We start from the raw sequence: 87266 nt of genomic DNA on the forward strand, positions 1-87266 counted from the left end.
GGTTTGCGTGACTTCTTTATTGTCCGTATCGACCGCTTTGATGGTCAGTTCGTCAGAAGTTTCAAAGCGTGTGCTATCGCCACTGACGGCAACGCTTGCAGCACCCGTTTCGTTAACATCACCGATATTTTCAACGGTTAAGGTTGGCGTGATTGGCAATTCATACGACGTATTGTCCTCACCCACATTACCTACTAGGTCTTTATATTGACTCACCACTAGGCCAACACCGAGTTCTGGTACGTCTGGGACATTAACGGTACCGGTCCAAACTTTCTTATCAGCAGGATCAGACGTTAGCGAAGTAACATTGTTCGTTCCCAATGTTGCCGTGGCCTCTTGCAACTCTTTGTCAAACTCTAGCTTAACGTCTACTGCCTTTCCGATTTCTTGATGCAGAGGATCAAACGTTACTTTAGTCAGTGTTGGCAATACACCTTCTACCCCCAGAATCAAACTATCCCCTTTTCCGGGGATATTGTTGATGCTCTTATAGCTTCCATCATCGACCCGTATGGTTATGTCTTTATTTTCTCTTTCTGGTGTTATGTATGTGACTGTCCAAGTTATGTTGTCAGTGGTACTCCAAGATAAAGGTTTCAACTCACCGCCATTATTCTCATCTAACTTTACGTCTGAAATATCGAAATCTGTGACTTCTTCAGTAAAAGTAAATGTAAGCGGGACTTCGGCGCCACCAGCCAAAGGTGTGCTTGCATTCGTCGATATTGTTAACTCAGGGACTGTCGCTGCTTCCACTTTGTATGTTGTCGTTTTTTCCGTTTGATTGCTGACTGCATCAGTCGCGATTACTTTTATCGTGTAATCTCCTGGCGATAACAAGTAGTGGAACACATAAGGGTCGCCATCGTTAGTAGGTTCCGTGATTGACTGTGGCCCTACTGCTAGACCTGAACCGTTGTCAGCTGTTGATGTTACTGAACTTAAGTTTTTATCTGTTACCTGAGCAGTTACATCCGACTGATATTTGCCGTCATCTGTTGCTTTGTCATCCTGCGTGATATTGCTGATCGACACTTCAGGAACTTCAAAATCAACAACTGATTCGATACCTTTGGCATCATAGATCTTATTAAAAAGCTTAAAGTCTGTAACAGCACGTCCCATTGAGTCAGTGACTGTCACTTTGTATATGTATTCAGCTTGGTCATCAATTGCAAAATCCATGGTACCAGTCGCGCTTGACGACACAATATTGCCGTTGAAGTTAAGCGGGTCTCCGGTAGTTGGAACCATATCAATGGAATAATGAGTTGCCTTGACATGCTCCCCCTCTGTAGACGTAATCGTGAACGATTGACTTTCTTTAGTGAATGCTAGCTTGCCTCCCAGCAAGCTAGTCATGTCATTAAATGAGAGAGTAATAGTCGGCACAGTCAGATCGATAGTCTTGTCTTCACTACTCTGGTTATCCACCGCATCTTTCGCGATTACCTCAACCGTAATTTTATCAAGACCTGAAAGCTCACCTTTGGATAGCTCGAAATAAGTTATGTATTCCTTATCGTTTTCCTTGTTCGTTTTTTCTTCTTCAAAGTCAAGCGCTCGCACCGTGTACTTAACCTTAGCTAAACCACTGACGTCATCTTTCATCTCGACAAAAGTGAACCTAACTTTGTCACCTGGTTGCTCAGTAACCGTGATCAAATCTCCAATGACAGGAGCAGTATTATCAAATCGAATATCTTCAACTAAATCTAACCCACGGTTTTCCCAAACGTCAGTGACCAGAACCTCGATTGTTAACGCTTTATTTTCTAATCCCGCATCCAACTCATCACTATGAAAGCTTGAACAGCGATACGTGTCATCATCACTACAAGTGGTGAAGTTTCTGAAGTTATCAGCGTTATTTTTTAAGTCGTAAGACTCACCACCAAAGGTAACACTGACATTTTCTATGTCCGAGTATTCGGCAAGCTTAACTCTAAAGTCTACATTGAGGATTTTACCATTTAATACATCACTACCTTCAGGGCTTGTAATTTCAACTACCGGCTTTTCAGTTGGTAATATGAATTCAAACTCATGCTCTGCTGCTAAGTTGCCTGCATTATCAGTAATGTTGGAAATTTTGTAGGCATGCGTAACCGCCGTCTTTTGAATAATATCGGCATACTTTTCTTTGTAACGGCAAACAGCTTCACCATTGGCATTCAAAACACAACTCTCAGCACTAAACGGAATACCTCCAGCCATTCTAATTAACTTAGGGAAATCCGCGTTGTCGGTAATATTTACTCCTGACAACTCATCTTTAAATATAAGGTCAAATGCAAGGTACTTAGTTGGATCATCTAAGTCATAGGTCACCTCATAGCCCTGAAATACGTATTGATCCGTTTCAGGTGAAACTGTCTTTGGAGCCTCTGCATCCATCATTTTAAAGTCAAACTTCCGCACTGCTACGGCCCCATTCGTGCCCGTAGTTTGGACGATCAAAACAGCAGGTGAATACGAAACATTTTCCGAGTCAACGCTACAACTAGGCTCTTGCCCCAAAGAAATATTCTTCACGCCAGAAGTAGGCTTTTCTCCACTAGGGGGGGCATCGTCACCATTGTGTTCCCGACGAACCCAACACTCTATGCTTTTTGCTTTTACTTCACTTTTAGTTACGAATTTGACGTCTAACACCCCGTCAGACACATAGTTCTGAAAATCTATAGGCTCATCAATATCAATAGCTACACCATTACGCTGGACGCTTAACGTACGGTTAATGTTGCTAACTAGTGGAGTACCGTTATGTTGGACATTATTTTCAACACTAATACTCAGCTCATAGTTCCCATCAGTTCCTAGTTGCAGCTGGGTTAACGTCGCTTCCCAAGTGTCCTCTGAACCGTCGACTTTATAAAACTGAAAGTCTGTCGCTTTACTTTCACCCGAGTATTTATAAGTAGATTTAATTTCTTTAACACCACTCACATCGGTTACTTTTAAAGTTAGCTTAATGTCACCTTCGTTATATACAACTCGGTCAATTGATTCACCACTATCTGCGTAAGCAATCGTAAGGTCCAATTGGGGAAGCTTACTGCTCACGTTAACCAAAAAGTCACTTGTCGATGAGTTGCCACGAGTATCTGAACCTTTAACTCTAATTGTATGCTCACCATCACTTTGCCCACCTAAAGGGATTTTAAGAGCGTCAGCATTAACTATTTTGGTTCCCGGAGTACCCGGAGTTGGTTCAACATCTTCAAATATCCAGTACTCTAAGTTTTCTCGATCTACCCCCTCAGTAGAAACGTTGCCATTCGGGCCTAAATCTGTAGCTCTCAGCTCAAAGACATAATCACTATTGTAATAACTATTAACATCGTGCCCCATCAAGCTAAATTCTGGGCCTTGATTATCAAAAACTACGCTATTTGTATTCGATTGACTTTCAAAACCATGAACATCTTTTGCTTTAACATAGAGACGGATGCGATTTCCTTCATTCAGGTCAATATTCTTAGTCTCATCTTCCAAAAGTGGCATTTCGAACTTTTGACTTGGGTTCTCAGGCTTAAACGTTTTTAACACTGTAGGGTTATCTACCTGGAACAAGGATACTTCTTCAATACCAGAATCATCTGTCACTGATTCAAAAAGCACATTGAACTTACGTCCTACTACGGTGTTTTCTTTATTCAAAGCGTCTTCAATCCAAGGGGTAGAAAGTAGAATTACTGGTCCCTTATTATCAACTTGAAAGCTGAACGTCCCCTTCCTACTCTCGTTTGCTGGATAGGCTTTATCCGTTGCCGTTACATAAAATTCATTTTTGGAATCGTAATTAAAGGCTTCAGCAACCAATTGAACTTTAACATCCGGCTGCTCGCCAATGAGGTATGGTTGATCACAAACGCTTGTTTCAGGATCGCAAGCTTCTAACGTTTGGGATTGACCTGAGCCTCTCCTTAGTTCGACTTTTACATTGCTACCTTGACTAAGATCACCCCAATCGATCACCGGAGTCCAAACATCGTTGCCACCCAATCGCTCTGTAATTTCCGCATCATTAACAACCGGTGACTCAGAGTCGATATAAATACGAAACCTTGGGGCCCCATTGTCGGCATCTGATACCGCGTTCCCCAAGTTATCTTCGGCACTAACTACCGCTAACCAGTCACCATCTCCTGGGTTAATTGTTGTTCCTTGAGTCGAGCAATCTTCCTGACCGCATAGGCGTACGACAAACCGATCGCTTTGGTTAGTATAAAACTGCTCATATGAAACTGGGTATCTTTCGCCAGATGTCTTATAGAAAAGTAAGCTACGTTTCTCGAGTTTGTCATCAACCACATCTTTCAACTCAAAAGTTAGATCGTGGATGTTATTTTTAATACTCAGATAAACATCTTCCCCTATAGGGTTTTTATCTGGACCTATAGGAGGGATGTAACTCGCCTCCGGATAGTCATTATCTACATACAAACGCTCTACAAGAGGGTCGGCCTCAGTAAATCCATTACCTTTGGTATCGAATGCCGTTGTCTCCAACGCAAACTCGATGATATCGGTGAGATCTGCTGACTCTGTATTTAAGGTAAAGAAGTACTCTTTTCTAAATTTATCGCTATCGCCAGATTCTTGTGGTTGAAGTTCCAATGGAATAGCAGTATTAGGGTCACCCATGGCATACCACATACTTTGGAATTTCGGGGCTTGGTCACCTTCCTCTACAACCCCAGATGGATCTTCTAACACTACTCTAGATACCACTTCACCCGCGACATAAAGCTTGTCGCCAACCATTGTTTCGCGGCCAGTCTCTATTGTTAGTGTTTGTTTCGGAGGATAAATATCAATACTACCGCCACCACTATCAAAGATATTGTCTTCGCCAAGTTTAGGATTAGCCGTAGAAATATCATCGGCATAAAGCTGAGCAATATTATCTGGGATGCCGTATTTTTCAGTCATGATATCGTAGTAAGACTGAGCAAGGTCTTTGCGGTAGGTATCAGAGTCGAATTCGTAATCATCCAATTTGATTTGATTCCCACCAGCACCAATTCCGTTTGCTTTACCATCGTAGCTAAGATCGTCATAAATAGCGGAAGCGAAATCAGAAGAATTGTTGCGTGGCGTCTTTTCCGCTAATTTATCAATTGCTTCAACAAGGAAACGATGCAGGTAGTCGTTAGAGAGATCGCTAGGAATTGTCTCTTCAAGCATCTCATTTGTAGCGTACGCCGTAATGGTTGGATCGAATCCAAAGAACGATTCGTTACCGCCAGCTAGCGCGTATTTCACATCCGTGAGAATTTGCGAGGCGCGTTCTGATGTTTTGTCACCGGCTTCTACCTGATTCCAACGATAATCGAACAAACCTGTCTGGTAAGTGGCAAGCTCGGTCACGTAATACGTATTCGAACCATCAAGTTCAAAATATGCGCCGATATTGGCATTGTTTAGATTAACGCTCGCTTTGGCACCTGCATCATCTTTCCATTGGTAGTAGTGAGGGTCCGTCCCTTCTACACCAATTAAACGTACTCGCATGAATTCATAATTGACAACGTCCGTCGTGGCTTCACACGAAGCAACATCAAGCGCGGTAGTTTGATCACTTTCTGGCTGCTGAATAGTGGTACAACTTGCTAGAGAAGTGAATTCACCATTTGGGTTCAAACCTTCTAATTGCACACGTGCCCCAATGAAAGGGGTCACAACCGTCATCGTAGGTAGGTCAAAACTGCTCCGGAAGTAAACTTCTTGCGTCGCACTTTCATTGTCGGACTCGTCGATGGTTTGAATTACCAGTTTTTGGCTAGCGTTTTCTGAAACGTTTTTAAAACCATCACCAAGTACCTCTTTTACGAAAGGAACGTAGTAAATAACCTCATCGACTCTGCCTTCGCTATCTAAAATAGTTTCGTGAGGGATACTCGCGGTGATAGTGTCCGTCGAGGCCACGGTTTGTGTTGTGTTTTGAAATGCGTAGTTGTTGTCATTGTTTTGGCTTAGGTAGTACTTCACGACTAGTTTAAGTTTGTCAGCACTTGAGCCTAAAACCGTATCGGAGTTCACATCAGAAACTCGAACTCGTACGTAAGGGATCTTATTCTCTTTCAATACGTTGACGTCAAAATCGGCGAAATCAACGCCATCAATTGATTTCAAGCCAGAAGCAGCATAGACATAATCGATCTTCAAGTAGTCTCTACTCGACTGAACATTGTCTGATGTATAAGTATCTTGCGTGTAAACCCCTTCGTACGTAGACCTTTCTCCATCGACGGTCACATTGACGTAGTTCATCGATGCCCCTTCAGGGTATGTAATGATCTGAGCAGGCGCTTGATCGTCACGGCTTACTGCATGCTGGTACTCACCGACGTTTTCTTTGGTATCGGTCGCCTTGATATCGAACGTAGTCGTAGATAAGAAATCGTCTGTCGAATACGGTTCGTTAAACTCACAAGCGCTGCCCGACTCTGCGGTCACAGGAGAACAAGACACATCTTTCGGTAGCCCACTCTTAAAAGATACGCTGACAGATTTAATGTCTTGAGACGCTTCTTTTACTATACCTTTTAATACGTACTCTTTAACTACGTTGTTAATAGCGCTTGCCGAAGTAACAGAAATGACAGGTGCATCATTATCCCACTCAAAATTAACGTAATGACCTGAATTGCTACCAGAAACAAGTTCATTGCCTAAAACGTCCGCCGTGTAAAACACCAAACGCGCTGCAGTTACATTAGAAAGGCCGGTATCTGGGTTGACATCAACTGCATCAATGGCTTTTGTATCGACACTTACTTTGATGTTTGTTTCTCGAACCCCGACTTCAAATCCGCTTGCATCAACCGAACAAAACTCACTGCCAGAAGTCTGTTGATCGTTACATTTGAATTCGCCTGACCAAGCACCATGTAATTGATATTCCACATAAGCAGAAACAGATTGAACACCGATATCGTCATTAAGTCTGATATCTACGCTATCTGTTCTTGCTAATACATCACTATCGGTGCGAGTTACGGTTGGTGGTGTTGTATCGATTTCGGTTTCATCGCGTGGTGGAATAACACCATCGGTCGTACCATGACTTCCCAAGTCATTAATTTTTTGACTAAAAGCAACGTAATCATCAGCATCCGTCCCTGAGATATTAAGCTCTGGGTCGTTCACTACAATCAAAACGTGTTGAGAAAGGTCTTGAGTGTAAACGTCGCTAGTAATTCTCTGCTGACCAAACGTAAGCGGCGTCACTGCACCTGTCGAGTCACTGATTTCTAAGCCGTCTAGAAGACCATCAGCGATGACATCACGAAATTGAATATCAGCAAAATGCATTGAAGTATAGACGTTGTCCTCAGACTGGCCGTATCTTTGAATCAGGTCATAAGAATATGAAGAGTATGCTGTTAACAAAGCTCCGTACTGGTGACCAGGTGTAGCAAAGCTACTTTGGCCTCCTTTCGTTATATCAATCGGAGTGGTTTCATTGACATTGAACCCGTACATCCCATTGATACTATCTAAGGCTTCAGAGACTGCATCCGAGCCAGATTCCCCACCAGAAATCTTATACTTAGCTAAACCAGAAACGATATTAGTCAGTGGTGTGAGCATTAATTTCTGATCACTACCTTCACTAAAATTCACTACCCCTTCTAAGCGCAAAGTCTTACCCGCGCTCGATGACACAATTTCTTTTGTGAGAGGATCGGTGTAGCTACCTTGCTGCGCGACGACATACAAAGGCATCGAAGAGGATTCGAATTCAAGCTTGTAATCACCAAAGGCATCAGAAGTCGTACCCGCAAGCAATCTGCCGACTTTTCCATCCTTGTATTCAAACACCTCGATCTTGGCACCGTTGACTGGAGCGTCAAAAACGTTACCTGAGATGCTTCCTGTATTCCTAGCTGGCGGGGTGTTATCACCACCATCCCCACCACCACATGCACTCAATAAAAGTGAAGCAGCCATGAGACCTAACGTTGGTTTTAGTGTATTTTTAGTGAACATAGTAATTTGGCAGAGTCTATTTTGCCGAGATTATATTATTGTCTGGAATTTTCTCAACGTGACAAAATAACCATAAAATCAAACATAAACGCTAAGAAAATAGGTAGTTTTAAGCCTCTTTAGCGGCGCTACTTCACATCTATCGTTATTTAATTAGTAAAAACACAGGAATTAGCTATAACGGCGTGTAAGATTTTATTTTAAATATTATACTCCCCTCAATTTTTCGGCTCTAAGCACAGTTTTATTTCAATGACAAGTTTAATATTAAGACAACATGCGCAAAACTTTGCTCTACCCCTTATTATCATTGCGCTCGCGATCGTTACGGGTGTGTCAGTTACCCATCAATTACTCTCCCCCAGGAATGAGATTCAAGCTATTGTTCCTAAAGTAGTAAATCACAGCAACATTCGCCAAATATACAAAACTAACTTTCGTCGCACGACCATTAAAACGGGCCGCATTGATTACTCGTTTGTAACATCTCTGATAAACGCTGGATTATCTAAAAAAGAAATAAAATCACTACTGAAATTAATTGAAAACGAATTTGACATTATTGGCTCCGTTCGAAAAGGCGATAAATTCTCAATAAAAACCCGAACTAATAGGTATAACGAAAAATACATTAGTTCTTTTTACTATTCCGGTAGTAAAAGAAACTTTTTCGTTATTAGTGATGGCAACAACAACGCATACGATGAATATGGCAATAAGCTAATTCGCAAGCCATATTACTCATTTCCACTAGCAAAAAAGCACAAAGTTAGCTCTGGTTTCAATTTAAAACGAAAACACCCAGTCACTGGATTGATTGCCCCACACTTGGGCACCGATTACGCAGTCCCAATTGGTACACCGATACAGAGTATTGCGGACGGTGTTGTTGTTAAATCACGGTATAACCGCTTTGCGGGCAACTACATTAATATTCGTCACACCAACGGCTCAATGTCTCGTTATCTACATCTATCTAGAAGCGACGTTCGTGTGGGTGACAATGTCACTAAAGGACAAACCATTGGCCGAACAGGTAATACGGGAAGAACAACCGGTCCACACCTGCATTTAGAGCTGATCGTTGATGGTGTTCCTGTTGATTATGCACGTCGAATCAGAACCAACCCTGCTCCCCCCGTAAACATGCAAATGATGTTGGCGGCAAGAAAAGAGCGTGTAGAGCTCATTAAAGAGTTACATAAATACGCCTCTTAATATCGTTTTGGTTTCTTTTTTTCAGTTCATCGGAACACAGAACTTGGCTAGTGAATACCTAAAATCTCGTCACTGTCTGTGAGCTTCGATTCGAAAGTGACCAAATCGGAGCGCCAGCAGTGCTTAAGTCGTTAAATATCTTCCTGTCACTCTTGCTCTAACATTTCCGCTCCACCAATAAAGTGTTAAGATCATCACATGCTCGCTGTAGTGGTAACGAGTGGTGATCATTAGCCCCACTCCCTTAACATCCTCATAAGTGATGTAAATAAGACGAATAACCCACCAGCATAACCATGAAACAATAAGGCGATTTTTCAGATGGTTAACAACTCTATCCAGTGGTTTCCGGGCCACATGCATAAAGCCCAAAAAGAGATTGCAGAAGCAATCCCTCAAATAGATGTCATTATTGAAGTGCTTGATGCTCGTATCCCTTTTAGTAGTGAAAACCCTATGATCGCGGAGCTCAAGGGAGATAAGCCAGTAGTAAAAGTACTGAACAAACGTGATCTCGCGGATCCAGAGTTAACCCAAGTTTGGATTGACCATTTCGAGAAAGAACACAACGTAAAAGCGATTGCCATTACTACCTCTCAACAGCCCGAAGTCCAAAAAATTATGGAGTTAGTACGTAAGCTTGCTCCACATCGCGAAGAAATCGGCAAAAACATCCGCACCATGATCATGGGTATCCCCAACGTTGGGAAGTCGACCATTATCAATGCTTTGGCGGGTCGAACTATCGCAGTAACAGGCAACCAACCGGCGGTTACACGTCGTCAGCAACGTATTAACCTTCAAAATGGTATCGTTCTTTCTGACACTCCGGGGATCCTGTGGCCAAAAGTAGAAAACCCACACAGTGGTTTCCGTTTGGCAGCAACTGGCGCAGTAAAAGACACGGCAATGGAATATGATGAAGTCGCCTTCTATACCGTTGAATACTTAGCCGCTCATTACCCTGAACGACTAAAAGAGCGCTACCAAATTGAAGAGCTTCCTGAATCTGATATCGAAATAATGGAAGAGATCGGGCGTCGTCGCGGTGCTTTACGTGCGGGTGGACGTGTAGACCTTCACAAAGTATCTGAAATCCTTCTTCACGAGCTGCGTCAAGGCACTCTAGGTCAAATCACTCTAGAGCTTCCAGAAATGATCACTCAAGAGCTAATCGAAGTAGAAATCGAAACCGCGCGTAAAGAAGAAGAAAAAGCCAAGCGTAAAGAAGAGCGTCGCAAGCGTTACCTTCGTAACAAACGCTAACCAACACTTGTTCAATACTCATCGTTTTGAAGGCGCGTATTTATCGCGCCTTTTTTGCATCAAAAATATATTCTTCTTTTCGTAAAAGTCAGACATTCGTTCTCACATTTTGTGGAACTAAGACCTCTAAAAGCCCCCCCTTTCTCTCTTTGTAATTTGCTTTCGTCGTTAAGTTTTGTAGGAAATATCAAACAAAATCATTAATTTTTATTACGTAAATTAACGGTTATTTTTCAAGCACGATCTTAGTTAGACCCCCGAATGGTAAGGAGTTACAAACCTCACCCAACCCTTAAATGCCGAGTTTGCAAGGACACGCAAAGTTATGCAACTTGACTAATGACAGTTCATTCATATTCGTCAAACTATATAGCTGTCAGCGCTGGCGTTTTTCTGTATTACGAAGAGAACTTATTATGAGTGATAAATCGAAAACGAAACCACTTCCTTCTTTTGTTGAGGAACGCCTGGATTTTTACCTTCAAGATTTGATTGAACAAAACGAGAACCAAAAGCACTTGGTTCTTGGTAAACGTCCAAAAAGCAACGCGGTAATCATGCAAAGTAATGACTACCTAGCGTTGTCTCATAACGAACAAATCCAGAAAGCACATCGGGATGCGATCGTTGAACACGACGATAACGTGGTGATGTCAGCAATCTTCTTACAAGACGATTCCTCCAAGCCTGCTTTCGAAGCATTGTTAGCCGACTATGTTGGTATGGGCAGTTGTTTACTTTCCCAATCGGGATGGGCTGCTAACATTGGTTTGCTGCAGACCATTTGTCCGCCTGAAACACCGGTCTATATCGACTTCTTTGCGCATATGTCATTGTGGGAAGGTATTCGGGCAGCAGGAGCGCAAGCGCATCCATTCATGCACAACAACATGAGCCACTTGCGTAAGCAGATCCAGCGTCATGGCTCAGGCGTCATCGTGGTAGATTCGGTCTATAGCACGATTGGTACGATCGCCCCACTCCACGACATCTACGAAATGGCGAGTGAGTTTGATTGTGCTTTAGTGGTGGATGAATCCCACTCATTAGGAACACACGGGCCTAACGGCTCTGGCTTGGTAAAAGCGCTGGAACTCACTGATAAAGTCGATTTCATTACTGTCAGTCTGGCAAAAACCTTTGCTTATCGAGCAGGAGCGATTCTCGGCCCAGAAAAACTCGCGAAAACACTTCCTTTTGTTGCTTATCCAGCGATTTTTAGCTCGACGGTATTGCCTCAAGAAGTGATTCGCTTGGAGAAAACGTTGGACGTCATTAAAGGGTCCGATCATAAACGTAAAGACCTTTTTCAGCGCGCCAAAGAGCTCAGAACTGGATTAAAACAGATTGGGTTTAATATTCGGAGCGAATCTCAAATTGTTGCCTTAGAGTGCGGTAGCGAACGAAATACTGAACGTGTGCGTGACTTTCTCGAAGACCGTGATGTTTTTGGCGCAGTATTCTGTCGCCCTGCAACAGGAAAGAACAAAAACATCATACGTTTCTCGATCAACGCCGATATGACACCACGAGACATCGACCACGTGCTTACGGTATGCCAGGAGGCGTTTAACCATCCAGAATTAGAGTTCGTATAATAAGAAAAGACAACGGCCCTTTTGAATGGAAGCTTGTGTATTGCCGCTAAAATAAAAGAGCTCAGCATGTTGCTGAGCTCTACTCGTTATTGATTTCAGTTAGATCCAGTTTGCAATCTTATCGAAGAGTCGGTTCTTATCTGCGGGCTTAACAATAAAATCAGACATCCCGGAAGAACCAATCTTATCTAATGTTACCGGAGAACTATCACCAGTATGTGCAATAATAGGTACAGCCGAATACGCTTTATTTGCCCCACGAATACGTCGTGACGCCTCTACGCCATCCATTACTGGCATCTCAATGTCCATCAAGATAAGGTCGATACTATCGGTATCCAACGCATCTAAAGCCTGTTGTCCATCTTCTTTTTGAATAACATCAAAACCTTGCTTTTCTAACAACATTGCGGTGAATTTTCGTAAAGATTCATTGTCATCAACTACCATTATCGTGCGCTTATTTGTCGCGTCTAAAGGGCGCACTGGCAGTGCTGTGACAACATAGCTCGCATCATAGAGCAAACGGTCAATAGTGGCTTTGGTGTTCAAGAGCCACGCTTGGGTTTCGACCCAAATCGCGTCAAAACTCACATTACGAACTCGTTCTATTGGATGGTGCTCAAACAAATAGACGATACGAGCTTCTGTGAACGATAGCAAAGACTCAATTTTATCCAGATGACTTCCTCTAGAATCCAAGCTTTCCATATCAACAAAAATAAGGTCAAACTCGAACTCATATTCTTTCTTCTTGAGGGCTGATGCAATATCCAAAACGGTCAATTCAAACCCCATAAAGCGCGCAATATCAGTAACTTTTGCAACCAATATGTTTTGCTCCGTAACCATTAAAATGGTCTTCAGTTTGGTCAGCTCATTTTTAATTTCTTTAACCGAGCTTGAGGTAATCAGTGGAAACGTCATGGTGAACTGAGACCATTCACCAACTTCTGATTGGCACTTGATGTCGCCGCCGAATGAACGCATCACTTTCTTACAAAATGGCAATCCTAATCCATAATTACCTGATTTACCGGTCGTGTAAAAATCTCTGAAGATGCTGCGAATCACCTCGCTCGGAATACCTGAACCGTTATCCGTGACAACAATTTGGTTCACGACTTCATCACTGTACATGGTGACGTGAATATGAAAATCTTCGGAACTGCGATGATGAAAGGCATTCTTGAATAGGTTGTACATCACATACTTCAACAACGTATCACTACCTAAGAAATCAAATTCACTTCTTACATCCAAAGAGATAGCAAAACGGTCTGTCGAACGTTTATAGCTGAAGCTCTCGATAGCACTCTCCACGACAGTTTGTGCCGAGTGTTTCTTGAATGTTGAGCGAGAGACACGATTTTCATCAATGGAGGTAAGCAACAAATCAATCGTCTCGTTTCCAGAGTGAATGATGTTCATTGCGTCATCGCTCACTTCCCGTAACAGTGTCACATCTTCATCACTTAAAACATATTGCTCTTTCCTCCCCTGTTTAGGGTTGGGCAGCACGGATTGAATAACATCAATCGACGTTAGTAAGCCGCTAAGAGGATTGCGCATTTCATGGGCGATACCAGCCCCAAAAGACTTAGCCAAAGAAACCTTTGCTTCGTGCTCGACCTGATTACGGAAGTAAAACAAGTTGCCAAACAGGTAAATAAACAAAAAGATTGGCACGTGAGTCCAATCCATCGTGAGTTCTAAATGGAAACCTTGAGCAACCCAAGCAAAAAACGTCGCTAGTCCAATCCCGGCAAATGTTTGAGCAAACATTACTCGCGTAATATGTACCAACAAAATATGCAGAAATATCGCCGACATAAAGGACATGACCCACACGTTGGACCAATTATTCATCAACAACATGTAGAAAAAGAAGCAAGGTAAACAAAGTGTGACCGCAACTTGGTAGTAAGCAGGTAAATATCGGCGCCATTGAAAAGGCATACGATTACGAGCAATGATGCCGAAGAACAAAACGGAACACAGTAAACGTAGCGGTAGATTTTCATAGGGTTGCGGGAACATAAACTCCCACACCACGTAATAGATTGGGAATCCAACAAAGCCCATCCATCCTACTAGCGTTAGGTTTGGTTCTGCGTACTGATAAACTTTGCGAATCGCGTCCATATTGAATACTTTATTAACTAAGCCTTAACGTTGTTGACTAATTTTATGGTTTGCTTTGTTTTCATTCTATTTGCCCTTCAATTATATATTACTTAAGGAGCATAAGCAGTGAGACTTCAATCAAATATTTCGCGACGCTCTACTTTAAATTCAGCTCGTTATATTCACAAAATTAATAATTAAGCAAATTCGAATATTAAATAAACAAAAACGCGAACTCGCGCAATATCTCATGCAGGAAAGCCGTGCAACATCAATTTCTAGAAAGAACACGCTCTCACCGGCTCAACTTATCAAACAAGGAAGCCTATGCAACCAATAGCAATCAAAAATGTCGTATTCGATGTTGGAAATGTACTCGTTAGATGGTCGCCAATCGAAATTGTTAGACTCACTTTTGGCAATGATGCCGATGTGGAATGGTTCGTCAAAGATCTGTTCACAAGCTCAATTTGGATGGACTTAAATAAAGGCCTGATTAGCGAGTCGCAAGCCAAACAGCGTTATCAACAAGAGAAGCAACTTTCAGCAGCAGATTGTGAACGACTCTTTTATTATGTAAAACAGACACAATTGCTGATTTACGGCAGTGTCGATTTACTGAAACGTTTAAAAGCTGCGGGTTATGGCGTCTATGCGTTAACCGACAACGTGGTTGAAATTGTTGAGTATCTCAAATCAACGTATCAATTCTGGCCGCTGTTCGATGGCACGACGGTTTCTGCCGAATTGGGGTTATTGAAACCTCAACCAGAAATCTATCAGAACCTTCTTGAGGCTCACCAACTTGTTGCTTCAGAAACGGTGTTTCTTGATGATATGCCTTATAACGTAGAGGGGGCAAAAGCGGTTGGTATGGCTGCAATTCAATTTGAAAATGCTCAACAATGCGAAACTGCCTTGAAACAGCTTGGATTAATATTCTAATCTTCTGCTTTCCTGTGAGCCATAAAAAAGAGCAGCGAATTCGCTGCTCGTTCATGTTTGATACGTGAGTAATGTCTAAGAATAAATTACGTTTTCTTCAATCCCGCTCACTAAGGATTGAGCACTGGACCAACGGAATACTTTTTCCATGACCTCATTTCCACTAGGCGCTTTCCAACTGCGCTCTTGACACTCTTGCCCACCGATATGCTGATAAAATTCTACCGCGGGTTCATTTTGTGAAACTACCTCAAGATATAAACCACTGTCTTTGAAATATTGTTGGTGCCACTCCGCAACCGCAAGTAAAAGCTGTTTGCCGATCCCACGCCCTTGATAACCACCATCAACATGTAGCGCTTCAATGAAGCTGCCACGTTCAAAGTCATGATTACCGAACACACAAACAAAACCAAGAAGAAGACCACCCTCTTCTGCTAATACGATGTGTTGGTTAAATGGAGGGTTTGTCAGACGCGTTTGCCAAATCAGTAATTTGTCGTCACTCGCTTCGCTATCCAAATAGCCGTCACTCAGAATGCCACGGTAATGTCGCTTCCAACTGTCCACGTGTAACTGCGCGATGCGTTCATAATCCTTATATTCCGCTAATCGTAATTCCATTACGTATTCCTATTTTCTTACATTTCTTTGCTTCTCTATCGAGCTTTGGCATTTTCCACCTCATTCCGGTCTTATTATTGGCAGATTTTACAAATCTAACGCCATAGCTCATTGATTAATACTACTCATTATTCGTTTAAAAGCAAAATATCCCACCAATAAGCGCGATAAATCATAAACATTGTGCAGCGATAGAGCAGTCACAACTCGATACAAAGTCGTCAAACTTTAGTTTGACTTACACGTGTACGCTGATATTCTAGCGAACAGTTGTTAGCTCAAAGTTAGGGACACATCGTGACGCATAATAAACCGCCCATTATCTGGTTGAATCTATTGATATTTTCTGCCAGTTTTATTCTGACTTTTGTTGTATTGCCTTGGTATGCATACCACTACGGATTAGGTTGGGAACATCTGATCTGGGGTATCATCGCTTTTAGTTTTACCAATCTCTCCATTACCGCGGGTTATCACCGTCTCTGGAGCCACAAAACCTATGAAGCTCACCCAGTTTTACGATTCATCTTTGCCATCGGTGGTGCTTTCTCTCTTCAAAACAGTGCAATGCATTGGTCTTCTGATCATCGTGTTCACCACAAACATGTAGATGACAATGACAAAGACCCGTATTCAGCGAAACGCGGATTTTGGTATTCGCATATTGGTTGGATGTTACGCGACTATAATAAATCGAAAGAAAACGAGTACACCAACTGTCGTGATTTGAAACGCGATAAGGTCGTCGTGTGGCAGCATAAATATTATGTTCCACTCGCAATTCTGACCAATATTGGCTTTCCTCTCGCATTGGGTTTGATATACGGCGATGTATTGGGAATGTTTTTAATCGTTGGAGCAGCTCGCCTCTTCCTAAGCCATCACACTACCTTCTTTATTAACTCATTGGCGCACGTTTGGGGTAAGCAAACCTTCACAGACAAAAACACGGCTCGTGATAACGGTATTTTGGCTTTCTTTACCTTTGGTGAGGGATACCATAATTTCCACCATATCTTTGAGAACGATTACCGAAATGGTGTGTACTGGTGGCATTACGACCCAACGAAATGGTTGATAAAATCATGCTCTTGGCTGGGGTTAACAACCAAACTTCGTACGACATCGACTTTCCGAATCGAAAAAGCGCGCGCAACTCAGTTGCTGAAAAAGGCAAAAGAAAAGTTAGAAACGAAACCGAATAGCCAATCGATTCGAGACCAACTTCAGCAGGAATTCGATGCACTTGTACACCACATGCAAGAATATTATGAAGCGCGAAAAGAAGTGCTTGGTGAGAAAACAGCAACGGTAGTGAAAAAGTACGAACGTTCCGTATCAAAGCTGAAATACGAACAAATTAAGGAAGAATTTGAACGTCAACAACGCAGTTGGAACCTCTTAGTGCGACGCTACGCATAACGTGTAACTCGCGCTTCAATATAAAGACGTCAAAACAAAAGCTCCGTTCATTCGGAGCTTTTTTGTTCAATCAAGCCCCTTTAACGTGATCTAGCTCGAACTATCGCTTTTCCTACTTTTTAATCATTTCGTACGATTTTTATTCGACAAATCGTTCATATTTTCCGTTCTTTAAAATCAATAAAACCAGTGCATAACACCTACAAAACGTAATTTAAACAATATAATCCAGCGCAATTATTTATTAATCTATTATTTGTTTTAGATCATGCTAGCTCTAATTTAGTCTCGTGCCACAAGAAAGAATTCTGTAAATTCCTTGTCATAAACTGAAACAGTTTCTTTCTTTTTTTCATAATATCTGGAGACAACCCTATGTTAGAGCTCTTAATTGGCTTAGCAGTGACCATTGCTGTGGGTTATTTCATTGTCAAAGGCTACAAAGCCGCTGGCGTGTTATTAACCGCAGGTATCAGTTTGCTTCTTATGACAGGTCTGCTTGGCCATGACGTTCTGCCATCAAAAATAACCTCAACGGGTAATATGGTGACGGACTCACTAGAGTACGTAAAATACATGCTTCAATACCGTGGCGGCGGCCTTGGTATGCAAATCATGCTACTTTGTGGTTTTGCGTCTTACATGACACACATCGGCGCAAACAATGTTGTAGTAAAACAGTTCTCTAAACCGCTTTCTGTTATCAAGTCTCCTTACGTCCTTTTGGTAGCGGCTTACATCGTGGCATGTTTGATGTCTCTTGCAGTGAGTTCAGCAACTGGCCTAGGCGTTTTGTTGATGGCAACTCTGTTCCCGATGATGACGGCTATGGGTATCTCTCGCCCAGCAGCGGTTGCAGTATGTGCTTCACCTGCGGCAATCATTCTTTCACCAACATCTGGGGACGTGGTCATCGCTGCGGAAAAATCAGGCCTAGCGCTTGACGTGTTCGCGGTTCAAACCGTACTGCCTGTGTCTATTTGTGCAATCATCGTAATGGCTGCAGCAGCTTTCTTCTGGAATAAATACCTAGATAAGAAAGACAACACACCAATGGAAAAGATTGACGTATCAGAAATCAAAGCTGATGCGCCAGCGTTCTACGCAGTTCTTCCTTTCCTTCCAATCATCGGTGTATTCCTATTCAACGGTCGTACGATTCCTGGACTGACTCTAGACATCTACACTATCGTGGTAGGTTCTATCTTCTTAGGTGCAGTGATTCACTATGTGGTGAACAAGTTCGACGGTGAGAAGTCACTTGAAGATCTCGATTCATGCTATGCCGGTATGGCAGACGCGTTCAAAGGTGTAGTCATGCTGTTGGTTGCGGCGGGCGTATTCGCACAAGGTCTAATGTCTATTGGCGCTATCGATAACCTACTACACCTTGCAGACAACGCGGGTGCGGGCGGCATTGCGCTCATGCTTATCCTAACGGGTTTAACTGTTGCCGCTGCGATTGCGACGGGTTCTGGTAACGCTCCATTCTACGCGTTCGTAGAGCTTGCTCCTTCACTGGCTGCGAAGATGGGTCTTAACCCTGCGTTCCTAATCATTCCAATGCTACAAGCATCTAACTTAGGTCGTACTATCTCGCCAGTATCTGGTGTAATCGTTGCGACTTCTGGTATGGCAAACATCAGCCCATTCGAAGTTGTGAAACGTACATCAGTACCAGTTCTAGCTGGTCTGCTTACGGTTATCATCGGTACGATGGTTCTTGTACCAATGACGGCATAAGCACCGACTGTATAACAGCGATTAACAAAGGCTCGGCTTCTATGTCGAGCCTTTTTGCATCGATTCAACACACCTCGTCAACACTTTTCCTCCCTCTGATACTCCGTATTGAATACGCAATGTGTCTCTTATTTACAAAACACAGCACATTATAAGCCAGACTAATTTGCTTAATATCTCAGCTACTTATATAACGTTCCAATACATTCAAAAAATGGAACTTACTATGACTTCACTTATTGTTTTTATCGTCATCATTTTGCTTATCGCGGTGTTTGCGGTCAGCATTTACAACAAGCTAGTGACGCTACGTAACCGCTTTAAAAACAGCTTTGCTCAAATTGAGGTTCAGTTAAAACGTCGCTACGACCTGATCCCAAACCTTGTTAGTACAGCAAAGGGCTACATGGAGCATGAGAAAGAAACGTTTGAGCGAGTGATTCAAGCTCGAAACCAAGCCATATCCGGTTTGAAAGCAGCCAGTAACGCACCAGACAGCGACGCAGCCATTAGCCAATTAGCACAAGCAGAAGGCATGTTACAAAATGCACTAGGCAAGTTAAATGTGGTTGTAGAAGCGTACCCAGAACTGAAAGCCAACGAAACCATGAGCCAACTGCAAGAAGAGCTGACCAGCACAGAGAATAAAGTCGCTTTTGCTCGCCAAGCTTTTAACGATGCAGTGACCAGCTACAACACCTACAAGCAAACTTTTCCACCCGTTCTGTTTGCCAATATGTTTGGCTTCCAAGACGGTAAGCTGCTGGAGTTTGCAGACAGCGAAGCAATCCAAGAAGCGCCAAAGGTTGAGTTCTAATGGATTTCTTTGACCATCAAGATACCGCACGTCAACGTACCGGGCTTTTGGTGTTTCTGTTTTCCTTAGCAGTATTAATCATCACTGGTTTGGTCAGCGTACTGTCGATTGCCATTTATTACGGGGTCACTGGTGAGCCGTTTGATCAACGAACCGCTATCACCTACACCTTGCTGTGCTTTGGGGGCGTAGCCTTAATTGTCGCAATCAGTTCGATGTTCCGCTTATCTGAGCTTTCTTCTAATGGCGGACGCGGCGTTGCCGAAAGTATTGGGGGGAAGCTCATTTCCTCGAATACAACTGACACAAAACACCGTCAATTACTTAATGTGGTTGAGGAGATGGCAATTGCATCTGGTATTCCCGTCCCTCCTGTTTATGTAATGCAGGAAGAGCGAGGTATCAACGCATTTGCCGCAGGCATGAGTATTGATGATGCCGTCATTGGTGTTACACAAGGCGCGCTTGACATCTTTTCCCGAGATGAGCTGCAAGGCGTTATTGCTCACGAATTCAGCCATGTGTTAAATGGCGATATGCGATTGAATACACGCTTGATAGGCGTCTTGTTCGGCATTACTTGTATTGCGCATTTGGGTCACTTGGTTCTCGACAATACACACTACACTAGCCGCTCATCAAGAAGCTCCTCCGATTCTGATAAAGGCTTTGCTGTCATCATGTTGGTCGCGATTGTATGTTTAGTGCTTGGTTGGGTTGGTACTTTATTTGGATCAATGATCAAAGCAGCTATCTCACGACAACGTGAGTTCTTAGCGGACGCGAGTGCGGTTCAGTTTACTCGTAATGACCAAGGCATTTCAGGTGCTCTAAAGAAGATTGGCGGTCACGCATCTGGATCTAGCTTAAATGCACAAGCGAGCAGCCAAATGAGCCACATGATGTTTGGGCAAAGCAGTTTGTCTGGCTTCACCGGCTTCTTCGCTACTCACCCACCTCTGGAAGAGCGAATCCGTCGCATCGAACCTAACTGGGACGGCAGCTTTTTACACAGAAGTCAGAACCACGCTTCAGCGTTTGGAAATGAACAAGTCAGTGGGTTTTCGTCCGATGCCGACTTTGGTTCTACGCACCTTGAAACTCCAGTTGAAACAAAAACTTCTTCAGAGCTAAGTGAAACGGGTAAACTGCTTATCAGCCAATTGCCCCAAGGCTTGGTAGACATTGCGCGTGAACCCTACAGTTCGCGCTTTATTGCATTGCTTCTGATCTTTGATGGTAGTGATGTGCAACGTGAGATGATTAAAGGTCATATTCCAATGGTCTCGCACGCAAAGCTGTTACCGTGGCTGGATTACGATTTGCCCCTACATTTGAGGCTTCCTCTACTAGAGCTCGCTCTCCCTGCGCTTAAATCGATAAGTGAAGGTCAGAAAAGTAGACTTTGCCAAGTGTTGCGTGAATTGTCTCAAACCGATAATCATTACTCACTAGGTGAATGGTGCGTCATTAACTTGTTAGAAAAGCAGCTTATTGCGCCATTTGGTTCTACTCGCCAGAACAAAACCTTTAAGCAGCTCAAAGAAAGCGTTCACTGGTTACTACGTGAATTGGCATGGGTCACCCATTCAGAGCACGAAGGCGCGCAGCGAGCATTCAACGCTTCGCTCAAATCGCTAGGGTTTGCAGAAACCACGCTAGTAGAACCAAATAACGACTGGCGCTTAAGTCGCGCAGCACTGGAGTTGTTGCTGCAACTTAAGCCACTTCAACGACGCCAGTTTGTTAAGGCGTGTCGTTTGGCTATTGAGTCTGACGGCAAGATTACCGTCGCAGAAGGCGAATTGTATCGAGTGATAGCATGCTTCTTAGAAGTGCCAGAACCGCCACTGACTGTGACGCTTTAACTGCACAAAGTAAAACGCCAGCAATGAATGCTGGCGTTTTATATTCGTAAACGGTTTTACGCTGTCGCGACTCTAAAGCGCTCTGGAATCTTAGTAATGCTTTGACGGTAGCTGAACCACAAGTAGGTTACCGCTAACGAGAAGAACAAGTAAGACAAAGCAAACACGATTGGAGAAGTAATCAACTCAGCTGACATCCCCCACATTACACCAACTACGGTAATCGTCAGCTTAGACAACATGCCACAGATCAATAAGAACAAAGCAAGCTGTGGGAAGCGGGAGCTACGGAATGCGAAGAAGTAGCAACTGCCAACGGCAAGTGTTGCAATAGACAAACCTAGCATGAATGAATGGATGTGATCTGCTGATGCAACACCTGCAGAAACAGAAGCCATAAGTAATAGGAACAATTTCATAAGTCACCTCACTACAAGTAGAGAAAAGCATCCTTTCATTAATGAAAACTCATTTTGCGCCCTATTTTGCTTATCTATTTAGCAATTACAAGCACAATTTTTGTTCAATTTATGTTCACTCCATCCTTCCGAATTAAGTTATTACAAGCAGTTAACATTCTCTAATTTATAAACCCTTTAGTTCCTGCACTTACAGAAAACAGTCTCTATTTTGCCCACTTTTGTTACAGAACATTAACACTAAAATATTTTGAAACTTTTTGCTTAAACTGTGAACCAAACACTCAGCTTCACGCTATCCACCTTGTTTCACTTAGGATCTCACTACCAAACCAGCGATTCTTTACGTTAGATCAACATTTTCTTCATATATAAAACCATCCCATTACAAACATTTTTAATGCTTCAAATTATTTTTAGTGACAGGGGTAAAAAGAGATTCCAATCACACATTTATTGGTTATAATCCGCGCTCATTACGTTATGTGTTGAAAAACGCAAACTTATTTTGAGCAAACCTTATCTTTAAACCGACCCCTCTTTGCTATTTGCCTAGGGGTATTACTGAGAACAAAAATGAGCAAGATTGATAAAGCTATGCGCATCCTGTTAGCAGGATTCTGTATCAACCTTTGTCTTGGCATCCTGTATGCTTGGAGTGTATTCAACAAAGCACTAGTGACAGAGTCAGGCTGGAGCGCAGCAGAAGCATCTGCACCTTACGCGACTGCAACTATTACTTTCTCTATCTGTCTTCTTGTTGCAGGTATTCTTCAAGACCGTATGGGGCCACGTTTGATCCTTATCCTAGGTACTGTTCTTACAGGTCTAGGCATGATTGCGTCTGGTTTTGTTAACTCGCCTCTAATGCTGAACATCACTTTCGGTGTGATCACTGGTGCAGGTATCGGTTTTGGTTACGCGTGTCTTTCTCCTTCAGCAATGAAGTGGTTCCACGCATCTAAGAAAGGTATGGTTAACGGCATCATCGCAGCAGGTTTCGGTCTAGCAGCTATCTACCTAGCTCCTGTGACTTCTGCGCTGATCGACAGCATGGGCATTCAAACAAGCTTCCTAGTTCTTGGTGTTGGTATCCTTGCTATCGCTGTTCCTCTAGCAGCAACAATCAACAACCCACCAGCGGATTACACGCCAGCAGAGCCTAAAGTAAAAGAAGGTCAAGCACCGAAGGTTGTTAAGAAGTCTGACGACCTAACGTGGAAAGCAATGCTTAAAACGCCACAGTTCTACTCTCTATGGATCATGTACGCGTTCGCAGCTTCTGTTGGTCTAATGATCATCGGTAACATCACGACTATCGCAAGTGTTCAAGCGAACCTACCAAACGCAGTTTACCTAGCGTCTATCCTTGCGGTATTTAACTCAAGCGGTCGTGTAGCAGCAGGTATGCTTGCAGACAAGATCGGCGGCGTACGCACTCTTCTTCTAGCGTTCGTTCTACAGGGCATCAACATGGTTCTGTTCGCAACGTTCAAGACTGAGTTCACGCTGATCATCGGTACAGCAATCGCGGCAGTAGGTTACGGTACGCTTCTAGCAGTATTCCCTACTCTAACGGCTGAATTCTATGGTCTGAAGAACTACGGCACTAACTACGGCGTGCTATACACAGCATGGGGTATCGGTGGTGCAATCGGTGCTGCTGTTGTTGGCTTCTCGATGACAAATGGCGAAGGCTACACACTGGCTTACACAGTATCAGCAGCAATGATGGCGGTATGTATCGTACTAGCGTTCATCACTAAGCCACTGACTGAAGCAAAAGTAGCGCAGCTGAAAAACGCATAATCATTAGGTCTACAGGCCCTGAGATCTATTTATACAATAGATTTGCAGAAATTGATTCGAAAAAGGCTTAACCTATGGGTTAAGCCTTTTTTATTGCTAGTTGGTTATGGAAAACACGGTCGAACTCGCCCCAGATTACTATCTCAATAACTTCTTTAAACTCACGCAGCACGCCACCGAGTGGTACTGTGATTTGCTCACTTCAGAAGAGCATCTGTGGTTATCAGTTTTTGAAAGCTTATCCAAACCCGCTCAATGTCTTCTCGTACGCTTGTACAGTCGCAAAGGCTGTTGGTTTCGTAGCGACAAACTCAACTATCAAGAAATCGAGAATATCGAGTCGGCTTTGGGTGAATTGGCTGGTCATGATTTTGTCTCGCTCTCACCTGACCTAACGATACAGGAATTAGCAGCGAATCTACTGACCAAACCGGAAGTCTTATCGCTCTACCCTCAATACCCTAAGTCCCTTAAAAAAGAGGACTTGGTGGCATGTTTAAGTAAGAGCAAGTTTGAACAATTCGAAGATCTAGATTTCACGGTGATTAAGCTGAACTCCGCGCATATGATTGATGTACTGCTAGCCCTATTCTTCGCGAATACTCATCAGGACTTAAGTCAGTTTGTCCTTGATGATTTAGGTTTGAATCAATTTGAAACGTACCAACTTAGTGAAGCTCGACGATTCTTTGAAAATAGAGAACAAATAGATCGCCTGATCGAACTCAGTCAAATCTCCAACCTTTATTGGCAAAGCGATAGAAAACAAAAAGCAAACCTCGATGTTCTTATCGAAGCAATGCCAGAACGAGTTGAACATCGCTACGTCGAGCGTAAACGCGAACACATGATTAACGACATTGCCCGCGATTACGAGCGCATAAACGAACTTGAAATTGCAATCGCACTGTTTGAGACGACCACACTCGCGCCAAGCCGAGAACGTCGTGCTCGCATCTACGACAAGCTAGAACAAAACGATTTATTTGGTGACATTGTCACGGAAATGCTCACTCAGCCTATTGATGTCTCTGAGTTTGAGGTAGCACAGAAGCTCGAACAACGCGTTAAACGTAAACAAGGCTTGAAAGTCCCGAGAGCCACTAAGCCAAAATGCAGCGAATACCACATCGAATTGGATCTATCTCAGCAACGGGTGGAGCTGGCAACCAAAGCGCATTTCGAAAGTTTAGGTTGGGCCGTCTTCTATTCCGAGAATTCCCTACTCAACAGCTTGTTAGGATTAACCCTGTGGGATGCGATTTTTGCACCGATAGAAGGCGCATTCATTAACGCTTATCAACATCGACCATTGGATTTGTATCACGCCGATTTTGCCGATAAAAGAAAGCAGCTTATCGACAATGCGTTTGAGCAAGTTCAACAAGGGAATACACAGGCTTTGTTTGATACATACCGAGATAAAATTGGTATCAGTAATCCCTTCGTCAGTTGGGCATATGTGAACGAAGAGTTGTTATCCCTTGCTCTTGAACACATCCCTAATGCCCTGTTGGTCGAACTGTTTAACGTGCAGTTAAGCGACCTAAAACTCTATCGAAACGGTATGCCGGATTTGATTGCATTTAAAGATGGGAAGTTTGAATGGATAGAAGTGAAAGGTCCGGGCGATAAACTCCAAGATAACCAATGGCGTTGGATCAAGGAGTTCAATCGCCTCAATGTTCCGTTCTCAGTCTGTTATGTATACCCAAGTGACTTCAAGATGCAGGATTCAGAGCGTTGTCATTGATTCGAGGTCAAGGAAAACGACGCCGCGTAATAGCCAGCTCTTTCCAAGTTGTTTGACGCAGAGATCGGGACAATGACACGCTCCCGAAGGGCGAGCTGTCTTGGCTTGTATACTTTGTTGTCGATTCTTGATTTAGAGTGACTAGATCTTTAAATCGCCGCCGCGTCTACAAACCAAGTCATTCTCGCTGAACCTAGCATCTCGAGGTTACTTGGGTATAACAGCACAAGCTTAGAAAAGAGCCAGAATGGTCTTAGCTACTTACTTTGGCGTTCTTCTGCCCTTTCTTCTCTTTCAATTGATCAATCACGTAGCTTGGTGCGACTTTCTCTAGTTCGCCCAAGCACTCATCTGTTTTCGGGTTGTCGTAACGAACATAAATGTCGCAAACCGCATAAAGCTGTTCCGGCGCACCAGAGATCAAATACGCTTGCTCAAAAGACTTCACCGATTTGTCTAGGTTGTAGTCTTCTTGCAGTACGCCATTGAGATACCAGTAGTAGCTGTTATCTTTCGCCATGTTGGCCGCTTTTTCGATTTCTGTCGCTGCATTCTTCTTCTCATCCAAACGCACCAGCGTCAGCGCTTTCGAGTAATGCAAAGACGCATTATCAGGATGAAGTTTGATCGCAGAATCCAACGTCTTGACCGCATCGGCATCGCGTTGCTGCGCTCGGTAGTTGTCGGCCAAGCTTAACCAAATTTGTGGATTTTCAGGCTGATTGGTTACCAAAGCTTGATAGATTTTATCTGCTTTATCCCATTCATGATGCCAACGATACACATCCGCTAATAACAGTTTGGAGCCGTCGTCTTTCTTGTGCTCTAAGTAGCTGATCAGTTCAGCAACCGGCGCTTCAAGCGTTTGCTGCTGCTCGCTGCTCACGTTAGAAAAATCACGCACTAAATTGGTCGCAGCAGTAATACGAACCATCGCCTCTGGATCACTCAACAGTGGCTCAATCATACGCCAACGATGCTCAATCGTGTAAGGTTCAGCGCCAACGATAGCCGCTTCACGAATCGCAGCGTCTTGGTCTTGTAAGCTGCGTGCAACTGCCACCAGCGCGTTTTGACTTGGGTATTTCGCCAGCTCATGCAACGCTTCAATGCGCTTTTCTACTGGTTGTTTCACGTCTTGAGCTTGATAAGACCACTTCGCAACCACTTGCTGTGGCGACATCTGTGCTGAATGGGTTTCCTCAGCACTTGTTACGCTCGCAGAAGAAACTTGGTCCGGTGCTAGCAAGGTTTCATCCTGCGCTGCAACAGATTGGCTTACGGTGACGCCTAGAGCGATGGCTAATAACGTTTTTGAGAATGTCATATCAATCCCTTAAAATTTGGTTTCGAATACAGGACGCTTCGCCGCTTGTTGGCGTAACACTGCATCACTGTATTTGCCATGTACCACAGGGTTACCCGTTGCACGAAGAATGTATGCCATTGCCTTATCAGCATGAGAGAAGAACTTTTTCCAACCTGCACACAGGTAGTTCAACCCAGGTTCACCGTCTTTGGTGCGAATGAAACGGTTTTTCGGACACTCGCCGTAGCAAGCGAATTGGTAATCACACTGTTGGCACTGCTTGGTTAACGAGCGAGTCTTGGCAAAGCCAAACTTTTGCTGCTCAGGACCATACGCCAACGTGTCTAATTTTTCGTGGTGGATGTTGCCAATCTTGTATTCTGGGTAAACGTAATGGTCACAAGCAAAAACATCGCCGTTTGGTTCCATTGCCAAGCCTTTACCGCAGATTTCACCGAGTGTACAAAGCGGGTTTCTGCGACCCATCCACGCCTCGACACTCGCTTCAAAGTATTGAACGAAGACTTTACCAATGTCGTTTTGTACCCACTCATCGAAAATAGCGATAAGGAAGTTACCCCAAGCCTCGTCCGCGACACACCAAGATTCAACGACCGAGTCTTTGTGACCAGGAATAAGACGCTTGTCGCCTTGTTTCAACTGCTCTTGCGGTTCCCATGTTTGAGGTGCGGTAGTACGGAACGTTTTTTGTTCCACGATGGGAATAAACTGCATTTGAGGAGAGCGAACTTCATCACGTAGGAATCGGTACACTTCAATTGGGTTACGGCTCGTTAGGTTATTCACACAAGTCAGTGTCGCGAACTTTACTTCATGAGCGTGCAAAAGCTCCACAGCGTTCATCACTTGCTTGAACGTGCCTCGCCCTGCTCGGTTGGTACGGTAAGCATTGTGTAACATCTCTGGTCCATCGATACTCAAGCCGACCAAAAAATTATTCGCTTTTAGAAATGCACACCAGTCATCGTTCAGCAACGTACCGTTGGTTTGCAAATCGTTGGAAATTATCACACCTTCAGGCTTGTACTTCGCTTGAAACTCAACAATTTTCTTGAAGTAATCCAAACCCAACATCGTTGGTTCACCACCCTGCCAAGAGAAGATGATTTCTGGTGTGTTTTGCCCTTCAATGTATTGGCGAATGTAAGTTTCAAGTGTTGCTTCATCCATTACTGGCGTGCAGCCTTTTTTATACTCAAGTAAGTCCTGCTTGCTGAGATAGTAACAGTACGTACAGTCTATGTTACATACCGCACCAATTGGCTTTGCCATCACATGTAAACGCTTAGACGCTTTACCATTGAACTGAGGACCTTGAGTAATATGCATGAGTCACCTTTAGCGTAATGAAAGTTAAGATGATACGACCATAACAACGCCATTTTCACCTTGATGACCTAATCATAAATCTCATTAATACAAGAGGCTTGTTATACCGTTTATAACCTTTTTTCATAGCGTTTATTGCTAATCTTCATCATGACTTTTTTGGCGAGAAACTATTGATGAAATCATTTAAAAGCAAATCGTTAACCGCACTTTCCATTCTATCATTCAGCGTATTAATGAGTGGTTGTGCGACTCAATCACCGCACCCTATCGCGCTCAACATTGATCAAGACATGGTGTTGGTTGAAGGCGGTTCATTTGTCATGGGATCGGACAGTGACTCCGCCAAGAAGGCAGAAACCCCAGTACGCGAAGTAAAGGTAGACGGCTTCTACATTTCCAAATTCGAGGTCACTCAAGAATTGTTTGAATCTGTCATGGGTTCTTCAATGAGTTACTTCCAAGGTGCAGACATCCCGGTTAACAACTTGAGCTGGCAACAGGCGAATTACTTCATCGAGAAGTTGAACGAGCTGACTGGCGAAAGCTACCGCTTACCGACAGAAGCGGAATGGGAGTTTGCTGCAAAAGGCGGTAACAAGAGCCAAGGTTTCACTTACGCAGGCTCAAACAACATTGCTGATGTGGCGTGGTATGCCGACAACTCCAAAAACCAAGCTCATCCCGTTGGTCAAAAACAACCTAATGAACTTGGTCTGTATGACATGACAGGTAACGTTGGTGAGTTCGTGATCGACGCGTATGACGATACTTTCTACCGCTATGGCCCAACCGAGAATCCAAACAACGCTAAAGATGAAAAAGCCGGCCTAGCACACAAGTCCGTGCGAGGCGGCAGCTTTGCCTATGATTCTGATGAATCAGAGAATTTCCGTCGAGATTTCGCAAGCCAGTCTATAATTATGTCGGACATGGGACTTCGCCTTGCTAAAGATGCTGATTAAGCACGATTACGCATGAGAAGCGACGTTACTGCCCCTTTGCGAGTTCTTAACAAGTAATTACGTCTATGGTTAGGGAAAGAGGCTAAACCCGCGTTGTTCTTCTCTATACCCAAGTAACCTCGAGATGCGAAGTTCAGCGAAAGTGACTTGGGTAGATATTTCACCTCGAATGTACTCGAACAATACATACAAACTTAGGTAAATAATAATATGAACAAGAAACACATCTGCGCCCTAGCTGTCTTATCTGGCTTATCTTTTTCTGCGATGGCACTAGACTGCGATCCAAACTTATTACCATCATGGAAAGATGGCGACAGCAAAACGGCTATTGTGAACTATGTTGACCAATCGATGGATACAACCAAGTCGACGTTCATTCCTGAACAAGACCGTATCGCGGTATTCGACAATGACGGTACCTTATGGTCGGAAAAACCATTCTACTTCCAACTGGCTTATGCGCTAGACGAAGTGAAACTCATGGCAAAAGACCACCCAGAATGGAAGACAAAAGAGCCGTTCAAATCCGTATTGAATGATGACATCGAAAGCGTCTTTAAAGGTGGTGAAAAAGCGCTACTTGAGATCGTAAAAGTCACCCATAGTGGCATGACAGTAGAAGAATACCAACAGAAAGTTTCTGAGTGGTTGAAAGCCGCAAAAGATCCGCGTTTTGGCAAAGCTTACACAGAGCTGACTTATAAGCCGATGCGTGAAATGGTGACCTACCTGCAAGAACACGGCTTTAAAACTTACATTGTCTCCGGCGGTGGCGTGGACTTTATGCGTGTTTGGGCACCAGAGGTTTACGGCATTCCAGAACAACAAATCATTGGTAGTGCACTGAAATACAAGTACGACTACAACGACGGTAAGCCAACCGTCACTAAGCTAGATGAGATCCTGACCATTGATGACAAAGCGGGCAAAGTTGAAAATATTCAACAAATCATTGGTAAGAAACCAGTACTCGCTATTGGTAACTCAGATGGTGACCACGCAATGATGCAATGGGCAACAAGCCAACCAAACTCTATGGCAATGATCGTTCATCACACTGATGAAGATCGCGAGTGGAAGTACGACCGTAAATCGAGTGTGGGGCACTTAGACAAAGCGATGGATGAGGCCAACCAACGTGATAACTGGCACCTGATCGACATGAAAAATGAGTGGTGCACGGTTTACTAAATAGGCCTTTTTAGATGAGAGACTCCCCTTCATGGGGAGTTTTTTATTTTCAAACGTTAGGCTTTTCTTCACGATCACTTCACGACTCTTCACACACAATGCCTCTCATCAAAACGAAGAGGTAAAACAAAAATGACAAGAACACTCCTGACAATCCTAGCGGCAAGCTCTTTCTCTGTTGCAGCAGCGCCTTATGTAGGTTTGGAATATGGATTCGGCACGACTGACCACGATTTTGAGACATCTTTTGACGCTGACGGTGTGAATCTAAACCCTGAATTGGAAGACGGTATTTTTGGTGGCTTTGTTGGCTACTCTATCAACGACTCTTGGGCAGTAGAACTGGGTTACAACCAATTTGAACTAGAAGATAGCCGCTCAAAGAACCTAGGCATCCAGAATATTGATGGAAAAGACTACCACCGCGAAATGGAATGGGATTCATCCATCAAGGCAAAACAAATCACGCTTGCACCTGTGTTTAGTTATGCATTAAACGATAAATGGACCACCAAAGTAAAAGCGGGTCTGAGCTACACACAATACGAATCGAAAGCCGGTAAGTACGAAGAGCACGAACTGGTTTCAAATGACGATGTGGAAATGAGCAAAACCCTTTTCCACAGCACAGAAAAGAATAACGAGTTGGGTGCCGTCTTCTCTATTGGTGCGGAATACAAAATCTTCCCTCAATTGACCATCGGCGCAAACGCGAAGTACCAACTTGATAGCTACGCAAACACAGCATCGATTAACGTAGGTTCAACCTACTACTTTTAATATAGGAAGCCTCTAGCATGAAGAAACTGATCTTAGCTACCACACTCGCTCTTTTATCAGGCTCTGCGTTGGCCGCTTTTACTGGCCCAACGACATCTGCCATTAATACCGTCAAAGAAGCGCAGAATGCCGCTGACGATAGTTTTGTTCTGTTAACGGGGAACATTGTCCAAGCCTTAGGTGACGAGACTTACTTGTTTAAGGATGAGACGGGCGAAATCCAAGTTGAAATCGACAACGAAGATTGGATGGGCCAAGACGTATCACCACAAGATAAGGTCGCGATTCGTGGTGAAGTTGATTCAGAGTCGACAACAATGCAAATCGACGTTGATACTATCCAAAAAATCTAAGCTCTCCGCGCTAAAAACGACAAAGCCACCTCACTTAGGTGGCTTTTGTGTATAAGTGTAAATTTATTATGAATCGACACATAAGCAAGGGCAATTCGGTGGAAGTACCAAGTTGATGCTTCTAGCTTGAACATCAAAACGAATTTTACTCGAGCGGTAAGGCTCACCATCTAAGTTGAGCGGCAACAACTTAGGAAAATCGATTTCCAACCAACTTGCCTGAGTGTGTTTAACGAATTGCCCTAGTTCGGTTGGATTTTGAATTTCCTGAATGACTTGCGGCAATTCATGAGGCAGAAATGGGTGAACGAGAGTGATGTCCATAACACCGTCGTCAATGAATGCATTTGGGGCGAGCTCTTGCCCTCCGCCAGCCAAACGACTGTTACAGAATGCACCAACTAGGATTTCCCCATTATAGCTGCCTTGTTTTATCGTGACCGTCCCATCGTAGGGTTTAAAACCGAGCGCTTTTACCAATCCCGTCAATGTGTATGCACCGCCCCCAAGAAAGTTCTTCAGCTCTACGGGCGTCTCTGCGGTAATTTCTGCACCAAACCCTGCAGCCGCAACATTCATAAAATAACGATCATTGGCTTTTACGCTATCGACTGCCACAGCATCACCGTTTATCGCCAGCGCTAATGATTCGCGAATCGTCGTGGGAATTTGCGTCGCCGTCGCAAAGTCATTCGCGGTTCCCATCGGAATAATCGCCAGCTCAGGTCGGCGATCTACTTCGATTTGGTTTAATGCCGTTACCGCTTCATTAACAGTGCCATCGCCACCCGCCACAACAATACGCTTAACGCCTTCATTGACCGCTTCTCGGACCAAACGCGCCATATCTTGAGATTCCCATGTCACGCGAACTTGAACATCTACACCCTGCTCCCGCATGCGGAAGATCTCGTTACGCAACTCTGAAGTACCCGCTTTTTTACCATTTAAAATGGCACGTATTGCCTTCATACTTACTCCTCGTTATCGAATCGCTTTACCCGCTTGTTTGATTTGCGTTCTTAACCATTGGTGGGCGCTTTCATTGCTACGACTCGAATGCCAAATTGCACAAAGATCATGCTCACTGTCACTAAATGGCAGCGGGACCGCTTTGATATTATAGGTTTTAGAAAAATGGTTGATGGTCGAAAACGGTAACATTCCGATGTATTCACTCCCATCGATCACTGGCAACATTTCCATTGCCCCTGCGGCGCGATAAACAATATTGCGACTCGCCAAGTCTTCAATATCTTCTCCCGTCAACAAACTGTTTCTAGCATGCCAACGAGACACCACAACGTGCTCTTCTGCCAAAAATTGCTTCACCGTACATGTATCTTGAATTCTGGGGTGCTCAGCATTGCATACCACCATCAAACGCTCGGAAAAAATCGGTTCCATTTTCAGTACGGTGCGCCCGCGAGGCGGAAGATCAATGATCAAGTCATAGCGCTGTAGGCGCAGGTCACTCTCATAATCTTCAGTAAAAAGTGGGTGAACTTCGAGCGTAATTTTTGGGGCATGCTCTCGAATCTGGCGCATTAATTGTGGCATCAACTCATAACTGGCTACCGAAACACAAGCGATCGAGAAAATACGATTAGAAACTTTAGGATCGAAACTACTTGAGGCGGAGAGTGTAGAAGTGAAGTTTTTTAGCGCCGCTACCATGGCTGGATAAATATCCATCGCGAAACTGGTCGGCTCAACGCCAGAATTACTGCGGTGGAACAACGGCTCATCATAGATATCACGCAAGCGTGCAAGGGCCTTGCTCACAGCGGGTTGGCTTATATCTAATCGAGCAGCAGCCTTAGATAGGTTCTGCTCTTCATAGATTGCCACAAAAATGGGGATGAGATTTAAATCAGTACTTTTCATTTCGCCAACATAAAACGGGGAGTTAGTTTTATTTTAGCTAACAGTCTGATCTGAAACGAGTCAAAGCACTGGATTTGAGCACCTATGCATGTTTTAAGTAGTTTTAACCGTGTATTGACGAAGAAAGTCATAATGGATCCCCAAAAAATCGCATTATTTCATATTGGTCACACTTGGAACGGGAACAATAATGCGATCTTTAGTTGATAACTTTGCCTATATAGTTATCCACTCAATCCCCTTTATTAATGATCCTTTTAATCCTTATTTTCAATCTTTTTGTTGACTTTTTCGCCTCAAATTATAACATGTATATAAAATACATGTTAAGGGGTTTGATTATGGAATTTAAGACTGTATCAGCGCTTGGTGGAATCGTAATGGTTATTTCGTTGGCAATAATGAGCACAACAATATTGATCAGCTTTCCTTACGCAAATCACTTCTCAATCATCCAACAAGCCATCGCGCATATCGGCACGATCGTCTTTGCAGGTATATTCAAGGTTGGTTACGTTGCTTATATCGTTGGCCGCTACGAAAGAAGCCTAGCTATCTAAGGAATTCAGAATGAAGAAGGCGTTTTTAATCTATTTCACCATTGCAGCAACACTTGGCTTGATTGCACCTTTCACGGTGCTGTATCTCGCAACACACAGTTGAGACGCACTGGCTAGCAGTAAACGGGCAGAGCGGCAATGTGAAATGCCGCTCACAAAAACGCTAGGGGCTTTTATAGAAACGTAATCACAGTAAGGTTATGACTTTCCTAAATAAGGCGATAAAAACGCATTCACTTCTTCGCCGCACAAACCGACCTCGACGTCGACACCACCAGCCTTGAGCATATCGATACCACGACCTGCATTGCGAGGGTCAGGGTCTAACATGGCAACCACAACTTTCTGGATACCACAATTAACGAGTGTCGCAGCACAAGCTGGCGTTCGCCCAACAAAAGAACAAGGCTCTAATGTCACATATGCCGTTACTTCGCTCAAGTCACCTTGATAAGCCTTTAACGCTTCAACTTCAGCATGGTTACCACCAATCGCTTGAGTGTACCCCTCTGACACAATCTGACCATCTTTCACGAGTACACAGCCGACAGGTGGGTTTGGTTGACAAGCAGGCAACGCGTTGCGAGACACTTCCAACGCGCGAAGCATAAATTGTTGGCTCATTTGATGTTGATTCTCAATATTCAAAATTTGGGTGATGGATTCTAACGCCAGCATGCTTTCCTCGCTATATAAAAGTGTTTGCAATACTGATACGTTTTGTCTCATCAAACAATTCACTCTCCTCCCTTTTTCCATAAAAAACGGGGCGAACCGAAGTTGCCCCGCTTTAATTAGACCCAATGAAGTCAACCTCCTGAACGACGAGTTGACTTGGGTACTCACTCTTCAGACCGCATTCCGAAGTGTTGGCTAACGAATTCTCATCGTCAGTTCAACTGCACGAAGTTGTGCCAATGCCTTGTTCAACTCCATGTGTGCCTGTGCAAAGCTAATGTCGTCCATGTGCGCACGAATATTTTCTTCCGCCGCTCTGCGGGCTTCTTCCGCCCTAGCTTTATCAATATCCTTACCGTGTAACGCGGTGTCAGCAAGCAGCGTAACGACATCCGGTTGAACTTCAACTAGCCCACCAGAAACGTATAAGATCTCTTCTGGTTTCGATAAATCCCCCACAATGCGAGCAACGCCTGGCTTGATTTTACTGATCAATGGAGAATGGCCCGGACGAATACCGAGTTCACCATCCGCACCAGCGACAGCAAGTGCATGGGCCGGACCAGAGTAGAGAGTACCTTCTGCACTCACCACATTCAGTTGAAACGTACTTTGGGTAACCGCAATGGCCATAGTGCCTCCCGCGCTTTACAGTTTGTTCGCTTTTTCAAGCACTTCATCAATGCTGCCGCAATACATAAACGCTTGCTCAGGTATATCGTCGTATTCACCCGCTAACAACCCCTTAAAGCCGCGAATTGTATCGGCAAGAGAAACGTAAACACCTGGGTCGCCAGTAAATACCTCTGCTACGTGGTATGGCTGAGTAAGGAAACGTTCAATCTTACGAGCACGTGATACCACTTGTTTGTCGTCTTCAGACAGTTCATCCATGCCTAAAATGGCGATGATGTCTTTCAATTCTTTGTAGCGTTGTAATGTCTGCTGCACACCACGAGCGATGTCGTAATGCTCTTGACCTACTACTAATGGGTCCAATTGACGAGACGTCGAATCTAACGGGTCAATCGCTGGGTATAAGCCCATTGCCGCGATGTTTCGGTTAAGTACCACTGTCGCATCCAAGTGCGCAAATGTGGTTGCAGGAGACGGGTCAGTCAAGTCATCCGCAGGCACATAAACCGCTTGGATAGAGGTGATAGAACCATTTTTAGTCGACGTGATACGCTCTTGAAGCACACCCATCTCTTCTGCCAGTGTTGGTTGGTAACCTACCGCAGATGGCATACGACCAAGCAATGCAGAAACTTCTGTACCAGCCAACGTATAACGGTAAATATTATCCACGAACAACAGTACGTCACGGCCTTCATCACGAAAACGCTCTGCGATGGTCAAGCCTGTTAGCGCAACACGTAGACGGTTACCCGGTGGCTCGTTCATCTGACCGTAAACCATGGCTACTTTGTCCAGAACACCCGCTTCCTTCATTTCGTAGTAGAAGTCGTTACCCTCACGAGTACGTTCACCTACACCGGTAAATACCGACAAACCTGAGTGAGCTTTAGCAATGTTATTGATAAGCTCCATCATGTTTACCGTCTTACCTACACCCGCACCACCGAACAGGCCGATCTTACCGCCCTTCGCGAACGGGCAAATCAAATCGATAACTTTAACACCCGTTTCGAGCAACTCAGTGCTACTTGATTGTTCTTCATAGCTCGGTGCTTCACGGTGAATCTCGTAAGACACTTGCTCGCCAATAGGACCACACTCATCGATTGGATGACCCAACACGTTCATGATACGACCTAGGGTTTCTTCACCAACAGGAACCGTGATCGGATGGCCTGTTGATTCGACTTCCAGCCCACGTTTAAGGCCGTCAGAAGACCCCATTGCGATACAGCGAACCACACCGCCGCCCAACTGTTGCTGCACTTCCAGCATCAGTGAGCCGTTGCTGCCATCGTTTACTTTCAGTGCATCGTAGACTTTCGGGCCTTCACCTTGTTCGAACTCGACATCTACCACCGCACCGATGACTTTGACGATTTTGCCAATACTCATAATCTAAACCTCAAATTCTCTCTCTAAACCGCTTGCGCGCCGGATACAATTTCACTCAACTCTTGAGTAATCGCCGCTTGGCGCGCTTTGTTGTAAACCAGTTGTAGGTCTTCAATAAGTTGCGCTGCGTTATCAGTCGCGGCTGACATTGCCATCATCCGCGCGGCTTGCTCACAAGCGATGCTCTCAACCACACCCTGATAAACCAGCGATTCGACATAACGTTGAATCAAGTGGTCGAGAATGTCTTGAGGAGACTGCTCGTAGAGGTAATCCCAACGAGCTTCTTTATCACGTGAAATGTCTTCTTTCGGGAACGGCAGCATTTGCAGTACCGTTGGCTTTTGCACCATGGTGTTTACAAACTGGTTGTAAACGAGGAACAAGCGGTAGATTTTGCCTTCGGAGTAGTGCTCCATCATGGCGTTAACCGCGCCCAACATGTCTTCTAGTTTTGGTGCATCACCAAGGCCAGAAGTTTGCGCCATTACTTTCCCGAGGGACTGGAAAAAGCTGATTGCTTTCGAACCAATGAGCGTCGTATCTACTTCAACGCCCTTCTCTTGCCAGTCCTGCATTTCTGCCAATACTTTTTTGAACAAATTACTGTTCAGGCCACCACACAAACCCCGATCGGATGAGATGATGATGTAAGCCACTCGCTTCACTTCGCGTTCTTGAAGGAAAGGATGGCTGTACTCCAGCGTACCGGACGAGACGTGACCGATAACCTTACGCATGTTCTCCGCGTAAGGACGGGACGCCTGCATGTTCTCCTGCACTTTGCGCATCTTGCTGGCGGCGACCATTTGCATTGCACTCGTAATTTTTTGCGTGCTACTCACGCTAGCAATTTTGGTGCGAATCTCTTTGGTATTTGCCATAACGGACTCCTGTTAGTGGTCCTACGATTGCAGCGCAGTGAACTCTGTCAGCAAGCTGTTCAATTCACTCTCAATCTCATCGTTGTAATCACCAGTTTGGTTGATTTTATCGAGTAGTGGTTGTGCGTTAGTTCGACCAAATGCCATCAGCTCTTCTTCATAACGAGACACTTGATTTAGTGCCACATCATTGAGGAAACCTTTCTCTGCAGCAAAAATCGCCAACGCTTGCTCTGCGACCGTCATTGGTGCGTATTGTTTTTGCTTCATGAGTTCAGTGACTTTCTCACCGTGGTCAAGCTGACGACGTGTCGCTTCATCTAGGTCAGAAGAGAACTGAGCAAATGCGGCCAATTCACGGTATTGCGCCAACGCGGTACGAATACCACCCGACAGCTTCTTGATCACTTTGGTTTGCGCTGCACCACCTACACGAGATACCGAAATACCTGGATCAACCGCTGGACGTAAGCCTGAGTTGAATAGCTGAGTCTGTAGGAAGATTTGACCATCAGTAATCGAGATTACGTTGGTTGGTACGAACGCCGATACGTCACCCGCTTGGGTTTCGATGATTGGCAGTGCGGTTAGAGAACCTGTTTTGCCTTTTACTTCACCGTTAGTGAATCGCTCAACGTATTCTTCGTTAACACGTGCTGCACGTTCTAATAGACGTGAGTGGAGGTAGAAAACATCACCTGGGAAGGCTTCACGACCTGGTGGACGTTTTAGGAGTAGTGAGATTTGACGGTAAGCCACCGCTTGTTTTGATAGATCATCATAGACAATCAGCGCATCTTCACCACGGTCACGGAAGTATTCGCCCATGGTACAACCTGCGTATGGCGCTAGGTATTGCAGCGCTGCGGCTTCTGATGCTGACGCAACCACAACAATGGTGTTCTCTAGTGCTCCGTGTTCTTCTAGCTTGCGAACCACGTTGGCAATGGTCGATGCTTTTTGACCAATTGCGACGTAAATACATTTAACGCCCAGTTCTTTTTGGTTGATGATGGCATCAATCGCCATTGCGGTTTTACCTGTCTGACGGTCACCGATGATCAACTCACGTTGACCACGACCGATTGGCACCATGGAGTCTACCGCTTTGTAACCAGTTTGGATTGGCTGGTCGACAGACTTACGGTCGATTACGCCTGGGGCAATGACTTCCACAGGGTCCATACGTTCAAACGATACAGTACCTTTGCCATCAATGGGCTGACCTAGCGTGTTCACTACACGACCTAGCAGACCGTTACCGACTGGCACCTCAAGAATACGACCCGTGCCTTTTACCTTCATCCCTTCTGACAAGTCCGCATATGGGCCCATCACAACGGCACCAACGGAATGACGCTCTAAGTTCAGTGCCAACGCAAAGCGGTTATCTGGCAGTTCTAGCATCTCACCTTGCATAACATCCGCAAGGCCGTGAATTGTGATGATACCGTCACTGACAGAGACGATAGTACCTTCATTTCTCGCTTCACTTTCGAGGTTGAAGTTATCAATTCGCTCTCTGATTAATTCACTAATTTCATTTGAATTTAATTGCATTTCTATACCCCGTTACACATGTAGGTTGGTCGCCAATCGGCTGAGATTGGTAAGAACACTGCCGTCATACACGGTCTGTCCTGCTGTGATTACCACACCACCTACAAGGGATGGATCCAGTTGTGTTTCTAACGTAATGGCTTTACCGTATTTTTCGGTTAATGCTTGTTTAAGCCTTGCCATTTGTTCCTCATCCAGAGGTTCTGAAGCACGCACTGTTACTGTCATGGTTCGCTCGTATTCGGCTTTCATTTCAAAGAACTGAACCGCCACTTCTCCCAGCGCTTTTAAACGCTTGCTCTCTTCCATAATGCGAAGAAAGTTCTCGAAACTTTGATTTAGCCATTCGCCACCAGCGTGAAGAATCAAATCCAGTAATGGCTGTTCCGAGCCTTCTTCACTGAGATCATCCAGAATCAGAAGTGTGTTTGGTTGTTCCATGATGACTTGAGTAATGGCAAACATCTGTTGCCAGTCATCCAAGCACTCTGCGTCACGAGCGTAATCAAACGCCGCTTTCGCGTAGGGTTGAGCCACTATTGTCAAATCGGACATGTGCCCTCCTACATTTCGTTGATGAAGCGGTTCACCAAGTCGCGGTTAGCCGAGCTATCCAGATTGCGATTTATCAGCTTACTGGCACTCTCAATCACCAGATCCGCCATTTCATCTTTCAGCTCTTGGCGAACTTTGCTGCGCTCGCTTTCCACTTCTGCTTTGCCTTCTGCGACAATGCGCGCTTTCTCTTGCTTTGCCAGTTCAACGGCGTCTGCAACCATTTGATCTTGACGTTGCTTACCTTGGTTGATGATGGCCTGAGCTTTAGAGCGAGCTTCTGTCAGTAGCGCTTCACCATTCGCTTTTGCCAGTTCCAACTCTTTTGCTGCTTTTTCAGTTTGTTCAAGACCTTGAGCAATTTCAGCACGACGCTCATCAATCAGTTTTACAAGTGGTGGCCAGACATATTTCATGCAAAGCCAAACGAAAATCACGAAGGAGATCGCCTGACCAAACATTGAGGCATTTAAGTTCATAGCACCCTCTCTTCTATAACGTTATGAAATTGATTAATTCGAATTACGCTACAGCGAAGATGATGTACAAACCGATACCCACACCAATCATTGGCACCGCGTCCACAAGACCCATCATGATGAAGAACTGAGTACGAAGCATTGGGGTTAAATCAGGTTGACGAGCGACCCCTTCAAGGTATTTACCTGCAAGGTTACCGATACCCGATGCGGCACCCGCTGCACCAAGACCAATCAGCAATGCACCCGCCACGTAAAGAACTGCGCTAACGATATCCATAACAACTCCTAGAATTGAATTTTTTAATTAAGAAATAAATTTTTTGATTTAGTGCTCTTCAACAGCCATTCCGAGGTAAACCACGGTCAGAACCATAAAAATAAATGCTTGAAGCACAACAATTAGTATGTGGAATAGTGCCCAAGGAACACTAAGTGCCCATTGCATCCACCATGGCATTAACGCAATTAGTATGAATATCATTTCACCTGCGTACATATTGCCAAATAATCGAAGACCTAAAGATATTGGTTTAGAAATTAATGTTACCAATTCAAGAACTAAGTTCACTGGGTATAACAGAGGATGAGAAAATGGTTGAGTAGTTAACTCTTTAATAAACCCTTTCACACCTTTGTTTTTAAACGTATAACCTAAAACCAAAATAAATACGCCTAATGCCATCGACATCGTAATATTGACGTCGGCTGAAGGTAAGTCACGGAAGTGCTCGACACCTACTGAACGAGTCAGCGCTGGAATCAAATCAACCGGCAACAAATCAACGGCATTCATTAATAATACCCAAACAAATATTGTCAGAGCTAAAGGGCCTATAATCTTGTCTTTAGCTAGAAATATTTCTTTTACGATATTATCGACGAACTCAAATACCATCTCGATCAAACACTGGAATCGTCCCGGAACTCCTTTCGTTCCTTTCGTCACCGCAAAGCGGAATGAAAGGATGAAAACAAGTCCCGTCAACCAAACCATGATCATGGAATCAAGGTTAATTCCAAACCATCCGTTTCCGGTGGTGAGAAAGGTCAGGTGGTGCTCAATATACTCATGAGCGGACTGGACAGTATCCATTTATGCCTTCCTTTCGAAGCGGTCTCTGAACAGCGGCGTTAAGAAGTGACCAAACATCGTCACACAAAAGCCTATCAGGACCACGATGTTGCGAAGAGCCATAAATCGAAACGTCAAAACAAACATTACAATGGTGTAGATGACTTTGATATTTCGACTCAGATGCATGAGGTCACGCAAACTCTCTTCTGGTTTCACCCTAGATTTAATGGACGCGAATACCATGCCGAACAGAGATGGTAGAATCGCGATGAGCACCCCAGTAATCGCTGACTCAGCACTTAGAGATCCACTTCGCATGTATTCATACGCGATGAATACCAGACCCAAAGTTGCTTGAGCAATAAGAATCCTTTTACCAGCTACCAATATTGGATCGTCGTGAATATTAGCTTCCATAAATCACCCTTTAAAATAATTTCGAATTAAACTTCTGATAATTAAACTTCACAAAATACATCAGCCAAGTGACTACAAATTATATTCTGATAAAACCTACTCACAGAATTAATTTAACCTGATAATTATTGTTCACATATTAATAAATCAAAACGGAACCACTCCGTATTTCCGTTTCCCAAGAAATATACACCGATAATTTTAATAATCTGAATCGAAAAACTTGCAAATTATCATTCCATTTTTGAAGTGTTATTTTATTTGAACATTCCAAAAATGAAATATACATTGATTAAGCCGTCTTTATCAGGGTTAAGACGAAAAGCTTGTCACATGGAAGTGACACTCCATCACGAAAGGAGTTAAAGTGATTTATAGGTTATATAATTTTAAAATATACCGACATTAATATATAGCCTACTAATAAACCTGTTTAATATTGCAATGAAATAGCTTTTAAATAGAAACTTAAAAGATAAGAATTAAATATATGTGAAATATATTATTTCTTTGCGTCATTTGTAGCACGTTAAAATAGACATTTCATGTACTTATTGCGATTAAAAAGAACAAAAAAAGGACGCTGAATCAGCGTCCTTTTTCGTTTTTATTTCTTATTACTTGTCTGCTTATCGAGTTGCGGCAAAGCCTTTGGTATCGCCCACTTGAGGCGTTTTGGCTTCAGCGCTTGTATCCCTTTCCAAAGCGCATTCATCAAGCTTGCATCCTCCTGCCCCTCTTGTAGGCGCTGTGAACGCTTCTGCCAAACGTCAGTGTCACTGGCTTTACTCATTTCAAGACCACCTGTGTTGCTTCTCAGCTGCTTATACAAGCTTGCTCGAGCAGCGCCCCATCGATTCGCTTTCACCATTCGTCTGAACACCAACCATGGCGGCGTAGGACGAGAACGATAATAACGGTGAATGCTCAAGGCGGCGATAACGAGAACAAATAGCGTCACTGCGCTGCCAATCAACCACCCAGAATAAGCTCTAACAAAGGATTTGAATGTATGCTTGGCTTTGAAGGTCTTACCCTCAATCACCACCGTTTCCAGCGCTTTACTCTTGCTATTCCACCATTGGAACTTGTGTTCAGGCAAGGTGAACTCACCGCCCTGTTGGATCACATATACGCTTTCTTCGATACGACTCGATTGGTAATCGCCACGCGTTTGCTTATCGTCTAAGCGGTTTGGTTGAGGGTATGCTTGATAGCTGGCAGTAGAATCATTGGATAACAAGTCTGGAAGCAATACTGACAAACTGTCTTGTGCATTGATCGTTATGGTGCGAGTGATTGCATCACCGACTTTCAGCTCATCGTTAGACGTTGTCCATTTCTGATCCACACTCACCTTAGTCGCGGTAAACCATGCAGAGTCATCACTGAGCAATCCAGAAGGCATAGACGCTTCAAACTTAATTGGCTGCGTATAAAGCGTACCAGCGACCTTCGAACCATCAGGCGCAGAGACTTGCACACCAACGGCGACCGGTGGAGTTACAAATTGTCCCGAGGCTTGCGGATACAAGGTTATTTCCCAACGCTGACGAGACCACGTTTGCCCCCCTTTGCGCTCGGTATAGTTGGTTGCTAATTGGTTACGCTGCTTTGCAATCACGTTAGGGATTTCTACGCTACCAATGCGTGTACCACCTGTGAACCAACGAGGCGTTGCGACTTCGATGTACAAAATCACCTGCTCATTCACACTGAACTTAGGTGCTTCCTTCGTATCGGCCCCTGCTCCCTGCTTACCAACCCATGCTAACAATTCAACATTATCACTGCGCTGCAAGTCTTGAATGTCTTGTGCGTTCGCCAAACCAGTAAAAAACAAAGTAAACACCATCAAGATAGTGCTTAAACGCCCAACCACGGAGTCAGCACCAAGTTTGAATGCATTCATCATTGTGCTTGCTCCTCTTCTTGTTGTCGTTGCGGTTGTGGCTGCGTTTTCACGGGCTCACGCAGTTGAATTTGGAATTTAGCGCGCAAGAAGTACTTAGGATCGGCCTCTACACGTTTTAACCACTTATCCGCCAGTTCTTGGCTACCAAGGATTTCGTTCGCATTGAGTTTCTCTTTCAGCATTAATTCAGCCGCGGTTTTTTCGTCTGCCCCATCTGCCGTTTGTGGGTTGTCACCCAGTTCAAACGACTCTTCGGGTCCGTCTGTTGTCCCCGCTTGGCTTTCACTGGTGCGATTAATCTCTTCGACAATGCCACCAATGACTTTTAGGTTGTGCTCGACGTCTGGTCGCAATTGCTCACTCAAGGTGTCTTTGTCTGCCAGTGTTTGCAACAAATTACGCGCGGCCAAGTACTCACGTTGACGTGCCAACGCACTCGCAGCATTGTACAAGCCATAGTCTTTTACCGCATCTGATGGATCGTTTTGCATCTCCAAGAAAGCGGTATGAGCCAGTTTGTATTCGCCTGCGTAATAATAAGCTGTTCCTTTACGCAACGGATCCGTAAAGTGCTTTGCTGCCTCAAGGTATTCGTTTTTGTTGAACAAACGCTGTCCTTGCTGATTTGGGGTGAGCCATAAATCCCACCACCATTGAGACGCTTTATCCCAGACGGTTACCTCTTGCACCACTTCAGGCTTATCCGCTTTGAGCGAGACCGTTTCCGCCATAGCTTTTGGCGTCATAAACAAAGACGTTGACACCATCGCCACCACACACCATTGCACTAGCCAGCCTTTGCGGAACCAAAGCATCATAATGAGCGCAATTGGGAACAACAGTTGATAGCCCATGTCTTTCCAAGGCATGGATGATTCGCCATTGAGTTGCATGTTTCGCTCAACAAAACGATTCAGCTTCTCAATGTCGCTGTTGTCGACCGTCACTTCCACAAGGCGCCCACCAGTCGCGCTGGCAAGATTATTCAACGAGTCCAAATCGACCGGGTTGTTAGAAACAATGTCCGAGTTACCCGCAGCCAAGATAAGCAATTGATAAGGCTTGTCGGCAAAGTAGTTTTTGTAAGCGGTAATGGTTGCAGGGTTCACGCCATCCGTAACCAACAGAACCGTAGAACCCGGTTGGCCTTGTAATTGTTGGTCAATCAAAGGTAACGCCGTTTCAGCAAGTTTACCTTCAACCGGCATGATTTCTGGCGTTATCGCCGCTAGAAACGGTTCGAATACTTTGCTGTCCTGCGTCACAGGCATTGCGACATGAGCAGAACCCGCATACACAACCAACCCAGTGCTGCCACCTTTTCGTGCGGCCAAGAGGTCACGGATCTTTTGCTTAGAACGTTCCAAACGGCTTGGCGGAAGGTCTTTTTGCAACATTGAATCGTTGTTGTCCAACACCACCAGCATGGAAGCTTTATCTTCACCAAAAGGAGAAGCTTGGCGCTCCCAAGAAGGTCCGGCACAGATGATGATGGCAATCGCTACTATCACCATAAGCAGCTTAAGTGGCAGTTGTTTTCGCCAACCATAGTCGCCAATCGTTAGTGCTTTACGTAAATGCTCAGGAAGAATGTCTTTCCAACTTGGTTTGGCTTCTTCTCGCCACCTTAACCAAAGCAAAAGAAACATCGGGATGAACGCCAATAGCCACATTGGACGAATGAAATGGAACTGTGTGACAAACTGTTCTAACCCCATGCTAGAGAAAGGAGAATCAAACATGGCGATCTCCTTCTACGTTGTCTGCTTGTGCAGAAGCTTCACTGGTCACTGATAGTCGACGACGCTTAAATGTTGCCAACGAGAACGCAGTTAAATACATCGCAACCACCAAAGCCATTAAGTAATGATGCAAGCTTTGCTTGGGCCGGTAAGTGGTACTTTCATAAAGCTGTGGCTCTAACTTACCAATCTCATCATAGGCTTTAGCAAGTTCGTCACGGTTGAGCGCTTCAAACGCCTTACCACCGGATTCTTTGGCAATACGTTTGATCGTATTCATAGCTAGTGCAGTTTCACCCACGGTTTGTGGATCACCCATGGCAATCACGTGGATACGTACATCTTTGGCTTTCGCGACTTTCGCCGCATCAATCGGCTCAACGAAGCTTCCTGTATCATTACCATCTGTCAGAACAATGGCGACTTTCTCTTTGTTCTCTTCTACGTCGGTACGCGACTTTTCACTTTGCTCAAACACCTTAATCGCCAAGCCAATTGCATCACCTAAGTGAGTACTTTGCCCAGCCATCGCCACATCCGTTTGGTTAAGCAATTCTAACCACACTTTTTGATCGGGCGTGAAAGGGGTTTGAACAAATGCCGCATCGCCAAACAAGATTAACCCTAAGCGGTCGCCTTTGCGCGTTTTGGCAAAGTCACTCAATACTTCTTTGGCTGCATCGAGACGAGAGATCTTTTCACCGGTTTTGGATGTGAAGTCCCGCTCTGCCATTGAGCCAGACAAATCGACGACGACCATAACATCGCGGCCTAAGCTTTCACGCACCTGTGGCTCGCCAAGTACTGTCGGCTTTGCCATTGCGGTCACGACCAAAAGCCAAGAGATGATGAGCGTTGCGCGCTGCCACCAGTTCGGAGTGAGTTGGCTTGCGCCTTCTGACGGCGTTTCACCAATCGCATCCACAAGCTGACTAAAGAACGGCACTTTGATGGCCATTTGTTTGGTGCGGTAAGCTGGGACGAGGAAATACACTACCAAAGGCAGCGGCAAGATGATGAACCAAAGCGGATGCTCAAACTCAAAACTGCTCATGCCAAGCCATGAAGCAAGAAGATCACCCATGGCGACCTCCTTTTAATGCACGCGCTTTGTAGGCAAGCGTGCGCTTTTCAATGTTGTGAGCGTTCTCATCGTGCTCTTTCACCCACTCAGTTGCACGTTCAAAAAGTTGTAAACGCTCTGTGTTTTCCAGTTCAACACTTGGGTCAACGATACTTTGCAGCCATCGCTTAGATACTTCATCATCAAACAATTTGTGCTTGGGGTTAAGCTCATCTAACTTGCGCAGGAACGCGGTATCAAACAAGCGAGCATGAGAGCTATCAAGATGGATTAAGACGATTTTCAGAATCGAGAACAGCGCTTTCGGCATGCTGGCGTCATCTGGTGTTAAACGAGAAATCGCTTCAATAGCTTCTTTACGGTAACGGTTATCCCACCAGTGGTGTGCCAGTCGGTAGCCGACATACATGAGTACAATCGCACCCACAATTGCAAGGATCTTCCAACCAATGGTTTGTGGCACCCAGCTTACGCTTTCTGGCACCGCGACGTCATGCAGCTCACGCAGAATATACGTGCTTGGAGGCGTGTGTAAGTCTGTCATTTATCGGCCTCCAACGAGTTTTTGGAATTGAGTAATGTGGTCACCTGTTGTGTCGACTTCGATATGAGGCAGCTTTTTGATTGCCATGAGTTGCGCCAGTGATTGACGTTTTAACTGCGCTTTCTCAACCAAACTGGCACTGGCGGCATCGACTTTGGCTTTGCTGTCTAAGTTGAGCTGGTAACGACCATCACCAATCACCCATTTCACTTTCGCCAAATTTTGCGGAAGCGACTGCTCTAGAGGATCGCTTACCATCACCGCTAACACGTCATTATGCTGTTGAAGCTGCTTAAGGTGATCAAGGTGGTGCTCTTCGCAATCGCGCCAATCACTGATGAAAATCAGCGTGGATTGTTTTAGCTTCATCCGTTTAATGAGCTCAATCCATTTACTGAACGTCACTTTGTCTGAATCTAACGAGTCCACATTTAAGCGCTGGTTGGCCTGAGAGAGTCGCTTCAGTTGAGCGAGCAAATCGTTTTGCGAACGCTGGGCTTTGCTGTGGTATAGAGCAGAGTCAGAGGCGATAACAAATCCGACTCGGTCACCGTCTTTCAATACTCGCCAACCACACATAGCCGCGACCTCAGCAGCGACTACAGATTTCATGACCTCGGTAGAGGCAAAAAACATCGCACTGCGCTGATCAACACAAACAATCACATTGCGGTCTTTTTCTTCGGTGTAACTGCGCACATGAGGCTTGCCCGTGCGCATAGTGACTTTCCAATCTAGGTTTCGGATGTCGTCCCCTAGCTGGTAGTGACGCAGTTCTTCAAAGTTCAAACCACGTCCGCGGAATAATGAGTTATGACGACCAGAAAGCACACTGCCCGCTTTCAAGTGAGGCAGCAGGCTGAAGGATTCGGCTTGCGCTTGTAAACGTACTAAGCGTGAGTAATCGCAATACAAGCGAGGATCGAGCCCTTGGGATTGAGGAGCAAGCGTTGGCTTTGCCATAGTCCCTCCTGCTTATCCGATTTCTACACAATCAAGCAACTCTTGCACCACTCGCTGGTGATCGACACCATCGGCAAGTGCATCGTAAGAAAGTGAGAAGCGATGTCCCAGCACCGATGGCACCATTGCACGCACGTCATCAGGCGTTACATGGTCACGCCCTTGTAGCCACGCATAAGCGCGCGCACATTTGTCTAACGAGATAGATGCACGAGGACTCGCACCGATTTCGATCCATTTTTGTAGCTGGGAATCGGCGTAACGCTCTGGTTTACGTGTCGCCATTACCAACGCTACGATGTAGCTTTCGACTAATTCAGACACGGCTATAGAAGGAAGTTGGCGACGCGCTTCAATCACTAATTCAGGCTCGATGTGTTTTGGCGTCACTAGCTCATTACTGGTTTCTGAACCCAACTCTTCACTGCGTACCAGACGAATGATATCGCGCTCGGCTTCATCTTCTGGGTAATCAACAGTCACTTTCATGATAAAACGGTCCATCTGCGCTTCTGGCAATGGATACGTCCCCTCTTGCTCCACAGGGTTTTGCGTTGCAAGCACCATGAACAACTCAGGCAAGACGTGTGTCTTATCACCCACTGTGATCGTACCTTCTGCCATTGCTTCTAGCAGTGCGGCTTGTACTTTTGCTGGCGCACGGTTCACCTCATCCGCCAACACAATGCTGTTGAAAATTGGTCCCGGTTGGAAGTGGAGTTGAGGCTTACCATCCAACTCTTGGTACACTTCGGTACCTGTTACGTCAGAAGGTAATAAGTCGGGTGTAAACTGAATACGACCAAAGCTGGTGTTAAGTAGGTTCGCAAGCGACTTCACCGAGCGGGTTTTTGCCGTTCCCGGTAAGCCCTCTAAAAGTACGTGACCATTGGTCAATAACCCTATCACCAAAGCCTGAACCACATGGCTTTGTCCAATGACGCTTTTTTCAGTTTGTTCGATTAATTCATTAATGGCTTGTTGTGCGTGGTTCATAGTCTACCTATTGAGTTTACGGGAGCCTGAGCGTTAAAAGTTGAGTATAAGACTGAAAGTAATAACTAAAGGTTATATTCGCTATATTCACCTGAGTTGTAAGACTTTATTAACCTTGATATGCCAACCAGGATTGGCAGCGAATGGTCAAAGAACATTTTTATTCCCGGACACAAGTAGTTTAGACCAGCCTCACCATTCGGCGCGGTAAGTAACCGATTTTTTGGGCATTCTCCCCAGCAATACTTCAAATACGGGCAATCAAGGCAGTATTGCGGCAAAGAAGACTTTTTCGCCATGCCAAAGCTGTATTGACGAGTTGAGATTGCAATTTCATTCAGAGATCGGTCATGAATGTTAGCCAGTTGGTATTCCGGATAAACGTAGTGATCACAGCTAAACACATCCCCATTGTGTTCAATCGCTAGGCCTTTGCCGCAGAACTCTGCGCTAACACACAACTGCGAAGGCATCCCCATCACTTGCACGACAGCGGTTTCGAAAAGGTTGACCAAGACTCTGCCAAGATCGTTGTTCACCCATTCTTCAAATACAGCAATCAGAAACTCGCCCCACTCTTCTGCATCGACCGACCAGTCCGCAACCACTGACATCAAATGTCCCGGCTTTGCTAATTCGCTGCCAAGTTTTGGAGACATGTTTTCTTTCCAGAAATGGGGAGCGGTTTGAGTGAAAGACCGAGGTTCAACACAAGGTGTGAATTGGATATAAGTGACGCCGAGTTCTTGAGTGAGGAAGCGATACACTTCGAGCGGATATTTGGCGTTAAAGCGGTTTACTGTCACCAAAGCATTGAATGACACATTATAACGCTTCATCAGCTCAACGGCTTGCATGACGCGTTGAAAGGTCGGTTTTCCACTTCGGGTTTTGCGGTATTTATCGTGGATAAATTCAGGACCATCTATCGATAAACCAACCAGAAACCCGTGGTCATGCAGAAACTGACACCAAGCCTCGTTTAATAACAAGCCATTGGTTTGAAGGTCGTTTTCGATGCGAACGCCTTGTTTAGCGTATTTGTTTTGCAGTTCGACAACCTTCTTGAAGTAATCCAACCCCAACAGTGTTGGTTCACCACCCTGCCAAGAAAACACAACCTCCTCACCATCTTGGCTTTCGATATAGCTCTTTATGAATGCCTCAAGTGTTGCATCGTCCATTTTTGGTTGAGTGCCTTGATTGAGTAATTCATCTTTGTGCAGATAAAAACAGTACTGACAATCGATATTGCATTTTGCCCCGCCCGGTTTCGCCATCACGTGAAAACGTCGTTCGACTTTATCACTATTAGATACAAACGCCGTTTTGAGGGGAGTTAATGACATTTGAGTAGTATGAATGTGAGTTTGTTTTTTCATAAAGAACGATCTCGAAAGCAGAAGAAAGTCAGCGCCCAAGTTGGGCGCTGTATTTAAGGACAATAACTAGGGTCTATGGATCTATGGACAAAACGTTATTTCGGAACAAACGAGCCCGGAGCCATACGCGGCGGGTATTCGTTGAAGGTTTCCATGACCTCTTTTACTTTTTCAACTGCAGGCATCATCAAGAATGAACGTTCGTACATCCAACGGTCGTAACCCATACCAGTATCGCCACGCTCAAATGGGTCGATACTCAAATCATAGATTTGTGGTACACGGAGTTTAGTAAATGGTTTCTTCCAGATATCCAAACCGGTTTCGTTTTCTTGAATCAAGAAGTGATATTTGTATTTGCCGTAACGTAAAGCCAGTAAATCGCCGTCATCACTCCAGTAAACAAATTCGTTACGAGCAGACTTGTCCGTTTTACCCGTTAGGTAAGGCAGTTGGTTGTAACCGTCTAAGTGAACGTTGTAGTTCATATCGCCCACTTTCTTGCCTTTCAACAGTTCTTGTTTGACGTTGCTGTTGCCCGCCGCAGCGACCAATGTTGGTAAGAAGTCTTCCAGAGACACAATGCCGTTAAACGTCGTGCCCGCTTGGATATGGCCCGGCCACTTAATCACTGCAGGAACACGGAAGCCACCTTCCCAACCGGTGTTTTTCTCACTACGGAATGGCGTCATACCCGCGTCTGGCCACAAGTTGATCATTGGGCCATTATCTGTCGTGTAAACAATGATGGTGTTGTCATCAACGCCAAGCTCTTTAATCTTATTGAGCAAGTGACCAATTTGATCATCGTGTTGCTTCACACCATCGGCGTAAAAACCTGCGCCTGTTTTACCTTTGTAGTCGTCTGGAACGTGCGTGAAGTTGTGCATGCGCGTGGTGTTAAACCACGTAAAGAATGGCTTGTCGGCTTTGACTTGTTTCTCGATAAACTTCTCAGCTTCATCTAGGAACTCGTCATCAACCGTTTCCATACGTTTGCGCGTCAATGGGCCGGTATCTTCAATCTTGCCATCCGCATAAGAGTGGATCACACCACGAGGACCGAACTTCTTCTTAAATTCAGGATCTTGTGGGTAGTCAACGTTCTCCGGCTCTTCTTCCGCATTTAAGTGGTAAAGGTTGCCAAAGAACTCGTCGAAACCGTGGTTGGTCGGCAAGTGTTCATCGCGGTCACCAAGGTGGTTTTTACCAAATTGACCCGTTGCGTAACCAAGGTCACGTAGCAGTGTCGCAATAGTTGGATCTTTCTCAGAAATCCCTTCTTTCGCTCCTGGCAAACCAACCTTAGACAAGCCGGTACGTTTTGGCATTTGTCCCGTGATGAACGCAGAGCGACCTGCCGTTGAGCTTTGCTGAGCGTAGAAGTTGGTAAACTTAGCACCGTCTCTTGCAATGCTATCAATATTTGGTGTGCTGTAAGCCAGCATGTCACCGTTGTAAGCACTCAAGTTCCAGTAACCGACATCGTCACCAAAGATAACGAGAATGTTAGGCTGTTCTGCCGAGTAAGCGGTCGCTGATGCCGCTCCGATCGCAAGCGTACAAGCGTTTAATACCAGCTTCTTGACGCGTTTTTTATCGTGGTTTGCCATAAAAGGGCTCCATAAATCCGTTGCTGCGAATCTTGGTAGAAATCAGATACCAAGATTTGATTAAGATAAAACTTGTTATTTGACGGATAAATAGAGTTCAGATACGTTGATATATAAATTTAGTTTATGGGTAACAAGATGGACTTAAACTTGATTCAAACTTTTTTGGTGGTCGCTGAATATCAGTCCTACACCAAAGCGGCCGACCATTTAGGCCTTACGCAACCTGCGGTGAGCGCTTCGATTAAGCGGCTTGAACAAGTGGTAGGAAAACAGCTTTTCGTCAAACAAGGACGAGGGATCGCACCCACTTCAACTGCGTATCAACTCATGCCGCAGTTTCGTCAGGCAGTGAGCATCGTAGACAACGCCATTTCAGAAAGAACCACTTTTCAAGTCTGCTGCTCAGAAACCTTACTCCACAGTTTAAATCCGATTGAAAACGTTGTTTTCCACGAGTCTCCACCGGAAAAGTACTTGTTGTTTGAACAAATTCGACAGCAAAAAATGGATTTAGTGATTGATACCATTATCACCAAAGACTCCTCTTTCGTGATAGAAAACGCCTACGATGAACCCGCAATGATCATCTGTCGTCAAAGTCATCCAAGAATCCAAGGGACACTGAGCCGAGAAGATTTTTATCGTGAAACTCACTGTATATTTTCAGGCAAGTGGAACAACACTTCTGGCTTCGAGCAACTGGCAAAAGAGCCGATTCAGGAGCGAAATGTAGAGATCGTAACGTCATCTTTGGCGGGGATGGCAATGTATGTTGCACAACGAGATTGTCTAGGCGTTGTTTCTCGATCGTTTGCGATGAAATGGAGTAAGGCACTCAAGTTACAGATCCTTGAATGCCCGATTGAAATCGACCGTATCCCCTATAAATTCGTCTATCATAAGCGTGATGAGCACAATCCCGCTCATCAGCGCTTAAGGGAACAGGTCAAGCAACAACTTGAGTTTGCCCATGCCGCTCCTATTGATTTATAGAGGCTCTTAAACGCTGAATCACATCAGCTGTCGCAAACTCTCCTAGTTGCTTCAAACACTGCTCAAAAGCAAATGCAACAGAGCCATCTTTGTAGTTTCTAGCCAGCACCTCACATTCCGCAAACAAGTGCTGTGGGTTGCCTCCCACTTTGTAAGCGGTGTTCAACGCTTTACTGGCCGCAAGCACGTCTGAGTTCTCCAGAGCGAGCCCATAAACATACCAATACTGCGGGTTGTGTTCTGCCGTTTCAGCCGCTTGTTTCAAATATTGGTTTGCCTTAGCGCTATCTCCAACACGAAGCCATGCCAAACCCGCGCTGTAAGGCAAAGCACTCGATTTCGGCTGAGCTTCAATCCCGGCCATCAAGGTTTCTAATGCTTTTTTGTCATTGCCCTGTGCACGATACAAATCGGCTAAGTTTGCATAGCTGTTCTCGAAGTAAGGTTCTATTTCAATCGCCTTTTGGTAAGACGCAATGGCTTTGTCTGTTTCGCCAAGGTCTCGATAGACGTTCGCCAGATTAGTTCGTCCAAAGCCTCGATCCGCATTGAAACGCTGGATTTCCATGTAATCTTCCAACGGCTGACGAATCTTATCGCGTTGCAGCGGGTTCATCTCTGGATAATGACGGACCAACGCACCCGCAGTTTCAGCACGCACCGATAAGACAGGATCACTCAGTAATGATTCGAGGATTTGCCACCGGTCACTGAACTCATAACCAGAAGACCCAGCAACAGCCCCAAGACGAATCATGTCGCTTTCATGCTTCACCGCTCTTGCCAATGACACTAAGGTGTTTTGCCCAGTATTGCCGCCCATTCTCTCCAAAGTTGATGCACGAATAATATCACTCAACGATGAGTCTTGAGCAGAATACGCTAACGCATCAGGCGCACCACGATGACCAATAGAATCGGCGTAGAATGCCACGGCAAAGTGTTTTTGATTGCGGTATTTCGAATTCGGGAACCACTCACCTATTTTCTGATCCGCCCACTGATTGGTTTCGTCTTCATGACATGATGTACAGACGTTTGGCGTATTGATGTGCTGGCTCAGATCTGGACGTGGCACATGCCAACTGTGGTCACGACGCGGGTCAACTTGCATGTAGGTCGTTTCCGGCATGTGGCAAGTGGTGCATTGGGATGCCTCGGTATTTGCCTCATGGAAGGTGTGATTCTCCGGCATGTAGTCAGACGCAATATGGCACTGAGCACAAACCGCTTCTTCAGGGATTTTTAACTCTGCGGTATGAGGATCGTGGCAGTTGGTACAAGTTACCCCTTTCTCTGCCATGGCAGACTGCAAAAATGAGCCATAAACGTAATCTTCATCGTAAATCTGACCATCGTGATAATAGAGCTCCGGTGTAATTAGGCTTAGACGATATTTATCCAAGAAGGAGCCTTTAACATGGTCCGCACTTTCATTTAACTGTGTACGACGGCTATGACACTGCGCACAGGTTTGAACTTGATGAGTCATCGCGATTTCTTTTGGTTGGAGCGTGCTGTGCCCTTCTTCGTAGACCCACTCTTTTACTGCCATACCTAAATCTCGATCAAAGCCATAATGGTTCGCTGAGGTGATGGTATTCCCAGATTTTTCCGCTTGTTTGGCAAGTTCTACGTGTTCACTGGCTGGGCCATGACATGCTTCGCAACCGACATTGATTTCTGACCATGTTGTTGAATACGTATTGGCAGTTGCATCGTAGTTTTTTTCTAGATTGGTTGAATGGCAATCAGCACACATGAAGTTCCAATTCTGACCCGTGTTCGTCCAGTAAAACTCATCTTTGGGAGTGGTGTCGGGATAAAGATGGAACCAGCGCTGTCCGCCTTCTTGCTTGGCTCTCGAATCCCAAGCGAAAGGAATTAACTGCACACGCCCGTCTTCAAATTCCACCATGTATTGTTGGAGCGGCTCCCACGCAAAGGTGTAGCTGATTTTGTAATCATGCCACTCACCATCAGGCCCTTGGATATTGACCCAATATTCACTCCCTTTTCGATAGAAGCGATTTGGCTTACCTTCAAAAGTGAATGTGTGGTCATCAAAATCACCGAGAACGGATTCCGCATCGGCATGACGCATCGCCATATCGTGATGAGAACCTTGCCACGCTTCGGTTTCTTTCTTGTGGCAATCAATACACGCTTCGCTGCCTACGTAAGTTTGCGTTGAAGAATTGATTGATTGTGGTGCGACCGACACGGTTTCTTGTGCAGAAGCTGACCGTTTAGATACTGTTTCCTGTGCAAACAGAGAAAAACTGACGAGCGCTGCTAGGCCGATCAAAGCCTGCTTCCAACTTGCCCACTGAGTCATAACTGTCCTTGTGTGTGATTCTTTTTATTCTCCAATCAAAGATAGAAGTGTTTTTCCTTTTTAGACAAGCAATTACATGCGTTTTAAGAAAAAATTAAACACAGTGCAAAAAAAAGAGGCTCCGAAGAGCCCCACATTTGGTTGCAATCAATTTATTTGTTGTGACTTTCCTGCAACTTCTCCATCACTTGATCAAGTGAGAAGCTTGCTGCTTTTTGTCGCGGTGGAAATTCTTCGAACGTTGCCAAGAATTTACCTACATAAGCCTGTGCTGGAACCAGCATGTATGCGTGGTCAATCAGCCAGTCGTAATAAGTGTTAGACGTAATGTCCGCCACTTCGTATGGGTCCATGCGTAGGTTGAAGATCTTAGGCACACGTAATGACGTAAACGGTTCAGCCCAGATACGTAGTGTGCCTTTTGCGCGCTGCTCTAGGAATACGATCTTCCAGTTGCGGAAGCGAAGTGAACTCAAATCACCATCATCAGTGAAGTAGAAGATCTCTTCACGTGGGCCTTTCTCTTCTTTACCAGTTAGGTAAGGCAAGAAGTTGTAACCATCGAGATGATTCTTAAATGTCTTATCACCCGCCGTGTAGCCTTTCAGCAGCTTCTCTTTGATTTGGTCATCACCAGCCGCCGCCACCAAGGTTGGCATCCAGTCCATGTGGTGCATAATTTCGTTAGAAACGCTGCCCGCTTCAATCTTACCCGGCCAACGTACCATTGCAGGAACACGGAACGCACCTTCCCAGTTGGTGTTCTTCTCACCACGGAATGGGGTTGTACCCGCATCTGGCCAAGAGTTCATGTGCGGGCCGTTATCGGTTGAGTAAAATACGATGGTGTTGTCTTTGATGCCCAAGTCATCCACTTTTTTCAGCAGCTCGCCTACTTGGTTATCGTGTTCTACCATACCGTCGGCATAAAAACTGATGCCAGTTTTGCCCAAGTTTTCTTCTTTCACGTGTGTGCGGAAGTGCATGCGTGTTGCGTTCCACCAGACAAAGAAAGGCTTGTCAGCCTTCACTGCTCGATCCATAAAATCAAGCGCCGCATCTAACGTTTCTCCATCCACCGTTTCCATACGCTTACGCGTTAGAGGGCCGGTATCTTCGATTTTGCCGTCAGCAAAGGACTTAATAACCCCACGAGGACCGAATTTCTTACGGAATTCTGGATCTTTCGGGTAGTCCACATTCTCAGGCTCTTCCTCGGCGTTCAAATGGTAAAGGTTGCCAAAAAATTCGTCGAAGCCGTGATTGGTTGGAAGGTGTTCGTCTTTATCGCCAAGGTGGTTTTTACCAAACTGACCTGTCATATAGCCCAGTGGTTTAAGCATTTCTGCAATCGTTGCATCTTCTGCCTGAAGACCCAAATCTGCCCCCGGAAGGCCAACCTTACTCAAGCCCGTTCTCAATACCGTTTGTCCGGTAATGAAGGTAGAACGGCCTGCAGTACAAGATTGTTCACCATAGTAGTCGGTGAACATCATGCCTTCTTTTGCAATGCTATCGATGTTCGGTGTTTTGTATCCCATTAAGCCAAATGTGTAAGCACTGATATTAGATTGACCGATATCATCGCCCCAAATGACCAGAATATTCGGTTTCTCTGCTGCGATACTGCTACTTGTCGCGCCGATAAAAGCAGCGGCAAGAATCGCTAATCGGCGTTTCACGCCATAATTCGCTGTCATATAAACCTCTGTATGTAATAGAAAAGTGCATCCTGCACACAAACGTATAGCTCACAAAACAGACGAATGCGAATCAAATAGCATAATTATACTTTGGTTAAAACTAAGGTCTTATATCCTTATTTAGAAAGCGGATTAACGTGACCTGAGTCTCGCTTCAGTTTTCCCCACAAATCCTAAGGTCGAAACAATCAACTGATAAAACAACAAGTTATTTCTCTACATAACTTATGGTTATAAACACTATAAAGCGACATTCTTCAATTGCATCATTAACTTAATAGCCAACGAAGCATGGGCGGTACCTAAGCTTCTTTTCCAACTTACAACCAATTTGGAGTTTTTATGGCTAACCAAATGAGCAAGCTGGCTGTCGGTCTCGGCGTACTGGCAACCTCAAGCGCAGCAGTGGCAGCAGACAAACCAAACATCCTAGCGATCTTTGGTGATGATGTTGGTTACTGGAACATCAGTGCATACAACCAAGGTATGATGGGTTACGAGACCCCGAATATCGACCGTATTGCAAACGAGGGTGCACTATTTACTGATCACTACGGTCAGCAATCTTGTACTGCAGGCCGTGCAGCATTTATCACAGGCCAAGAACCGTTCCGTACTGGCTTGCTTACAATCGGTATGCCAGGCTCTACTCACGGTATCCCTGATTGGGCGCCGACCATTGCAGACCTGCTTAAAGGTCAAGGCTACATGACGGCTCAGTTTGGTAAGAACCACTTAGGTGACCAAGACCAACACTTGCCAACTAACCACGGTTTCGACGAGTTCTTCGGTAACCTTTATCACCTCAATGCTGAAGAAGAACCAGAAACCTACTACTACCCGAAAGATCCAGAGTTCCGTAAAAACTACGGCCCTCGCGGTGTTATCAAGTCTTTTGCTGACGGTAAGATTGAAGATACTGGCCCAATGACGCGTAAGCGTATGGAGCACGCGGATGAAGAATTCCTAGAAACGTCACTGGCGTTCATGGAAAAAGCCGTGAAAGCAGACAAGCCATTCTTCATCTGGCACAACACCACTCGTATGCACGTTTGGACTCGTCTACAAGAGAAATACCAAGGTAAATCTGGCATCAGTATCTACGCCGACGGCATGTTAGAGCATGATGATCAAGTGGGTATTCTACTGGATAAACTGGATGAGCTAGGTGTCGCAGACAACACCATCGTTATCTACTCAACCGATAACGGTGCAGAGACTGTATCGTGGCCTGACGGCGGTGCAACACCATTCCATGGTGAAAAAGGCACGACATGGGAAGGCGGTATGCGCGTACCTCAACTTGTTCGTTGGCCTGGCGTAATCGAACCAGGTACTAAGATCAACGAAATGATGGCGCACCAAGACTGGCTACCAACTCTAATGGCTGCTGCCGGCGTTCCTGACGTGAAAGAGAAGCTAGCGAAAGGCTACAAAGCGAACGGTAAAGACTGGCGCGTACACATTGATGGTTACAACTTCATGCCTTACTTCCAAGGTAAAGAAGAGAAAGGTCCTCGTGAGTCACTGCTTTACTTCACTGCTAATGGTGAGCTAAACGCAGTTCGTTGGAACGACTGGAAACTGCACTTCGCAACCCTAGAAGGTAACATTACCGATGCAGTTCGTTTCTCTCCTAACTGGCCGAAGATCATCCATTTACGTGCTGACCCATTCGAGAAAGCACCGCACGAATCTGGTATGTACCTACGCTGGATGGCAGACAACATGTGGTTGTTCGTACCAATCCAAGACGTTCTTGGTGAGTTCTTCAAGACGCTGCCAGATTACCCAATGCAGCAAGGTCAGATGATGAACCCAGCGTCGATTAGCTACCAATCTCTTGGCCTACAAGGCAAGATGAAGCAGCTAGAGCAACTTCAGCAAGAAGTTAAAAAAATGAACTAGTTTCTTTTGCAACTACCGAAAAAGCCCACCGATTCAGGTGGGCTTTCTTTTTGTCGCGACCTTCCCCACTTAAGTAAAACTTCTAGACATGTCGCACTTTGAAGGCTCTGTATAAATAACTGATAGCTTTCTCATTCATCACGTTGATTTTAACCAAGCCATTATTGATAATAGTTCGCATTATCGATAATAAGTGATATATCAACATGTTTAGCCCAACGTCAGCCCCCGTTCATCCAAAGCCAAACTGGTCATCGAGTTCATCCGTTCCTGCTCCTTCAATCTTATTGGTAGAAGATGACCCAGATCTCAACCTTCAACTCACCCGGCTACTTAAAGAACAACGCTATCAAGTCATCTCGATGTTTTGCGGGGATGAAGCCGTTAAGGTTTTTCAGCAGCAAGACTTTGATTTGGTCATACTCGATGTCAACCTCCCCAATCTCGATGGTTTCGAAGTGCTTAATGTCATTCGTTCTCAGTCACAAACACCCGTAGTTATGCTGACTGCATTTGGTGCAGAAGAATATCGAATTCAGGGCCTTAAATGCGGAGCCGATGATTACATCACCAAACCCTGTAACTTCACCGAAGTGAGTTTACGTATAGAAGCAATTTTACGTCGCACCCAACTCATCAAGCAGCCCAATTCCGCGACGCAACTCAGTGAGAGAGAGTTACTTCTCGATAAGCAAACTCACACGGTAACGCTCCATCATTGCCCTGAGATGGACCCCATTCAATTAACACCTATTCAATTTAAACTGCTGTGGACGTTAATTGAGCACCGCGAAGAGGTTCTGAGTAAACCCTTCCTTTACCAGACCGTCCTAGAGCGTCAATTTAGCCAATATGACCGAGCCCTAGACATGCACTTAAGCCGCGTGCGCAAACGTCTTATCGCGGAAGGTATGTCGAACGACCGTATCCAGACCGTGCATGGCAAAGGGTATATTTTCAAATGAAGAAAATGTTGTTCTGGCGACTGTTTGTCGTCTTATCTCTCGGTGTGGTCATCTTCTTTTCTTTGATTCATAGCGCTGCCATTCTTTCTAATGAAAAGATGAGCTATCTAAAGAAGTCCCATCGTCAACAGATCCTCGACTGGGGCTCTACTGCACAAACATATATCGACCAACAAGACTGGCAAGGTTTGGACACTTGGTTAGAAGAACTTGCTGCGAATGAGTCTACTTGGGCAACGGTTCTGCAATCACACCTAGACGTAAAAGGCGGCAATCCACTCAATGAGCGCTTTTGGGAAGGCTACGGCATTGGTCGAAGTGTTGAGTGGAAAATCCACCTCGATTTTCCAGATAATCCAATCATGGAAGTGCCACTTTCTCCTTTTGGGTATCATTTTCTGATTCTACTGCCTGACCGAATGCGCCCCGGCACTTACATGTCCCATGCGTTTTGGTTGTTCCGTTTTGTGATTCCATTTCTCTCTTTATTGGCACTCACGGTGTATTTGTACCGTTACGTCATGCGTCCATTACAGCAGTTCCACCGAGCAAGCCAAGCTTTCAGCCAAGGGGATTATTCGGCGCGGATTGGACAGACCATGAAGTTAGGCAACGATGAAATAAGCCAAGTCGCACGCACTTTCGACAAAATGGCGGAGCGAACCTCAGATGTGATTCAGCACAACAGAAACTTAATCGCCGACATGTCACATGAGATACGTACCCCACTCGCTCGTATAGAAATGGCCATAGACTGCGTCGATAAAAACATTGAGCGCGAGCAAATGTTGCAACGCATTAAGAGTGACACTCATAAGATGCGCAGTACAGCAGAAGACACTCTCACCCTTGCATGGATTGAAAACGAACAACCAAACCTCAGAACGGAAGCATTTGACTTAGCGGAACTGGTTGAAATCATCGTTGAAGATGCACGATTTGAATACCCCGATAGGCACGTGTTCCTGCAGCAAGACGAACCATTACCTATCAATGACTCCAACCAAATGGCACTCAGCCAATCGTTAGAAAACGTCATTCGCAACGGTTTACGTTACACCCAACCCAATGAAGCGCTAAGAATTGAGGTGCGAAACAGTAGCGAGCATTATCAAATCGTCATTGCCGATTCTGGGCCTGGTATCGACCCAAGTTTGTATCAACAAATTTTCAAACCTTTCTTTAAAGCCAATAATCAAGTCGCATCACGTAAGGGCTTTGGTGTCGGGCTAGCGTTAGCGAAGAGGCACATTGAAGCCGTTGGCGGCAAGATCATTGCCTACAATGCGCCAGAGCGAGGTTTAGTGATGGATATTACCTTGCCCAAACGACGTTAAGCCTCACCCATAACAAGGATTGTAACAGTTGTAAAAGTCGTTTACTCAGCGTGGAAGAATCACCAAAATCTCACTCGATAATAATTCTCATTAACAATGGAGGTTACGGTGTCTGCTTCAACCGTATTTAAGCTAAGCCCACTTACCATCGCGCTTTTAGTGGCGTCACAAGCGACTTACGCCAAGGATGATATGGAAGTTATCGAGGTGACTGGTCACACACCGGAAGGTGTCGATATCTCGATAGACTCTGACCAACTAGCAAAATCCCAAGCTCAAGATCTTAATGATATTTTCAGAAAGGATGCCGAAGTCAGTGTCGGTGGCTCATCAGGTATTTCTCAAAAGATCTACGTCCGAGGTCTAGAAGATACGATGCTGAATGTCTCTATCGATGGTGCAGAACAATCCGGTAACCTATTTCACCACCAAGGCCGATTATCGATCGAGCCAGAGCTGCTTAAGCAAGTCGATGTGAGTGCAGGCGCCGGACGAGCAACAGACGGCCCTGGTGCACTTGGCGGCGCAATTAAATTCACCACAAAAGATGCACACGATCTACTCGCTGCAGACCAAACCTACGGTGCAATGTTGAAAGGTGGCTACTACACCAACAATGAAGGCTACAAAGTATCGGCAAGTCTTTATGGTGAAGTCGCCGATCAACTTGGTTTGTTGGCATCATTCGGTTACATCGATGGTGACAATATTCAAGATGGCAAAGGTAAAGAGCAGCATTATACAGCGCTAGAACAGCAAGTTGCCCTCCTTAAACTATCCGGTCAACTCAATGATGAACACTACCTCTCAGTAAGCTACGACTATCGTAATGACGATGGACGACGCTTGAATCGCCCGCACTTCCAACCAAGTTTCAAAAACGAACCTTTAGACCAAGAGACGGACCGCTCGACATTCACCTTAAACCACAAATACAGCGCGAGTGACCTATTCAATCTCGATACGACCTTCTACTACACGGACAGTCGTCTTGCCCACAAAGATCACCCACGTTGGGGAACGAGCGATGGCTCAATTCAAACTTCTGGCGTGAAGATCTTCAACACTAGCAAACTCACCGATCATACTTTGGTTTACGGCCTAGATTACAAGAAAGACAAATCAGAATTTGAGACCAATTACGATGGTAAAAAGGATGATGAAGAGAAAGGCACTGTCTACGGTTTGTTTGTTCAAGACGACTGGATGCTGACAGACGCTCTCATTCTCACCGCTGGTGCTCGTTATGATTGGTATGAACTGACCGACAACATGGACCAAGACTTTGACTCAAGTGGTTTTAGCCCTAACGTTGGTATCAATTACAACGCCTTTGAAGGTTTGAACCTATTCGCGAGCTATGCGGAAGCGTTTCGTGGGCAACAAATCAAAGAGTTATTTGTCATCGACTACCGCGAAAATGATCCAAACCGTAAGCCAGAGGAAGCGCGCAACCTAGAGCTGGGTGCAAACTACCAATATGACGAATTCTTTGCTGGCTTAACCTTCTTTGACAGTACCATCAAAGATGTCGTCACCAATCAAGGGGCCGTGTACACCAATGTTGGCGATTTAGATAATCAAGGCATCACCGCTTACCTAGGTTATGCGATTTCAGATGTGTCAGCTCGCTTGAGCTACAACCAATCACGCCCAGAACTCAACGGCACTCCACTTTCGGATGATGACTCTACCCTAGGCACATCTATCGGTGACACTTGGGTGCTTGATCTGATCTATCAGCCGATGGAAACACTGGAGTTTGGCTGGAATGCTCGATTTGTTGAACGTCTAACCGACGTGGCAGATCCAACCGTTCATCCAGAAAAGCCTGGCTACGGCGTACACGATGTTTACGCATATTGGATGCCACTCGCTGACGAAGAGTTATCTCTAACGCTGTCTGTTAAGAACGTATTCGACAAATACTACTTTGACCATGCGTCGTACATGGAATACATCGGCAGTCCTGTCGCCCAAGGCTATGCAAGCCCGGGGCGAGACTTCCGCTTTAACGTGACTTACTCGTTCTAGGTTTGTCTCTTACTTTGGCATTGAGCTAACAATAACAACCCGGAAATCGGAGCAATTTGCTCCGATTTTTGGTATTTGGCGGCTTATTTTGCTTTAATTAACGCAAATTCAATTTACTCAAAATAACTCAATGAATTTACGTTTAATTTTTACACTGTGTATCGCCACTCTGTTTGCAGGTTGTGCGACCTATGCGGGCCTAAACTACGACAAACTGTTTGGCCCTGAAGAAGTGCGTGAGCGTACTGTTGCTATTGAAACGCCCCAAGCGGACTTCTTTCAACATGAAGTAAAACCTATCGTCGATAATCGATGTGTGGTTTGTCACGCCTGCTACGATGCCCCTTGCCAGTTAAAACTCTCTTCCGTAGAAGGCATCGACCGTGGTGCAAGCAAAGCTTTGGTTTACGAAGGCACACGCTTGACCGCAGCAGCCCCAACTCGCTTATTTGAAGACGCGCAAACTACGCAAGAATGGCGTGATGCTGGCTTCCATCCTGTGCTCAACGAGCGTGAGCAGAGCATGACGGCTAATATGGATGCAGGTTTGATTGCTCGTATGTTGCAACAAAAGAAACGTCATCCACTCCCTGATCAAGTTCAATTAGAAGGCTTCGATTTTTCTATCGACCGTGAACAAACGTGTCCGACGATAGAAGAGTACGCAAAATACGAACAAGACAACCCGACATGGGGAATGCCTTTCGGGATGCCGAACTTAACAGCGATAGAATATCAAACGCTCATGCTTTGGCTGGAAAATGGCGGCATCATGAATGCGCATATCCCGCTTTCCGAGCAACAAAAAGCAGAGGTTCAGAAATACGAGACGCTGCTGAACAAGAGTTCTCGCAAAAACCAGCTCGCCGCTCGTTATATTTACGAACACCTTTTCTTATCGCACCTGTTCTTTTCTGAGCTGGACGGTGAGCAACCTCGCTTCTTCACTCTCGTGCGATCTTCGACGCCACCGGGAGAGCCAGTAAAACGCATCACAACGCGTCGTCCGTATGATGATCCGGGGGTTGAACGTGTGTACTACCGAATCATTCCTGAGCAAGGCACTATTGTAGATAAGACGCACATGCCGTTTGCGCTGAACAAACAACGTATCGAGAACTGGAAAAAATGGTTCATTGATGCCGATTATGAAGTAGCAAAATTACCAAGCTACGAGCCTGAAATCGCCGCAAACCCAATGACCGCATTCATCGATTTGCCTGTGAAGTCTCGCTTCAAGTTCATGTTGGACAACGCTCAGAACACCATCATGGCTTACATCAAAGGTCCGGTATGTCGTGGTCAGCTGGCATTAAATGTAATTAATGATCGCTTCTGGGTATTCTTCCTAGACCCAGACAAGGCCGACATTCCTGAAGTCAACGAATTCTACCGCTCACAAGCAGCGAACCTAAAACTTCCCGGCGAGCTTGAAAGCAATACTGTGCCAGTAACCAACTGGGTGAAATACTCGCGTCAGCAAGCACGCTACCTAGAAGCCAAATCTGACTTCATCAACAAGTGGTTTAAGAACGGTGAGCACCTATCGACCGACGTAATTTGGGACGGCAACGGTACAAATCCGAATGCAGCTCTTACGGTCTTCCGTCACTTTGACAGCGCGTCAGTAGTGCAAGGTTTGGTGGGCGAACAACCGAAAACGGCTTGGGTTTTGGACTATGCTCTGCTTGAACGTATCCACTACCTACTTGTTACCGGCTTCGATGTTTACGGTAACTTTGGCCACCAGCTGATTACCCGCATGTTCATGGACTTCTTACGCCTTGAAGGGGAAAGTAACTTTATTGCCCTACTTCCTGCTGATATGCGCCACCAAGAACATTCAAGCTGGTATCAGGACCAACCGCGTCAACTAAGCGACTTCTTACAACGCAACGTGGCACCATTTAGCCAACCGACCAGTGTTGTGTATCACACCGACGATCCTAAATCGGAGCTATTAGATATTCTGCGCAAGCAAGTATCACCTATCTTGTTGCCACGATACGACATCGTCGATACCGCGCTGACCGTAGAGAATGAGCAGCAGTTGGCGAGCATCAACCAAGTTCGTGGGGAAGGGCTAAAAACGGTACCGCAAATCACGATGCTAATGGTGCGCAGCAAATCCGGTGAGGATGAGCTTTTCACTCTTATTCATAATAACGCTCACATCAACATTTCTAGCTTGTTTAATGAGGAGAGCAATCGAGACTTTGCGAAAGATGACATGACCATTGTTCGAGGTGTGGTTGGCAGCTATCCAGCAGCGTTTTTCTCAATCGAAGAAGATCAAGTAAAAGAATTTGTCGATCAATTTAGCACCCTTAAATCCGAGGATGATTACGTTAAGTTACTGGATAATTTTGCTATTCGCCGAAGCTCAGAAAAGTTCTGGCCATTTAGCGATCGTATCCACGATTGGTATCGTACAAAACAACCGATCGAATTTGGTTTACTTGACTATAATCGTTTTGAGAATCGATGATGATTTAAGGGGGTTCTCATGAGTATCCGAGACAACATCGCCGCTCTCGAGCAACAGATATACGTTGCCTGCTCAGAGGGGGATTACGACACGGTCAACATGCTTGAGCACCAACTCGAATACTTGCGTGGCAGAATGGAACATCCGTTCGAAGATGATCCTTATGCTCTAGACACTCGGTTCGAGTGGGAAGATGATCTGACCGAATAGAAAAAACCTCCGGCGCAAACCGGAGGTTTTTGTTTTTAGCCCACGAGCTAACCGCAAGACGCAAGGCGCATCACACGCCTTTTATTCTGCCATCAAACGGTCAAGTGCAACGACCGAATCGGTCACTTGCTTCTTAATAATGTCTTGCTCGCTTGAGTATACTTCTAATGGTTCTAATGCAATTTCAATGCTTTGGCAGGTATCCATCAATGCCGTCAAACCTAAGCTGCCTGCACTGCCTTTCAACTTGTGAGCAAGATCTTTTACTGCTCGGCTATCGCCATTATCCGCAGATGTTTCCATCTGACTCAGTACGTCAGTACTGGTTTGTCTAAACAAGTCGATGATGTGCAGCATTTTCTCTCTGCCCAAGATCTTCATGTCTGACTGAATCACATTCGGATTGATGATAACCATTGCTGGATCCTCTGCTGTCGGCTCATTGATGACCGGTGTCTCGTTAATATCAGTGATTGTTATCGTCTCATCCTGAGGGGCACACTTGCTCATTTGGGGCAGCAAAAGCTGTTTGCCATCTAACATGTCTTGAATAAGCGTAGCAAGTGCTTCTTTTTCCATTGGTTTCGGTAAGTAGCCATCGAAACCCGCTGCTAAGTAGCTTTCTACTTCTTCAGCAAATACGTGAGCAGAAACCGCAACCATTGGTGTTGGTGCAAGTGCTTTCTCTGTTGGTTTGTTACTTTCTATGTGTTTCAGTCGATGAATCAAGTCAGTGCCATTACAGTCAGGTAAATTAATATCGACTAATGCGATATCGAAGTCCTGTTTTTGCATGATTCGTTCCGCTTGCGCACCATCTTCCGCCATGACGACTTCATGCCCCATGCTTTCTAAGAAACCTTCCGCAACCACCCGATTTACCGGATTATCTTCGACAATGAACACCTTCGCTTTGATCTTGCACCGTGCACTCGCAATAGAAACGGTTTCAACTGGTTCACTTTCCTCCAAAGGAATCGAGAACCAGAAACGGCTACCATAGCCTTCATCAGAGTCAACGTCCAGACGTCCACCCATGGCTTGAATAATACGGCGGCTAATGGCTAAACCTAAACCTGTACCACCAGTTTGATTTAAACCACCTTCCGCTTGGGTGAAGGCATCAAACAACGTCTTCTGGTCTTTTTTCGCAATGCCAATTCCGGTATCTGAGACTTCAAATAAAACTTGTGATTCGTCTTCTGGATTCAAGCTGACGTAGATATCAATCTCCCCCTCCTCAGTAAACTTAATCGCGTTACCGACTAAGTTATTCAACACTTGGTTGATACGTGTCACGTCACCTTTCCAATAACGACCTACATCGCTTTCAATATGGTAAGAAAAGAGCAGCTTCTTCTCTTGTGCCTTACCGTTCATTAGCTGGAAAGTGTCTTCAACGATCTGATGCAAGTCGAAACCTAAACTTCGTATCTCTAAGTGCCCGGCTTCGATTTTGGAGTAATCTAAAACGTCATTTAAGATCGCCAATAGAGTTTTACCACTGCGGTTGATGATCTCTGCATAACGCTTTTGAATTGGGTTTAGCCCTGAGTCTATTAACAGGCGAGCGGTTCCAAGCACTCCATTCATCGGTGTCCGAATTTCATGACTCATTGTTGCCAAGAAAGCAGACTTCGCACGGCTAGCTTGTTCGGCTTGTTTCCGCGCTTTCGCGTGGTTAAGCACCTCTTCATTTAAGCGACGGTTTGCTTGTTTCAACTGAGAGGTACGTTGCTCGATCAACTCTTCTAGGTGCTCTTTGTGTTCTTCTAATTCTCGCTTAGCTTGCGCTTCGCCTTCGGCCACGACTTTAAGCGCTTGCGCAGTGTTACGTGCCGTAATGATCGCCTGCCCCATATGTGCAAGTTCGTCTTTGCCTTTTACTTCTAACTCAACCGCCAAATTACCTTGTGCAACCGACAATAGCGCTGCCGAGTATTCCCCCAGACGCTTAACCACCGAAACATACACGACACGCCACAAGATCAAGACAACTATGATCAAACCAATGATAGAAATCACCGTCAGGGACCACTGTGCGAACTTCAAGGTATTCGTAAGCTCATCGACAGCCACACGTGTCGTTTGGTTTGAGTCATCCACCAGCTTGTTGACGGTACCATTTAGCTCAGAGAAGAGCTGTAACGTCCCCTGCATTAACTCTTGAGACTGCTCGTTGTTTTCGTATTGTTGAAGCAGGATAGTAAACACAACTTGTCGTTTACCCAGCTCTTTCAGTAGTTGCCCCATCTGCTCTGAGCGAGTCGGGTCTTCTACCGCCAATACACGTCGCTTCATGATTTTTAGATTGTCTTCAAACTCAGTTTGGATTTGTTGAATACGATCCACATTGGTGAGGGTGCGAGCTTCTTCAATCTGGTTGAGCATCTTAAACGCCAATAAGTGCAATTCATGCAGTCGCTCAGTCAGATCGAGATCGACTTCTACGAGCGCATCCAAAGCTTGGTAAACTTGAGCTTTTTTGTTGGTTTCAAGAAGGTCATAAATATGAGTGACGTTAGCAACCGCGATCGTACTGGTGTTTTGAACTTGGGTGCGAGTCAGTTGCTCAAGCTCTTCACTCAATAAGCGCATTTCTTCTACGCGCGTATCGATCTCTTTGGCGAGCCACAGCTTTCTTTCTACCGTCACACCCAATTCAGCTAGATTATTGATGACGTTTTGGACGTGATTTTCTAAGGTTTCGAGTAAATCAGCGTCAAACGACTCGCCACCCAGTTCTTTGATGTGAGTAAGCAGCGATTCAAGCTGATCAAACAGCACTCGTCCCGCCTCTTTACGCTCTTGTTCATTTTGCGCATTCGACAACATTTGCACCGATGAAATAATGCGAGTGCTGAGCTCCGAAACTTGTCGAGCTTCAATCATTGCCGGTATGGCAGCGTCCACCACGTTCCTTTCTGTTTTTGCCACCAGAGAAAACCCTGATACACCGATTAGCGCAGACAGCATGACCAGCATTGCCATCGCAATGAAAGACAATAACAGTTTGCGACCGATGCTTGCGGTAGCTAGCAACATATTTTCCTGACCTTAATATTCGTGTTCGGCGACATATTACGTTATATTTTGCAGTGTTTACTTAATCTATGCCAACGAACTTCATTTCATGGTTATAAATCAGCGCTCATTTCGCACAATTTTCAAGCATTCAGCTCTCGCAATGTCACTTTTCGCTTCAGTGCCAGCTTTTGCGACAGAGAAAGTCTGTGCTATTTACCCTCATTTAAAGGACTCATACTGGTTATCAGTAAACTATGGAATGGTTTCCGAAGCGGAAAAACTTGGTATCAACCTTCGTGTTTTAGAGGCTGGTGGTTACCCAAACAAAACTCGCCAAGAGCAACAACTGGCTTTGTGTACCCAATGGGGTGCAGATGCCATTATTCTTGGAACGGTCGATCCACAAGCTTACGAACACAACCTGAAAAACTGGATAGGCAATACGCCCGTGTTTGCGACCGTAAACCAACTTGAACTCGATCAAGAACAAAAACAGCTACTTCAAGGTGAAGTTGGTGTTGATTGGTATTGGATGGGTTACGAAGCAGGTAAGTTCCTCGCAGACAAACATCCGAAAGGGTCAGGCAAAACCAACATCGCTTTATTGCTTGGACCAAGAACACGTGGCGGAACAAAACCGGTAACAACGGGGTTTTATGAAGCGATCAAAGACAGCGACATTAACATCGTCGATTCCTACTGGGCAGATAACGACAAAGAACTGCAACGCAATCTAGTCCAACGTGTGATTGATATGGGCAACATTGATTACATTGTTGGCAGCGCCGTTGCGATTGAGGCCGCAATCAGTGAATTACGCAGCGCGGGTAAAACCGAGGACATTGGTTTAGTTTCGGTTTACCTCAGCCATGGTGTTTACCGAGGTTTGTTGCGTCACAAAGTCCTATTTGCACCTACCGATAAAATGGTCCAACAAGGCCGTTTATCAGTGATGCAAGCCGTGCATTATTTACGTCAGCAACCGTATGAGAAACATGCGTCACCAACCATTAAAGCGCTAACTCCGAAGACTCTTCATGACGACACAATTGAAGAATCGTTATCTCCGTCAGAATATAGGCCGACATTCAGCGTTAATGCAGTTGATTGATAGATAAAAAACGTGTTTTATTGGACAGCAACGAATTTAAAATCATAAAAATGGAAATAACTTGATGCAAAAAAAGACTCGTACCATGCCAGCGCACAAACATGTGGCATTGGTTGCCCATGACAACTGCAAGCCTGAGCTACTTCGTTGGGTTAAAGAGAATAAAGAGAAACTGCAAAGCCACTTCTTGTACGCTACAGGCACGACTGGCCACATGCTAAGCAAGGAAACCGGTCTAGCAATCAAGAGCATGATCAGTGGCCCAATGGGCGGTGACCAACAACTTGGTGCTCTCATCTCTGAAGGCAACATCGATGTACTCGTCTTCTTCTGGGACCCACTGAACGCCGTACCGCACGACCCAGATGTAAAAGCGCTGTTGCGTATTGCAAGCGTGTGGAACATTCCGGTCGCGACAAACCGCGCTACAGCTAAGTTCCTATTCAATTCCCCACTGATTGACCAAGAAGTGGACATTGAAGTGCCAGACTACGACGCTTACCTAGCAGAACGTACATAAGCTCTGAACGTTAAATCACACATAAAACAAAGGCGATACCGAGTATCGCCTTTGTTGTTTCTAACCGAAAAGAAACGCTTCTAACGTGAAGTCTTTATCTAACGAGAAGTGACAATTGGATAATCGCCGTTCACCAATTCTTGAACAAACCCAGAGCCAGCACCGGTGTGCGTGATCCATACTTTCTCTTTAGCACGAGTCAGCGCAACATAGAACAAACGACGCTCTTCCGCATAAGAGAATTTGTCTTTTGACTCCGTCAATGCGCCATCAATGTGGGCTTGCTTTTTCTTAGCAGGGAACTGCCCTTCGTCCACAGACAAGATAATAACAAAATCAGCTTCCCTCCCCTTACTTGCATGACACGTCATAAAGCGAATCTCAAGGTTCGGGAAACGCTTCAACCAATCGTCATATAGATCGGGTTTGTGATAATGGTTTCGCCCTAACAGCAGTACCGATTTCGTTTTCTTCGCTTGCTGGTTAAGTTGATCTAGGATCTTCTCAACTTGATTGCTTGGTGCAGTATGTACGCTCTTTTGTTTACGTTGCTTATGGCTATTGAGTGTTTTCGGCAATTGCGATGGGTTTTCTTGGATGAACGTGTTCGCAACGTCACCAATTTGATTGTTAAAACGGTAGGTCGTATCAAGGTAATGAACCGTTGAGTGAACAAAGCGATCTTGGAACCCAGTTGTTAAATCCACGTCCGCTCCAGCAAATTGATAAATCGCTTGCCAATCATCCCCCACAGCAAACAAAGTCGCGCCGGTTTGCTTCTCTGTCGATTCACACAGAGCTTCAATCAAAGCCAAGCGGTCTGGAGAGATATCTTGATACTCATCTACCATCACAAAACGCCAAGGTGAAATGAACTTACCTTTGGTCACATAATCCGTCGCACGACTGATCATGGTAGGAAAATCGACCTGGTTGGTTTCTTTGAGCATTTTTTGCCATGCACTAAAACATGGCCAACACAAAGCCAGTTCGCTATTCAAGCGCGTGTAGTCTTGATGATTCACTAGCTTCTCTTGCACTTGCTTTTTGGTCAAGCCGACCGCAGCAAGTTGCGAAAGCTGACTGTCTAACCAAGCAATCAACTTAGGGTTTTCTGAATGGCTACCTAGCTCATCGTCACCTTTCAAATAAGCAATCGGCCATTTATCCAAGTGCTTCTGCCAACGTTTAAAGTTGGTTGGTGTCATCCAATGTTTCTTAAGCCAGTCAATACACCAAGCCGAGCGTTGATTATCGTCTAAAGCCAGCGGACTAATTTCGACCGGTTGAGGCTCGACTTGATTAAGAATACGCAATCCAAGCTGGTGGAAGGTGTTCACGCGCACGTTTTCTGCCGCGAGGCCAACCTTATCAACCAAACGCTCCTTCATCTCTTTAGCCGCATCACGGCCAAACGCTAACATCAACAATTCTTCTGCTTGCGCTTGGTGACTTTGTAGTAAATATGCCACGCGTGCCGTCAATACACTCGTTTTACCAGACCCAGCACCCGCTAACACAAGGTTATGATCATCGTTGAGTAAGACGGCATGCTGTTGGGAGAGATTCAGAGGTGACGACTCAATACGGTTGAACAACACTTCCCAATTCGGGCGTTCGTTCTCTAGCCAATCATGGTTACGTTGGCTCAAAGTTTTCGACGTTTCAGAAATCCAAGGTTCGATTTCAGCCATGCGCTTTGGCATGCGCATTTTCGCTTCAAGGAGACTGGTTTTAATCTCAACCAATTCGTTGTTGAGTTTATCGACCCAATTTTGTACTTGAGAATGCGGTAAGTAAGCAGGCAAGTTTTTAAGCTGATATAACTCGTCTTCCCACTTAGGCAGAAATTCGGCAAGCTTACGGCATTGAGTATTATGCCAATCCTGATATTGACGCACCGCCTCTACAGCAAACTTGCGGCATTGAGGCCAAGGTAGGCCTTGAACTAACCAGCTTTGTTGTTTGCCATCTTGCTCATGAGCAAAGAATTGCAAAGAGCTCCATAAAAGGCCTCTTTTGACCGACACTTTGCCATTCCAAATCGTAAACGGGATGTGTTCTTCACTACCCACTGAACATAATAAAACACTGTTTTCTTTTATTTCGACTTGGTAATACTCATTTTGAATAAAAAACTGTGCTTTATTAGAGGCAGTAAGCTGCATGAAAGGTGCGCCTTTTGATATAGAAGTTCCCGTTTTATATCATTTTAGACGGTTAAATTGTAGCGATGGATGAAGCACAAATCGCGTTCTGTCGGTATTCTTAATTAAAATTCACATTACTGTTGAATTTGTGAACAAGAGACACGCTTCCATCACAAGCCTCCTTCAGTAAGTCAATGACAATTCTGTTGATTTCCTGAGCAACTGATGATTTTTATTAAATTAGGTCATAAACACGCTATAGTGAGTTTGTTAAAATTCTCTCGTTTTCCACCGGCTACGAAAGGCGCATCGTGCAAGCAGCTTTAAAACTTCGGCTCTATTGGGCAAACAAAACCATCAACTATAGCATTCTCATTTTGATCACCTTGCTTGGTGTGGTGATACCTACTTGGTATTTCGGCCAAAACACCTTGATCACTCCGCTTATCTTAGGTGTCATTGCCGCAGCTCTGGCAGAAAGCGATGACAGTTTTACAGGTAGGGTGAAGGCATTATTGCTCACTTTCATTTGTTTTGCCGTTGCTGCCTTCTCTATCGAGATATTGTTTGATACACCGTGGGCGTTTGCTATCGGCCTGTTTGTCTCTACCTTCGGCTTTATCATGCTGGGTGCCATTGGACCTAAATACGCTAGCATTGCCTTTGGCTCTTTGTTGATTGCGATCTACACCATGCTAGGGGCGCACGAAAGTACGAATATTTGGTTCCAACCGCTTCTGTTGTTGACAGGCGCTGCGTGGTACTACTTTATGTCGATGATCTGGCAGATGTTCTGGCCGCTTCAACCCGTTCAACAAAGCCTCGCGACTGTCTTTCTTCAAATTGCAAACTACCTAGATGCCAAGGCAAAGCTGTTTCATCCAGTCACCAATCTCACACCACAACCCATGCGTATAGAAGCAGCAAAACTCAACGCTGCGACTGTGAATGCACTGAATGCTTGTAAAGCGACGTTGCTTAGCCGTTCTAAGCGCGGCCATATCGATGGTCCAAGTGACCGCTTCTTGAACATCTATTTTATCGCACAAGATATCCATGAACGCGTCAGTTCAAGCCACTATCGTTATCAAGATCTTGCGACAGAATTTGAGCGTTCTGATGTTCTGTTTCGCTTCAAATACCTGCTTGAATCACAAGCACAAGCGTGTCGCGACATCGCCCATGCTATCCGCTTGGGTAACGAGTATACTCACACAGACCAATCTATTTTGGCTTTAGCAGAACTGCAAAACTCACTAGGCTATTTAGAAGAGCAAGACCAAAGTCACTGGAAACGCCTATTAGCTCAGTTGACCTACTTGTTCAATAACTTAGCGACTGTTGAGAAGCAACTGAGCAACATCAATAACCCAGATGCTGAACGCCTAGAAGAAGACGTACTCGATGACACCAACCCACACACGTTTAAAGCAATGTGGCAACGTATTGCGGCGAATCTACATAAAGATTCGATGTTGTTCCGTCATGCGCTGCGTATGTCAATTGCTTTGACAGCCGGTTACGGCATCATTCAAGCATTTGATATCGACCGTGGTTACTGGATTCTATTAACCACCCTATTTGTTTGTCAGCCGAATTACAGCGCAACAAGACAAAAGCTGACTGCTCGTGTGATCGGCACATTAGCGGGCTTGTTAATTGGTGTCCCGCTACTTACCTTCTTCCCCTCCCAAGAAAGCCAGTTAGTATTCATTGTTTTCTCGGGGGTGATGTTCTTTGCATTTCGTATTAACAACTACGGCTATGCGACGGGGTTTATTACCTTGTTGGTTTTGTTCTTGTTCAATCAGTTAGGCGAAGGCTACGCCGTAGTACTGCCACGTTTGGCGGACACGTTGATTGGTTGTGTTTTAGCAGTAGGTGCCGTCATGGTGATTCTGCCAGATTGGCAATCAAAACGTTTACACAAAGTGATGTCCGATGCGATTGATGCCAACAAGCAGTATCTCGGGCAGATCATCGGTCAATACCGTATTGGTAAGAAAGACAACCTCAGCTATCGTATTGCTCGCCGCCAAGCACACAACAATGATGCAAACCTTTCTTCTGCCATCAGTACAATGTTGGCGGAACCAGGTAAGTATCGCACTGCGGTAGACGAAAGTTTCCGTTTCTTAACGCTTAACCACGCGATGCTGAGTTACATCTCAGCGTTAGGCGCCCACCGCACGAGAATTGAAGATGAATCTATTCATCAACTTGTGCTCGATGCACATCGCTGCATTCACCAGCATTTGGATGTGCTGCATCGCCAACTTCATCATCATTGTGAAGAATGCGACCTATCATCAATCAATGATGCAGATCTAGAGCAAAGACTGAATGAATGGCGTGATGAAGACGACCATTCAGCCCGCATGGTGCTACAGCAACTGCATCTGATTTACCGTATGTTGCCTGAGCTGCATTCACTCGCTTCTAAGTTTGCCGTTCGCGTGAACTAACCCAACCTAGAACGAACTAAGAATATTGAACTAAGTAACCATATTAAAGGGGTAGACTATGATTCTACCCCTTTATGATTAGCGTGCTTATTCATAAGAAAAGTCTTACAAGGCACTTGACGCTTACTGACATTACTCGGACAAAAAAACACCATTCAAAAACTAATCTAAGAATATTAGAACATTCTTTAATTGTGACCATGAAGGTCGCTGAGGTGGGTGGATGAAGGAGAAGCCCAAGAAATGTGAGGAGATCGAGATGACTACTCAGCAATTTAATGAATTAAGAAAAAAGATTAATGACCTGACAGCGAGCCAATTAAAGTCGCTTCAAGGCGATATTAATCACTCTCTGAATAAAAAAGAAAGCCCACTCCTGTCGAGTGAAGAACGTGAAATGCTTTCAAAACTGTTTGCTTAATCAAACAGATTAACAAAAGCACTTGCACGAATTTACAACACTTCCTATGCTAACAAAAGCATAACAAGTGAGAGAAGCAGCATGCCAATATCAGGAATTCAATCCGGATATCAAATGATTCAGCTATCGCAAAAGATGGCTGAAGACGCTGCCCATGACATCCAAAAAGACTTTGTGAAAGAAAACGACCTAGACTTCAATAAGGTTGAACTAGTCAAAGATTCCGAACTCTCATTTAACACTCCTAACTTTACTCCCTCTCCAAATGCCGTCGAACCTTTGGTTAATTTGACTCAAGCCGCAAGCTACAACCGAATCGGCGCTTCTGTCGTTGATAAAAGTAATGAAGTGATTGGTAGCCTTCTCGATATACACGTTTAAGCATCCAAATTTCCAGTATTAGCTCCATCTGATGAACAAGTATTTGGGTTAATTTGTTTGTATCCACTTGCTTTCAAAAACATCACCTTTCAGATACAAAAAAGCGCGATAACTCATTGAGCTACCGCGCTTTGGCTTTATGTCCGTTTAACCGTTAGACAGAATGTTATTATTGAGTAGAGATTCAACGATCTCATTCGAGCTGAGCCCATTGAAGTCAATCGCGTCACCTAAGTGCTCAACTACAATGGTCTGATGCACATTCGTATCGGTGGTAATGTTCAACGATACCGCTTCTGTAGATGCGTCATAATCCGCTGAGATATGTCCTAACAGATCATCCATATCGATCATTGGGCTGTTCAGGTCAGAGATCACTTCACGTAAATCAATCATGTCTTCGTTCACCGTAAAGTCAGTGATGGTATCCACTGCCCCTTCATCAACCGAATCCACTGTCCACTTGAAGGTATCGCTGCCGTCACCACCAGTTAGGATATCTGAGCCTAAACCACCGATAAGCACATCATCACCATCGCCACCCACGATAAGGTCGTCACCTTCCCCACCGATTAAGTTAATGCCTGTGTCTCCACCAACTAGGTAGCTGTCGTCTGTTGCACTTGACTGATCAATATCGTCGTTATCACCGCTCACATCCAAGCTAATTTGGACAGGTGCAGACTGGGCTTCATCACCATTAGATTCTGTTGATATCGCGGTAACAGAAATATCGTAAGAACCGGTATCAATACCACTGTTGGTGTCCGTCGCCACAATTTCTAGTGTATCAATTTCATCGCTTGGTACTGTCCAAGTGGTGCCATCGAAACTAATGCCTGATGGAGAAACACCACTTGTCACCTCTGCACTAGCAGGTACACCCGTTAGTTCCAGTGAAAGCACCTCGTCAATGTCCGTCAATGCAGCCATAATACCCACAATTGCAAGACCTTGGCTGCTCGCGGTTTGGCTAGCAGCAATTTGACGAACGTAGTTAAACTGAGGATCGATACCTAACGTTGGCGCATCAGCCACTGGGGTCACATTGATAGTGAAATCTTGATTCGCCTCCAATGCTGTACCCGATGCATTTTCAAAGTACACACCGTTGTCTTCGACTTTAACCGATAAGGTGATTGAAGCAGCATCCACGTCTCCTGCATCCACAAAAACGCCCTCAGAAGCATCTGTCGCGCCAAGAACGGAGTTAATGTTATCTGGTGTACCCATTAGGATAATTTCACCAAACATTCCCGCACCTACAGTGACACCACTACCTGCCGGTGGCTCAACACGAACGTCACCTTCTGTCACCGCTAGCGTCACCGTCATGATTTCATTCGCCTGTGCACCAGTGAAGTCGATGTCGCTTACACTAATACCAGTAATTTTCTGGCCATTGGCTTCGTTGATCGTATCCGTTACCGACGTTGCTGTGATTTCAGGTGCGTCATTGGTCGCTTCAACATTCAACACTGCTGTGCCAGCAATTGTGATTGGGTCTGGCGCACCGTTAGTGGTTCCGTCATCTGTGATTTCATAAGTGAAATTAACGTCGCCAAAGAAATCTGCAGCAGGTTCAAACGTCCATTCTGTCGCACTGACTTGCGTTAACATACCCGCCGAAGAGTCTGCCAAAGCAACATTACTAATGGTCAAATTGTCCGATTCAGGGTCGCTCGCATTACTCAGAAGTTCTGCCGCAGTAATCGTCACCGCGCTACCATCTTCTTCCGTACTGCTTAGCGTTACTTCAGATGTCACCGGAGAATCGTTCACCTCGGTAACTTCAAAGGTTGCCGTTCCTGACACTGTCTGAGGATCAAAAGCACCGTTCGTCGTACCGTCATCGGTAATGGTGTAAGTCAGGTTCACCGTGCCGTTGTAGCCCGGGGCTGGTGTAAATGACCATGTACCTGAGACGTTATCGAAATCCAATGTACCGCTACTTGGGTCGACCAATTGAACGCTACTCACTGTCAACGTGTCGTTCTCAATATCAGAGGCATTCGCCAACAAATCAGCTTGGGTAATCTCCACCGCCGCACTGTCTTCAGCAATATCAGAAAGTGTCACTTCAGACGTGGTTGGTGCATCGTTTACTTCCGTTACATTGAACGACGCGCTGCCATTAACCGATTTAGGATCGGATGCACCATCTGTCGTGCCATCATCTGTAATGGTGTACGTGATTTCAACTGGACCGTTATAATCTGGTGCTGGGGTAAACTCCCACTCACCAGTACCGCTGTTGAAAGTAATGCTGCCCGAACTTGGATCGGTTAACTGAACATTGCTAACAGTGAGGTTGTCGTTTTCTACGTCTGTCGCATTCGCGATAAGATCTGCTTCAGAGATAGAGAACACACCACTGTCTTCTGCAATATCCGGTAGCGTCACTGGCGTAGTTTCTGGGGTATCGTTCACCGCTGTCACTTCAATATTGAAGTTGCTGCTGTTGGTATTTAGGGTGTCATCTACCCCACCAATCACGATACCTTCATTGCCTTGGTCATCGACAGTCACGTCCACCTGAACGTCACCAAAGAAGTTCAGGTCCGGATTAAATTCAATCAAACCGTCTGCAATGGCATTGTTTAGATCGGCCACAGTGCCTTTCAGTTCAACGGAGTCCGTACCATCACCGCTCACGGTTAGGTTGTAAGTAGTGATAAGCGTTGGATTGAGCTCCAAGATACCGCTGTCTACATTAACATTGAGCACGTACTCAGCATTCGGATCATCTAGCACCGCATCAACGTCTGTAATGCTGAAGCCATTAAGCAGTAACGGAGTATCCTCTTGCGTTTCAACATCCACTGTATTAACAAACTCTGGGCGGTCGTTAACAGCTTCTACCTCGACTTTAACGTCGAACTCTTTCGGTGTGCCTAGGCTTTGGCTTCCATCTAAGCCAGTATCAACGGCCTGCACTTTAAACTCTAATGTGCCATTCCAAGAATTGTCGTTGCGATCGCCAGAGTTAAAGACCACTTTATCCAGATCTTGAGCATCAATCTCTAGAACGAACACACCGCCACCTAGGTCGGCAAATGCAGTGCCGTCGGTAAGTTCAATGCTTGCACCGTCTGGCACATTCGCGATTTCTACACGAAGTGTTTCTGGATCGTTCTCTTCATAATTCGCACCATCACCAATCGACTCTTGGTTATCAACCACAAGGGCATTGATATTGATTTCGATGTCTTCACCCTCATTACCTGAAACTAAGGTATCTGGGTTTACATCAACATCATCACCAATCGGATCAATGATCACTTTGAAGTTGCCAGTGTGTTCCGTAGGTACTTTAAGCAACTCTTCCTGTGTGAACGCTGTAATGCCAATATCAACTTCACCACTGAAGTTTTTCGGTGGTTGGATTTGAATTGAACTCAAATCAACAAATGTTTGTGTCAAATCATTCAGTTGAATACTCCACTCACCACCACCGTTGTTTTTCACCGTGTAATCAGGAGAGCTAGAAGTCACAATAAAGTCGGTCGGTAATCCAGTAAGCTTCAAGGAAACAAACTGCTCTGAACCATCATCATCATTTAGACTCACCGATACGCCGGAGCCTGACTGCGTCAATGAAATAAGGGTATCTTCATCGCCTGTGACAACGATAGGTTGAGAAGGATCTGTACCACTTATCGTAATGTCATCAACCACTGGTTTGATTTCAAACGACACGTTATCAGTGAAGGTGCGAACATCGGTATCGTCGCCAGGGTTAGCAAGCGTTGTTTGATCGATGATTGCTGTATCCGTGATCTCCCCTTCGATATTAATTTGAACGGTATTTTGACCGCCACCGACTGGGTAATTCTCTTTCGGCTTGAACAACACTTCATCCAATGCGCCCGCAGCAATTTCAGCAGCACTGAACTCGATACTTGTGCCTAATGGGTTGCCGCTCGCGTCAACAAACTCACCTAACGTCGTGTCATCAAGCGTGAGCTTAATGTTGGTGAGCGTCTCTCTGCCCGCTTGCAAGTTATTACGGTTGTCAGCAAAGTCGACATTCAAGTTGAGTTGAATCAAGCCGTCTTCGTAGCCAATACCATCGTTGGTTGGGACATCATTGTTAAGGTCGTTCACTGGTTGCTTGTCAGCATCTAAGCCTAACGTACCAGTGATATCGACTGTCACATCTGGTGTCACATTGCTATCAAGAGGTTGATCCCCCGAAGAACCAGGGACATCCGCAACTGGCAAGATCTGAACAGGTAGCGACTCTAGCGTAGTGTTTTCATCACCCGATTGAGTATCGGTGGTAACAAACAGAACTGGGAGCGTGAAGTCACCTGCCCAATCTTCGGCAACACGTAGGGTCAAACCATCGAGACCAGTAATGTTGCCACTCGCATCAATCGAAGCTTGGAACACGTATTTGCCGTCAACGAAGTCAACATCAGTGCCACCAATAACTAGGCCTGGAGGTACACCAGGTGATGAAGGGTCAATAACAAGCGTTAGGACATCTTCTACGCCATCGGCATTAATGGTGGTGACTTTAGATGACAATTGCGTACCCAAATCAACAGTATTGTCTTCGTTGCCATCAATTTGAACCGTGTTATCAAGGTCAATTTCAGCTGCAACGCTGGTTTGAGGCGTGATGTCTGTTGGGAACTCAAGTGTGATGTCAGTTTGACGTTGAACTGTTGCGTCCTCTTCGACCGTATCTTCACCCAAGTCGTTCACTTGTGCGTAGATGGTTAAGCCAATTGAAGAAATACCGTTGTTATCGCCGTCGTCGGTGTCATCATTAGGTGTAAGATCCAAACCTGCTGGCGCAATAATCGAGAAGTTCTCTTCATCAGTGATCGTCCAGCGACCACCACCTTCATTCGATGCACCAACAATGACTAGCTGATTCAAGATTTCTGGGTCAGTAATACTGAATTGAACCACCAATTGAGTCACGACTTCATCAGAAGAATCATCAAACTCTTGATATTTGATGATGTTAGCACCGGCTTGGCCACCAGCACTGGTGTTAATTGTGAAGTCGATATGGCCTTGAGCGTCGGCACGAACCACATCTGTCGTTGTACCACCAGATTCTTCAACCAGAAGGCGAGTTTGATCAGCGACATCACCTGTTGAGTTCTCTGGTTCAACAACCGGATTCACTTGAACATTGACTGTACCGTTGATCACGGTAGATGCGATGCCCTCACCCGGATTGCCTGAGTCGACATACTCTGCATCAATTTCTTTCACCGTCACCTGTGTACTCAAGCTAAAGTCAGTACTTGAGTCCTGTTCAAGCTGAACTTGAATATAGCCATCTTGAGTGATTCTGGCAGAGAAGTCTTGCTCTGACTCGGTAGTTCCCGGAGTGAGCGTGATGCTGCCACCTGTCACGGTTTGCGCGACACCGTCAACATAAACAGTACTGCCATTTGGGAAGCCACTGATTGTTAGGCCAGCAAAGAACTCGTCCGCATCCGGGCTTTGCGTTGCTGTCGGCTCCCAATCAATATTAATGCGCGTGTCTTCATTGCCTTCAGAGCTAACGACATAGTTGTCTTGAGCATCAATCACAGGGGCAACTTTAACGCGGATTTCACCTGTTACCTCACGCGTATGACCATCGTTCTCAGTCACGATAGTGGTTGCTGTGATGGTAATATTTTCTGTCGACGACGCTTCAGGTCGAATAACGATGCCCGAGTTGACGTTAGCATTGGTAATGTTTGCTTCGTAAATCGGTTGGCCTGCTCCATCGTATCCAACAAACGTCAAGTCGATAGAGGCACCATCGTTATCAAACAGTTCTACACCATCAGGGATATTTGACAGAAGCACTGTGATCGACTCTGAACTATCAGCAGGGTTATCTTTCAGCTCTCCAGATACCACACTAAAGGCCAAGCCAACTTCTCCATTTTCGTCGATTTCCGCTTCGATACCACGAACGGTACCATCGTCAAAAATATTCCAAATGCCAGTTTTATCATTCAGCTCGATGTCTGGGATATCCGCTACACCTTTCACCGCGACAATCACCGATTGCGTACCCAAAGAACGAATATCTTGAGCGGTGCCCGTTGATAGAGAGGCGTTGTCTTTCACAATACCTTCTACGTCAAACGTGAAGTCTTCGTTACTGTGTAACGGAGGAAGCACTTCAACATTAGCAAGGCTTGATTCTGGAATTTCGTAGTAAAGAACATTACCGCCACTGTCTGTAACTGTATTGATTTGGCTTGGATTTGCGGTATCAAGCCAAACTAACGTCACACCATCAATGGAGAAATTGTCTATGCGTACAAACAGCTCTTCTGACCCATCTATATCCGCAGAAGGTGTCATCTTAATCACTTCGCTCAGTTGCAGTGGGTCATGATCAGTCACTGGATCTACGGTGTCTTGAGTGCGAGCATTGTCCTCGAAGATATTAATTCGGTGAACCGTGAAGCTACCTTCATCCGCAATAGGATTCACGTCTATAACAATTTCTTCTGTATCAGAACGCGCTGTTTCTTTACCGGTTAACGGATTCGTTCCTTCGGTTGTGATGGCAGTGACATCGAGCTTGATTTGACCCGAGAAGTGCTCTGAAGGATCGACTTCAACCTCATTGATACGACTTGCGTCAACAAGGTATTTGCCACCCGCTTCTGGAATAGGTGTACCATCTGAGTAAACCAACGTCGCATTGTCTCCACCCTCGGTAAAGACAAGTTCGTATACGATGGACTCTGGGTTGCTGATATCTTGCGTGTTCGCCTCAATGTCTAACTCAACATTGTTGCCATCTTCATCAACGGTATAATCGAAGGTGCTGCTCGCGTTCCACGTTGCAATATCTGCAACCGCATCAACTTCAATATCCAAGCGACCATTAATCGTGTGATCTGGCGTACCATTGTTAAGAATTTCCACACGGATACGAGGATCGATACCAGAAGCATCAGTTGAGGAATGGCGATCTGGTACAAAGTACAAGTTATCTAGCGAGACAAGCTCACCATTGAATGATTGTTCGACATTTGATGCATCAAGAACAACCGTATTGCCGACAGGCGTTAATTCAATGTAGTTGCCGCTACCGTCTCGATAGTAGAACGTACCGTTGTGAGTATTGGCATCTCGAATAGTGATGTCACCTAGGCTCTCGTTACGATCGATATCATGCAAATCGATAACCAAATCGACTTTCGCTGGCGTCACATCCAAGGTTGATAGGTTATCTTGGGTATTTGCAGAATCCACACCTGCGACAACACCACCACGACCTTGGTCCTCGAACGCGGTGATGGTTGACGTATTAATCTGCGCGTTACGGTCGGTGATTGAGATATCAACATCTGCATCACTAGTATCACCGTCACCATCGGTTGCAACAACGTTGATGGTGAAATCAATAGAGTCAGTTTCTGTATGATCAAGATCGTCATTCGGACGGAAAGACACGCGGCCGTCAGTTCGTACAATCAAACGACCGATTTCGGTATCCACTCCGTCAAGAACCTTGTGAACGAACACAACTTGGTTGCTGCCGTTCAAATCAACAGAGTCCGAGTCAACACCGTTTTGCTTGAAGTAAATGCCTGAATCATCAGCCGAGAATGAAGTCACTTGTGCACCGTCAGCACCAAGATCATCATCACCTTCTACAGGGTCTCGGAATAAGCGAACCGTACGGTTTCCTTGTCCCTCAATACGTGAAATAGACGCATCGTGCAGGGTTGGAACATCATCGGTAATCGTCACTGGTAAGTTAATACCGGCCGTATCGCCATCGACATCGGTCGCGAAGACTGGAAGATCGAGTATGAGTGTATCTTCGCCTTGGGTTGAGTGGTCTAGTGCACCCTCAAGCGTAAACTTGTAAGAGCCGTCAGCGTTCAAAACTAGCGTGAACACTGAGTTACCATCCGGTGTTTGACCTTGATAAGTAAAGTTGTTGTTGCTTACCGCGGTTTGAACTAACGTCACCGCGAGACCACCTGAAGTGACTCCTGGGATCGGGTTAGAAGTAAGATCCAACTGGTAAGAGACAACAGTATCTGCCCCTTCCACCGTATCGAAATTACCTGTTGCTTCTAGGCTGTCTTTGTTGGTTGCCTGAGAGCCATTAGCGAGATCATCCTCGTCAACAGCCAACGCATCTGCTGATGTAATTTCAGGAATGTCATCAACAATGGTGATTGGAAGGTTCAGTGATGATGACGTATCACCATCAAAATCTGTCACTGTAATTGGAATATCAATGACAAGGTTGTTTTCACCTTGAACAGCGTCATGGTCGATTGGTCCCAATAGTTCAAATTGGTAACTGTCGTTATTCGCATCAAGAGACAACGTGAAGATCTTAGTTGATGTGCCAGTAATGACCGCTTCGTAACTGGTTACACCACCAACCGAGCTCACCACATTCAACTCGATGCTGTTGCCGTTCGAAGTTAAGCCAGACACAACGGCATTGAGGTCAGAAACTTGGTAACTGACAATCTCATCCGCACCATCAACGACTTCAAATCCACCAGTTAATACCGTTGAATCGCTACTTGTCGTGTCTGAGCCACCAGCAAGATCATCTTCATCGACTGTTTGTTGGCTAGTGTCTGTCACTTTCACAATCGCAGGAACATCGTCCACCACTGTGATCGGCAAGGTGATATTATTTGAAATATCGCCATCAAAATCAGTCGCGTTGACTGGGAAGTTGATGACTAACGAGTTTTCATCGTTACCCGCAGGATGATCAAGTGCACCCAACAGTTCAAATTCATAACTGTCTGCTGAACCATTTAGCGTCAGTTTAAAGACGGTGTCCGTCGTACCTTGTACATAAGCTCGGTACTCAATCACACCGTTTGAATTTGAAAACTCAACCAACTCAAGCGGTTGACCATCTGAGGTAAGGCCAGAAACAGGCGATGTTAAACTATCCAACTGGAAGCTAACGATAGAATCGGCACCATCAGTAACGTCAAAGTTGCCACCAATGATATTGGATTCTGGCGTGTCGTCCGAACCTTGGCTTGGAATATCATCCTCATCCACAGACAAGGTACTACCAGAGCTAATAGCATCAATGGTTGGTTTGTCATCTACGATGGTCACTGGCAAGGTCGCAGTGATGGTATCGTTGTCGCCATCCGTGATCTTCACAGGTAGATTCAACAAAATTTCATCAGAGTTAACCGCGTGATCTAACTGACCAGATAACTCAAAGTCGTATTTACCATCTTGATGAAGTGTCAACGTGAAGACCGTCACTCCACCCGGTGTTTGTCCCACGTAAACAAGCGCGTCAGCAGTTGAAGCGCCAACGTCTTGAGAAAGTGTTACCTCTTCTCCACCCGATTTCAGATTCGGGATAGGATTTGAGCTTAGATCCAATTCGAAAGCATCAATACCATCTGCGCTAGTGACTTCGAACTCACCTGATACCGTTAATGACTCTTTCGTTCCATCAGAACCAAGAGGTAAGTCATCTTCGTCGACACGTAGACTTTCAATATTGGTAACAACTGGAACATCGTCCACTACGGTAATTGGCAATGTGAAGGCTGGTGAAATATCACCATCATTATCTGTCGCCGTCACAGGGAGGTTAATAACAATCTCGTTTTGCTGATTACCATCTGGATGATCAAGCGGCTTCTGTAAATCGAAGTCGTAGGTGTTGTTCGTCGCATCCAAAGTCAGTTCGAACACCACTTCAGCAGGATTGCCAGCGACACCTTGGTATACGTTCACGCCGTTTGCGCTAGAAGACAGAACTAAGGTGATAGTTTCACCATCTGAAGTCAGTGACGCAACAGGCGTGGTCAAGTCACTCAGCTGAATAGAAGCAACTTGGTCAGCACCTTCGGTGATATCAAAAGTACCTGAAATAACAGTATCTTCTGCACTTGCAGCATCTGTACCTGCTGGTAGGTCATCTTCATCAACGGTTTGTTCGCTGCCTGCTAGTAAACCATCAATGGTCGGAACATCATCCACAACCGTAATTGGTAAGGTGATGTTGTTCGACACGTCTCCATCAAAATCAGTCGCGTTTATCGGCAAATTGATGATTAGTTCATTTTGGCCATCAGCATTTGGATGATCGAGAGGAGCAAGCAAATCGAACGTGTAGCTATCATCAGAGGCATCGAGGGTCACTCGGAATACTGGTGTCGTCGTGCCATCAATACGAGCTTCGTAAACTGAAACGCCACCTGCGTTTGATACTTCAACCATAACCAGTGATTGACCACCAGAGGTCAGGCCTTGTACTGGCGTCGTTAGGTCAGAAACGCCGTACTCCACAATGCCATCAGAGCCATCAGTCGCGATGAAGTTACCCGCAATGCTGTTTGACTGCGTACCATCAGATCCGATTGTTGGGATATCGTCCTCATCAACCGTTTGCACACTTGGGGCTTCGATGCCACCAAGTGTCGGCTTGTCATCAACGATCTTGACAGGAATTGTCTCAGCATAGGTATCGCCATCAAAGTCGGTCGCGATGATTGGGAAGTTGAGCGTTAACTCATCGCTATCAACAGCATGATCGATTGAGCCTTCAAGCGTAAAGTTATAGCTACCATCAGTATCCACTGTCAGCGTAAAGACCTCTTCAGTCCCCGCTGTCGCCTCGTAAGTAAAGCTGCCATCGCCGTTTGCGGTTTCAGTTAGCGTGACTGCCACACCTTGTGATGTGAGTCCAGCCACTGGTGTTGCGGAAGCATCAAGCTGATAGCTCACCACTCGGTCCGAGCCTTGTGTGGTAGTGAAGTTGCCATCGATTGAAATCGGGTCAGTCTGATCTGAACCAATCGTGCCTAAGTCATCTTCATCAACGGTAATCGCATCGACATCGGTAATAGTCGGCTTATCATCCACGATGGTGACTGGGATCGTTTCTGTGGTGGTATCACCATCAAAATCTGTCGCGAGGATTGGGAAGTTCAGTGTCAACTCATCACTGTCTGTAGCATGGTCGATTGGCCCTTGAAGCGTGAAGTTGTATGAGCCATCCGTATTCACGGTCAGTGTAAATACGACTTCAGTACCTGCCGTTGCTTGGTAAGTAAAGCTGCCGTCACCGTTTGCAGTTTCCGTTAGGGTCACAGCCACACCTTGTGATGTTAGACCATCAACTGGCGTTGCAGCAGTATCTAATTGGTAGCTTACTACCCCATCAGAGCCAATCGTTGTAGTAAAGTTGCCACCGATTGAAATTGGATCTGAGCCGTCAGAGCCAATCGTCGCTAAGTCATCTTCATCCACACGGATCGCGTCTACGTCGGTGATGGTTGG

The 87266-nt window shown here is 45.2% G+C and carries 58 protein-coding genes; 27 read left to right on the forward strand and 31 right to left on the reverse strand.

Going from position 1 to position 87266, the window contains the following annotated elements:
- A partial coding sequence (locus VJL_RS13990) for an Ig-like domain-containing protein (protein WP_038878815.1) occupies nt 1-7965 on the reverse strand: 7965 nt, incomplete at its 3' end.
- Nucleotides 7966-8256: 291 nt separating this feature from the next.
- Here VJL_RS13990 and VJL_RS13995 point away from each other — a divergent pair.
- The 3 genes from VJL_RS13995 to cqsA all read left to right on the forward strand — a co-directional run bounded on the left by VJL_RS13995 (nt 8257) and on the right by cqsA (nt 12086).
- Nucleotides 8257-9222 (forward strand): peptidoglycan DD-metalloendopeptidase family protein, encoded by a 966-nt coding sequence (locus VJL_RS13995; RefSeq protein WP_038878817.1) that lies wholly within the window; start codon nt 8257-8259, stop codon nt 9220-9222.
- Between the two features lie 321 nt (nt 9223-9543).
- Nucleotides 9544-10488: a ribosome biogenesis GTPase YlqF gene (gene ylqF, locus VJL_RS14000; RefSeq protein ID WP_038867858.1), complete on the forward strand. Its 945-nt coding sequence runs from the start codon at nt 9544-9546 to the stop codon at nt 10486-10488.
- A 296-nt stretch (nt 10489-10784) separates the two neighbouring features.
- Nucleotides 10785-12086: an alpha-hydroxyketone-type quorum-sensing autoinducer synthase gene (cqsA, locus tag VJL_RS14005; RefSeq protein WP_081634981.1), complete on the forward strand. Its 1302-nt coding sequence runs from the start codon at nt 10785-10787 to the stop codon at nt 12084-12086.
- A 99-nt stretch (nt 12087-12185) separates the two neighbouring features.
- On the opposite strand, the gene VJL_RS14010 is transcribed toward cqsA, so the two are convergent.
- Nucleotides 12186-14231 (reverse strand): hybrid sensor histidine kinase/response regulator, encoded by a 2046-nt coding sequence (locus tag VJL_RS14010; RefSeq protein WP_038878820.1) that lies wholly within the window; start codon nt 14229-14231, stop codon nt 12186-12188.
- A 309-nt stretch (nt 14232-14540) separates the two neighbouring features.
- Between VJL_RS14010 and VJL_RS14015 the strand changes: the two genes are divergently transcribed.
- Entirely contained in the window at nt 14541-15158 is a 618-nt protein-coding gene (locus tag VJL_RS14015; RefSeq protein WP_038878822.1) for an HAD family hydrolase, read from the forward strand.
- A gap of 75 nt (nt 15159-15233) precedes the next feature.
- On the opposite strand, the gene VJL_RS14020 is transcribed toward VJL_RS14015, so the two are convergent.
- A complete protein-coding gene (locus tag VJL_RS14020) occupies nt 15234-15782 on the reverse strand; it encodes a GNAT family N-acetyltransferase (RefSeq protein WP_038867865.1) in 549 nt (182 codons plus the stop codon).
- A gap of 297 nt (nt 15783-16079) precedes the next feature.
- Here VJL_RS14020 and VJL_RS14025 point away from each other — a divergent pair, with 297 nt between their 5' ends.
- The 4 genes from VJL_RS14025 to VJL_RS14040 all read left to right on the forward strand — a co-directional run bounded on the left by VJL_RS14025 (nt 16080) and on the right by VJL_RS14040 (nt 21632).
- Nucleotides 16080-17204, forward strand: a complete 1125-nt coding sequence (locus tag VJL_RS14025; protein WP_038878823.1) for an acyl-CoA desaturase — start codon at nt 16080-16082, stop codon at nt 17202-17204.
- Nucleotides 17205-17579: 375 nt separating this feature from the next.
- Nucleotides 17580-18947: an anaerobic C4-dicarboxylate transporter DcuC gene (gene dcuC, locus VJL_RS14030; protein WP_038878824.1), complete on the forward strand. Its 1368-nt coding sequence runs from the start codon at nt 17580-17582 to the stop codon at nt 18945-18947.
- A 226-nt stretch (nt 18948-19173) separates the two neighbouring features.
- A complete protein-coding gene (locus VJL_RS14035; protein ID WP_038867873.1) occupies nt 19174-19764 on the forward strand; it encodes a LemA family protein in 591 nt (196 codons plus the stop codon).
- On the forward strand, nt 19764-21632 hold the full coding sequence (locus VJL_RS14040; RefSeq protein ID WP_038867874.1) for a M48 family metallopeptidase: 1869 nt from the start codon (nt 19764-19766) through the stop codon (nt 21630-21632). Before VJL_RS14035 ends, VJL_RS14040 begins: the two co-directional genes overlap by 1 nt.
- A 56-nt stretch (nt 21633-21688) precedes the next feature.
- Here VJL_RS14040 and VJL_RS14045 read toward each other — a convergent pair whose 3' ends face one another.
- Nucleotides 21689-22051, reverse strand: coding sequence for a hypothetical protein (locus VJL_RS14045; protein WP_038867876.1), 363 nt, complete (start codon nt 22049-22051; stop codon nt 21689-21691).
- 576 nt (nt 22052-22627) lie between these two features.
- On the opposite strand from VJL_RS14045, the gene VJL_RS14050 reads away from it, so the two are divergent.
- On the forward strand, nt 22628-23860 hold the full coding sequence (locus tag VJL_RS14050) for an L-lactate MFS transporter (protein WP_038867879.1): 1233 nt from the start codon (nt 22628-22630) through the stop codon (nt 23858-23860).
- A 106-nt stretch (nt 23861-23966) separates the two neighbouring features.
- A complete protein-coding gene (locus tag VJL_RS14055; RefSeq protein ID WP_038878826.1) occupies nt 23967-25613 on the forward strand; it encodes a VRR-NUC domain-containing protein in 1647 nt (548 codons plus the stop codon).
- Between the two features lie 253 nt (nt 25614-25866).
- On the opposite strand, the gene VJL_RS14060 is transcribed toward VJL_RS14055, so the two are convergent.
- Both VJL_RS14060 and VJL_RS14065 read right to left on the reverse strand, forming a co-directional pair.
- The gene (locus VJL_RS14060; RefSeq protein ID WP_038878828.1) at nt 25867-26940 is read right to left on the reverse strand and encodes a tetratricopeptide repeat protein; all 1074 of its coding nucleotides are present in this window, start codon (nt 26938-26940) and stop codon (nt 25867-25869) included.
- A 9-nt stretch (nt 26941-26949) separates the two neighbouring features.
- The gene (locus VJL_RS14065; RefSeq protein WP_038878830.1) at nt 26950-28272 is read right to left on the reverse strand and encodes an anaerobic sulfatase maturase; all 1323 of its coding nucleotides are present in this window, start codon (nt 28270-28272) and stop codon (nt 26950-26952) included.
- Nucleotides 28273-28448: 176 nt separating this feature from the next.
- Here VJL_RS14065 and VJL_RS14070 point away from each other — a divergent pair, with 176 nt between their 5' ends.
- The 4 genes from VJL_RS14070 (at nt 28449) to VJL_RS14085 (ending at nt 31564) form a co-directional block, all read left to right on the forward strand.
- On the forward strand, nt 28449-29237 hold the full coding sequence (locus VJL_RS14070) for a formylglycine-generating enzyme family protein (RefSeq protein WP_038878832.1): 789 nt from the start codon (nt 28449-28451) through the stop codon (nt 29235-29237).
- Nucleotides 29238-29447: 210 nt separating this feature from the next.
- Entirely contained in the window at nt 29448-30431 is a 984-nt protein-coding gene (locus tag VJL_RS14075) for an HAD family hydrolase (RefSeq protein WP_038878833.1), read from the forward strand.
- Nucleotides 30432-30563: 132 nt separating this feature from the next.
- On the forward strand, nt 30564-31211 hold the full coding sequence (locus tag VJL_RS14080) for an AcfA family outer membrane beta-barrel protein (RefSeq protein ID WP_038878835.1): 648 nt from the start codon (nt 30564-30566) through the stop codon (nt 31209-31211).
- A 17-nt stretch (nt 31212-31228) separates the two neighbouring features.
- Nucleotides 31229-31564, forward strand: a complete 336-nt coding sequence (locus VJL_RS14085) for a YgiW/YdeI family stress tolerance OB fold protein (RefSeq protein ID WP_038878837.1) — start codon at nt 31229-31231, stop codon at nt 31562-31564.
- A 66-nt stretch (nt 31565-31630) separates the two neighbouring features.
- Here VJL_RS14085 and yegS read toward each other — a convergent pair whose 3' ends face one another.
- Together yegS and VJL_RS14095 are read right to left on the reverse strand one after the other, a co-directional pair.
- A complete protein-coding gene (gene yegS / locus VJL_RS14090; protein WP_038878838.1) occupies nt 31631-32536 on the reverse strand; it encodes a lipid kinase YegS in 906 nt (301 codons plus the stop codon).
- A 12-nt stretch (nt 32537-32548) separates the two neighbouring features.
- On the reverse strand, nt 32549-33451 hold the full coding sequence (locus VJL_RS14095; RefSeq protein WP_038867898.1) for a LysR family transcriptional regulator: 903 nt from the start codon (nt 33449-33451) through the stop codon (nt 32549-32551).
- 341 nt (nt 33452-33792) lie between these two features.
- Between VJL_RS14095 and VJL_RS14100 the strand changes: the two genes are divergently transcribed.
- Nucleotides 33793-34011 (forward strand): hypothetical protein, encoded by a 219-nt coding sequence (locus VJL_RS14100; protein ID WP_050568846.1) that lies wholly within the window; start codon nt 33793-33795, stop codon nt 34009-34011.
- Nucleotides 34012-34209: 198 nt separating this feature from the next.
- Here the strand turns inward: VJL_RS14100 and VJL_RS14105 are convergent, their stop codons facing one another.
- The 18 genes from VJL_RS14105 to VJL_RS14190 form a co-directional block, all read right to left on the reverse strand.
- A complete protein-coding gene (locus VJL_RS14105) occupies nt 34210-34635 on the reverse strand; it encodes a bifunctional diaminohydroxyphosphoribosylaminopyrimidine deaminase/5-amino-6-(5-phosphoribosylamino)uracil reductase RibD (protein ID WP_038878885.1) in 426 nt (141 codons plus the stop codon).
- 249 nt (nt 34636-34884) lie between these two features.
- Nucleotides 34885-35322 (reverse strand): F0F1 ATP synthase subunit epsilon, encoded by a 438-nt coding sequence (locus VJL_RS14110; RefSeq protein ID WP_038878839.1) that lies wholly within the window; start codon nt 35320-35322, stop codon nt 34885-34887.
- Nucleotides 35323-35337: 15 nt separating this feature from the next.
- Nucleotides 35338-36723, reverse strand: a complete 1386-nt coding sequence (atpD, locus tag VJL_RS14115) for a F0F1 ATP synthase subunit beta (protein ID WP_038878841.1) — start codon at nt 36721-36723, stop codon at nt 35338-35340.
- Between the two features lie 23 nt (nt 36724-36746).
- The gene (gene atpG / locus VJL_RS14120; protein ID WP_038878844.1) at nt 36747-37607 is read right to left on the reverse strand and encodes a F0F1 ATP synthase subunit gamma; all 861 of its coding nucleotides are present in this window, start codon (nt 37605-37607) and stop codon (nt 36747-36749) included.
- A gap of 21 nt (nt 37608-37628) precedes the next feature.
- Nucleotides 37629-39167: a F0F1 ATP synthase subunit alpha gene (gene atpA / locus VJL_RS14125; protein ID WP_038878846.1), complete on the reverse strand. Its 1539-nt coding sequence runs from the start codon at nt 39165-39167 to the stop codon at nt 37629-37631.
- A gap of 12 nt (nt 39168-39179) precedes the next feature.
- Nucleotides 39180-39722 carry a F0F1 ATP synthase subunit delta gene (locus VJL_RS14130; protein WP_038867906.1) on the reverse strand — a complete coding sequence of 181 codons (543 nt, stop codon included), beginning with the start codon at nt 39720-39722 and terminating at the stop codon, nt 39180-39182.
- Nucleotides 39723-39730: 8 nt separating this feature from the next.
- Nucleotides 39731-40201 (reverse strand): F0F1 ATP synthase subunit B, encoded by a 471-nt coding sequence (locus VJL_RS14135; RefSeq protein WP_038867908.1) that lies wholly within the window; start codon nt 40199-40201, stop codon nt 39731-39733.
- Between the two features lie 43 nt (nt 40202-40244).
- The gene (gene atpE, locus VJL_RS14140) at nt 40245-40481 is read right to left on the reverse strand and encodes a F0F1 ATP synthase subunit C (protein WP_004730405.1); all 237 of its coding nucleotides are present in this window, start codon (nt 40479-40481) and stop codon (nt 40245-40247) included.
- 48 nt (nt 40482-40529) lie between these two features.
- Nucleotides 40530-41297 (reverse strand): F0F1 ATP synthase subunit A, encoded by a 768-nt coding sequence (gene atpB / locus VJL_RS14145; RefSeq protein ID WP_038867911.1) that lies wholly within the window; start codon nt 41295-41297, stop codon nt 40530-40532.
- Nucleotides 41298-41696 (reverse strand): ATP synthase subunit I, encoded by a 399-nt coding sequence (locus tag VJL_RS14150; RefSeq protein WP_005431832.1) that lies wholly within the window; start codon nt 41694-41696, stop codon nt 41298-41300.
- Nucleotides 41697-42303: 607 nt separating this feature from the next.
- Nucleotides 42304-43611, reverse strand: a complete 1308-nt coding sequence (locus tag VJL_RS14155; protein ID WP_038878848.1) for a BatD family protein — start codon at nt 43609-43611, stop codon at nt 42304-42306.
- A complete protein-coding gene (locus tag VJL_RS14160) occupies nt 43608-45353 on the reverse strand; it encodes a vWA domain-containing protein (RefSeq protein ID WP_038878850.1) in 1746 nt (581 codons plus the stop codon). The genes VJL_RS14155 and VJL_RS14160 overlap by 4 nt, the downstream gene beginning before the upstream one ends.
- Nucleotides 45346-46437, reverse strand: a complete 1092-nt coding sequence (locus VJL_RS14165; RefSeq protein ID WP_038878852.1) for a vWA domain-containing protein — start codon at nt 46435-46437, stop codon at nt 45346-45348. Before VJL_RS14165 ends, VJL_RS14160 begins: the two co-directional genes overlap by 8 nt.
- Complete coding sequence (locus VJL_RS14170) at nt 46430-46981, reverse strand: DUF4381 domain-containing protein (RefSeq protein ID WP_038878854.1); 552 nt, start codon at nt 46979-46981, stop codon at nt 46430-46432. Before VJL_RS14170 ends, VJL_RS14165 begins: the two co-directional genes overlap by 8 nt.
- Complete coding sequence (locus tag VJL_RS14175; RefSeq protein WP_038878856.1) at nt 46982-47944, reverse strand: DUF58 domain-containing protein; 963 nt, start codon at nt 47942-47944, stop codon at nt 46982-46984.
- Nucleotides 47945-47956: 12 nt separating this feature from the next.
- Nucleotides 47957-48940, reverse strand: coding sequence for an AAA family ATPase (locus VJL_RS14180; protein WP_038867926.1), 984 nt, complete (start codon nt 48938-48940; stop codon nt 47957-47959).
- A gap of 65 nt (nt 48941-49005) precedes the next feature.
- Nucleotides 49006-50322, reverse strand: coding sequence for an anaerobic sulfatase maturase (locus VJL_RS14185; RefSeq protein ID WP_038878857.1), 1317 nt, complete (start codon nt 50320-50322; stop codon nt 49006-49008).
- A gap of 95 nt (nt 50323-50417) precedes the next feature.
- Entirely contained in the window at nt 50418-51935 is a 1518-nt protein-coding gene (locus VJL_RS14190; RefSeq protein ID WP_038878858.1) for an arylsulfatase, read from the reverse strand.
- Between the two features lie 126 nt (nt 51936-52061).
- Here VJL_RS14190 and VJL_RS14195 point away from each other — a divergent pair, with 126 nt between their 5' ends.
- Nucleotides 52062-52931, forward strand: a complete 870-nt coding sequence (locus VJL_RS14195; protein WP_038878859.1) for a LysR family transcriptional regulator — start codon at nt 52062-52064, stop codon at nt 52929-52931.
- Here the strand turns inward: VJL_RS14195 and VJL_RS14200 are convergent.
- On the reverse strand, nt 52918-55269 hold the full coding sequence (locus VJL_RS14200; RefSeq protein ID WP_038878860.1) for a multiheme c-type cytochrome: 2352 nt from the start codon (nt 55267-55269) through the stop codon (nt 52918-52920). The genes VJL_RS14195 and VJL_RS14200 overlap by 14 nt on opposite strands.
- A gap of 152 nt (nt 55270-55421) precedes the next feature.
- The gene (locus VJL_RS14205) at nt 55422-56969 is read right to left on the reverse strand and encodes an arylsulfatase (RefSeq protein WP_038878862.1); all 1548 of its coding nucleotides are present in this window, start codon (nt 56967-56969) and stop codon (nt 55422-55424) included.
- Nucleotides 56970-57314: 345 nt separating this feature from the next.
- Here VJL_RS14205 and VJL_RS14210 point away from each other — a divergent pair, with 345 nt between their 5' ends.
- From VJL_RS14210 to VJL_RS14235, 6 genes are all read left to right on the forward strand, one after another.
- Nucleotides 57315-58880 (forward strand): arylsulfatase, encoded by a 1566-nt coding sequence (locus VJL_RS14210; RefSeq protein ID WP_038867939.1) that lies wholly within the window; start codon nt 57315-57317, stop codon nt 58878-58880.
- Nucleotides 58881-59086: 206 nt separating this feature from the next.
- Complete coding sequence (locus tag VJL_RS14215; RefSeq protein WP_038878864.1) at nt 59087-59845, forward strand: response regulator transcription factor; 759 nt, start codon at nt 59087-59089, stop codon at nt 59843-59845.
- The gene (locus VJL_RS14220; RefSeq protein ID WP_038878865.1) at nt 59842-61182 is read left to right on the forward strand and encodes a sensor histidine kinase; all 1341 of its coding nucleotides are present in this window, start codon (nt 59842-59844) and stop codon (nt 61180-61182) included. Before VJL_RS14215 ends, VJL_RS14220 begins: the two co-directional genes overlap by 4 nt.
- A 108-nt stretch (nt 61183-61290) precedes the next feature.
- Entirely contained in the window at nt 61291-63216 is a 1926-nt protein-coding gene (locus tag VJL_RS14225; RefSeq protein WP_081634982.1) for a TonB-dependent receptor domain-containing protein, read from the forward strand.
- A 130-nt stretch (nt 63217-63346) separates the two neighbouring features.
- The gene (locus VJL_RS14230; protein ID WP_038878870.1) at nt 63347-65704 is read left to right on the forward strand and encodes a fatty acid cis/trans isomerase; all 2358 of its coding nucleotides are present in this window, start codon (nt 63347-63349) and stop codon (nt 65702-65704) included.
- A gap of 18 nt (nt 65705-65722) precedes the next feature.
- Nucleotides 65723-65914 (forward strand): hypothetical protein, encoded by a 192-nt coding sequence (locus VJL_RS14235; protein ID WP_005447215.1) that lies wholly within the window; start codon nt 65723-65725, stop codon nt 65912-65914.
- Nucleotides 65915-65995: 81 nt separating this feature from the next.
- On the opposite strand, the gene torS is transcribed toward VJL_RS14235, so the two are convergent.
- Nucleotides 65996-68959 carry a TMAO reductase system sensor histidine kinase/response regulator TorS gene (torS, locus tag VJL_RS14240; protein ID WP_038878873.1) on the reverse strand — a complete coding sequence of 988 codons (2964 nt, stop codon included), beginning with the start codon at nt 68957-68959 and terminating at the stop codon, nt 65996-65998.
- A 43-nt stretch (nt 68960-69002) separates the two neighbouring features.
- Here torS and torT point away from each other — a divergent pair, with 43 nt between their 5' ends.
- Nucleotides 69003-70052: a TMAO reductase system periplasmic protein TorT gene (gene torT / locus VJL_RS14245; protein WP_080774396.1), complete on the forward strand. Its 1050-nt coding sequence runs from the start codon at nt 69003-69005 to the stop codon at nt 70050-70052.
- 64 nt (nt 70053-70116) lie between these two features.
- Entirely contained in the window at nt 70117-70572 is a 456-nt protein-coding gene (locus VJL_RS14250; protein ID WP_038867953.1) for a methylglyoxal synthase, read from the forward strand.
- A gap of 98 nt (nt 70573-70670) precedes the next feature.
- Here VJL_RS14250 and helD read toward each other — a convergent pair whose 3' ends face one another.
- Nucleotides 70671-72740 (reverse strand): DNA helicase IV, encoded by a 2070-nt coding sequence (helD, locus tag VJL_RS14255; protein WP_038878876.1) that lies wholly within the window; start codon nt 72738-72740, stop codon nt 70671-70673.
- A gap of 293 nt (nt 72741-73033) precedes the next feature.
- On the opposite strand from helD, the gene yccS reads away from it, so the two are divergent.
- The 3 genes from yccS (at nt 73034) to VJL_RS14270 (ending at nt 75989) form a co-directional block, all read left to right on the forward strand.
- The gene (gene yccS / locus VJL_RS14260) at nt 73034-75187 is read left to right on the forward strand and encodes a YccS family putative transporter (protein ID WP_038867955.1); all 2154 of its coding nucleotides are present in this window, start codon (nt 73034-73036) and stop codon (nt 75185-75187) included.
- 259 nt (nt 75188-75446) lie between these two features.
- On the forward strand, nt 75447-75608 hold the full coding sequence (locus VJL_RS29660; protein WP_164492032.1) for a hypothetical protein: 162 nt from the start codon (nt 75447-75449) through the stop codon (nt 75606-75608).
- A gap of 114 nt (nt 75609-75722) precedes the next feature.
- On the forward strand, nt 75723-75989 hold the full coding sequence (locus tag VJL_RS14270) for a hypothetical protein (RefSeq protein WP_038878879.1): 267 nt from the start codon (nt 75723-75725) through the stop codon (nt 75987-75989).
- 147 nt (nt 75990-76136) lie between these two features.
- Here the strand turns inward: VJL_RS14270 and VJL_RS14275 are convergent.
- A partial coding sequence (locus tag VJL_RS14275) for a T1SS-143 repeat domain-containing protein (RefSeq protein WP_038878881.1) occupies nt 76137-87266 on the reverse strand: 11130 nt, incomplete at its 5' end.

Origin of the sequence: Vibrio jasicida CAIM 1864 = LMG 25398, from assembly GCF_000400365.1 — a bacterium.
In the GTDB taxonomy this organism is placed as follows: Bacteria; Pseudomonadota; Gammaproteobacteria; order Enterobacterales; family Vibrionaceae; genus Vibrio; species Vibrio jasicida.

What these genes read in the sequence shown, in the direction of transcription:
- VJL_RS13995 (WP_038878817.1), top strand. Translation starts at nt 8,257, where the DNA reads ATGACAAGTTTAATATTAAGACAACATGCGCAAAACTTTGCTCTACCC.
- ylqF (WP_038867858.1), top strand. Translation starts at nt 9,544, where the DNA reads ATGGTTAACAACTCTATCCAGTGGTTTCCGGGCCACATGCATAAAGCC.
- cqsA (WP_081634981.1), top strand. Translation starts at nt 10,785, where the DNA reads ATGCCGAGTTTGCAAGGACACGCAAAGTTATGCAACTTGACTAATGAC.
- VJL_RS14010 (WP_038878820.1), bottom strand. Translation starts at nt 14,231, where the DNA reads ATGGACGCGATTCGCAAAGTTTATCAGTACGCAGAACCAAACCTAACG.
- VJL_RS14015 (WP_038878822.1), top strand. Translation starts at nt 14,541, where the DNA reads ATGCAACCAATAGCAATCAAAAATGTCGTATTCGATGTTGGAAATGTA.
- VJL_RS14020 (WP_038867865.1), bottom strand. Translation starts at nt 15,782, where the DNA reads ATGGAATTACGATTAGCGGAATATAAGGATTATGAACGCATCGCGCAG.
- dcuC (WP_038878824.1), top strand. Translation starts at nt 17,580, where the DNA reads ATGTTAGAGCTCTTAATTGGCTTAGCAGTGACCATTGCTGTGGGTTAT.
- VJL_RS14035 (WP_038867873.1), top strand. Translation starts at nt 19,174, where the DNA reads ATGACTTCACTTATTGTTTTTATCGTCATCATTTTGCTTATCGCGGTG.
- VJL_RS14040 (WP_038867874.1), top strand. Translation starts at nt 19,764, where the DNA reads ATGGATTTCTTTGACCATCAAGATACCGCACGTCAACGTACCGGGCTT.
- VJL_RS14045 (WP_038867876.1), bottom strand. Translation starts at nt 22,051, where the DNA reads ATGAAATTGTTCCTATTACTTATGGCTTCTGTTTCTGCAGGTGTTGCA.
- VJL_RS14050 (WP_038867879.1), top strand. Translation starts at nt 22,628, where the DNA reads ATGAGCAAGATTGATAAAGCTATGCGCATCCTGTTAGCAGGATTCTGT.
- VJL_RS14055 (WP_038878826.1), top strand. Translation starts at nt 23,967, where the DNA reads ATGGAAAACACGGTCGAACTCGCCCCAGATTACTATCTCAATAACTTC.
- VJL_RS14060 (WP_038878828.1), bottom strand. Translation starts at nt 26,940, where the DNA reads ATGACATTCTCAAAAACGTTATTAGCCATCGCTCTAGGCGTCACCGTA.
- VJL_RS14065 (WP_038878830.1), bottom strand. Translation starts at nt 28,272, where the DNA reads ATGCATATTACTCAAGGTCCTCAGTTCAATGGTAAAGCGTCTAAGCGT.
- VJL_RS14070 (WP_038878832.1), top strand. Translation starts at nt 28,449, where the DNA reads ATGAAATCATTTAAAAGCAAATCGTTAACCGCACTTTCCATTCTATCA.
- VJL_RS14075 (WP_038878833.1), top strand. Translation starts at nt 29,448, where the DNA reads ATGAACAAGAAACACATCTGCGCCCTAGCTGTCTTATCTGGCTTATCT.
- VJL_RS14080 (WP_038878835.1), top strand. Translation starts at nt 30,564, where the DNA reads ATGACAAGAACACTCCTGACAATCCTAGCGGCAAGCTCTTTCTCTGTT.
- VJL_RS14085 (WP_038878837.1), top strand. Translation starts at nt 31,229, where the DNA reads ATGAAGAAACTGATCTTAGCTACCACACTCGCTCTTTTATCAGGCTCT.
- yegS (WP_038878838.1), bottom strand. Translation starts at nt 32,536, where the DNA reads ATGAAGGCAATACGTGCCATTTTAAATGGTAAAAAAGCGGGTACTTCA.
- VJL_RS14095 (WP_038867898.1), bottom strand. Translation starts at nt 33,451, where the DNA reads ATGAAAAGTACTGATTTAAATCTCATCCCCATTTTTGTGGCAATCTAT.
- VJL_RS14100 (WP_050568846.1), top strand. Translation starts at nt 33,793, where the DNA reads ATGGAATTTAAGACTGTATCAGCGCTTGGTGGAATCGTAATGGTTATT.
- VJL_RS14105 (WP_038878885.1), bottom strand. Translation starts at nt 34,635, where the DNA reads ATGAGCCAACAATTTATGCTTCGCGCGTTGGAAGTGTCTCGCAACGCG.
- VJL_RS14110 (WP_038878839.1), bottom strand. Translation starts at nt 35,322, where the DNA reads ATGGCCATTGCGGTTACCCAAAGTACGTTTCAACTGAATGTGGTGAGT.
- atpD (WP_038878841.1), bottom strand. Translation starts at nt 36,723, where the DNA reads ATGAGTATTGGCAAAATCGTCAAAGTCATCGGTGCGGTGGTAGATGTC.
- atpG (WP_038878844.1), bottom strand. Translation starts at nt 37,607, where the DNA reads ATGGCAAATACCAAAGAGATTCGCACCAAAATTGCTAGCGTGAGTAGC.
- atpA (WP_038878846.1), bottom strand. Translation starts at nt 39,167, where the DNA reads ATGCAATTAAATTCAAATGAAATTAGTGAATTAATCAGAGAGCGAATT.
- VJL_RS14130 (WP_038867906.1), bottom strand. Translation starts at nt 39,722, where the DNA reads ATGTCCGATTTGACAATAGTGGCTCAACCCTACGCGAAAGCGGCGTTT.
- VJL_RS14135 (WP_038867908.1), bottom strand. Translation starts at nt 40,201, where the DNA reads ATGAACTTAAATGCCTCAATGTTTGGTCAGGCGATCTCCTTCGTGATT.
- atpE (WP_004730405.1), bottom strand. Translation starts at nt 40,481, where the DNA reads ATGGATATCGTTAGCGCAGTTCTTTACGTGGCGGGTGCATTGCTGATT.
- atpB (WP_038867911.1), bottom strand. Translation starts at nt 41,297, where the DNA reads ATGGATACTGTCCAGTCCGCTCATGAGTATATTGAGCACCACCTGACC.
- VJL_RS14150 (WP_005431832.1), bottom strand. Translation starts at nt 41,696, where the DNA reads ATGGAAGCTAATATTCACGACGATCCAATATTGGTAGCTGGTAAAAGG.
- VJL_RS14155 (WP_038878848.1), bottom strand. Translation starts at nt 43,611, where the DNA reads ATGATGAATGCATTCAAACTTGGTGCTGACTCCGTGGTTGGGCGTTTA.
- VJL_RS14160 (WP_038878850.1), bottom strand. Translation starts at nt 45,353, where the DNA reads ATGTTTGATTCTCCTTTCTCTAGCATGGGGTTAGAACAGTTTGTCACA.
- VJL_RS14165 (WP_038878852.1), bottom strand. Translation starts at nt 46,437, where the DNA reads ATGGGTGATCTTCTTGCTTCATGGCTTGGCATGAGCAGTTTTGAGTTT.
- VJL_RS14170 (WP_038878854.1), bottom strand. Translation starts at nt 46,981, where the DNA reads ATGACAGACTTACACACGCCTCCAAGCACGTATATTCTGCGTGAGCTG.
- VJL_RS14175 (WP_038878856.1), bottom strand. Translation starts at nt 47,944, where the DNA reads ATGGCAAAGCCAACGCTTGCTCCTCAATCCCAAGGGCTCGATCCTCGC.
- VJL_RS14180 (WP_038867926.1), bottom strand. Translation starts at nt 48,940, where the DNA reads ATGAACCACGCACAACAAGCCATTAATGAATTAATCGAACAAACTGAA.
- VJL_RS14185 (WP_038878857.1), bottom strand. Translation starts at nt 50,322, where the DNA reads ATGAAAAAACAAACTCACATTCATACTACTCAAATGTCATTAACTCCC.
- VJL_RS14190 (WP_038878858.1), bottom strand. Translation starts at nt 51,935, where the DNA reads ATGGCAAACCACGATAAAAAACGCGTCAAGAAGCTGGTATTAAACGCT.
- VJL_RS14195 (WP_038878859.1), top strand. Translation starts at nt 52,062, where the DNA reads ATGGGTAACAAGATGGACTTAAACTTGATTCAAACTTTTTTGGTGGTC.
- VJL_RS14200 (WP_038878860.1), bottom strand. Translation starts at nt 55,269, where the DNA reads ATGACTCAGTGGGCAAGTTGGAAGCAGGCTTTGATCGGCCTAGCAGCG.
- VJL_RS14205 (WP_038878862.1), bottom strand. Translation starts at nt 56,969, where the DNA reads ATGACAGCGAATTATGGCGTGAAACGCCGATTAGCGATTCTTGCCGCT.
- VJL_RS14210 (WP_038867939.1), top strand. Translation starts at nt 57,315, where the DNA reads ATGGCTAACCAAATGAGCAAGCTGGCTGTCGGTCTCGGCGTACTGGCA.
- VJL_RS14215 (WP_038878864.1), top strand. Translation starts at nt 59,087, where the DNA reads ATGTTTAGCCCAACGTCAGCCCCCGTTCATCCAAAGCCAAACTGGTCA.
- VJL_RS14220 (WP_038878865.1), top strand. Translation starts at nt 59,842, where the DNA reads ATGAAGAAAATGTTGTTCTGGCGACTGTTTGTCGTCTTATCTCTCGGT.
- VJL_RS14230 (WP_038878870.1), top strand. Translation starts at nt 63,347, where the DNA reads ATGAATTTACGTTTAATTTTTACACTGTGTATCGCCACTCTGTTTGCA.
- VJL_RS14235 (WP_005447215.1), top strand. Translation starts at nt 65,723, where the DNA reads ATGAGTATCCGAGACAACATCGCCGCTCTCGAGCAACAGATATACGTT.
- torS (WP_038878873.1), bottom strand. Translation starts at nt 68,959, where the DNA reads ATGTTGCTAGCTACCGCAAGCATCGGTCGCAAACTGTTATTGTCTTTC.
- VJL_RS14250 (WP_038867953.1), top strand. Translation starts at nt 70,117, where the DNA reads ATGCAAAAAAAGACTCGTACCATGCCAGCGCACAAACATGTGGCATTG.
- helD (WP_038878876.1), bottom strand. Translation starts at nt 72,740, where the DNA reads ATGCAGCTTACTGCCTCTAATAAAGCACAGTTTTTTATTCAAAATGAG.
- VJL_RS29660 (WP_164492032.1), top strand. Translation starts at nt 75,447, where the DNA reads ATGACTACTCAGCAATTTAATGAATTAAGAAAAAAGATTAATGACCTG.
- VJL_RS14270 (WP_038878879.1), top strand. Translation starts at nt 75,723, where the DNA reads ATGATTCAGCTATCGCAAAAGATGGCTGAAGACGCTGCCCATGACATC.